Here is a 115,343-nt window from a genome sequence, read left to right on the forward strand (position 1 = left end):
TGTCCATACATTACAGATGCATATAGGCATATAGAAAATAGGTACACTATCGCTTTAATTTGTATTGGTACATATTGATAAACTATAGCTCCGACTATGCCTATTACCAATAATATTGTACTGATATTATCCTTTCCGATTAAATGAGTTTTAGCTTTAGATAAGAGCAGGACGTGTTCTTGCGTTTTGAATATTGGAAGAAAAAGCCCGGTATAATATGCGACAACAGCAGGTAATGCGTATGAAAAATACTCATCCGAGGGTAATGGCATTTCCTCTGGTTGATAAACAAACTCTAAAGCAGTCGAAAGAAGTAATTGTAATGAAGCAACGAAACCCATCAACTCCCGCAAAGCAATAGAGTTGCCGAATTCAATGAATAAGTTTAGAAATGTGAATAGTGAAAAAGAGAAAGCTAAAACTTCATAGTTTGACAACTCAGAAACGTACCTAAGTCCTATTCCGAAAAGGAGGGTTAATGTCAATATGATAGTTTTGCTATTCATTGTGAATTACTCTACTATTATTTCCTGTTCCAGAAATCGAAACCAAAGCCTTTTTTAGCTACTTTTTGAGACTTCGTGTTCTCGTCGCCATACGTGGAGCGATACATGTAGCCGTAACCAGCGTCGTATCCGTATCCGTAGTTGTACTCGTAGTCTTTCTCCATATCAATGCCGTTGATGACCAGGCACATGTTGGGGAATCGTTTCTCTTTGTAGAGGGTATCGATGTTTTTCAGGAATCCTTTACCCGTATACAGGTGCCGCACAATGTAGAGCGTCATGCTGGCGTATTTGGCCAGAATGTTGGCATCCGTTACTAACCCCACAGGCGGCGTGTCGGCAATGACGACATCGAAGTGTTCGTGCAGGTTCTCGAACAGGTAGCGCATTTTATCGCCGCTGATCAGTTCGGATGGGTTGGGAGGAATGATGCCGCAGGGGATAAAAAACAGGTTATCATAGCCCGGAACCGGTTTAATGATCTCATCCAGCGTGGCCTGACCAGACAGGTAACTTGATAAGCCTTGCGGGCTGGTTTCTTTGATGTAACGGTGCAGTTTAGGCTTCCGCATATCCAGTTCCAGCATAACTACTTTCTTGTCGGCGATAGCCAGGCTGGCAGCCAGATTGAGCGAGATAAACGATTTGCCTTCACCACTAATGCTGGAGGTGATCAGAATCGTTTGTTTAGTGCCGCTCTCCGGGTTGAAGAACTGAATGTTCGTCCGTAACGCACGAATCTGCTCGGATAGAAGTGACCGGCTCTTGGGCGTCATTTCCAGGGGCGACTCGGTGGCGTCGGACTGAATGATCTCGCCAATGATGGGCGTTTCGGTGGCGTCTTCAACCTGTGTTTTCCGGCTGATCTTATTGTTGAAATAGTCGATCAGCCAAAGCACCAGTACGGGTAACAATAAGCCTACGAGTAGCGCGACCAGGTAATAATTGCGCTTCACGGGTTTTACCGGCTGCGGGTCGCCCTGGGCGTCATCGATCACGCGCAGATCCGAAACGGTGGAGGCAAACGACATGGCCGTCTCTTCGCGTTTCTGCAACAGGTACGTATACAGATTGCCCTTGATACTGGCCTGCCGCGAAATATCGAGCAGTTGCCGTTCTTTCTGCGGAATCGTGCGAATGGTCGACTCAATTCGCTTGTTGGTGGTTTGCAAACTGGCTCGGGTATTGATCAGAATACGGCGCAGCGTTTGCACATTGTCGGCGATGTTTCGTTTCGTGCTCCGAATCTGTTCGTCGATGGTCTCGATGGGAACTGATTTTTCGGGAACAGTCCGAATCAGTTTTTCGCGTTGGCCTTCCAGGTCAAACAGGTTACCGATGAGCGCTGTTAGCGTCGGGCTTTCCAGCCCGACTGTCGAGGGAGAGACGATCCGGGATCCACCTTTGCTGGCCAGGTACGTTTCAATCTCGCTCAACGTACCCAACTGAATGTTCACCTGACTAAGCTGGGTATCGTTTTCTTTTACTTTGTCGAGAAACAGGGTCGATTCCGAACTCAGGTCGACAATGCCCGAGTTGGTTTTGTAGCGTTGGATATCGCCTTCAACGGTGGTTAATTCACGGGAAATAATGCCGAGGCGATCTTCAACGAACCGCAGGGTGTTGGCGGCTACTTTGTTTTTATCCTGTAGCGATGAGAGTTCATAGAAGTAAATCAGGCGGTCGAGATACGCCTCGGCGCGGTCGGGCGCCGTGTCTTCCATTGTCAGGAAAAGGACCGACGCTGATTTATTGGGTTGTGATACGCGCAATCGTTTGACGAACGACTTAATGGCGCCCACCCGGTGTTCCATCGTAACGGTAATGTCCCGGTGCTGGGTTGTAACGCTGTCGCGTTTGGTAACCAGTACCAACCCCAGCGGCGATTGCGTTGCTTTCCCGAATGGACAAACCACGCCATCCATGATGGCTTTGCCGGGAGCTACAGTCACCTTGACAGGGATGTCATAGGCTGATTCAATGGGTTTCAACACCTTTACCACAATAGGGGCATCGCGGTAGATATCGCGCACCCGCCAGCGGTCTTTGTACGAGTAAACCAGATCAAGCCCTAAGTCATCGACAACCTTTTGAGCGAGTTTGTACGATTTGAGCACTTCAATCTCATTCTCCACCTGTTTCTTGGAACCGAACATATCCAGTTCTTCCATCAGGTCCTGTTTAGAAGACCCACCCATGCTGTCTTCTTCCTTGATCAGGATGCTCGCCTGGGCGTTGAACGAATACTTGAGTGTGGTGAGATAAGCAAACATGCCCACCAGGCTAATGACGAGCGTTAGCACAAACCAGTACCAGTTACGCAGGTATTTTGTCGCCAGAAACTTGATGTATTCCTGGCCGAACTGATTTTCTGATTGTCCAATCGATGTCATGCTGGTTACGGATTGTGCTGGTATGCTAAGAAGCAGGCTGTTTTAAAGTAACTGGCAACGTACCTGAGTTTGGCTGGCCTCAGGTACGTTGTCAAAGAGCTAACGAATCAAATTTAAGACCACAGTTGCCAATAGCGTTATGCCACCCAGTACGGCGGGAATGTAGGGTAGCGTACGGCTGGCCTGCACTTTTTTGCTGCTTTTAGGCTCCACGTAAATGACGTCGTTTGGCTTCAGGTAATAAGCGGCAGAGGTAAATGTGTTGCGTTGGGTCAGGTCTACCCGGATGAACTCACGCTGGCCGGCGGTTTCACGAATCACCATAACGTTTTCGCGTTTGCCGTAAACCGTCAGGTCACCGGCCAGGCTGATGGCTTCGGTCAGGGTTATTTTCTCGTTCTGTACGGTATACACCGATGGACGGTTGACTTCACCCATCACCGATATTTTGAAGTTCAGCAGGCGGGCAGATACGAACGGCTCGCGCAGGTACTGGCGCAGGGTGTCGCGCAGCATCGTTTCCAGCCCCGAAAGCGTTCGGCCAGCTACCCGCACCGCACCCAGTTTTGGAAAGTTGATTGTTCCCGCTTCGCTGACCCGGTAACCAATGGGCAGGTTGTTGTTCTCCTGGGTATTATTGGCACCCGATGCAAGGGCAAATCCGGTGCGGGCAAACGGGTTGTAGATAACGTCGGCTTCGGCATTCAGACTCGACACGGCAATGGCCAGAATGTCGCCTGACTGGAGCCGGTAGATATACGGGGCGGGGGCTGTTGTGCCAGCTACGGCGGTGCCATTTGGCCCGATACCGATGCGCATGGATGTATCGGTGGGTGCTAAATCCTGAAAGTAAGTGATATCGTCGCGCCGTTTTTTCGATTGGGCTGTGGCCGATTCAAACAGGCCGGGTAATACGAAAATGGCAACGAGCCAGAAAATAGATGTTCGGTTGAACTGCATGGTTATGTTGAAGTTGAGTAAATTAAAATCAGATACGCATAGAAACCAGACTTCGGTCCAGTACAGACTTAAGGTCATATACGACGGTAGTGGCGTGGCGGCGCAGCGAAGGAATGTCCAGTTCCAGGAATTCGTCATGAGCCACGGCCAGCACAATGCCATCATATACTCCCTGCGGACTATTGGCGAGGGTAATCCGATGCTCGTGAGCCACCTCGTCGGCGATCGCCCAGGGGTCGTAAACCGTTACGTTGATACCAAATCCGGTCAGTTCATGATAAATATCGGCCACCTTTGTGTTTCGCACATCGGGGCAATTTTCTTTAAAGGTAATACCTAAGAGTAACACGTTGGCACCGGAGATAGGGCTTCCCGCCCGGATCATGGCCTTGACCAGCTTGTTGGCCACGTAAATGGGCATATCGTCGTTAACGCGCCGTCCCGACAAAATGACCTGCGGGTGGTAGCCTACGCTCTCTGCCTTATGAGCCAGGTAGTAAGGATCGACGCTAATGCAGTGACCACCCACCAGGCCGGGCCTGAATTTCAAAAAATTCCATTTGGTACCTGCTGCTTCCAGTACGTCCATTGTGTCGATATTAAGCCGGTCGAAGATGAGCGCCAGTTCATTCACGAACGAGATATTGACGTCGCGCTGGGCGTTTTCGATGGCTTTGGCCGCTTCGGCTACTTTTATAGACGGGGCTGGGTACGTGCCTGCTTTGATAACTGAGCCATATAACTGATCGACAAACTGCGCTGCCGCCGGTGTGGACCCGGACGTGATTTTTAAGATTGTGGTCAGAGTCCGTTTTTTGTCGCCGGGGTTGATTCGCTCGGGCGAGTAGCCGCAGAAGAAGTCGACATTGTAACGCAGCCCGCTGGATTGTTCTAATGCAGGCACGCAGTCTTCTTCCGTACATCCGGGGTAAACGGTTGATTCATAGATCACTACATCGCCTGTTTTCAGGTACGTTCCTACCAGGCGTGAGGCCGCCAGTAGAGCCGTCAGATCAGGGCATTTGTATTTATCTATCGGTGTTGGCACCGTCACGATGAAGACCGTACAACTGGCCAGATCGGCGGCCTGATCGCTGAAGAGGATGTGGGGACTGTCCTGAAAATCGGCGGGTTTTATTTCGCGGGTCTGGTCAATCTGTTGACGAAGTTCGCTTATGCGTACCGGGTTAATGTCATAACCAATTGTTGGCTGATTTTTGCCAAATTCAAGGGCTAGCGGAAGGCCGACATAGCCCAGACCAATAACACCAATGCGTGTGGCGTTGGTAAGCGGCGAAACTAAAACCATTAAGTAAAGAAGTGCAGCAATACGGGTTACAAGAAATGAGGCTAAAGATAGGCGTTAACCGCCAATATCATTCATACGTAACTTTATAGTAATAGTCACTAGACTTTGTTTTTCTGTCGACTACCAGAAGGCTAATCAAACGTTGGAATAGAAAGAGGAAGCTTGCAAAGCTCTCGGTAATCGGGGGTCTGCATGGATTTTTCGAGCATGGGTAAATCGCGGGTGTGGTGCAGATCGGACGAAACAAAATCGACGAGTCCATCATGAATGAGTGTCTGTGCCATTCGCCGCGTGTCTGGCCCATAGCGCCCCGCGAGCGACATCAGGTTGAGTTGCATCAGGCATCCCTGGTGGCGAAGGTCAGCCAGTAGCTCGGGTTTTCCGCGAAAGTAAGGGTACCGTTCCGGGTGGGCGAGTATGGGTTTGTAGCCCTGTAACTGCATCTGAAATAGCCAGGTGTTCAGTTGAAGGGGTAAGCTGGCCCAGCCTGTCTCGATCAGCACATAGCGTTCGGTACCAAACGAAAGCAGGTCATTCTGCTGTAGGTGCTTCACAAATAATTCGTCGACCATGTACTCCGCAGCAAGGCTGAAGGTCAGGGGCAGTTCGGCCAGCTCGATATGGGTCTGTAGTTCGGCCGCTACCGTACGCAGGAGCGCTGATGTGTTGGGAAACGTATCCTGACTGATATGAGGCGTGGTAACTACGTGCTGAATGCCCCATTCGGCGAACTGACGGAGGCAGGTCAGCGCATCGCCCGCAGAGCGGATGCCATCATCTACGTCGGGCAGCAGGTGGCTGTGCATGTCGACAACGTACCCAGCCCGAACGGGTTGGTCAGGGGCGGAAGACAATTTCAACCGGTTGGATAATGTTTGCCAGAAGGAAGCCAAGAGAATAAATGAGTGTCGATGGGTAACAAATTTGAGCCAATTGTCTCGGAAAGCTACCCTATTTTTGTGAAAACTATGAGAGAACTACAATCGTCTTACCCAGTAACACCAGAGCCGCAGCCGTTGCGTTCAATGCTGATGCTTTTTGGGTTCATTATGCTGGGGATGACGCTGGGTGCCGTTGCGGCGGCATTCGTGGTGAGCGTCGGCGCAATGGCGTCAGGCGGTACGATAAAAAATGTCACCGAGTTGCTTCAACATCCGTCTACAACGCCCAATGGCTGGTGGTGGCTGATGGTCGTTCAGGCACTAAGCCACGTTAGCACCTTTCTGCTGCCGGCACTGCTATACTGGTTCACTATAGATAAGCGCCGACTGAGTGACTTCAGCGGCCAGCCTGCCCACAAAGTAGCTGGCTGGGGGCTGGTTGTGCTGCTTACCATCGCGTTTATGCCCGTCAACGGGCTGATCATCGAACTGAACCAGGCCCTCAAACTGCCCGAAACGCTGGCTCCGCTCGAACGCTGGATGCGGGCTAAAGAAGACCAGATGGCCGAACTTACGAAGTTTCTGACCACCTTCCGCACGGTGCCGCAACTGCTGATGGCTGTTTTTACCATAGGTTTGCTGCCTGCTTTGGGCGAAGAAGTGCTTTTCCGTGGCATCCTGCAGCGAAAATTCATCGTCTGGACCAGTAACGTACACCTGGGCATTTGGCTGGCGGCGGCGTTGTTTAGTGCTATTCATCTACAGTTCTATGGTTTTGTGCCCCGAATGCTGTTAGGTGCGCTGTTTGGGTATCTGTATGTATGGTCGGGAAATTTATGGGTGCCGATTCTGGCTCACTTCATTAATAACGGGTTTACAGTAATAATGATTTTCCTGCATCAGCGGGAAATGACGACGATCGACATTGATAGTACCGAATCAGTCCCTGTTTCAGCCGCTCTTTTTGGTACAGTGGTAACCGTAGCCGCGCTGGTACTTTTTAAACGAATGAACAAAACAGTAACCAGTTACCAGGGATCAGCTTCGCAGAAGGAACGTACCTGAGCAACGCTGATCCCTGGTAACGGGTTACTGACAACAGACATATGACAAAAGATTGGGAAAAAGTGCTGGTGACCAAGCAGCCCTATCAGGCTGAACTTGCTAAGGCGCAACTGGTTGAAAATGATATCGACGCCGTAATTATCAACAAGCAAAGCAGTTCGTATCCAGAACTGTTTGGTAACTATGAGGTGTACGTACCAACGAAAGATGCTATTATTGCCCGTATAATCTTAGATAATGAGACAACGATTAGCTGAGCTGTCGAACCTGCAACAGCGTGTTATTGCGGCCGTTTTCGGCGTAGCCGTCATCCTTTTTTGCATCAGCTACAGCGTTTACACGTTCGCTCTGTTGTTTCTGGTTATCAGTGCTTTAGCGCAGATCGAGTTCTATCGATTGCTTGGCCTCGACGGTAATCAGCCGCTCACGTATTACGGGACGGTCGTTGGCTGTCTGGTCAGCATTCTGACGTTTCTGGTAGAAATGGGGTACGTTGCCGAGTCAGCCTATTACCTCATCAGCCCGGCTTCGTCGATGATCTTTCTGATCAAACTATACAAAAAGAAAGACATGAAGCCCTTTACCAATATCGGTTTCACGTTTCTCGGGATTATTTACGTAGGCATTCCCTTTGCGCTGCTCAATGTATTGGCGCTGCGTACCGGCGCCTACCAGCCCAATGTTATTCTGGGTTGCCTGTTTCTGCTGTGGGCCTCTGACATTGGTGCCTACTTTGCCGGGACCAAGTTTGGTCGCCGGAAATTATTCGAGCGGGTATCGCCCAAGAAGTCGTGGGAGGGCAGCATTGGCGGGGCTGTGGCGGCGGGTATTGTAGCGCTCGGACTTACCTGGTATGCCCCCGAACTGACTCCCTGGCAGTGGTACTGCATTGGGGCTATTATTGTGGTGACAGGTACGTATGGCGATCTGGTTGAGTCGCTCTTCAAGCGTAGTATCGCCATCAAAGATTCGGGAACGAGTATTCCCGGTCATGGTGGCTTCCTCGACCGGTTCGATGGCCTTTTGCTGGCGGCACCCTTCATTCTGACGTTCCTAAAATTATTTGCTTAGTCATCTTAACCTTATAAGGTTTTTAAAAACCTTATAAGGTTAACTGCGGCGACCCATTAATATTCGTTAAATTCTGGTGTCAGTTAGCCTGTTGCAACCACAGGCTTTATTACTTTGTTACTATGTGCAACAACCCCCTGTTCCAAATTGGGGTCTCTTTGTCAACCGCCCACTGACAAACTGGTTGTTTTGTCGGGCTGGTTGTCTTTTTTGTTCCGCTATGAATCGATTGATCAAACGATACAGTGCATGGGCTGGCCTTCTGGTACTGCTTTTCTGCCTAACCACCGACGGACTGGCGCAGGGACAGGACGCTCAGATTACATTCACGGGGATTATCACAGGCGGTAAAAGCAACGAGCCGTTACCGTTGGCCCGAATCTTTATTCCCCGAGCCGGTAAAGGCGTGCTCTCAGCCACGAATGGGTACTTTGCGCTGCCCGTTTTCCCCGGCGATAGCGTGATTTTCAGTTACGTGGGTTATAAAACGCAGTATCACATTATTCCCCGCCGCCTCACCGAGCCGACGTACTCGGCGGTGGTGGCTTTGCAGGAAGACGTTAAGTTACTATCTGAAGTAAAAGTATATCCGTACCCGACGGAAGAACTCTTCAAGCAGGCATTGATCAACATGAAGTTGCCTGACCAGCGTGATCGCGATGCGCTGGCCCGCAATACAGACCCACAGGCCCTGTTGCGGGCGATGGCCGCCACGCCGATGGGCGCGTTGTCGAATCACCAGTATTTCATGAATCAGCAGTTTTTGGGGCGCGAAGCCATTACCAGCCGGGGGGCCGTTACCACTTTTCCGTTCCTGAACCCATTTGCCTGGGCCAACTTTATCAAGTCGGTGAAACGGGGTGACTTCAAAACGAAAGAATACCGGCAGGGCCTCAACAGCGCGCCCCCAGAGAATATCCGCCGAGATCAGATACTGAATAATTGATTTAAACCTCACTCCACATAATCCAGGTCTTTGCCGTAGGTTTCGTCGATGGCCCAGAGCGACCAGGCACCGACGGCGAAGCAAACCAGACCGACGATGGCACCGGAGCCAAGAGTGCTCAGGGCTGGAATCGTTTTCAGGTACTGAAAAGCCGGAATGCTGACGAGCGTGGTGGCCCGTACGTTATTGGCCACTGACGTGGTCGCTGTGGCGCGCAGGTTAGTACCAAAACTTTCGGCCGTTACCGTCAGGAACATGGCAATGTAGCCAATGCCGAAACCCATGCACCCGCAGACCAGGTAAAATGCGGGTGCCGAATTTATAGCCCCCGACAGATAAACGAGTACGAAGGCAACGGTGAACGCCATCATCCAGCCGATGGCGGCCCGGCGAGAACGTAACCACTGGCTGAAGAACCCACTGAACAGGTCGCCCGCTGCCATGCCTATGTAGGTGTACATCACGCATTTGCCCGGTATGATCGGCGTTTCAATGCCCAGCGCCTTGCCGAACTCATTGCCGAAGGTGGCCAGAAGGCCAATCACAAAGTAAGTTGGCAATGAAATGCCCATGCACCGCAGGTAGCGCATAAACCGGTCGCGGTTGGTGAAAAATACGCCGAAGTTGCCCCGCTTCACCGCCGCTTGAACCACATCTTTGTACATGCCCGATTCCAGCACGCCGATGCGAAGCAGGAGCAGGGCCAGCCCCAGCCCACCGCCAATCAGGTACGTTAGCCGCCAGTTGCCCGTTAGCTGCACCGTCAGGAAAGCGGCCACGGCACCTAACAGCCCTACACTGGCCACCACCGACGACCCGTAGCCCCGCAGATGCCGGGGCAACACTTCGCTCACCAGCGTGATGCCCGCGCCCAGTTCGCCCGCCAGCCCCAGGCCCGCCATAAAACGCAGCCAGGCGTAGGTGTCGGCCGAATGAACCATGCCGCAGGCCAGATTGGCCAGCGAGTAGGTGATGATGCTCCCGAACAGCACCGACAACCGCCCGCGTTTATCGCCCAAAATACCCCACAGTATGCCGCCGATCAACAGCCCCGCCTGCTGAAAATTGTAGATGCGACCGCCAACCAGCGAAATATCTTTTTCCGATAAGCCCAATTCGGTCAGGCTGGGAACCCGAACAATATTGAACAGTAACAGGTCATACACATCGACAAAGTACCCCAGCGCAGCAACAAGCACAGGCAGCGTGAGCACAGCACGGAAGGTAGAAATAGGCGTTGTAGGAAGCGTTGGCTGCATGCGGGGAAGTAGATGTGTGGGTGAATGACTTGCTGGATAGGTAGGTACAGGTACGTTACAGGAAGCAAAGCGGCAACAATTACCCATTTACCGCACTGATCGCCTGAACACGTTCATCCGCTTCTCAATCCTCAGGCTAAGCTGGATAAACCTTCGGCCTACCCAGGCCGTTTTGCCTGAAACAGATCAACAAACTATGAAAAAGTGGCTGATAAAACTGGCCTTTAGTGCAGCTTTTATAACTACTGCCCAGTTGGTAACCGCGCAGGCAAAGCTGGAACCGGTATTCAAAGACAACACCTACCAACTCACGGGCGTAGCCGTTTCCAAAAGCGGCCGGATTTTTATCAATTACCCCTACTGGTCAGATACGTATAAATATGCCCTGGTTGAGGTTCTGAAAGACGGATCGGTGAAGCCTTATCCCGATGCGGCCTGGAATAGCTGGAAAATGGGCCAGGACCCCACTAATCGCTGGATCTGTGTGCAATCTGAGTTTGTCGACGCGAAAGATCGGTTGTGGGTGATCGATCCGGCGAGCCCGAAACAGGCGGGCGTTTACCGGGATGCACACAAGCTGGTTTGCTTCGATCTGGCCACCAACAAAGTGATCCGGCAATACTCGTTTAAGAACATTGTTGGACCAGATAGCTACCTGAACGATATCCGGGTCGATACGCAGCGGGAGGTCGTGTATGTGACCGAATCGAAAAACGGCGGCCTTGCCATCATCGACATCAACAGCGGCAAGATTACGATGAAGCTACAGGGCGATAAGTCGATGAAATCTGACCCGATGTTCAAGTTTGTGATCGACGGCCGCGAACTGCGCGACAACAAAGGCCCGGTGCGGTTCAACTCCGACGGACTAGCCTTAACCCCCGACGGCAACATGCTGTACTATAAACCGCTGTCTGACAACCGGCTTTATCGAATGTCAACGGCTGCCCTGCGCGATGCCAGTTTGAGCGATGCCGATCTGAAAGCTAAAGTGGAGGATATGGGCAATTACACCACTACCGACGGAATGATTATTGATGAGGCCGGTAATCTGTATCTGGGTGATATTCAGGGCTATGAACTGTATAGTCTACAAACCAGTGGCAACCCGAAGCCGCCTCTCAAACGTACGAACCTGGTGAAAGATACGACGTTGTTGCAATGGCCCGATAGCTACGCCGTTCACGATGGTTACCTCTACGTGACTACCTCGCAGATCGATCATATGGCGAAAAACAATGGGGGAAAAGACACGCGTAAACGGCCTTATGAACTGTTCAGGGTGAAAATTGGGAAGTAAAAGGCGCGGTGTGTCGTTTAGACGGGGCTTCGCTATAGAAATTAGTCATGCCAAACTTGCTGTCGCGCGGCCCTGTCTCATGCAGGTACGTTGCCTGGTGCGGCCCGCATGTAGTCAACCGTTGAATCAATCTTACCAATTTATTTTCTCGTCTGCTTGGATAATAGCCGTCCGCTTGACTTACTTTGTAACTCAAAGTACTTTCAGCACAATGCTTTATCTGACTAAGTTTTTGGTAGAGCGTACTCTACCCACCGTAACACCGTCAAAAGGGAAGGGGCTTACTGCCCTGACCCTCCTGACGGGGGTTTGCTTTACGCTGGCGACCACCCGTGGTTCAACAACCGGCAACTGGTGGTTCTTCATGTTCCTGATGTGGAACCTGTTCCTGGCCTGGTTTCCGCTGGGTGTCATGCTTGTGCTGCGCGACCTGCGCGAATCAGGGCTGCTGGGTCGGGGCCGCCGCAATCTCGCTGTTTCCTGGCTGATGGTGGGCCTGTGGCTGCTGTTTATGCCCAATGCCCCTTATATCATCACCGACCTGTTTCACCTGCGCATGACCGACAGTAATCTGGTCTGGTTCGATACGCTGATGATCTTCGTGAGTGCCCTTACCGGCTTACTGGCAGGACTTTACAGTACCTTACTGGCACACCGCACGCTTCGATCGCTCACAGGACCGATCCAATCCTGGACACTAATTGTAGCTTGTCAGGGGCTGGCTGGCTTTGGAATCTATCTTGGCCGTTATATTCGCTGGAATAGTTGGAGCATCCTGACTCAGCCAATGATTCTCACACGCAGCCTCTGGACATCACTACACAATCCGCTGGCTCAGAAAGTAGCCCTGACCTACGGCTTCGGCTTAGCTACGCTGTATGTTGCGTTCTACATTTACGTCGAAAAGGAGTTGGCTCATTGATTACCCGCCAGCCAATACGCCAGGCTGATTTAACATGATCGACATTCCTAAGTTTTTTCGGAGTATCCAGTTTGCCGTCAAGGGAATTATCGATCTGTTTCGGTTTGAAAATAACGCCAAAATTCACCTGGTAGCGGCTGTAGCGGTTATTGGTCTGGGGAGCTGGCTCCGTTTGTCACCGATGGAATGGGCGCTGATCGTAACGCAAGTTGGCCTGGTCATGGCGGCCGAGAGCTTTAATACCGCCCTCGAAAAGCTCGCCGACCGGGTCACTACCGACCATGACCCATTGATTGGTGCCGCTAAAGATTTGTCATCAGCAGCCGTACTGATCGTTGCCATCATGGCGGTGGCGGTTGGTCTGTTTATCTTCGTCCCAAAACTGATGGTGCTGCTGTGAACGGGCCGAAGCTATGTCAACAACTGGCCTTGGCTCATGTATATCATTCATCCGCGTTAATCGTTTCACTTTCGCTAAATCTACGTTCCAAAGCATGACCGAGTCACGCGAACATCTACAAACCCTGACCGAGATCCGTGGTCTGATGGAACGGTCGACCAAGTTCCTGTCGTTGAGCGGCCTGTCGGGCGTATCGGCGGGGCTTATTGCGATGGGCGGCGCACTCGTCGCCTACGTGCGGTTGCGGAAAGGCTGGTTTACCGTCTTCGATTCCGGGCATTATGAACTGATGACACCCATGTCGCGACGGCAACTCATGGAATTTCTGTTTATCGATGCTTCCGTGGTGCTTGCGCTGGCGTTACTGGCCGCCTGGTATTTCACTTCCCGAAAAGCGCGTCGGCAGGGGCTAAGTTTCTGGACATCAGCCTCTCGCCGGATGCTGTGGGCACTGGCAGTACCGCTCCTGGCCGCCGGTATTTTCTGCCTGGGCCTGGTCTATCATCAACTACTCTGGCTGGTTTGCCCGGCCATGCTCACCTTTTATGGCCTCACGTTACTGAACGCCAGCCGCTACACCTACCGCGATCTGGAGTACCTGGGGCTCTGTGAAATGGCGCTGGGACTACTTTCTCTCTTCTTAACAGGTTACAGCCTGCTAGCCTGGACCATCGGTTTCGGGGTACTACACGTAGTGTATGGCACGGTGATGTGGCTTAAATATGACCGGCCCACAGAAGGGCGACCCGCCGCATGACAAATGATGTACTGTCCCGCTTCAACAAGGCCTTTGAAAGCAAGGCCCGCCTCAGCATCATGTCGGTGCTGATGGTTAATGACGCGGTCAGTTTTAACGAGTTAAAAGAACTGCTGAACCTTACCGACGGGAACTTGTCTACGCACCTCCGTGCGCTGGAAGAGCAGGGTTATGTCTTGATACAGAAGCAGTTTGTGGGCAGAAAACCGAATACAACGTACCTGGCTACTGAGTCTGGCAAGCAGGCATTTACCGACCACCTCAACGCCCTCGAAGCCTTTATCCGTGGCGCAACCTGAGTAAATTATTACAACCTAGCTGATAGTAGCCCGAATGGATTCGAGGCGTATGACGTCAGCAACATAGCATCCATTCTTTCCTGAAAATCAGATTGCTTTCCGCTTAGTCCACTCTTTTTTATCATTTAACTTTGTAAAACAAAGTACTTTATGATTGTTAAACATAGTGCACGCAACCTATCCAACGCTCCGGGCAAACCGGCGCTATTAAGCCCGGTGCCGGGCACAGCGAATGTCGCCTTATCAGGCTGGCGGGCAGCTTTTGACAACACCACTTTTCAGGCTGGATGCCTCATGCTGCTCTTTTCGGGAACATTGTTTGTCGCGCATGATTTCTGGTTGACTACCACCTCGCGTGATCAGGAAGGAATAGCCTGGTTTAGTGTACACTATATTATGGCCCTCGTTTTCGGCATAGTCGTACTGGCAAAAGGCGGATTTGCCTATCTCTTTAAACACGATCGGCGGCAGCAGGCGACTTTCTGGGTATCGCTTCTGCTCTCGTATCTGAGCGCCTTCGCGTTGAACCGGCAGATGGCCGTTTTTGAACAGTCGGTGCCGTGGCTTTGCTGGATTATCGTGGGTGCCGGTGCGCTGATGGTGCTGCACACCTGGGCCGACCGGTTTCCGATCTGGGCACAGCAACTACTTTACGGCGGGCTGGCTGGTGCGTTCCTGCTGTTTTTGTATCAGGCTATTTACGTAGCCTCCTTATATCCGCTCAGTATTCCGGGGCTGTTTGCGCTGGGTATCTCGTACCATACCTTCGTGCCGGCCTTGCTGGCTTTTGTGGTAGGCCGCCAACTCTGGCTAGCGGCGCGCCAGCGAACGTACCTGCGCGGAGCCGTACTGACCGGGTTGCTCGTACCGATGGCTTTCCTGGTCTTCTTTCTGATCAACTGGTATCGAACCGTCGACCGGCTCGATCAGGTACGTATAGACGCTGCCCTGCGCCGCACCAGCGACCTGCCCGTCTGGGTGCAGATGGCCCAGCAACTTACCCCCGGTCCGCTCACCGATCGGGTCCTGAAAGTAGGGCTCGTATACGGCACCTCGCCCTGGAGCCGGTCGCTGGGCGACCTGACCGCGCTCGACGACATTCGGCTGCACGACCCGCTGGTGGTGATTGCCAATACCCTGTTTCCGGCCCCGACCTTCGCCGGTGATGAGCAGACGAAACTGTTACGGTCGGTGAGTCGGCAACACTACGGAACGGAAAGTAAATTCTGGAGCGGCCGTAACCTCACCACTCCGCGCGTAGCGACGCAGGTACGTATCTGGCCGCAGTATCGGTTGAGTTATACGGAGAAAACGCTTTGGGTGAAAAGCGCGGCTCAGTGGGGAAACCGGGAGGCATTGTATACGTTCCACCTGCCCGAAGGGTCGGCCGTTTCGGCGTTGTCGCTCTGGGTGAATGGCCGCGAAGAACCGGCTCGCCTTACTACCCAGGCCAAAGCTGATTCGGCCTATAAACAGGTAGTTGGTGTTGAAAGTCAGGTAGTTGCCCGTGACCCGTCGGTTGTAACCTGGCAGGAAGGCAACCGCGTCACGGTCCGGGTATTTCCGGTGCTTCCGGGACAGGAACGGCAACTGAAGATCGGCATTACGTCGCCTTTACGACTCAATGGCAAAACACTGATGTACCAGAATCCCTGGTTTGAGGGGCCAGATGCAGGCAGGGCCAGTGAAACACTGAAACTGAGCTTTGATCAGGAGCCAGTAGCACTGACAATGAGCCATATATCCGGCTCCCTAACCAACCATGAACTGATCCGGCACGCGGCTTATCAACCCGACTGGGCACTACAAATGGATGCGCCGCCCCTGTCGGCCGAATCCTTTCGACTTGGTGGGAAAACCTACCAGTCAACGCCCTACGTACCCAGCCTGACCGCATTTGTGCCCACCGATCTGTATCTGGATGTAAACGAAGCATGGTCGAAAACGGAATTTGACCAGCTCTGTGAACTGGCTAAAAAAACGCGGGTTGCCCACGTTTGGATCTTCCGCGATGGACTGGAGGAAGTGACCGCCAATAACCGCGCCCAACTCTTCGACGCGCTGGCCCAACAGCCATTCAGCCTGTTCCCGATTGATCGGATGGCCAACCCGGAAACGGCGCTGCTGATCACCAAAGGCACACCAAACGGCCCCACGCTCACCGACCTGGACAAGAGCCCGTTAGCCGACCGGCTGGCCCGCAAGGCAACGTACCTGAGCGCACCGATACGTACCTACAGCCTCGGAAACGAACTTCCCCCGTACCTGAAAACGCTGACCGAACTGCAGGTGCTTCAAACCGTAACGGGCGATCAGTTGTCGCTACAGGATGTCTTGATAAACCGCCAGTTTCCTGCAAATACAGCCGCTACTGACCGGGTTACCCTGGCCAAATCGGGCATGGTTGTCCGGGAAACCGTGGCCGATTCGGCGGTCTGGAACGCACAGACGCAACGGGCCAATTTGGGGCCTGATCACTTACTGAGGCTATTCACCTATAACCAGCTCATGCAACGCGTTGGTCGGCAGTATTTCGATAAAGCCTACCGGAACAACGAGGCCCTGGCGACCATTGCGCAAACGGGCCATGTGGTGTCGCCGGTATCCAGTCTGGTTGTGCTGGAAACGCAGAAAGATTACGATCGCTTCGGTATAAAAGCTGATACAAAAGGCCTCGACAATGCCACGCTCAAACAGGATGGTGCCGTACCCGAACCCCATGAGTGGGCCATATTACTGCTGATGGCCTTGCTCGTCAGTTGGTTCTACATCCGGCCAAAGCTGATTGCGTAGATGAGGAGAGCAGTAGGCTATGCGAAAGCAACCTGCCTTGCAAAGCAATCTTGTCTGCATCTGCTCCATAATTCACGTTAGCTTAAGCGCTAACTGTGCGCATATGTAAACCTTTTGTTTAAGCGATATCGCCGAATGTGATAACTATGCTCCTGATCCTGCTTACGCTTTTGCTGATCACGTTCGCTGGCTGGCCGGGCCAACCCAATCAGGGAGCCTGGCTGGCCCGGTTGCTCCTGGGGCTAACCCTGTCGCCGGTGCTCAGGTACGTCGATGTGGTGTTTGGCTTTGCCGTGCGGCTGCGGCTGAGTCAATGGGCCGGTTTTTTACTCCGAAGTGCAGGTGTACCGGTAGCAATCGATGGGAATATACTGGTCCTCTACGGGCAGGAAATGGCCGTTGATCCGGCCTGTATGGGCCTGCGTATGACCAGCCTGACGCTGTTACTGGCCGTCTTCTGGCTGCTCGCCTATGAACGTCGGCAGGTACGTTCCCTGCCGCTGGGTTGGGTACTGGCCTACGGAAGCGTTGCGTTTGGCCTGACGGTGCTCAGTAACCTGATTCGGATTGTGCTGCTGGTGTTGTTTGGCCTCGGTCCCGACCATCCGCTCCACGAACTGGTTGGGCTTGCGTGTATGGTTATCTATGCCTGGTTACCGCTCTGGGCACTGGCTCGTTGGGTAATTGGGCGGTACGGGGTTCAGTGGCAACCAACTGTCGCATCTGGCGGCTTCCATCGGGCGTTGCTCTGGCGGTCCGGCTTCGTCATCGCGTCATTGACCCTGTTTAGTTTCGCCTTTGTTCGGCCTGTCCGGCAACTGTATTTCGTTGGCAAACGGGCTGGATATGAGCGAACTAAAACGCTATTTGGTTTTGTGCAATACAGCCGCCCCGGCGAGCTTATTTACGTAAAACCCCTGCCCGACTGGTACAGTGCCGAACACAGCCCCGTCTTTTGCTGGAAAGGGCAGGGCTATACACTCCGCCGTATCCGTGAAGTGGTCGTGGCCGGGCAGCCGATGTATGTGGGCGAACTGCGAAAAGGCCAGCAGAGGTTACAAACAGCCTGGTGGTTCAGTAACGGCCTGCACCGAAGCATCGGTCAGGTGGACATACGTACCCGGATGCTGTGCGGCGAGCCGGGCTTTGCGCTCATCAACGTCACCGTTGCCGAGGTCAGCGCGCTGCCCGCCGCCGTTAAGGCCTGGCGTTGATGGTGACGGGCAGCGCCGACCTACGACTGTCCCGGTTGCCGCCACACTTCCCGGCTCCACTGGCGCTGGAAAGGCCAATGCCGATCGGTGAGCGCAAACGGCCGGTAGGCGTGGGCCTCCTTTGGTGTTTGTTGGAAATACTGATCGTCGTCCGTCAGGATGAGGCCCTGATACGTTTTGTCTTCCCGAATAGTAAGGTCGGCGAAGGGAAGTTCAGGGCGCCAGTGGGGGTGCGTTGCGGCGAGTTTATTCTTCAGTAAGCCACCCGACTGAATGCCCACTACGGCCCGCGGTTGCGGCTTGAATTGCCCCTGGGCCACGTTTAGGGCATATTGCAGATACGCTTTCAGCATTTTCGGCCCCTCGTTCGAGGTGTTCTCCACCGATAGCTGGTCGGGGTACACGCTCGTGATCACGTAGGTACGTTCCCGCGCCCGCGTTACGGCTACGTTCAGCCGGTTTTCACCTCCCGACATGTTCAGGCTACCAAACTGCGCGGCCACTTTACCCTTCGCATCGGGCGCATAGCCCACCGAAAAGATGATCACGTCGCACTCGTCGCCCTGCACGTTTTCGATATTCTTGACGAAACGAACCGCTGCCGGATGCGATTCGGGCGTTTGCCCAACTAAATGAAGCTGGTTCTCCAGCAGTTCCTGAATGAGTTGCTGTTGCTGGAAATTGAACGTAACCACGCCGATGGACCGGCCGGGCAGTTCGGTGCGTAGCTGGTCGGTCAGGGCGAGAACGGCCTCGGCCTCGATGGGATTCGTGTTGTTAAGCCACTGCCCCTTTACATTCAGGTAACGAATGCCGGGTTCGGGCCTGTTGACTTCGGCAAAATCGGGGAGCAGCGTGAGTTTGTTGTCGTAGAAATGCTCGTTCGAGAAAGCGATCAGGTCCAGGCTGCGGCTGCGGTAATGGCCCGTCAACGAAACCTGCGGCAGGTATTGCGCCGCCAGATCGAGCAGCGATTCCACCTCCAGCATCACGCTCAACGTGCTGTCGGGTTCATCATCCGGGTTGGGTTCATCCAGGTCGAAACGGGCGCGGTAGAGGTCGCTGGGGCGGAGCTGTTTGCTGTCGCCGGTCACCACTACCTGCTGTCCACGGAGCATGGCGGGCAGGCCATTTTCGGCAAAACACTGCGACGCTTCATCGAAGATGACCAGGTCAAAGAGTCCTTCGCGCATGGGGAACAGCGTCGACACCGATTCGGGGGAGGCCATCCAGCAGGGCACGAGCCGGAACACTTCGTCGGCATGGTGTTCCATCAGTTTGCGGATGGGCCAGATGCTCCGTTTTTTGGTCACCTGATGCCGTAACTCGCGGTAGCTGACCAGATTATTGAGCCTATTCACCACGAGAGCCTGATACGTTTGCTCGCGCAGTTTCAGGCCCAGAATGGCGTGAGTAAGTGCCTGTTTCTGCCGGATACTCTGCTGCAACGCCGCTTCGTTCTGCCCCATCTTCAACGACGACACGCTGCGTAGTTCGGGATGTTGGCGCTCGATATCGTCGATCCAGGCGAGGCGAAGGGCGTTGTCAAACGCAGGTACGTTCGGTGTTCGCCCGGCTGCTTTTCGCTCCGAACTGGTGAATGTTTCCCAGCTACGATCCATCTCCATCAGGTTGTCGGCATCGAGGCGCAGGGCGGTTTGCAGCGCGTCGGCCTGCGCTGTGGGGTTTTTCGATAAAGCTGCCAACTGACTGGCTGTCAGGTACGTTTGCCAGCGTGTTTTCCGGGCAATAACGTCGGCCAGTAGAAAGCGAACGTCCATCAGGCGCTGCCCGAAGGCGGCACCAGACGGTTCAGTGGCGATGAAGGCAAGCAGGGCCGGGAACTGGTTGCGGAGCGTCTGCCACACGTGTTCTGCCTGCGAAACAGCCGTTTCCAGCGTTTGTAATGCCTCGCTGGTTTTGGCCGGCGTTGAACCCACAACCGATATACCGGCAAACTGCTGGCCCGTTTCGTTGGCCCGCGCTTCCCACGATTGCCGGTTTACCCAGCGGGCATCAAGCGCTTGCAGATTGGCCAGCGACGATTCATTCAGGCCGTGTGCCTGTACCAGCGCGGCCAGGTAGGGTTTATCGGTGTAAAACAGCCAGCTAAACACGGATTGCCGAGCCCCAATACCCTGCCTGAGGCGGTCGGGCAGGCCGTTGGTATCGGCGGTCTGTAGCAGGCCACGCGCTTCGATGGCCTGTAAATCAGCCTTGTCTTTCTTGAACGTGTCGACCACCTGTTCAGGAATAGAACCTGCCGCCGTTCGGGTAAGTATGGCCCACACAAGCGGGTCGGTTACGGTTTGCGCGAGGGTGTCGAGCTGGGTACGTTGCGGGGCGTATTGGTCGGTTAAGTCGGGCCAGGCAAGGGGCTGGCCAAACAACGTACCTGCGCGGTCCAGGAGGTCGGGCAATGCCTGCGCGGCTTCGGTGATGGTGTCGCGGAGGCTGGCCAGATCCTGCCCGGTGAGGGTGGCAAAGCTGACCCGGTCGGCAAATGGGTGGTTGGGCGTGATGCGGTCTTTATAGGCCAGGTAATTGCCCAACTGCTCCCGAAACGGACCGATGGTGTTGAGCCGAAAGTCACGGTACAGGTCGGTCAGGTTGGGGCCAGGTAGGTTCGGATTGCTGTTGAGGTACAGTTCCTTCACCGATACGCCACAGATCGACAGGTCGAAGAGGGCGTCTTTAAACGCCTGTAATTCAGCAACGAGGGCGTCGATCCGGCGGCTTTCAACGTCGAATTCGCGTTCGAGCAGTACGGCGTCGAGTCCGTTGTTTTGCTGTTGGTAGGCTTCGATGGCGTCGATCTGGGCGGCCAGTTGCGTGTAGAGCGGTTTCCGATCGTCCTGAAAATCATGTACTAACGCCGCAAACGGAGCCATGCCGACCTGCATCAGTCGCTGATGGACCACATCGAGGGCGGCGCGTTTCTGACAGACCAGCAAGACGCGCTTTCCCTGAGCAGCAGCATCGGCCATGAGGTTGGCAATCAACTGCGATTTTCCCGTTCCCGGCGGCCCCTGCACCACCACCGACAGCCCGGCTTTTACCGCCCGAACCGCCGCTTCCTGCGAGGCGTCGACCGCCAGTGGCAACAGCAGAGATGCTTCTTTAAGCGGCGCGTTGACCGGCAGGGTAGGAGGAGCCATCCCGATGTCGAGCCCCGTTCCCTCATCACTCTCCGCCTGCTCTAACCGTTCTTTTTCGGCCAATAGCTGGTCGTAGTCAGGGACCAGGAAAGAGCCTGCCTGCGGAAATATGCCCAGCACTGCCTCTGGCATGAGCGTTAGCTCGCCTGCTTTTTCCAACTGCGTCAGCGATTTTGCCGACTGTTTGTCGAACGGCTGAAGCAGGTTGGTAAAATTCTTGGTGTTGAAATTCAGTTCGAACGGGCTGCTTTTCAGCCAGTCGTACAACTGCATCCGAAACGTCAGCGGGTCTTTATCGAAGCCATCGAAATCGGGGTCGAGCCATTCGTCGGGGAGTTTGATGCCGTTGAAATAGCTGTAGGCCAGGCCCATCGACTGGTTGAACTGCACAGGTACGTCGCCGCGCCGTTCCAATCGCCATTCGTTGCCTTCTGTGGTGAGGTGAACGGGGAAAAACAGCAGCGGCCCATGCACGGGCGTGCCGTCGTTGAACCGGCCGCGCACAAATGGCCAACCTACGTAGAGGTCTTCGGTGCCGCGTTCTTCTTCAATAAATCGTTCGGTGCGGGCCAACCGGCGCAGGCGTTTACTCAGCGTGTTGGTCCGCTCATCGCGCGGGTCGGTTACGGCGCAGAGGGCAATATGATGCTTCCGGGCCATCAACCCCACCACCAGGTCAAACGAGGGTTTGTTGAGCCGGAAATCCGCGTCGTGCAGGTCCACAAACTGGTCGACGGGCAGGCTGCTCAACAGTAGCGACCGGTTGCGGCTACTCAGGTTGGTGAGTCGACGGCGGTATGTTTTAAGAACGGCGGCAGAAAAATGCATTGAAATCTTTTTTGACAGGATTTACAGGATAAACAGGATTTCTTTTTCCTTTTACTAAACCCGACAATCCTGTTTATCCTGTAAATCCTGTCAAAAACAACGCACGCTACGCCTCTGCTTCTTTTTTCTCGGGAATCAGATAGGAGGCGAGGATGCTGGTGGCCAGAATGCCGATGATTACGTAGAGCGAATAAGCCGGTTTGAAGCCCAGGTCTTCCAGTGGATGTTCGAACAGCATTTTGAGGCCAATAAAGGTCAGCAGAACGGCCAGGCCCGTCTTGAGGAAGCGGAACTGGCTCATGATACTCGACAGGAAGAAGAACATCGACCGCAGGCCCATGATGGCAAATACGTTCGAGAAAAAGACGATGTACGGGTCTTTGGTGATCGAGAAAATGGCCGGAATGGAATCGACGGCAAACACCAGGTCGGTGAAGGCCACCACCACGACCACGATAAACAACGGGGTGACAAACAGCTTTTTATCGCTCTTGCGGCGGATGAAAAAATTGTCGGTCACATTGCGCTTGTACACGTTTGTGTACTTGGAGACGAATCGTACGACCGGGTGATTTTTGGTGTCGATCTGCTCCTCTTCGTCTCCCTGGAAAAAGAGGCTGACACCCGTGTAAACGAGAAACGCCCCAAAGACGTACATGATCCAGTCGAAGCGCTGCAGCAGGGCCGATCCCAGGAAGATGAACCCGAAACGCAGGATGATGGCACCCAGAATACCCCAGACCAGAATCTTCTTATAGTACCGTTCGCGTACACCGAAGGAGCTGAATATCAGGATAAAGACAAAGATATTGTCGGCCGACAGCGAGTATTCAACCAGGTAGCCGGTGATGTATTCGAGGCCCATATTCTTCTGGAAGATCGCCAGGTTTTCGGCGAATGATTTGCCCGTCAGTTGTACATGGTCGGCATAGCGGTCACGGACTTCCTGTAGCCTGGCCATATCGTCGATACCGTGGACGAGGTAGCCGTAGTTGCGCAGAAACAGGTAAAAGAGAACAGACAGGACCACCCAGATTGCGCTCCAAGTAGCGGCTTCTTTAAAGCCGACGACATGGCTCTGGCGCGCTTTTTTCGAGGAAAAGACGCCCAGGTCGAGCGACATGACGAAGAGAACAAAAACGGCAAAGCCGAGAAAAAACAACGTTTCGCTGGTGAACATAGACAATGGATAACTGCTGAAATAACGTGCGGTGGGCAGAAAAGTTGACCCTTACTCTTAAATCAGGGCGCAATATCGGGTTAACTGCCGTAACCGGTGGCACGAAATTCGCAGTTGCCAGTTGGCTTACGTAATTTTGTCTTCATGTATAATGGTAAAAAAGTAGTGGTGGTGATGCCCGCCTATCGCGCCGCCCTGACCCTTGAACGTACCTACCGCGAAATTCCCTTCGATCTGGTCGATGATGTCATTCTGGTCGATGACCACAGCCCCGATAATACCGTTGAGGTCGCCAAAGGTCTGGGCATCCGGCACGTGATCCGGCACGATGTAAACAAGGGCTACGGCGGTAATCAGAAAACCTGCTACAGCAAAGCCCTCGAAATCGGTGGCGACATTGTAATCATGCTCCACCCCGATTACCAGTACACCCCGCTGCTGCTGACGGCCATGATCTCGATCATCGGCAATGGCCTATACCCCGTCGTTTTTGCTTCGCGCATTCTGGGGAAAGGCGCGCTCAAGGGCGGTATGCCCCTATACAAGTACGTGGCCAACCGGTTTCTGACGCTGACGCAGAACATCCTGATGAACCAGAAATTATCGGAATACCACACGGGCTACCGGGCGTTTTCGGGTGAGGTGCTGCGGGCGCTCGACTTCACGTATAACGATGATGATTTCATCTTCGACAACGAGATGATCGCCCAGATTTTCTACAAGGGTTTCGAGATCGCCGAGGTGACCTGCCCTACCAAATATTTTGAAGAGGCATCGTCAATCAACTTCAAACGCAGTTCAATCTATGGGTTAGGCGTGTTGAAAGTGTCGCTCATGTACCGCCTCACCCGTTGGGGGCTCATCGACTGGAAAGTGCTGAAGTAGGTACGTTGCCACTTACGAAGCTTTACATTGGACAATGTAAGTCTGGCATAGAATTGGCTGCGATATGAATAATTATCTATATAATTAGTAGACAATATGGATAAGGATTGTCGAAACTGCCTGACCAGGCCAAACAGGGCATTTTAGGGAAACAAGGATGGATATATATAGCTCATTTTCGTCGGAAAAAGGTGGCTCAAGGCGACGAGGTTGGCTATATATACTATTCGTTCTGGCTGTACAGTTCGCATCTATATCTACCGCCCAGGCAACGCACTTCCGGTATGGTAACCTCAGTTGGCGGCAACTACCCTCTGACCCGACAGGGCGCACGATAGAGTTTAAACTGACGATGGGCTTCCGGCTGGGTTTTTTTACACCAACCCCAACAGTTGGATCGACGGTTACCAATGCGTCGGCTAATTCGGGGGCCGCGTTTAATTTTGGCGATGGCACCTCCATAAGTTCCTTCAACTTCAACGTAACCACGGTTAACCCGGCCGACGATTACCTGTATGGCGAAGCTACGCTTACCCACACGTATAGCACAACGGCCTCAGTTACAGCTTTTATTGAGTCGAGTGCACGGCTCTCTGCCTTAAAGAACAACGCCAATGGTAACTATCGAATCACCTCGCTGGTCAATGTAGGTACTGTTAATGCCAACCTTCCGCCAGCATCGACCTTACCACCAATCATTAACTTACCGGTTAGCCAGTCGGCGGCCACATTTACGGTGCCAGCAACAGATCCGGATGGTAACCCACTGACATTTAGCCTGGCAACGGCTGCCGACCTGGGAGCAGGCTATGCATTTACCCAGCCAACCGGATTCTCTATAAGCTCAGCTGGTGTAGCTACATTCGATACACGGTCACCCAAAGCGGTAAATGATTTATACAATGCCATCATAAAAATATCAGACGGCAAGTCATTCGTCATCGTCGACTTTCTTATTAAAATCGTAGCGGCCAGTGCGCCGCCGGTTTTCGTGTACGGGGGTGTTACGCCCGCCAACAATTCGACCATACAGACCTATGTTGGGTGCCCCGTCAGTTTCACCGTTCGCGCAACCGACACCGACCCAACCAGCAACACCATCACGCTTCAGGGGGTAGGGTTACCCGCCGGTGCGACGTTCTCTCCCGTTACGGGTGCCAATACCGTAGCGTCTGGTTTTAGCTTTACACCAACGCTGGAGGGAACATCGGTTACGTCTTTTTTTGCGCAGGATAATATTGGTAATCAGGTGCTAACGTCAGTTACGTTTCGGGTGCTTCAGCCCATGCTGACGGCTAATGCCCCGGCGGTTTGTGTGGGTAGTCTGATAAGCCTGACGGCCACACCCGGAACAAGTGCCTCTGGCGTAACGACGTATACCTTCAGGGGCCCAACCGGCATTATTGGCTCAACCAGCACCGCCAATACGACGACGATCAGCGGACTTGCCGCCGGCGTGTATAGTTTCAGCGTGACAACCACCAATGCTCTTAATTCCAACTCCGCCTGTACCAGTACGGCCATCACGTCGGTAACCGTTGATGCGCCGCCGACCGTTAGCCTTACCAATTCAGGTACGTTGACCTGCTCGGTGACCAGCAATACATTGACCGCAACGAGTAGTACATCGGCCATAGCCTATGCGTTTCTGGGGCCGGGGATAAGCCAGAACAGCGCCTCAAACACGGCTGTGGTTACGCAGTCGGGCACGTATACGGTGATTGTCACGACGGCTAGCGGTTGTACGGCCGTGGCCACGACCACTGTATCCAGCAACACGGCGACACCGGTTGCGCCTACGGCTACCGTAACCGCTCAGCCCAGTTGTACGCTGGCAACGGGCACCATTATTGTAACGGCTCCCACGGGTGCTCAACTGGCGTATAGCATCAATGGCAGTACTTACACCAACACGACGGGCGTGTTCACCGGTGTTGCGGCAGGTACGTATGCCGTCACTGTCCGCAATACGGGTAGTGGCTGTACATCGCCTGCTACATCGGTGACGGTGAATGCGCAGCCACCAACACCAGTGGCTCCGACCGCGAGCGTCACCTCGCAGCCCACTTGTACAACGCCTACCGGAACGATTACCATTACGGCGCCCACGGGCACCGGGCTACTGTACAGTATCGACGGGACCACCTACACGAGTGCGACTGTCTTTTCGGGCGTGGCTCCTGGGTCCTACTCCGTGACAGTCCGCAATAGCAGCGGGTGCATTTCTACCGCCACAACGGTAACCGTCAACGCGTCGTTACTGGCGTCGGCGGCACCTGCCGTCACGGTCAGTACCCAACCAAACTGTACGCTGGCTACCGGAACCATCAGCATCACCGCGCCAGTCGGGATTGGCTTCACGTATAGCATCGATGGCACAAACTACAGCAATACAACTGTTTTTACGGGCGTGGCTCCGGGGGTATATGCAGTGACCGATCGAAACGTTGCTGGCTGTATTTCGACAGCCACGTCGGTCACCGTAAACGCGCAGCCATCAACACCAGTGGCCCCTACGGTAAGTGTGCTGCAACCCAGTTGTATACTGGCCACGGGTACCATTACCGTGACCGCGCCCACGGGGGCGGGCTTGACTTACAGCCTTGACGGCGCAACCTACGTGAACACAACCAGTAGTTTCAGCGGCGTGGCCCCTGGAGTATACTCCGTTACGGTGCGTAATAGTAGCGGCTGCACTTCGCCGCCTACATCGGCGACCGTCAACTCCCAGCCTGCTACGCCTACGCTGGTGCTCAATTCCACTACACTTTGTGCCGGTCTATCTGCCACGCTGACGGTAGGCGGGTGCACGGGCGGTACCCTTCTGTGGAGTACGGGGAGTACGAACACATCAATTATCGTCACTCCGCTTTTGACAACCCTCTACTCCGTTACCTGTCTGGCCGCCAACGGGTGCTCCGCCACCACGTCAACGACGGTTGTAGTGAGGCCAACCCCATCCTACACGCAGCAGCCGACCGTGACACTGGCGACCTGCCGCGGTGCTACGGCCAATCAGGATGCCAGTATCAGCTTCACGACGTTGCAGAATACAGAACGGGCTGATCTGGTGGCGGGAAGCACCTATGCTGGTGGACCTGCTTACGGCGCTTCCAGCAACCGGGTTGTTTCCGGTGGCGCCGTTGGCTTTACGGGCTTACCTAATCCTGCTTCGAGTCAGGCCTACACCATCCGGCTGTTCAGTACGTCGGGCCTCTGCGTCGTCGACGTTCCCCTCACACTCCTACGTACCGACTGCCGTTGTCCGGGTTGCCCAAACGTCTCGATCAAATCGACGAAGTAAACGCTATCACCAATACTCTGCTGCTATGAGCTTATGGAAAATAGGCTTAATTTGATCTATTCAATCTATAGTAGTTTTTAAGGATACGTTAGCCTGTACAGTATGAAGTTCTCATTACTCCTGGTCGCTTTTATCAGTTCGGCAACTGCGTATGGGCAACTTAGTACGTATGCGGGAACCTGGGTGTCCAGGCAGCAGGATTGTCTGGCTATTCGGGGTTCAACCAGTAAAAGTGGTCATTCAGCTATGCTCTGTACGAGCGACGGCGATGAGCAACTGGATTTGTTTTTATTGGGCGATACACTGAGTTTTCAAAATCGGTACTATTCGTCAACAACCGATTATAAGGAGCTATATATCGATCGGTATGATTTGATAGTCAATGAATTCGATGGCCGTGTTTTGGTCGTAACACCTGCCTCTCAATTGGCGAAAAAACGGTTCTCAGGCCGAGATACGGTTCGTTTCGTCAGACGCGAATTCAACATTGATCCATCCATAAAATTCGGCAAACTCATTTATCATACAGGGGGAAGTTCTTTTGGAGGCGGGCCTACCTATCACCTCGAACTAGACAGCTCGGGAAGCGTATACCTCCATGCAGAAACTAGTTACCTGACGAATAGTATGTACCTGACCGATTCGTTAGCACAGGGGTATTATGTAGGAATGTTGAGCGAAAATGATCTATCCAAGGTAGTTAAAGCGTTACAAACCTGTAACCTGCGTACGCTGACTACTAACCGTTCTTTGTGTTGTGATGGCACGCTGACTACAATTATTGTTTATTTTAACGGACAACGTAAGTACATTAAAACGATGTCGCCTCCTGTACTTATCGACGAACTGATCCGCACATTATTTACGATTTGTAAAGAAACCCGCTTAAAGAAAACGAATCAAAAATTTACGTTTGAGCACTAATCACGTGGCTGGTTGCCCAAATTGTCGTTGGGTTTGTATAAACTCGCTGATCGCGTTGGCTACACCCGGCGCGTTGGTCGCGTGGATTTTGTGCTTACCAGGTACGTTCACAAACGGCTCATCGGGCGGGCTGATGACCGGGTCGCGGCGGTCGTGAATGCGCAGGTCGGGCAAGACTGCCAGGGGCGGTACGGTGCTGAAAATCAGTTCGTATTGCCAGATCATGTAGGCCGGGTTCATGTGCTGCACCCGATCCAGCGCGGCCTGAATGCGGGCTCGAGACTGCCGGAACGGATACAGCCGTTTGGCCACCCGGATACAGAACGGATGCTGTACAACGCCACTGTTAATGATCGGCCTGATTAGATCCAGCCGCCGCAGGGGAGACTTTATCTTGCGCGGATCGGTCCATGAACTGAGTTGGATCACGACAGACCCGGTCAACTCTTTCACGTGAGCCGCAATCCAGCCTCCCATCGAATGACCAATCAGTATATCATCGGGGCCAATACGGTAAGCCTGGGCAACTCGTTCGGCTACGGTCCTGACCGTCACGGGCACCACCGCATCCCAGGCGTTGAAGTCAGCTTCCAGATCAATGCACAGCGTTTTTGCCGGGGGCAGTAACGGCAGCAGCGCATCAAACGAGGCAGGTACGTCGAGGTTGCCGTGGATGAAAAGAAGTCGTTTGATTGCCATAACAACGCAAGTTAAGCTGGCGAGCTTTTGAATCTGGACAGCTTATTCCCCTTTTCTCTGTTTTCGCAACGTACCCGGCTACTTCCGTTTGCGCATCCGGCTGACAGTTTCGGGCGTAACGCCGATGTACGAGGCGATGTGTTTCAGCGATGTCTGCTGGAAAATGGCGGGATGCGTGGCCAATAATAAATCATACCGTTCGGCGGCAGTGTTCATGCGTAGCTGAAACAGGCGTTCTTCGCTGAGGGCGTAGTATTTTTCAACAAGCTGCCGCCCCACCGTATTGAACGAAGGGTGTTTTTGATACAATTGCTGAAGCTGGCTGTAGGCAATGCTGACCAGTGTGCAATCGGTAAGGGTCTGGATATACTCATGGCTGGGCTTTTGCTCGAAGAAACTCCGCACCGAGATGATGAAGTCGTGCCTGCCCATAAACCAGGCCGTCACCTCCTTATCGTCTTTGTAGTAGAAAGCCCGCGCGGCCCCATCGGCAATAAACCATACGTGCTGACAGACCCGATCGGCTTCGAGCAGAAGCGTTCCTTTGGCTGCCGGTTGTACGGCAATGGCCTGCTCAACAGCAGCTAATACATCTGCGTCTAGGGGAGCAATGGCGGAGATATAGTTGATTAATAGTTGTTTAGGTGAGACAGGCATAGCAGCAGGAGCACAAGGTAAGGCTAGTCTGGCAAACAACGTACCTGACCCTACAACGTTACCGTACCCACTGCTACGTCGGTTTTGAGGGAAGCTTCCGCAACCGGTGTGTAGCTTGCCTCCAGGATCATGGATTCGAGCGTAAGGCCGGGGCCAAAGGCGCAACTCAGAATGTTGAAAGCACCCTTGTTGTTTTTGTCGGGGTCAGCGGTGGCGTTCTCCAGGTCGTTCCAGATGGCTTTTAGCACAAACAACACCGTAGCCGACGACATATTGCCAAATTCACGCAGGACCTGATACGCGTAGCGATTGTCGGTCTGGTCGAGGCCCAATTGTCCTTCGATCACTTCCAGAATCCGTCGACCGCCGGGGTGCAGGGCATACGTACCTATATCGCCAATGGTGAGGCCGCTGCGTTCGAGCAACCGCGACAGCATCTGACCAATTCCCTGCTGAATCACCGTGGGTACTTCAGACGTCAAGGTCATTTCAAAGCCAAAATCGGTCACGTGCCAGGCCATTGCCTCTTTGCCAGCGGGTAGTAGATCGCAGTAGAACGAACGCAACCGCAATGACCGGTCGGTGCGTGCCTGCCCTTCGATGAGCACGGCCGCCGCGCCGTCGGAGAAGAGCGCGTTGGAAAGCAGGTTGTCGAGGTCGTTTTTTTTCTGAAAATGAAGCGTACAGAGTTCTACGCAGACAACCAGTACCACGGCGTCGGGCGTAGAGCGCACAATGGCGTCGGCAGCTTTCAGGCCGTTGAAGGCTCCGTAGCAACCCATGAAGTTAATGGCCATGCGTTGTGTCGTGCCCGGCAAGCCCATCGCTTCGATAAGCTCGATATCAGGTCCGGGCGCGTACAGGCCGGTACAACTGACGGTTACGATGTGCGTAATGCGTTGTTTATCAAAGCCGGGGTAGCTCGTCAGGCAATCGTCGATGGCGCTGAGTGCCAGCGGAACAGCTTCCTGCCGATACATTTTCATGCGTTGCCCAACCGTTGGGAATGGTTCAAGCCCTTTGGTGTTGGGGTAGAACGTATATTCACCACGCGAACGGTTGTAATCGGGCAAAACCGAGTGTCGCTGATCAATGCGGGTGTGGCGGTACAGTGCCGTGAGCCTACGTTGGTCGCGTTCGTCCATCTCCAGCGCCTCGGCCATAAACCGGGCGATTTGCGCCTGTGGGATTGCGTTTCCGGGTACGGCAGTGCCGAGCGACGTAATGAAACTGGCAGGTACGTTCATTAGACTTGTTGTTGATGCGTTCCAACGCGTGATAGCTCAATATACGTGTCTTGGCGCGAATACGATGTTACACAGTATAACTACTCCATTACCATAAGGTTGTTGCTCTCTTCACAATTATGACTTCATAAGCATGACACTACGCGCTATCTGGCTACATCTACGCATGCCCTTCTCGATTTACCTGCTTCCCGTCTGTCTGTTTGCCATGACGCTGCCCCCCGGTATCAGCAACTGGTGGCGGGCGGTGTGGGTGCTGCTGATCATTCACGTACTGGTATACCCCGCCGCCAATACGTTCAACAGTTATTACGACAAAGATGAAGGCAGTGTGAATGGTCTCGAAAGTCCACCGCCTGTGGACAAGACGCTGTTCTGGGTATCAATGGGTCTTGAAGCACTGGCCCTGCTGGCGGGGGCGTTCATCAACATGCAGTTTGTGGTGTTCATTCTGGTATACGGCGCGTTCATGAAATGCTACAGCCACACCGCCATTCGCATCAAGAAGCGCCCCGTGGCCAGTTGGTTGCTCATCAGTACATTCCAGGGCGGATTTGTGTTTCTGATGACCTACATGATTATGCACGACGTGAGTTTCTGGGAACTGTTCGTGATGTCGGACCAGATCGGTTTATGGCTGGGTACGTTGATTTCGACCCTGAATATTCTGGCGCTGTACCCGGTTACGCAGGTGTACCAGCATGCCGAAGATGCCAGCCGGGGCGACCTCACCATCAGCCGGCTGATGGGCGTGCGGGGTACATTCATCAATGCGTGGCTTTGTTTGCTGGCGTCGGGTATCTGCTTTCTGCTCTTTTATGAAGGCACCTGGCCGTTCTTCCTGATGATCGCCCTGCTCGTTCCCGGCGTTGTGTATCTGGCGGCTTTGACGTACCGGGTCTGGCAAAATGCCGCCGCCGCCGATTACCGCGCCGCCATGTGGATGACCCGCCTTACCGGTTGGGGAATGAACATTTTTTTTCTGATTCTGCTTGCTTACAAATCGTAGAGTAAGGGTCAAAGGCAAAAAGCGAGTTGGGTAGTTGTACAGATAATTGCTACTTTTAGGGATACTAACTGGTTCATTGCCAGTATCCTAAAAACCTAAAAATTGCCATGAAGAAGATCTCGCTTTTACTTCCCTTGTTGGCTGTTCTCTGGCTTGGTGCCTGCCGTCAGCAGGAGGCTCAGCCTGCCAACGAGTTTCCCGATGTGCCAACGGCTGTTGTTCAGGCCGTTCGGATTGCTTACCCAACGGCAACAGGCCTGAGCTTTACCGAAATTGACAAAGGCAATATGTGGGAATCTGATTTCAGCATACAGGCCGTCAATCACCAGGCTACTGTCAATGCAAAAGGAAGCATTCTGGAAGTGTATGCGCTGGGCAAAGGCGATGCGCTGACAGGCCCTCAGTCAGTGACATTGCCCGCCGCTGCCAAAGCCTACATCGACAAGACGTACCCAGGCTACAAACTCGTAGCCGTCGGCGAAGGGCAGTACAATAACCAGAAGGCCTATAAGGTATCGCTGCGTACGGAAAAAGAAGAAGTTACGCTCATTTTCGACGCCAGTGGTACGGTGATTCTGGAGTTTAAAGCGGCTATTACGCCGGTAGTCGAGCCGCCCAAAACCTTTCCGATCCTGAAGGCAGAAGAGTTGCCGACTGCCGCCAGTAATTACCTGAAGGAAAACAGCCTGGTGTTTGCCAAAGGAATGGCAACCGTGGATAAGGACAATAAGAAGACGTACCTGGTTTACGCAACAAAAGGGACGACGACCTATGAACTGGCATTTGACAACGACGGAAAGTTGATCCGGTCAAGCTCATCGACCCCAACGCCTCCTGCCACAACAACCGTTGAGCTAAAGTCGATCAGCGATTTACCCGCGGCGGCGGTTGCGTTCCTGGCGGGCTACACATTTGAGAAAGGGTCGGTCACTACGAAAGAGGGAAAGAAGACCTATTCAGTGGTGGTGAATAAAGACGGAAAACGCTACGAAATGACCTTCGATGGCGACGGTAAAGTGCTTACCAATACCTATACGCCGCGCCCAACAGAAAAGGCAATGGCTACGTCGAGTGAGTTGCCGGGCACCAGTAGAGAATACCTGACTAAAACGTATCCTGGCTGGGCGTTTATGAAGGGCGTAATCGTATCGACTGGCTCTGTAGTGACGAGCTATACCGTCGTTATTAAAGTTGGGGAGGTACTGTATACGGTCATTTTTAACGGAGAAGGTAAGTTTACTTCAGCAACCAGAGGGTAATACCGCGTTGAATGGTGGTGTTGACAGAAGCGTGGTGTTGATTTTTAATAAAGGTCAGCACCACGCTTCTGCTGTTTGTGGAGGAACGTGACGATCCAGGTACGTTAGCAACGCAGGCAAAAAGGCTGTCATGCCCTTGTAGGCAAGCATAGCGGGCGGGGTTGTGCTGAATACCTGCGCCAGCCGGAGGGCCGCGTCGGGGCGGGTGTTAAGTTCGTTGGCCAGCCGATTCTGATAGGTATGAATGCCAAACAAAATGGCCCCCGATCGAGGAAGCCGCGTCAGGGTTTGCCGTTCGATGCGGAGGAAAAGCTGGCTACCGATCATGTTGGGGGTAAGGCTGGGCAGGCGGTCGGCAAGGAGTTGGTCGAGGGCGGGTGTGTGTCGGCTGGTCATATCGAGTTGATCGGTCACTTTCACACTCCAGTTTACGCGCCAGACTGGTCGGCCAACGGGTAGCCGTTCCATGAGTTTTTGCGCCGCCCGGATCATTGGCTCTACGATGGGCATAATGGGTGCGTGGATTTGCCAGAAGGGGAGGCCAATCTTCTCGTTGAGACACCAGCCATTACCAAAACAGAGCTGCCCGCCCACCAGCGTTGAGTCGGCACCAGCCAGAATTACGATATCTTCCTGCACCTGCCGCCCCACCCAATCAAGCGGCGCAACCGGCAACGTACCTGGGTCGCCAAATGTAAAGGTCGTTTCCTCGGCAAGCAGGTGGTTTTGCCAGTGCCATTGCTTGCCCTGTTGCCAGAGGCTAAACCAATCGGGACAGAACCGGGCAAGGTGTTGAAGCACCAGTTCCAGCACCTCCCATTGCGCTGTTTCATGGCCGGGAAGGGTCTGGAAGTAATAGGCTGGCAACTCAGTCAGTAACTGCTTCTTCAGCGCAATTTCGGCTTTATAATGCGCATCTACCTCAACAAGCCGGTCACTCTCGGGCAGTGGGGCCGTTCCCATTTTGTCGTTAAACCGCTGGCCGAAAGGAAAGTAAGGAAGCATGGAGCCGGACGTGTGACCTGGTGTTTCGAACGCAAGGTACATCACCAGTAGCCAAACTTTTTCTTCGGAAAGATCGACTTTGGAATCATGGCGTGAACGCCCAGTACCTGATCGACCACCTGACTGATTTCGAGATCGACGCCGGTGCTGGCGATGGATAATGCCTGATTGACCGTGAAACCCAGTTCGGTCTGAATGAACTGAACGGCTTCGGCAAGGGCCTGTTTCATGGCTTTGTTCAGGTCTTTGTCGAGGCCAACGGCGATAAAGTGAGTGGGCGTTTCGGCCCGTGGCATTTTTAGCCCGCTCTTTTTATGGACGATAAACTGGGCGGTCAGGTTCACGGCGGTTTCAATAGCCACGCCACTTACCTCGCCGTTGCCTTGTGCGGCATGTCCATCGCCAGTGGTGAATAACCCACCCGGAACCGAGACTGGCAAGTGCAACGTCGTATGTTTCGTCAGGTGTTTGATGTCGAGGTTGCCTCCAAAAAAAGCGGGCGGAATGGAGCTGACCCGGCCTGTTTCGGCTGGTGGCGACAGGGCCATAACGCCCATAAACGGCTTCAACGGTATCTCAACGCCGTCGATGAACGTACCTGTGCGGCGTTTGGCATCGTACCGATACACAAACGTTTCGCGTTGCTTCACCAGCTCGGGAATGCCGCCACCGCCCGGCCACACGCTGTTTACGCCAAAGTCGGCGGGGAGGGTAAGATCGAGGATTCGGATTTCGATATGATCACCGGGTTCGGCGTTTTCAATGTAGATCGGACCCGTCAGCATATGCCCGCGAATGCCGGAGGGTTCGGGCTTCACGTTCTTCATAATGGCAATGACCTCCTTCGCATGATCGTCGATCGGCAAATTATTGGTCTTGTAAAACGCCTCTGGATCGGTGCGGCTCACCCCCGACGGATTGACCGTTTGAATTTCCACAATATCGCCATCTTTGATCCGGCTAACGGGCGTTACATCGGCCCCAAAATAGCCCCACACCATGTTTTCGGGCAGTGACCGAACCACACTATCCGGTTTGATTCGGGCTGGTTCTGCCAGATTTACTGTCGTTTCAGCCTGCGCCGTTTCGGTTGAAATTGCCTGAAGGATGGTAGGGAGCGCTAGTGCCGCTGCGCCGCGCTGGGCAGATTGCCGAAAAAAATGGCGTCGTGAGTGATACATGTAGTTTGTTGATTAACGGTTGTATTGTGTTTGGTGAATAGGTGCTTCGCGCTGTAGGTTGCTTTCGCTAGGCCCTTCGACAGGCTCAGGGTGACAACTCACATCCAAATGTTGATGACCAACTTGAGTTAGGTTGTCACCATGAGCCTGTCGAAGGGCCAGGCGAAAGCAACCTATATCGCAAAGCACACCACAGTAATGCACGAAAATAGGTCGTTAACGCCAAATAAATTCATAGTATTTCTCTCTGTTTGCCTAATTTAATTCCGTTATTTTACGAAGTACTTTCTTCAAAGAGACATTGTACCATGACTTCTCGACGCCATTTCCTTCGCCAAACAGCCGCTGCCGCTACGGGTGCCATTACATTGCCACCATTTCTGCCCGACGTGGCGGGGCAAGCATTGCCAAACGCTGCGCTGAAATCACCTACAGACTGGGCGCAGGATGAAGATTTCTGGGCGCGTATCAAGTCCGAATACACGGTGTCGCCCAATATTTTGAACCTGAATAATGGGGGCGTTTGTCCGCAGCCTAAAGTGGTGCAGGATGCGCACATCCGGTTTTATCAGTACAGCAACGAAGCGCCATCCTATTACATGTGGCGTATTCTGGATCAGGGCCGCGAGGCCCTGCGTGATAAACTGGCCGAGTTGGCGGGCTGCTCGTCGGAAGAGATTGCGATTAACCGCAACGCCACTGAAGGGCTGAACACAGTCATTTTCGGCCTGAATCTGAAACCCGGCGATGAGGTGGTGCTGACCAAACAGGATTACCCCAACATGCTCAACGCCTGGAAGCAACGCGAAAAACGGGACGGTATCAAGCTGGTTTTCCTGAACCTGGAATTACCTAACGAGAACGAAGCCGCACTGGTCGACCAATACGTCAGCGCGTTCACGTCGAAAACGAAAGTGGTGCATATCACGCACATGATCAACTGGATTGGGCAGGTGATGCCGGTGCGAAAAATTGCTGACGAAGCGCACAAACGTGGTATCGAAGTCATTGCCGACGGCGCCCATTCGTTTGCCCTGTTCGATTTCAAAATTCCCGATCTGGGCTGCGATTATTACGCCACCAGCCTGCACAAATGGCTGGGCGCACCGTTTGGTAGTGGTATGCTCTACGTGAAACAGAATAAGATTAAGAACGTGTGGGCCTTACTGTCGAACAATGAACCCGATGGTCCCGATATCCGCAAATTCGAGAGTCTGGGCACGCGTTCGTTTGCGTCGGAAATGGCTATTGGCACCGCCGTTGATTTTCATAACGGTATTGGCTCGGCGCGTAAATTTGCCCGGGCGCATTACCTGAAAAATTACTGGATGGAACGGGTACGCGACGTACCTGGCGTGAAAATCCACACGTCGTTCAAGCCGGAATGGGCGGGGGCCGTAGGGCTGGTTTCTATCGACGGGATGAAGGCGACTGAAGTGGATAGTCAACTGATGGGTAAATACAAGATTCACGCCGTCGGTATCGACTGGGAGAACATTCATGGTGTCCGCATCACCCCGCACGTGTACCATTCGCCCAAAGACCTCGACCGGCTGGTTACCGCCATTACGGCCATTGCCAGTAAATCGCGTAAGAGCTAAATACTCGTGACAGCCCTACAAATGCCCAACAGGAATGCAACTCTTGACGGAGACGAGGCCGTAGGTACGTTTGTTTTTGATAACATAGTTTGACACAAGTTTTCCTGTTTCATCCCAAACGCGCTGAAGACCGTCCTGTTCACCGGCCAGGTATGCGCTTTCTTCCCGCTTGTTGCCTGTGGGGAAATAAACCAATTGCGTGCCGTCGTATTTGTCATTCTTATATTGAAACAGGTAGCGAAGTTTCCCGTTTGGCCACCATTGCCTGAAAATACCTTCTCTTCGGCCATCTACAAACTGGCGTTCCAGTAGTTTTTCGCCCGCATTGTACCAGCCTTTCGCTAACCCATTTTCGCGCCCGTTGATGATCGGCAAACGGTACACAACCCGGCCATCTTTTTCTTTCTCAACCATATAGCCCGAAAACGGCTGGTCCTTGTAGAACCAGCCATCATCGGTTTTGCGTAGCAGTGTGTCATAATTCACCACCTCTACGGCGGGCGGCATTTGCCTGTCCGAATTGCCTGATGAACAGGCACCAGTTAGTAGCAGAACGGCACTAACGAGTAGTAGCTTCATACCGACAGTTTACTGAGTAACCAGAAACTGACCCATCATGCCGCCATCTTCGTGGTTCGAGAAATGGCAGTGGTACATGTACGCGTTGGTGGTGCTGGCGAAGTCATCGAACTTAGCAATGACCGACACGCTTTCGCCCACAGGTACGTATACCGTGTCTTTCCAGCCCGATTCGTAAGCGGCCACCGTTCCGGAACTGCGCGAAATGATCTTGAACTGGATGTCGTGAATGTGGAAGGAGTGGCCGAATATATTGTTGTTGGTAATCGTCCATTTCTCAACGGCATTCAGCTTAAGCGTCTGATTGATCCGGGTATCGCCGTACACGTTATTGTCGAATGAGAACGCCGTGGCTCCCTGTCCACCCGTGATGGTGATGGTGCGGCTGTTGGTAACGTCGGCGTTGGTCCAGTACGTATTGGTTGTGAGTTTGGCGGGAAGGGCCGTGATGCCCGACGCAGTGGCCGCTTTCACGTTGATGTGAAGAACGGTGAAATCTTTGTTGTTTAGCAAACTGCCAAAGTCGCCGGTGGTATTGGGCTCGCCACCCGGAAAACCAAACGCCTGCCCTGAATTATACGCTTTTAAATCAAGGCTTGACCCTACGGCATCCGCGCCTAGATTGACCAGGATTTCAACACGTTCGCCAACCATCATCTTCACCCGCGTAACGGGAACAGGCGCGTCAAGCAGGCCACCGTCGTTGGTAATGACGTAAAACGTCCGGTTGTCGCTGAAGCCCAGGTTATAGCCCCGCTCAATTTCCGCGTTCAGAATACGGAGGCGCACAAACTGTTTGGGCAGGCTTACCTGCGCGTTCGACGTTCCGTTGGTCAACTGGTAATCGCCATACGCCCGGGCGCTCAGGTCAAAGGCGTTCGACGCGTTGTAGCTCCGGCTGGTCAGAATCAGCGGAATATCATCTTCGCCGTAGGTACGTGGTAAGGCCAGTGCCGACTCGGCTGGGTCTTTAATGATAATCAGACCGCCGGCACCGTAGGTCAGGTGCGCTTTTGTTTTTTCATGCAGATGCGGATGGTACCAATACGTACCTGCATTGTTCTTGATCTCAAACGAAGGCGTCCAGGTGGTGCCTGCGTCAATGATCTGGTGCGGCCCACCGTCCATAATGGCTGGAATGTGAAAGCCATGCCAGTGGGTCGTCGTCGCTTCCGGCAGGTTGTTGGTAACGTTCATCTTTACCAAATCTCCCTTGTTCATGATCAGCGTTGGCCCCCAGAAACCGGTGTTGTTATAACTATACGTGTTGGTAACAGCTCCCGTCCGCATCTGCTTCGTTGTTTTGGCCAGCGTCAGGTTGAAGGTTGTGCCCGTGAGGGTAGGGGGAATCCAGAGGTCGTTGTACGTACCGGTGGTTACTGTTGTAGATGTCGTATCGGGCGTAACGGCTGTGTCGCTCGATTTACTACAACTGATGATGAGCGCAAAAGCGACAAATAGAGCCAGAATGCTTGCTTTGGTCATGTGAGCAGGGTCGGAATTTGCCAGTTAGACGACGTACCTGATCTGCTCCTACGCTGAAACCAAAAAAGCTACAGGAAACCCCATAGCTTGTTCACATCAGCGATGTACTGTACGCTTACCCGATCTTCTCTTTATGCATCAGCGTAGCCACACCGCGTGTGGTGACTTTCCCGGTTTGCGCATCGCGAATTTCGCCGAGGATCTGAGCGGTATGTTTGGCGGTATCGATAGACTGCACCGTGAAGGTCACCTCATAGTCGGTGTCGACGAACATAGGGCGTAAAAACTCCAGCGTCTGGGCCAGATAGACGGAACCAGGGCCGGGAAATTCCGTGCCCAGCACTTTTGTGAAGATGCACGCGCCCAGCATACCATGAATAATGGGCCGTTTGAACGGTGTTTGGGCCGCAAACTCCGCGTCGAGGTGAAGCGGGTTATTATCGCCGGTAACGCGGGCGAAGTCAATCACATCGGCCTGCGAAAAGCGGAAGGCATGCTTGTGGGTGTCGTTGGGTTGCATTGAAAAAGTAGGGATCAGATAGATTGTTCGGTAGGTACGTTCCCGAAAATGGCTTCCTGCGCCTGACGGGCTACCTGCTCGCCCGTCAGGCCAGCGGGCTCGATGGGGGGGAGCACGGTCCAGATCATGCGGGTGAAGGGGCGTAGTGGGAAAAGGCCTTCCGGGTTGAATTTACCTGTTCCGGTAATGGCAATGGGTACGATCAATGCATTCGGGCACTTGCGTAGCAGGATTGCCAGCCCGGCCCCGGCAAATGGTTTGGGCTGACCATCGCGGCTGCGGGTGCCTTCAGGGAAAATGACCACCGAGCAGGCCCCTTCTTTCAGGCGTTGACCCAGGCGGCTGATTTCGCTTATCGCCTGCCGGGGATCGGTTCGGTCAACCAGCGCGGCACCACTTTTTCGCAGGTTGTAGGATACGCTGGGCGTGCCCCGGCCCAACTCGATCTTCGACACAAAAACCGGGGTGTACTGCCGCAGATACCAGGCAATCGGCGAGATGTCGAACATGCTCTGGTGATTGGCTACGAAAATAAGTGGCCGGTCGGTTGGCGGTGTGTAGTTGAACCGGAACCGATGTGTTGACCCTGTCAGTAGCCAACCCTGCATAATCGATCGATTAAGCCAGTCGGCAACCGGTTTTTGTGCTTTAGGTCCCCCCAACCCGAAGGCAAAAACCTGTGCGATGTGGAAGAGCAACAGGATAAGGGAAAAATAAAGGAGATAAACTATACTAAATAGATATGCTAAGGCCTGTTTCAAACGTTGATACTAATAATAACTTGTCATTCCTGCGGCAAAATTAGGTAATAACGCCGTTGTTGCTTCTTTTTGCAAGGTAATGGTGCTGCAAGCACTGCTTCAAATCTCCGTAACACGATACCAATCAATGAATTCCCGCATCGAAGTCATGCAGTTTATCGGTACAAAGATCGACACGATCATGACCGATTACCTGAAGCCAATTGAGACCAACTGGCAACCTACTGATTTTCTGCCTGACTCAACCAAGCCAACGTTCTTCGACGAACTGCGCGATCTGCGCGAGCAGTCGGCGGCGTTGCCCTACGATTACCTCGCTGTTTTGATCGGAGATACGATTACCGAAGAAGCCCTGCCAACCTATGAAGCCTGGCTAATGGATGTCGACGGTATTGACCAGACTGACCAGAAGGGCTGGTCGCGCTGGGTACGTGCCTGGACAGCCGAAGAAAACCGCCACGGCGATTTGCTGAACAAGTTTCTCTACCTCTCCGGCCGGGTCGATATGCGGGCGATGGAAACGTCGACGCAATACCTGATTGCCGACGGTTTTGATATTCAAACCGGTCGCGACCCGTACCGCAATTTTGTGTATACGTCGTTTCAGGAACTGGCAACCAACGTGTCGCACCGGCGGACGGCTACACTGGCCAAACAGGCTGGTAACAACCTGTTGTCGCAGATATGTGGCGTCATTGCCGCTGATGAAATGCGCCATGCCAAAGCGTACAAATCGTTTGTGCAGGAAATCCTCAACCTCGACCCATCGAACATGATGCTCGCTTTTGAGGACATGATGCGCAAGAAGATTGTGATGCCCGCTCATTTTTTGCGTGAATCGGGCTTCAAACTGGGCGAAACCTACAGCCATTTTTCTGATGCCGCCCAACGGCTCGGCGTGTACACCGTTCAGGATTACATCGCCATTATGCAGTCGTTGCTGAAAGACTGGAAAATCGACGCCATCGAAGGGTTGAATGATGAGGCCCAGAAAGCCCGCGATTACCTGATGGCCCTACCCGCCCGCCTCACCCGTGTAGCCGAACGGACCAAAACCCCCGAACTAGCCTACGAGTTTAGCTGGATAGCGTAAACGAAGGTAAAATTAAGTCCAAGGTCCAGGAGGCCAAAGCTGCTCTGCTAATCTGCAAAGCGACTTTGGCCTCCTGGACCTTGAACATTTATTCCGTCGCAAATGCCTTGTGAATGCGATCCCGAAGCATGGCAACGTACCTGGTTGGAAAAAGGCGGGTAACCCATTCGATCTGTCGGGCATCGTTGCCGATTAAAACACGGGCTTTTTGGCGCGAAACCCCGTCGAGAATGACACGCGCTGCTTCCTGAGGCGTTGTTTTGGCCGCTTTGGCAAAGCTTGTCGTGCTTTGTCGGTGCATATCGTCAGTCACGAAGTTGCCTTTTCCCCGTCGGGCTGCCTCGGCAATGCTGGTGCTGATTCCTCCCGGATGCACGCAGGTTACCCGTACGTCGGTATCCATCAGTTCCATACGCAACACGTCGGAAAAGCCGCGAACCCCAAACTTGGCGGTGCAATAGGCCGACTGGTTTTCTACACCTGCCAGCCCGAATACACTGCTGAGATTCACGATATGACCTTTGTTGTGTTCCAGCATGAAGGGCAGAAACGCCTTGGTCATTCGGATGACACCCCATAAATTAATGCTGAGCAACCACTCGAAATCGTCGAGATGCGTTTGTGCGAACGGCCCGCTAGCCAGCGCAACGCCTGCGTTGTTGATTAGGATCAGCCGTTTAGCTGAATCTAGTGTGGGCGTCAGGTCGGAGGCAAACTGGTGAATTGCTGCCGCATCCGACACGTCGAGCCGGTAGGTACGTAGTGATCCGCCAACCAATTGATTGGTTTCGGCCAGGCCCGCCTCATTTATGTCGGTGGCAATTACCTGCGCGCCCTGCTGCACCGCTTGCCGGGCTAGTTCGCGCCCAATACCAGACCCGGCGCCGGTGATGAGGATGGTGGTGTTGGCAAAAGTTGGTTTCATGTTCCAGGTTTCAGATGGCGCTGCCACGGCAGATGTTACAATGTAGCAGCGCCACCTGGAATCTGAAACCTGGAACATGAAACTTCTACACTAAATGCAGCGGTGCCGAAGCCATTTGGCGATGTCTGCCGCCGGGTTGGAGTTTTTCTATTTCGCTGATCACATCGACGATGCCTTTCAGCGGAATTTTCACCCAACTGGGGCGGTAGCTAATTTCGTAGCCCAGTTCGTACACCGCCTTTTCGAGCAGGTAGATCAGCAGCAGGTAGTTGATTTCGCCGTTGTCGTAAAACATTGGGTGTGGTGAACCGAACGTACCCAGATACGCATCCAGGTACGTATCGCGGATTAATTTGTACCAGCGGTCGGAAACAACCTGCAACTTGTCGGGGTCGATACCCTGGGTTTCGGATGAGTTGAACAGTTTGGCCGACACCGCATAGTGATACGACCGAATCATGCCCGCTACGTCTTTCAACGGCGAATGCTTGATCTTCCGCTCGGCAATGGTGCTTTCTGGCTCTCCCTCGAAGTCGATAATCACGTAATCATTCTGGGTGGCGAGTACCTGCCCCAGGTGATAATCGCCGTGGATACGGATGCGGCACGAGCCGAGTTCCCGTTTTTTGAAGTCAGCCACGAAGTCGTCGATCATCTCTTTGGCTTCCATAAACACCCACGCCAGCCGCTGCGCCTGCTCATCGAGTTGGCCATAGTTGTTGACCAGCAACTCATAGCGCCGTTCGAGCAGATCGGTGAAGCGCCCGGCCAGAAATGTGCGGTATTCGTCGGTGAACGGTTCGGATTGAAAAGCCGGATCGTCGGTTTTACTGTACAGGGCCAGGTGCATTTCGGCGGTGCGCTGCCCCAGTAACGCCACCTTCTCGAACACGTCTTCCTTCACCGTAAACACCCGGTTCGGCACCGCATACAGAAAATCGTTGAGGTAATCGCCGGTCATAGCCCAACTGTCTTTATCGTTGGCCACCATCCGCTGCATCATTCCCAGCGTAATGTCTCCCTGTTCGGGCTGATGCCAGGTGAAGCTGCCGGCATAGGCCGGAATGGCTTCGAAACCGCCCGTTTCCGTCAGGAAAGCGACCATTTCTACCTCCGGGTTGGTCAGCGTGAACAGTTTCCGGTAGAGTTTCATGAAGTACATTTCGTTGAAAACCAGTGCAGAATTGCTGGAATCGACGGGCAGTACCCGCGACATAACTGCGTCGCTGGCCACCAGCCCTTTGCCCTTCTGAAACGTAATGACTCCCTGAGTCTGATTGGCCAGGATGTTGTGATACAATAGATTACGAAAATTCTCGTCGTAAATGGCGTCAACGAGCCAGCCGGTCTGGGTACCAAATGTGGCTTCGGTGATAAGGCCCTTTTCAGGTACGTTGCCTCTGGTTATGGGATCGGTAATGAATGATAGCGGGAGCAAGTACCGTTCTGGATCACCATCGGAGTAACGGGACTCGATGATGGCCATATAGTAGGTTGTTCCGTTGGTAGTGAGGGGTAGAATACTTGAAAAATCAAAGCCAACTTGCTGACGGGCCTTTCCGGCAAACCATCTACAGGCATTGATGTAGGCAGGAAGCACGGTGTCGCTCAGCAAACGCTGGGTAGGTATATCGAGGGCAAAAGTGAGCCAGGGCTGGGTAGAAGTCATAGGGTAAAGGCTAACGGAATCTTGAACGCCAAATAAACGGTATGCACATCAGAAATTGGAGGCAAAGGTGGTTTTCTTAGCTTAATCGTAGAAATACTGCCGTAAATTGGCATGAGCCTACCAGTCGGGAATCGGGCTGGGTGAATCAAAAGAAGGTTGAACAGCGGCCAGGTTACGTTTATTCAGTATGGTTTGTATAAAACACGGCCTCATTTTATTAGTTTGCAGAGTAAGGAACTGGCAACCTTCTAGCCGGTTCTTCTGTTTTCTGCCTGATGTTATTCGATAATCACAATCGCCCTATAACGTACCTGCGGCTGGCCGTTACTGACCGCTGCAACCTGCGTTGTTTTTACTGCATGCCCGAAAGTGGAATTAAGTATTTGCCTAAACAACAGCTACTTACCTACGAAGAGATGGAGCGTGTGGTGGCTGTTCTGGCCAGAATGGGCGTATCGAAACTTCGGTTGACGGGTGGTGAACCGTTCGTGCGGGCAGGTCTGATGCCGTTTATGGAACGGCTGTCGGCCATTCCCGGACTGACCGAATTGCACATGACCACCAATGGGGTGCTAACGGCGCCGCATGTGGCCGAAATGGCCCGCCTCGGTGTAAAATCTGTGAATTTAAGCCTGGATAGTCTTGACCGGGCCCGTTTCCACCAGATTACCCGCCGCGACGAATTACCCGCGGTGCTGGGTACGTTAGACGAACTGCTGGCCCATACTATTCGGGTGAAGATCAACGCGGTGGTTATGGACGGGCAGAACATTGAAGATCTATACCCGCTGGCCGAACTGGCACGTACCCAACCCATCGACGTGCGGTTTATCGAGGAAATGCCGTTCAATGGCGAAGGCAGCCATTACCCCATTCTGACCTGGACCCATCAGCGTATTTTGCAGGAGTTACGGTCGTTTTATCCCAATCTGGAACAGCGCCCCACGGCCCCGCACGCCACGGCAGCTACCTGGCAGGTGCCGGGTTACGTGGGTACGTTGGGGATCATTGCGGCCTACACGCGCACGTTCTGCGGAAGCTGCAACCGCATCAGAATGACGGCGCAGGGCATGTTAAAAACGTGCCTTTATGATGATGGCGTACTCGATATTCGTGCCCTGTTGCGGGGTGGAGCATCAGACACCGAGCTGACGGCGGCTTTCCTGAAAGCATTTGCCCACCGCCCGCTCAACGGCTTCGAAGCCGAAAAGCACCGCCAGCCCGTCACCGAATCCATGTCTACCATCGGGGGCTAATGTCTCAGACGGCTGTGCCGTGTCCGAACATTACTGTTTCACACCTTTTACCAGTCCTTCAGCTACGGTTTTGTAGTGCTGGGGCAGGGTTTCGGGCGTGTCGGTGATTTGCACATTTGCAGGAAAGCCCTCGGCAATCAACGCATCGATCTGGGGCAGAAAAGCGCTGCCCTGCCAGCGAAATAAAGTCGTTGGTACCGTCAGGCGTTTCACGTTTTCGGCCCGTTCATGATCGAAAGCGGCCCGGTATCCATGCGCGTAGTTGACGCCCGCGTTCAGAAATTCCATCGCCATTTGCTGGGTCTGCTCAGGTGTAGGAACCGGGCCGATCCGATGGGCTTCGTCGGTCATGAACCAGGGGAAATACTGCATGAATCCGGTCGACATTTGCCATACTTTCGCCAGATGGCTTCCGTCGGCGCGGGGAGTAAGGTCGGGAAACGAGTTAGTCAGGATGGCCTGCCGTTCCGTTTCATCGATATGGAAGGCGTTGTCAAGCAATACGTTAGCTACTTTGTCGGGGTAGGCGTGGGCGTAGGCAATGGCAAGCTGGGCACCCGTACCTGTTCCGTACAGGATAACCTGCCGAAGGCCCATTTCCCGAAAAAAGGCCCGGAAAGAGGGGAGGTAGTCTTGCAGAGAAGCAGGTGGATTGGGCAGTGGATCGGTGCCGCCGTAGCCGGGAATGTCGGGAGCCAGGATGCGCATCTTGGGCCTGAGGCTACCCAGTTCAGCAAACAGGGGCGCAAACATCGCTGAACTGCCGGGTGATGTGTGGAGAAGAACAATAGCCGTTTCGGCCGTTATGTCGCCTTGCTGGCGGTAATGCCAATAACGATTTTCAACGGCAATCAGGTGGCGCGTAGGCATGGGGATCAATGGGGTGGTCAGCTATCAATACATGGGCAAAGGCGCCGTAGGCGTATAAAGACAACGAAATTTTCGCGCTATTTAGCCTTAATAACCCCGCAATAACGAGAATATGGAGCATTACCAGACTACACCCTCATAAATTAGCCGACTATTGCTCACAAAAAACGGCGGCCCCAGTTTATAAACCAGGGCCGCCGTTTTCAGAAAAGGAAGGAATAGGAATAGTCTGGAAAGTTACTTGTCAAATCGCAAAGCGCTCAATCGATACGTGTTTTTTGAGGTTTCCCAATGCGCCAAAAATCAAATTGTAAACGGATTGAATGTTGATATCCATGAGTTTCGAGATTTCTTCGTTGCCCATGTTTTGGTAGAATTTCAGGTAAACGGCCTCGCGCTGGCGACGGGGTAGCCGATCAAGAGCGCGGGTGAGGCAACTGTTCAGGTGCGTGTCTTCTTCGTTCTGAATCAGGGCCATCTCATACGAACGATCACTGTCGGTAAATCCTTCACCCGGACGAAGATCATCGGGGTTACAGAATTTCTGCTCGGCGGTGATATGGCGAACCAACTTCCGCTTGATCGACGCCATCAGATAAAACCGGACCGATGTGGTGGGGCCAATATTTTGCCGGTGCCGCCAAAGCTCTACAAACAAGTCGTGGATGCAGTCTTTAATGAGCGCACGATCCTGCGAGAAGTGGCTGCAGTAATGAAACAGAACATTGACGTACTCCTGATAGAGTGTTGCGAAAGCCGGTTGGTTACCAGACCGGAATTCGTCCCACAACTTAACTTCATCAATTTTGGGAGACGTGCGCTGCCGAGCCATATGGTTAGTAGATTAGTTAAGAGGACTACTGTAAACTTATAAATCTTTCACTAATAATTATCGGCATAATCCTAAAAATTGAGGCAACTGTTAGGAAAGTGTTGTAGTTGGGTAAAATAGTACACTCTTTGTGACTATTACTATCGTCGATCTTAATTGAGAATAGGTCACTTGATAACTTCCAAGCCGGTAAATCGAAATGTGCTTCCGTCAAACAATCCCTTGTCGCTTAGCTTAAGGGCGGGAATAACCAGTAACGCCATGAAGCTTAGGGTCATAAAAGGAGCCGCCAGCGTACTGCCCAGCTCGTCCTTTACAAACCGATCCAGTTCGGTATACTGGTCGGCAACAACGTACCCATCCACGTCGGTCATGAGGCCCGCTACCGGCAGCGGTAATAGTTTGCGGATATATAACGAACCGGCCTCCTGCGCCACCACGCCCACCGCCGACAAACCACCCCGCGCCTGAATAACCGCATTGACGGCCTGACACAGACTCTCATCGTCGCAACCCACGGCGGTGATATTGTGCGAATCGTGCCCAACAGATGAGGCGATGGCGCCCTGTGTAAGGCCGAAATTTCGGATGAAGCCTACTGCCACCGGAGCATCGGCATAGCGATTGACGACCACAATTTTGAGCAGGTCGCGGGTGGGGTCGGCTACCCACGCACCTTTGGCTACGGTACCGTCCAGATGCAATTCGTTCGTAATCAGTTGTCCGTCAATGGCTTCAATCACCCGTAACTGGCCGTAGGGGCGATGCGCCTGCAACCAGAAATCGGCGGGCTCTTTGGGCGAGCAGTTAAACTGGTTTACCTGTTCGCTTCGCTGGTCGGGCAGGAGGGTTTCTCCACGTTGGGCTACCGTTTCGCCATTGATTATGGTTTCAAGCACCTGAAAAGTAATCAGATCGTTTACCACAATGTAGTCGGCCGCATCTCCTTCGCGCAGCAGCCCTACGGGCAGGCGGTAATGGAGCACCGGATTGATGCAGGCCGCCCGCAACACGTTCCAGCGGTTGTAGCCCGCCCGAATAGCCCGCACCACCAACTGGTTGATGTGCCCTTCAGCCAGCGTGTCCGGGTGCTTATCGTCGGAACAGAACATGATAAGCTGCGGAAACTCATCAACGAGCGGAATCAGATCGTCGAAGTTCCGGGCGGCGCTGCCTTCCCGAATCAGGATATTCATGCCCCGCCGGGCTTTGTCTAGTCCTTCCTCATAGGTGGTGCATTCATGGTCTGTTTCAATACCAGCGTCGATGTAGCGCTGGGCGTCGTTGCCGCGCAGGCCGGGCGCATGGCCATCCACGGGCTTGCTGAAGGCCCTGGCGTAGGCGATTTTCAGCATCACGTCGGGGTCTTCGTTCAGTACGCCGGGGAAATTCATCATTTCGGCCAGATACCCGATGTCCCGTCGGCCAAGCAGGTTCTTGACGTCGTTTACACCGATGATGGCTCCGGCGGTTTCGAAGGGCGTGGCCGGTACGCAGGAGGGAGCCCCAAAGCAGAATTTAAACGGGGTACGTTCGGCATCGTCGAGCATGTATTCCACACCCGCTACACCCAGAACATTACCGATTTCGTGCGGGTCCGATACGGTCGATACGGTACCGTGTACAACGGCAAGCCGCGCAAACTGAACGGGGGTTAACAACGAACTTTCGATATGAACATGCGCATCAACAAAGCCGGGGAGTATATACGGCTCGCCAACGCGCTCGGGACCAAGACGGTCGATCTGCGCTACGCGGCCATGATCGAGATGGATGGTGCCGTAATAGATCGACTTGTCGAAGAGGTTCAGGATATTGGCAGTCAGCATAAAGCGAGTGGTGGTCCGGCAGTGAGCAGGAGCTTGTTAAAGGTCAAATGTTGGCAAAAGCCTGCAACAATCCCAAGTGTAATGAGAAAGTTTTAGCGTACGTGAGTAAGGGTATATAGCCCAGTAAAGCGACTTTTTCGTTTACTTACCGATTGAGCAACTTCCTATTACATGTCAGACTCTATTCTGAAAATTCATCCCGACGATAATGTCATTGTGGCATTAACCGATCTGCCTGCGGGGGCGCAGGTAACTTACGAAGGTCATACGTATACAGTACCCAATGGAGTTGCGGCTAAACATAAGTTTGTGACCGAAGCCCGGCAACCCGGTGAACCTGTTCATATGTACGGTGTTACGGTGGGCCTGGCCACGCAGCCAATCGGGCAGGGTGAGGTGATTACTACGTTCAATCTTCGCCACGAAGCCGACCCGTATGGATTAGCCCAGCGCCAGCCTTATACCTATAAAGCCCCCGACGCGTTGGCTTTTGCTACTCGTACATTTATGGGCTACCACCGGCCCGACGGGCGCGTAGGAACGCGCAACTACTGGCTGGTGATTCCGCTGGTGTTCTGCGAAAACAGGAATGTGCTGACGCTTAAAGACGCGTTCGAGCGCGAACTTGGTTACGCCCAGTCCGATCAATACCGCGATCAGGTACGTGAGTTACTGCATCTGTATCAGCATGGGCAGATCGACGTGATCAAAAAAATGGAGCCGTTTGTGTCGCCTGAACAGAACAAAACACTTCATAACGAGCCAGGTACGTCGCGTCGGCCCTTTCCGAATGTAGACGGCATCAAATTCCTGACGCACGAAATGGGCTGCGGTGGTACCCGGCAGGATTCGGCGGCGTTGTGTTCGCTGCTGGCTGGCTATATCAATAACCCGAACGTGGCGGGCGCAACTGTGCTGAGCCTGGGTTGCCAGCACCTTCAGACCGATATGCTGGAGAAAGAAGTACGTCGGCAGAACCCGCATGGCAAGAAGACTCTGCTGATGTATGAGCAACAGGCCGGTACAGAATATGAACTGCTGACCCAGGCCATTAAAGATACGTTTTTGCATCTGATCGAGATTAACAAAATCGAGCGGCAGCCTGCCCCGCTCAGTCAGTTATGCGTGGGCTTGAAGTGCGGCGGCTCGGATGGGTTTTCGGGCATTTCGGCGAATCCGGCCATCGGTTACCTGTCCGACCTGCTGGGTACGTTGGGTGGGCGCACCGTACTGGCCGAGTTTCCTGAACTATGCGGGGCCGAGCAAAACCTCATCGACCGGATGCCAGATGATCAGCGGGCCATGAAGTTCATGAACCTGATGGAAACGTACGCCGCCCAGGCCGAAGCTGCCGGGTCTGGTTTCGACATGAACCCCTCGCCGGGAAACATTAAAGACGGCCTGATTACCGACGCCATCAAGTCGGCGGGGGCCGCACGGAAAGGCGGGCTGGCGTTTGTGGCCGACGTGCTCGATTACACCGAACCCATTACGTCTCCAGGGCTGAACCTGCTCTGCACGCCCGGCAACGATGTAGAAGCCACAACGGGCATGGCGGGGTCGGGAGCCAACCTCATCCTGTTTACGACGGGCCTGGGTACGCCAACGGGCAACCCGATCAGCCCGGTGGTGAAGATTTCGACCAACACAAAGCTGAAAAACCGAATGCCCGACGTGATTGACTTTGATAGTGGACCGGTCATCGACGGCCAGCAAACCATCGAACAAAATGGCGCGGCCCTGCTCGATTGGCTCATTGGTCTGGCCTCAGGTACGTACCTAACCAAAGCCGAACAACTCGGCCAGGACGATTTCATTCCCTGGAAACGGGGGGTATCACTTTAAAATTTCGGATTGGGGATTTTGGATTTCGGATTGGCTGACGCAAGAACACTCCCAGTGCGAAACCAATCCGAAATCCGAAATTCCCAATCCGAAATCCCATTCATGTTTTCACTCAACAACAAAACCGCCCTGATTACGGGCGGGGCCAGCGGAATCGGGCTGGCCATATCGGAGACATTCGCGCAGGCTGGCGCTACTATTCACATACTGGAACTGAATCGGGAGGCGGCAGAAGTAGCCGCTGGTCAGATTCGGGCGGCGGGTGGGCAGGCGCAGGCATATGGCGTGGATGTGTCGGTGCAGGCCGACGTGCAGGCGGTGGTTGATCAGATTGCGGCGACCGGGCCTATTCACGTGCTGGTCAATAATGCGGGAATTGCCCACATTGGTACGGCTGAAACCACGACGGAGGCCGATCTGGATCGCATCTATTCGGTCAATGTGAAGGGCGTGTATAATTGCCTGCATGCCGTGTTGCCATATATGAAAGCCAGCGGCGGCGGGGTCATCCTGAACATGGCGTCAATTGCGGCTACGCTAGGCCTGTCCGACCGTTTTGCCTATTCTATGAGCAAGGGGGCGGTACTGAGTATGACGTTGTCGGTGGCAAAGGATTATCTGACGCACAATATTCGCTGCAACTGCATTTCACCCGCCCGGGTACACACGCCGTTTGTCGATGGTTTTCTGGCGAAAAATTACCCCGACCGGAAAGATGAGATGTTCGCCAAACTATCGGCTTCGCAGCCGATTGGCCGGATGGGTAAGCCAGCCGAAGTGGCTTCACTGGCGCTATACCTTTGCACAGATGAAGCCGGCTTCATCACCGGTACCGATTACCCCATAGACGGCGGCGTGGTCCGGCTGAGTACGTAGTACCCCTCCCTACCGGGAAGGGCGGTCCTTGTCCGGGTTGGGTTGGGGTAACTGATCAACATACCTTTTTCGCGCTTGTATGAATCGCCGATCCGCTATATGCCTGTTGCTACTCTGCCAGTTCATGCGGGTTGGAGTTGTGTGGGCGCAGGTGCCGATGCCGATTGCGGGGCGGGTAATGGATGGGATGACCAATAAGGCGGTGCCGTTTGCGAGTGTGTATATCAACGCCTCCACGCGCGGGACAACGGCCGATGCCGAAGGGCACTACCAATTACCGGGTGTTCCGTCGGGAACGGTCGAAATTGTGGCGTCGGCGGTGGGCTACGAGACTGTTCGGCAGACAATGCGGCTGGGTGACATCAAAAATCGCCGGATCACATTTATGCTCAAGCCTGATGCCATTGGCCTGAAGGCCGTGACGGTAACGGCTAAACGCTCGGCTGCGTATAACCGGATGCTGAAACAGTTTAAGCGCGAGCTGTTGGGCGAGAACTCATTCGCCGATAAGTGCTTGATTACCAATATTGAAACGGTTGGCCTCACCGTGAACGACGGGCATCTGGAAGCGACCGCCGCTGAGCCACTGGTGATCGAAAATAACGCCCTGGGGTATCGGCTCGTCTACCAGCTTTTCCATTTCGATAGCTTCCGGGGAGCAACGTATTATGGCGGAGCAAGTCGGTTTGAGGCCATGAAACCGACAAACAACGAGCAGGCCGAACGGTGGGCCCGAAACCGGCAACGCGCCTATCTGGGGTCGGGGCGGCATCTGCTGGCCAGTTTGCTGGCAGGTACGTATGAGCAGGAAGGTTTTCTGGTTTTTGAGGCAAACTTCGATATCCCCGCTGATCAGTCGATACCAATTGCCCGCTTTGGGAAAGAACCGCCTACCAAAGCCGTTGTACCAGACAGCCTGTTCACCGCCACCGAACTGCCAGCCGAACGGTATTTCTATAGCCGTAAACCCCTGGAAGTATTCTACACCCGGCAACGCGCTGTAACGCCGTATCGCGATTTGCCCTACGCGTATTCGCTGATAGACATGCCGAAAGGACAGGCTATCGTGACTACGGAGGGGTGGGTGGTGCAACCAAACGGTATGGAAATGCGGGGCGCATTAAGTGCCGACCGCCTGGCTACGCTGCTACCCGCCGACTGGCAACCAATAGCCAAAAATGCGGGTACGCTAGCGGCGACTCCGCCAAACCAGGGTGTTGTTTTGCCCGCCGATGCGCTGATCGATTCGTTGGCGGCAAACTGGACAGCCGCTCAGAAGAATATGGCTTCTGCGCTGTTTCTGCATACAGACAAACCCGTGTATGTAACGGGTGATCCGATCTGGTTCAGTGGCTTTGTACTCGATCCAGCTACGTTGCTTCCAGCAGATCAGGCAGTTACGGATGAAGAAGTGCCGTTACATGTTGACCTGATCGCGCCGGACGGACGGGTGGTTTCCCACCAGTGGGTACGTGTCAGTGCAGGCCGGGCGTCGGGTAGTTTTCGACTGTCCGATTCGCTGGCCACCGGATCATATCGACTCAGGGCGTATACAGAAGCCGACCGGAACAACAAGCGCCCTGCCTTCGAGCGAAACCTATCGATTATTAAGGGACTGACGTTGGGCAACGATATAATAAGACCGAGTCGTTTGCGGCCAGACTCAAGCCGGGTCGATGTGCAGTTTTTGCCCGAAGGCGGGCGCTGGGTAGCCGGGTTACCGTCGCGGTTGGGTATTAAAGCCATCGACCAGCGGGGGCGTGGTCTGTCGGTGTCGGGCCTCATCCGGTCGCAGAGTGGCGCGGCGATCAGTCGATTTGTGACAAATTCGGTCGGTATCGGCAGCATCGAACTGGTGCCACAGGCTAACCAGACCTATACGGCCCAGGTACGTTGGGAGACCGATTCGGCGGTGATGACGTTGCCCGTCGTTGAAGCAAACGGGCTATTGCTGGCCACCGACATGGTTACCGACAGCACCCGGCTAAGCATCCGCATTCGGGCGTCGGCGCCACTGGCCACGCAACCCGTTTACCTGACTATTCAAAGTCGGGGGCAGTTGGTGCAGAAAACAAAGCTGCAACTTCAGAATGGCCAGGCTGTAGTAGCTGTATCGGCGGCGAAATTGCCCGTTGGTGTGGCACAGATAACCCTTTTCGATGCGCTGGGACATCCGCAGGCCGAACGGCTGGTGTTTATTCCTGAACGCTTTTTGCCCATCGTGGCTGATATAACAACCGATAAGCCCACCTACAAACCGCGCGAATCGGTGACGCTTTCGGTGCGGGTGGCCGACGGATTTAAGGAGCAACTGGCCTTGATTGGGTCGGTGGTGGTGACAGACGCGCAACAGGTGCCCGACGATTCGGTTGAGGCAACCATCCGAACCCACCTGTTGCTGACAAGTGAACTGCGGGGACGGGTTGAACTGGCGAATGAGTACCTGAGCAGCAACCAGATGGATGTGCGGCAGGCGCTGGATAATCTGTTGCTAACGCAGGGATGGCGGCGCGTGAACGGGCAATCTTTGGCTGACAAACAGCCCGCGGTAAATCCCGCTGTGGCCGGACTGGTACTGAAAGGGCAGGTTTTCGATAAGAAAGACCGTCCTGTTCCAGACGCGAATCTGTTGCTGACATTTAGCGGTGTGCCCAATAATTCATTCGCCCGAACCGCCCATACCGATCAGCAGGGGCGGTTCTCTCTCGATAAAATCCTGTTGGCTGATACCGCGACGGTGCAAATCCGGGCGATGACGGCCGCCTTTAAACCGATCCCAAATACGCGGGTTGTGCTGGATGCTCCGGGTATTCAGTTCGCCACGACGGAGTCAGGAACAACTAGTTCGGGAACCTCAATTTCGAGAACATCCGGTCCAGGTACGTTGCCGGACCTGACTGATTTACGGCCGTTTATAATGAGGATGCAACAACGCCAGGCCAGTGACCCTGATCAATATCGTAGCCAGGAGGCCCGGCAATTGAAGGAAGTCGTTGTAAAGGCCAACCTGCCGGATAGCAGGACTCAGGATCAGCAGATAAGCCGCTACGGGACCATTACCCAAACCGTGCTTTTCGATAAAGATGCCCGCGCTTATGAGAACGCCTACGAGATGATGTTGGGCAGAATACCGGGTGTTCTGGTCCGAAAACGACTGGCTGGTAATACCGTTGAACCCAGTGGCGGCTATACCGTGACTGTAAATGGGGCTGGTTCGCCGGGCCGGGCCGCTGCCCCACAATACCTGATCGACGGAGTGCTTATTCCAGAAAACGACGAAGGCACGGCGTTGCTTATGCTCAACCTGACCAACATAGAACGAATTGGCGTGATCAAAAACGGCGGTGGCGGAGGCATGATCGCGTTCTTTTCGGCAACAGAAAAAGCAGGGCAGGCCAAACCAGTTGACAAAACGGACCCTGAATTGACCGTCTACGGCTTTCAGGCAGATCGGCAGTTTTATACCCCCCGGTATGCTGGCCAGCCAGATAGCGCAACATACCGGCCCGACTGGCGGGATGTACTTTGCTGGAAACCAGTTATAGCCACAAGCCAGACCGGTTCATTTACAGTGACGTTTCCCCTGTCAGACAGTGCCCGTACCATTCGGTTACGCTTGCAGGGAGTAACGATCTACGGTCGGCCGGTGTCGATTAGCCGCTTAATAAACGTACGCTGAATGGGAAACGCGGCTTTTCTATTTTGGCAATATGAAACAACTATATGTCTACTTATCGGTAATCTGTTTACTTGTATTTTTGTCGCCAGTCTGCGCCCAGCAGTCGGCCGATGTGCCACCCGACCGTCCTGTCGTCATGAATGGCATTGAGTACGGCTACACCATCCGCAATGAAAGTAAGAAAGAGGTGGGCAGCAAAGGTATGTTCGGGCGTTATGAAGTCACGCTCTACGTGACGAACCGGAGTGGGTGCAGCAAGATCATGATGCCCCGCCAAACCTTCACCGGCCTGCAGTACCAGGATCAACTGGCCGATTTTGATTGCCTGAACGCGACCGGTATGCGGCTGACCTCGAAAAGCGCCACCCTGAAAGCTAAAGAATTTTATGTTCCCTACAGCACCAGCACCAAAGGCCCCGACGGGAAGGTGGTGACCACATCGGTGCAGGTACGTGTGGGTAATATGCTGCGCAATGGCGAGTCGGTAACCAATGACGTTATTTTCATTGTTCCCGAAGGCGAACGGCCAGCCCTGCGCGTACGGATGCAGGAACTGGGCGATTTCTGATTGGTAGTATAAATTTAAGTAGATCAATTTGCTTACTCTCCTTTCCTGATTGGCCAGCCTCCCGATGGGTTAGTGAGTCATGCATCAACGTTCTGAAAACCTTTGTCGCCAGTTATACCGTCAGCGTTGGTTTTACGGCTGGCTGGTGTTGCTCGTTGCAGGTCAGTTGAGTTGCCGACAGGCCGAGGAGGTGGTAGTTCCCAAAGTAGAGGTTCCACCAGTTGTGACCCCGCCTGTTGACGTCACGGTCACGCTGCCCGTGGTCTATATCGGTAGTTATGATGGCAAGCTCTACGCGCTCGATACACTGACGGGCCTGCCACGCTGGACCTTTCGGGCCGACACATCGATTCAATCCAGCCCGGCACTGGCGTATGGACTCCTGTTTGTGGGCACAAACGGAAATTCGCTCTACGCCATCGATGCCACAACCGGGAAACAGCGGTGGCAATTTAAAACGGGTGGCCTGGTCTATTCCAGCCCAACCGTATTAGATGGGCGGGTGTTTGTGGGCTGTAATGACAATTCCCTATATGCCATCGACGCCATGACTGGCCGGCAACTATGGGGCTACAAATCAGATTACGGCTTTTTTTCGAGCCCGGCTGTTGCCAACGGAATGGTGTACGTTGGCGGGCTGGATGGTAATGTATACGGGCTCGATGCAGCCACGGGCCTGCTTAAATGGCAATTTACAACCAAAAACTACATTCTCTCAAGCCCTACTGTTGTCAATGGCACCGTTTACATCGGCAGTAACGACATGTCGCTCTACGCAGTTGAGGCAACTACGGGCAGATTGCGCTGGTCGTTCCCGGGCGGAGCACCGTTTGAGGCTAGCCCCGTAGTAACCAACGACCTGGTTTACGCTGCCACTATCAATGGAACGCTGTATGCACTCGATACCAATACCGGTAATCGCCGATGGTCGTTTACAACACCGAATGGAGGAATAAGGGCCAGTCCGGTTGTGGCCAATGGCGCTGTGTACATAGGTAGCCGTGACCATTCGCTCTACACAGTAAACGCCCTAACGGGAGCCAGACTCTGGACCTACACCACCGACTTTGACATTTATTCAACGCCGGTGGTGAGCCATAAAACGGTTTATGTGGGTAGCACCGATATGCGTTTCTACGCCCTTGTTGCAACCACTGGTGCGCAAAAATGGTCGTTTCAAACGGGCGGGGTTGTGCTGTCAAATCCGGTGTTAGCCCAGAAATCTGCTATAGCGGGGACGTACCCAACCATCAGTGGAGGAAAATAATAAATGATGGTGGCTACTGGCGACCGAGCATTGTATACACCTACACTTGCCTTGCGTCTAAAGTCCAGCATCAAATACCTGTTCAAACTCAACGTATGTCGATTCGTCGTATTTCTCTGACTAGTCTGATAGCTTTGCTGGTAGGGTGCGTGAGCAGTTATGACCCTGAGCTATCGCTGAACTCCAGTCTGGTAGTGGTGAGCGGAATGGTTACGGACCTGCCTGGTCAACAGGCTATTACGTTGAATCGCTCACGCTCGAACCCGGATAGTGTGGCGGCCAGTACCGCCATTACCAATGCCAGGGCCGACGTGGTTATCAACGGTAGCGAAACACTGCAACTGAATGAATCGACGCCAGGTACGTACCTGTTTCCCGCTACGTTTCGGGGGCAGGTCGGTAACCGGTATAAGCTGCGTTTTCGGACGGCCGAAGGCGTACAGTACGAATCATCAGAAGAAACGATGATGGCCGTGCCTCCTGTTGAACGGGCTTACGATGAGTTTACGCTGCGTGGCCCCAAACAAACCGCCGATGGGACGCCCATACCCGCCAACGACATCTATATCGACTTTGCAGACCCTGGCTCTTCCCGAAATTTTTACCTCTGGCGCTGGCGACTTTACGAAATTCAAGCCTGGTGCGCTACCTGCAAACAGGGACGGTATATAGTTCGGGACATTGGCCCGGTAGGGGCGGGGCCTATCGAAGTAATCGGTTGTGTACCAGACCCGTCACTGTCGGTTACCAATCTGTTCGATTATACCTGCCGGGGCATCTGCTGGGATATCTTTTACAACACGGACATTAACGTGTTTTCCGACATATACAGCAACGGTCAGCGGCAGGTAGGCCGGAAAATTGCCAGTATCCCTATTTACCAGCGCGACCCTGCGTTGATCGTTATTGAGCAACTGTCCATTTCGCCTGATGCCTATCGCTATTACAAACTCTTCGTCGATCAGGTGCAGAATACAGGTACGTTGGCCGATGCGCCCCCTGCACCCATTTCGGGCAATATAAAGAACCTGAGTAATCCGGCCGAGAACGTCATTGGTTATTTCTCCGCATCGTCGGTGGCCGTTAATCAATATAAAATAAACCGGAAAAACGTAACGACGGGTAGCTATCGGGGGCTTTTCTACGCTCAGACTGGCCGGATTCCTAACGTGGAAGTACTCTCAGGTCAATACGGCGTGGGCGTACCGTCGGCGATTTGTGTACCCGGCCGCTACCGCACCGATCAGTTGCCGCCCGGCTGGAATCAGTAGTTGCTTTATCCGTTGCTCAGCTCATGAACCGACTTTTCCTGCTACTAAGCCTTCTCGTGGCGGCCACAACTGCCTGGGCTCAACCAACGTATACGGTCAGTGGCACCGTGCGCGACTCGCTGGGGCGGCCCCTGGCGGGCGCGGCCGTAGTGATCGACTATCGGCGGCTATTGACCGGAACCACAACCAACGACGCTGGTAAATACAGTATTAAACTGAGCCTGGGTGAGCATACACTGGTGGCGCGGCTGGTTGGCTACATGCCCGTTCGGAAGATCGTGAACGTATCGGCCGAGGGGGCGGTCGTGGACGTGACCATGATCACGGTGGCCAGCCAACTGGAAGAAGTAGTGGTTACCACAAAAGGCTTCGACGAAACGGTTCGGCAACCGTTGCTAGGCGTTAATCAACTCAATGTCACTACACTTAAGAAGATACCGGCCGCCCTTGGGGAAGTGGATGTATTACGCGGCCTGCAGATGTTGCCGGGCGTTACAAGCGTAGGCGAAGCCGCCAATGGGGTGAATATTCGGGGGGGCACCACCGACCAGAATCTGGTGCTGCTTGATGATACGCCGATTTTTAACCCAACGCATATGTTCGGCCTGTTCTCGGTGTTTCCTCCCGATGTGCTGGGAACAATCGATCTCTACAAAGGCAACGTACCGGCGCGGTTTGGCGGGCGAACGGCGGCGGTGCTCGACGTAACGCTGCGCAACCCGACGCTCGATAAACTCCAGCTATCGGGTGGCGTGAGCTTTGTGTCTGACCGCCTGACCGTCGATATACCGATCATCAAGGGGAAACTGGGTATTCTGGTGGCTGGCCGGGGGGCCTTCAACGACTTTTTGCTCCCTCGGATTTCCGATCGACTGGCCGACATCCGGGCCAAGTTTGGCGATGGCGCGGTGAAATTGTTCTGGCGGATGAATGATCGAAATACGCTGACAGCCACCGCCTACTACAGCAAAGATCTGTTTCAGACGGCCCTGCTGGCCAATTTGCCCAACGTAAACGGCACAGCCACGCGATACGACCACCAGACATTGAACCTCATGGCTCGCTGGTTTAGTCGGTTATCGGCCAAAACGGACCTGCAAACTACCGTGTCGTCGGTCGACTACGTACCCAAAATTTTGTCGCCCGAACTCAATTCAACCAACGTAGTCACCCTTGAATCGTCGGTAGTGCAGCGACAGGTAAAATCGAATCTGAATTACCTGCTGACTAACCAGAAACTCGAAATCGGGATCAGCGGTACACAGTATCAGATCAAGCCGGGTACGTTGTTGCCGGGCCAAAGTGATCGGGTCAATTTAATTACGACGCCGACCGAAAATGCGCTTGAACTCGCCCTGTACGCCGATTATGAGCGGAACGTCAGCGCCCAACTGGCCGTGTCGGTGGGGCTTCGTTATGCTCAGTTCCTGGCACTCGGGCCTTCGCTGGTGCGCCAGTACCGACCCGGCGAACCACGTGATGAGTTGTCGATTCTTGACAGTGTGCGTTACGGAGCCGGGCAGGTGAGCCAGACATACGGCGGGTTTGAGCCCCGGCTGGGTCTGCGGTATTCAATGGGCGCGAACGCATCGCTGAAGTTTGGCTATAACCTGATGCGGCAATACCTGCAGGTTGTCACCAACACCACTACACCACTGCCCACGTCGCGCTGGAAAACGTCGGATGCCAACATAAAGCCGCAGGTCAGCCAGCTCCTTACGGCGGGTTATTTCCTGAACTTCCATAAGAATGTGTACGAACTGACGGTGGAAGCCTACTGGCGGGAAACGCAGCACATCATCGACTACCGACCCGGCGCTGATTTTTTGCTGCAACCGTACCCGGAAACACAGTTGTTGCAGGGGCAAAGCCGTGCCTACGGGCTGGAAACGATGATTTCCAAGAAGAAAGGCGAGTTAACGGGCTGGCTCAATTACACCTATGCCCGCACTATGAACCAGGTGTATGAAGGCCCCGCCGTGTCGCAAAACGTGAACGGCGGGGCCTGGTACCAGGCCAATTATGACCGTCCCCACACGGTAAACGCGGCTATAACGATCGACGCCGACCGCCACAATAGTTTCGGATTCACCTTTGCCTACAGTACGGGACGCCCTTATACGGCACCGACTGGGTACGTTACCATTGATGATAATCAGTATCCCTACTACGGTGAACGCAACCAGGCGCGGCTCCCCGATTATCACCGCCTCGATTTCGTTTGGAACATCTACAATCCAAGTATGAAGAAACGCCGTTGGGAAGGCCGCTGGGCGTTTACCATCTACAACCTGTATGGCCGTAAGAATGCGTATTCGGTCTTTTTCAAGACAGAGAACGGAAAAACGAGCGCCTACCAGTTGCAGATTTTTGCCGCCCCCATTGCATCGCTTGCCTATAATTTCGTATTCAAGTAGCTGATAACGAATCAACTAGTACTTGTCGCCTACGCCTGCGCCGGTTTGTAGCCCTTTTCAACAACGCTCTTGACGAGGCCACGAAACCAGTTCAGTGGAATAAGCCGACGAATGAACAGCAGGAAGCTGACAGAGGCCCCGCCCGACACGTACCTGAGCCGGTCTGAAGTGTCAGTAGCGGCCTCGAACAGCGTTTTCGCCACTACCTCTGGACCCGGCGCGTCGGCGCCGGCTTTTTGCGAATTCGCGAAGGTGATCTTCACATACTCATCGTAGGCCGTAAGACCGGGCTTTTGCAACGTATCTTGCGAACGATCGTAGAAATCGGTTTTAATGGCACCCGGTTCGATATTTTTAACGCGAATGTTGAACGGTTTCAATTCAAACGACAGGGCTTCGGTGAACCCTTCAACTGCCCATTTGGTGCCGTGGTAGATGCTATAGATCGGGAACGTGATCAGTCCGCCCATCGAGGTCACGGTCAGGATCGTGCCACTGCGCCGTTCCCGGAAATAGGGAAGAATCTCGCGGATGACGTTCATGACACCGAACACATTTGTATCGAACTGGCGCTGCACCTGCTCGGGTGTGGCGGCTTCAAACGCTCCCACGGCTCCATAGCCAGCGTTGTTGATAATGGCGTCGATGCTGCCAAAAGCCGTGATCGTATCGGCAATAGCCTGTCGAATAGAGTCGGCGTCGAGCACGTCGAGCCGGAAGAGTTTGACATTGGGCAAGGTACCCAACAGCGTTTCTTTTTCGGGCGAACGCATCGTGGCCGCCACATTCCAGCCTTGCTGTGAAAAATAAGTAACGGCCGCTTTACCAATACCCGACGACGTACCTGTAATGAGAACTGTCTTGTTCATGATCAGTGAAATGATTAAATATTCAGTTAAATACTAAAAATGTATACTGGTTTTCGGTCTGTTAAAAAATAGTTACCGTTTGATACCGTCCCAGAGTACGGAGAATGCGGTAGTCCAGTCTGCTTCGGAAATGGGTTGTTTGGTGTACAGTACTTGTTTCGCTAATTCGTTCAGCATACCGCAAACGAGCGTAACCAGCAAGTCAGGATTTACCTCCTTGATAATTGTCTCAGCTTGTCCGCGTCGCACTATATCGTAGATAGGTTGCAGGGCTGACTGTTCTTCGGCCTGCGATATCTCGGTCTCTTCGTAGAATGGCGACCGGAAATACTGCTCAAAAAATGCGTTATATTCAGGATGTTCCGTGTTTTCAGTCAAGTAGTTACGCGCCATTTTCTGAATCTGTACCCGCACCGGATCTGTTGCCAGTATGCCAGCGGTAAGGTCGCTTAGTGAATGACGAAGCAGGTACGTATACAGGCGGGCAATCAGGGCGGGCTTATCGGCAAAATAGATATAGACCGTACCGGTAGCGACACCCGCTTCCCGGGCAAGATCGGCCATTTTAAGACCCGCCAATCCGGTTTGGGTAATTAGCCGCAGGGCGGTATTAAGAATAAGGGTTTCTTTTGCTTCGTCTCTTGGGCGCATTGTTCTTCCACATTGATGAGACAAAGATAGTTGAATAAAGATTCAGTATTACGGAATAAATGAATTTTTATTCACTATATGCATAAACCTGTAAAATCTTCGGGGACCTTACAGGGTTGGGGCCGGCATCGGCATCACCAGTTTTACATGGGTAGTAGCGAACCCCATTCGTTCATAAAATTCGTGGGTGCGGGTACGGCGACGATTGGAGGTTACTTCCAGATTGATCCACCCTTCCTGCTGGGCCATTGTCACCAGATGTTCCACCAGTTGCTGGCCTACGCCTTTGCTGCGCCAGTTGGGTAGGACGTACATTTCCTGAATTTCACCAACCAGCCCTGCATGATGGAGTAGTCCCTGCACGTGGCAGTTTAGAAACCCTACAGGTACGTTGTCGGCCTCGGCGAGTAGGTACCGAACGCGTGGATCAGCTACGTTTTCCAGAAAGATACGCTCGAACGCGGCCCGATTAAGGGTCATTTCCTCCAGATCGCAGAGGCAATCATAGAGGAACGGAAGATCGGTAGAGCGGGCCGGGCGAAGGGAGATCATCAGCAGAGAATGTAAGCCTATAAGGTCCCTGAAGACCTTATAGGTTTGGCTTCGGGCTCACAGATTTTTGTCTTTCATGTATTTGTCCAGGTCGGCGCGGGGCATGGGTACTTTGTCGGGGTTGGCATCGATCCACTTTTTAAACGCCTGGGTAATGTCGGCGGTCCAGGCCTGATCGATCTGGCCGGGTGTAAATTTACCTTCACGCAGCATCTGGTGGCCAAATTTGTCTTTCAGGGAGATGAATTCGGCACTCAGAATTACTTTTTCGGCGAGGTGAGCCGGAATAAATACAATGCCTTCTTTTTTAGCCAGCACCACGTCGCCCGGTACCACCACCGCCCGCCCAATCCGAATAGGGCAGTTCACGCAGGTCATGGTCATGTCCATAATGTAGCTGGGGTCGAAACCACGTACCCAGCCATTGAACCCCTGAATTTCTTCCAGCCCTTCCAGGTCGCGCACGCTGCCGTCGAAGATGACGCCGGTTTTCGATTTGGCATAGATCGAATTACCGAGGTTGTCGCCGATCAGGGTGCCATTCACGATTTTTCCCATGCCATCGGCTACATACACATCGCCGTTCTGAAGCATGTCGATGGGCCATGAGTTGGTATTGCCCGACCGTCCCTGCGTTTTGCCTAGTTCCTTGATTGGTTTCTCCATGTCGGGCCGGGCGGGCATGTATTGCGCCGTCAGCACACGCCCCACCATCGCGGCTTCGGGCCGGATGATCTGCCAGTTGCCTTCAAACTGGTTATGATAGCCTTCGTTGCGCAGTACGCCCCAGGCTTCTTCCAGCGACACGTTTTTGAGGCGGGCCAGCAGGGCGTCGGCTACTTTCGGTCGACCATCGGCGCTGCGTTCACCTTTCCAATCGGCGGTGTAAAATTGTAATTGCTCTTTCGACAGTTGAATCTGAGCCAGTGCCGGCAGGCTGAAAACGGCAAAAAGGAGGGGTAAAACAAGTTTGTTCATAGAGGTAGATTGGCTATAAGGAATTTACTGATAGAAGGGTAGGCGGTAAGTAAATTACTTAACACAGACCGTTTTAGTCCTAATAAATCCTGCTTATTAACCACTTATATGAAAAAAGCCCTACTCGATTTCCTGCGTCAATCCGCCCCGATCGGGTCTCCGCAGGCCGACCGTGCCGCCCTCACTAGCTCGCCGCCGCTGATTGTCCCTAAGGCCGCGTCGCGGCGCGAGTTCATGCAAAAATCTGTTCTTGGTGGTCTTTCAGTTGGCTTAGCGTTCGACAATGTAAAAGGACCATATGGTGTAGACCAGGAACTGGAATTCACGACCCAGCGTGTCAATCGCGATTCGAAACCATCGGATCTGAAAATTACCGATCTGCGCATTGCCAACCTGGCAGGTGTGCCATTTGGCAGCCCGATTATCAAAATCGAAACCAACCAGGGTTTAGTGGGCTGGGGTGAAGTGCGCGATGGGGCCAGCCCCAACTACGCACTTATGCTGAAGTCGCGGCTGCTGGGCAAAAACCCCTGTAACGTCGAGCAGTTGTTTAAGATACTGAAGCCATTTGGCGGTCACGGCCGGGCGGCGGGTGGCGTCTGCGGGGTAGAAATGGCCCTTTGGGATTTGGCCGGAAAAGCCTATAACGTACCTGTCTATCAGATGCTTGGCGGCAAATACCGCGATACGGTTCGCCTGTATGCCGATACACCCGAAGGCAAGACATATGACGATTTTGCCGAGAATATGAAAAAGCGGAAGGGCCAGGGCTACACGTTCCTGAAAATGGATTTTGGCATAGGTATGCTGGCCGGCCAGAAAGACATGCTCGTTGGGGCCAACGTCTGGGACATCACGAATCAGTATGGTGGAAAGGAAAATAAAGTAGGTAACTACGGTATGACCAAGCACCCCTTCACACGTATTCAGGTAACCAAAAAAGGACTTGATAAACTGGTAGAGCACGTAGCGAAAGTACGTGAGATCGTAGGTTATGATACGCCGCTTGCCGCCGACCATTTTGGTCATTTCGATGTGAACACGGCCATTCAGATTGGCAAGGCGATGGAACCGTTCCGGCTCGCCTGGCTCGAAGACCTGGTGCCCTGGTTCTACGCCGACCAGTGGAAACAGATTTCCGACGCGATTGAAACGCCCACGCTGACGGGCGAAGATATTTTCCTGAAAGAAGAGTTCATCAAACTCATCGACAAGCGCGCCGTCGATATGATCCACCCGGACCTGGCCTCGTCGGGTGGCATTCTGGAAACCAAGAAGATTGGTGATTATGCTGAAGAGGCTGGCATTCCGATGGCGATGCACTTCGCTGGCTCGCCGATTTCCATGATGGCCAATGTGCATTGTGCGGCAGCGACCGAAAACTTTGTGGCCCTTGAACACCACGGCGTTGATGTAGAAGGCTGGGAGGATATCGTAACCGGCCTGAAACCGATTGTCGATAACGGCTTTGTGAAGGTGCCCGACAAACCCGGACTGGGCGTTGAGCTCAACGAAGAAGCCGCCAGGAAGTTCCTGAAAAAAGGCACACCCTGGTTTGCGCCCACCGAGGTCTGGAACACGAAAGATTCCTGGGATCGGGAGTGGAGCTAACGTAACACGGATTTCAATCCGTTTTTCGGTATAACTAAAAAATCGGGCTGGCTTTACCAGGTTTTAGCTACACCGAAAAACGGATTGAAATCCGTGTTACACTTATTTGTCGCAGTCCAGCCAGTCGTAGCCGGGGTCGATGGGGGCACCGTCGGGGGCGGCGAGGGCGTTGCTGGCCATTGGCTGTTGCGGGTTATTTTCGTACTGCTGAATCAGCCAGAGCAACTGGTTCGGATACGATTCGGTGATCGTGTAATTCAGCAAACTGCCCGTCGATTTATTGATCAGGTACTGCTGCCGGATTCGCTGAATGGCATCGTGGGCGGTGGCCCGTACCCGGCCATCGGCGTCGCGGTCGGAGGCCAGACCGATCAGACTTTCCAGCAGGCGACGACTCGTGAGCTGGCGAATGGCTTCCGGGTACGTTGGTGCATCGCCATGCGTGCGGCTCATGGGTTCAAACGTGGTGTTGATTAGCCCCGTCAGCAGGTCGGAAAGGCCGGGCATAGCGGGGTTCAGAGCCTTCTGGTTTAGCAGGCGGGCGCAGCGTTCGGGGTTCAGCAACAAACGTAAGGTAAGGTTGGCGGCGGCTTCGGGCGGGCCCATCGGGTCGAACGTCAGGCCGGTATGCCGTTTGAATACCTCGCGCGGGTTGGCGTCGATGCCAAAGGCGCGGGGCGGAATCAGGTTCAAAATACCCGTTGGTACGGCCAGGGCGGCGGGGTCTAACGTACCCAGCAGGGCCGTCATCGCCCGGCGTTGCTGGTCAGCGGCCACGGTTTGGGTCACCACCTGCCCGTCGCCACGAAGGGCATAGCTATAGGTAACGCCACCCAGTACCTTGCTCGCCGCCTCGACCTGGTAGCGGTGAAACATATACATCGGCACCAGTACTTCTTCCAGATTCGCCATCGGCATACCCACCGGGATCTTCGACTCGCTGAACTGGCTGAGCGCAATCTTGCGAATTGCCATCGTACGGAGAAGTTCGGTGGTCGCGTCCGCATTACTATCCCAGAGGTGGGTTTGTGGGTGAGCACTGCCTTCCGGCCGCGCATCCTGATCGCTCAGGAATTTCAGGCCGCGCTTCAGATAATTGTCGATAATGGCTTTCAAACCCGCTGCTTCATCGGTGCCTTTCGGGAAATCCTGGTAGCCATAGGTAATCGCCACCTTATCCCACTCGCCAATGCCAACGGCGTAGACACTATCCAGTTTCAGTGTGTTATTTGGGCCGATGTCGACCTGCGGGTGTGGGTAATCCATCACCGACGAGCGGCTGATAGTACTGGCAACGTAGTTGTGCGGCAGCCCCAGCGTGTGCCCTACTTCGTGGGCGGCCAGTTGCCGGAGGCGGGCCAGGGCCATTGGCATCAGGGCGGCAGTGTCGGTGCGGTTGTTTTCGTAACGTGCCGTCAGTCCCTGCGCGATGAGGTAATCCTGACGTACCCGGAGCGACCCCAGGGTCACTTTTCCTTTCAGAATCTCGCCCGTTCGAGGGTCAATAATGCTGGCTCCGTAGCTCCAGCCACGGGTTGAGCGGTGTACCCACTGCACCAGATTATACCGAATATCCATCGGGTCGGCGTCGGCGGGAAGCAGTTTAACCTGGAATGCATCGCGGTAACCCGCCGCCTCAAACGCCTGATTCCACCACTTTATACCATCCATCAGGGCTGACCGAATAGGTTCGGGTGCGCCAGGGTCCATGTAGTAGATAATAGGTTTCACCGGATCGCTGATAGCGGCCGTCGGGTCTTTCTTGGCCAACCGGTGCCGAACCGTATACCGCTTCGTAATAGGCTGACTCACGGGCGAGGCGTAATCGTAAAAGTCAATGCTATTCATGCCCGAACGGGGGTCGAACAGGCGCGGTTTGTAAGAGCCGTCGAGCGGAGGGAGTTCGACAAACGAATGGTGCTGACGCATGGTGACAGCCGATGCCGTGGGCACTACCTGCCGCAGGTACGCGCCCGGCTGATCACCGGTAAGTGTAATCGTAACTTCAAATTCGGTGTTCTGCGGGAAGGCTTTGGTCCGTGGCAGGTACATGGCGCACCGGCTTGCGTCAACCCGGAATGTACCCTGCCTTGTCTGGGCAATGGCCTGAGCAGCACCCACTGCATCCTGAAGCAGGAATGGCGTCAGATCGACGAGGGCATGGCCGTTTTCCTCGGCGGCAATCTCAAACCCGGCATGAACCGACTGGGCAAATGACTCGGCTACGGCCCGCCGTTCCAGCGAATCAGTGCTGAGTGCGCGGTAGCCGTAGTTGGGCTCGATGAGCAGAATCTTATTGCCACTTCGCTCGAATCGAACGACGTGTTCGGCCCCGAGCCGCCCCCGGTCGAGCCCAATGTCGTTGGAGCCAACGCCCTGCGCGAGGGTAGGGTAGTACAGGAACTCCTGCCCGAACTTGTCTATTTCGAGCCACATTTTGCCTTTTTTGGCATCCCAGTAATAGGTCAAAAATCCCGGATGTTTTTCCATGCCGGTAGTAAATGTGGCGATAGTCTGGGCCACCAGGGGCTTGATGGCCAACGTCAGTAACAGTGTAAACAGTAGGCGCATAGGTTGTATAGTGAGTGTTCTGGAAAAATAGCCTCTACGCGCTGCAATAGCAAAAAGGAGCCTGAATCAGGGGTAATTGTGTACACTGGATAACTAAATAGCCGAAAAAGGGCCGTTCCGAAAGTTACATAGTGCAGGTTACTCTGCTGCTGCGTTCGATAGAGTGACCGCGTTCTACCCAGTTGCGGGCCATTGACGATCTCCGTCGACGTTGTGATAAATTAGTAACTAGGTCTATAGATTAAATGAGTGAATTTCTTTCCTTTGCCCGTCGGCGGTGGTATCTCCTGGCTGCTGTTTTAGTACTTGCCATTGCCATATCCATTCGGCAATATTCGTATCAGGGTGTCAACGGCGACCCTTATATCTATTGGGCTGTCGGTGGTAAGTTTCTAGCCGATAAACCCTTATACGAACCCGTTCCCGGATCACAGGAGTTTCTGTACCCACCCGTAGCCGTTCTTTTCTGCCAGATTCTGGCCCTGATGCCGTTTCCGGTAGCGGTGGTCGTGTTCACGCTGTTCAACTTCGCCGCCTGGCTAGTCCTGATCGGACTGACCTACAAATTGCTCCGATTTTACTTCCCGAAGGCTGATCTACGGCTGGCCATGCTCGTGGGTTTTGTGGCGAGTATTCGCTATTTCTGGCACAATATCTTGTGGGTGAACGTCAACGAGATAATTGCCCTGTTGTGTTTTGGTGGCCTGTATACGTACCTGAAAGGCCACCGGTTAACGGCGCTGGCCTTGCTGTCGCTGGCGATGTGGATCAAAGTAATGGCCTTGCTACTGGTGGTTACGCTGGCTTTCCGGCGGCCAAAGCAAACGGTGATTCCGGCAGTTGGTTTCACAATCCTGTTTGCCCTAATCGTGATGGGCTTTCGGGGCGTCAATCAGGGTATTCAGGATTACTTCGATTACTGGAACATCACGTTCAAACCTTTTCTGACAGGCAAGGTATTCACCGACTGGATTGCGTTTGGTATCTCACCGCTGCTGTCTAAACTACTGACGGCCCATGAAGGTATAAACGGCATTCAGTATAATATAGTAAGCTGGCCGCCAGCACTAGTGGGTAAGATAAGTCTGGTTATTCGGATAGTTATTATGGGAATTACCTACAGGTACGTCTGGCTCACGCGAAAACAGCGCCAACTTCCACTACACGCTATTCTGCTGACTTTTCTGACGATGCTGCTCGTTTCGGGCGTTGCCTGGGAAGGTCACCATGTGACGTTGCTGCTGATCGTTGCGGGTCTGTATCACCTGCTGACCGTGAAAAAAGCAGTAACTCTCCGCCGCTGGATGACGATCATTGCCATTGCCATTGGCCTGATGACCAGCGATTTGCTCGGCAATCGCCTCTCCGATTACACACAGGCCTTTACACTGATTACCTACAACGTCCTGTTCCTCTATGTCGTAGCTGTGTGGCTGAGCGAACGTAGCCTGAAACAGATGCGGGCGATGACCGCACAACTCGAAAGCCGGTATGCCAGTCAAACGTGAAGTCTTCCTGTTAATACGCTTTTAAGCGGGGGGAGTAGTAGGTTGTCCGGTTGATTTTCTTCTGTTGAACGAGGGCTGAAGAGGCTTGTCTAAACCTTTGCGTTTTTTTGCGGTCAAACAAACCGACTGGCCTTTACTTGCTTGTCTCACTCAATTAACTAACCTCTGACAATGGCACAATCGCCTACTATTTCACGCGCTGACTTCCTGAAAACGAGTGCACTTGCGTTAACGCTTCCACTGCTGAGCCGTTTCGAGGCGCAGGCCAAGCCTATCAAGAATATCGGTTTGCAACTCTACACCCTACGGGCTGAGTTGAGTAAAGACCCCGACGCGGTGCTGAAGCGGGTAGCCGAAATTGGGTATAAAGAAGTAGAAACATTCGGCTATACCGACGGTAAATTCTTTGGTAAAACGCCACAGGCCTTTAAAGAACAACTAAAAAGCCTGGGACTTACCTCGCCAAGTGGTCACTACATGCCAAACCAGCTAAAAAATGGCTGGGACAAAATCGTGGATGATGCCGCTACCATTGGCCAAAAATACATGGCCTGTGCGTACCTGATGCCGAACGAACGCACAAAAGCCGACGACTACAAAGGGTTTGCCGACCTGTTCAACAAGTCGGCCGAGACGTGTAAGAAAGCCGGCATTCAGTTCGTATACCACAACCACGACTTCGAATTCCAGCCGGTAGATGGGCAGCTTGGCTACGACATCATCCTGAAAGGGACCGATCCCAAACTGGTGAAGATGGAACTGGATTTGTACTGGACAATTATCGCCGGTAAAGACCCTGTCGAGTTGTTCAAACAAAATCCGGGTCGTTTCCCGCTGGTACACATGAAAGATATTGCCAAAACCGAAAAGCGTGAATTCGCCGAAGTAGGAACTGGCTCGGTCGATTTTCAGAAAATTCTGGACGCCGCTAAAATTGGCGGTATTCAACACTACTTCGTCGAGCAGGACGTGTGCAAACAGCCACCACTCGATGCCATCGCCGTCAGCTTCAAGAACATGCAGAAGCTGAGCGTATAAATTCTTAAAACGATAGAATAAAAAAAGCCGGGCACTAACCCGGCTTTTTTATGTAACGCGGACTTCAGTCGGGGACGCCCAGTCCGCGTTACGCACCTTACTTGGCGTAGGCTACCGAGCGCATTTCGCGGATTACGGTCACTTTGATCTGACCAGGGTATTGCATTTCTTTCTCGATCTTCTGCGAAATCTCGAACGACAACGTACCTGCGCGCTCGTCGGTGACGTGATCAGCATCCACCATCACGCGCAGTTCACGACCGGCCTGAATGGCGTAGCATTTGACCACACCCTGGAAATTGGTAGCTAATTCTTCGAGTTCTTTCAGGCGTTTGATATACGACTCCATCATCTCGCGGCGGGCACCGGGACGCGAGCCGGAAACGGCGTCGCACACCTGCACGATTGGTGAAATCATACTGGTCATTTCAATTTCGTCGTGGTGAGCACCAATGGCGTTGATCACCTCGGGGTTCTCCTTGTACTTCTTGGCCAATTCCATGCCCAGCAGGGCGTGGGGCAGTTCGGCTTCTTCGGGCCATACCTTGCCAATGTCGTGCAACAGACCGGCGCGTTTGGCCAATTTGGCATTCAGCCCCAGTTCGGCGGCCATCGTGGCGCAGAGTTTAGCTACTTCCCGCGAGTGTTGCAGCAGGTTCTGCCCGTAGCTCGACCGGAAACGCATCCGGCCAATCATTTTGATCAGTTCAGGGTGCAGACCGTGAATGCCAAGGTCGATGACGGTACGCTCACCGATTTCGACGATCTCATCTTCGATGTTCTTGCGCGTTTTGGCCACAATTTCTTCAATCCGGGCCGGGTGAATACGGCCATCCTGCACCAGCCGGTGCAACGACAGTCGGGCTACTTCGCGCCGAACGGGATCGAAACCGGAAATGATGATGGCTTCCGGGGTATCGTCCACGATAATTTCCACGCCGGTAGCGGCCTCCAACGCCCGGATGTTGCGCCCCTCGCGACCGATAATTTTACCCTTGATGTCGTCTGATTCGATGTTGAAGACCGACACGCAGTTTTCGATCGCGTGCTCGGTGGCCGTCCGCTGAATGGTGTCGATCACCACTTTTTTGGCTTCCTTCGTAGCGGTCAGCTTGGCCTCTTCCAGCATGTTCTTCACATAGGCAGAGGCGCGGGTATCGGCTTCGGCTTTCAGGTTGTCGACCATTCGTTCGAGGGCCTGCTCGGCAGTGAGGCCGGCAATTTTTTCAAGTTGCGATACCTGCTCGGCCAGCATTTTATCGGCTTCGGCCTGGCGGCGGTCAACGTCTTCATTGCGCCGATTCAGTGCATCAACCTGCTGAGTCAACGCACTTCGCTGCTGAGCAACCTCGCTTTTCAGTACATTGATCTCATTCTTTAGCTGGTTCAGTTCGCCTTCGCGGGTACGTTGCTGGTCGGCCTGCTGGGCGAGTTGTTGTTCGCGTTGTTTCAGCTTGGCTTCGTTCTGTTGCAGCAGACCCCGTTTCTCGTTGGTTTGGTCTTCAAACTCTGATTTCAGGCGCAGAAACTTTTCTTTAGCCTCCAGCATGCGGTCTTTTTTGATCGTCTCGGCCTGGAGTTCGGCTGTTTTCAGGATGTCGGCGGCTTTGGCTTCGGCTTCCTGCTGCTTATCGGCGATAGCGCCCTGGAGCGATTTACGCCCCATAAAAACACCGATTCCTGCGGCAATTACGCTACACAGGATGATCAGTATTATACTAGTCGTTGTCATTAATAGGTATCGTTTGGGTTGAACATAGTTCATTATGCACCCGCTGCAACACCGGTTCCCGTGGGGAGAAGAAGACCCGTCGGCCGCCTAAACGAGGCTTGGCGTAATGGTCTGGTTCAATTGGGCAATCCTGTCATAGATGCGATTCTGCATCTGTCGAGCCTGATCATCTGTTTTCAGGCTCGATACCAAACAATCGAGGGCCACTAAGGCCAGAATGTCCTGCGTGTCGCGCACGCCCCGGCTTCGGTGTACCTCCATGCGGTCGCGAATCAGCTTACCAGCGTCGCGCAGGAATATTTCTTCCTCCGGCAACGATTTAAAGCGATAGTCGCGATCTGCAATTTTGATATGTATCGCTAGCCGTTCTTCCATTGTGTAAAGGTGGCACTGGCTTACCGGCCCAAACTGCTCGGGTCGGGGTACGCTATTGGTGTATTATGACAAGGTACTCAGATGGGCAATGCACCGGTCAATATCCCGGATATACTCATCGAGTTTCTGCTTTACTTCTTCACGGGCAACCGCGTCGGGCAGGTTGCTGCTTACAAGTTTACTTAAATCTTTCGACTTTGTAAACGCCGGTGGACTCTCCACCTCTTTTTTCAACTGTTGTTTAGACTGGTTTTGTTGCTTCCGAATCGTTTCCAGATGGTCGGCGTTGTCTCGTTCCAACTGCTCAATGCGTTGCTTCTGCTGAGCAAGACGCTCAGTCAAATCGAAGACTTTGTGTTCAAAATCTTCCAGCAATACAAAAAGTCTCGATTCAGAAACCATCCTTTTAAGAGAGCCTTTATTCCTGCGTCTTCTGTTGCTCCGCTCCTAAACAGCGCAACAGAAGACGCAGCAACAAAGACTTATTTTCTAATAACTGCACCTAATTCTTTCTCAAACTGACTCATAAGCCGTTGCATCGTTTTGTCGATCACAGCGTCTGTGAGGGTCTGGGTGGCATCCTGAAGCGTAAAACTAACGGCATACGCCTTTTTCCCGTTGCCCAGGTTGTCGCCCTCATACACGTCGAACACGTTGATACTACGCAACAATTTCCGTTCCGTTTGTGTCGCCAGTTTTTGAATCTGTTCGAACGATACCGATTTGTCGAGCACCAGCGACAGGTCGCGGCGCACTTCCGGGAATCGCGGAACGTCAACGTAACTGGTTTTGCCGCTATATCGTTTGGTCAACAAAGCCCAATCGAAATCGGCGTAATAAACGGGTTGTTTTGCGTCCGCTAATTTAGCCACTTTCGATTGTACTAACCCGAATGTAACAATTGGTTTTTTATTTACCGTATAGGTGAGTCCGTATTGAAATAGAGTAACATCGGCGGGCTGCTGGTCGGTTGGCTGAATGCGCAGCGACGCCAGTACCGTATGAACGGCCGCTTTCAGATCGTGAAAAGCGACTGACTGGCCTTTCTGCTGCCAGCTTTCCGCCGTTTGATCGCCCACCATCGCCAGCGCCAATCGCGGTGATTCGTGATACTTCTTCGAAAATTCACCCGACTCGTTCCCGGCCTGACTGCTGCCGTACACCTTGCCAAACTCAAACAATTTCAGGTCGCGTTGCCGACGATTCAGGTTATACACCAGTGCTTCAAGAACCGAGAACAGCATCGACTGACGCATCACCGAAAGTTCGTCGCTCAATGGGTTTAGCAGGCGCACATCATCCAGGGGCAGGCTGGCGCGAATGGCTTCGTGGTAGGCGGGCCGGGTCATCGAGAGCGACATAGCCTCAATAAAGCCGTTGGCCGCCAGCACCTGCCCAATGCGGTCCTGCAACTGATTGACATCCGTAGTTGGAAACTCCGACAACGTATTGGCCGACAGACTCGGCGACAGGGGTACGTTATCCAGCCCATAAATCCGCAGAATTTCCTCGACCACGTCGGCTTCGCGCGTCACGTCGACGCGGTAGGGGGGAACCACCGCCACAAAACCTGAATCGGTCAGTTCGTCGGTTTGGATGTCCAGCGAATGGAGGATCTGGAGAATACGCTCGCGGTCGATCTGGATGCCAATCAGCCGGTCGATGTTGCGGTAGGCAATGGGTATCCGAAAATCGGCGATGGGTTGCGGGTACAGATCGACAAGATCAGACGTTACGCGACCGCCCGCCACTTCCTGGATCAGCAGGGCTGCGTATTTCAACGCGAAAGTCGGCATGTTGGGGTCGGTGCCACGCTCGTAGCGAAACGAGGCGTCGGTTTTCAGCCCGTGGTGCTGGGCCGTTTTCCGAATCGAAGCCGGGGAGAAGTAAGCACATTCCAGGAAAATACGCGTCGTTTTCTCTGATACGCCTGATGTTTTTCCGCCAAATACGCCGCCGATACACATACCGTCCGACTCACCATTGCAGATCATCAGATCGGTGGCCGACAGTTTTCGTTCCACGCCGTCGAGAGTCGTGAACAACGTACCCGCAGGCAGCGTTTTCACCACCACTTCGCCCGTTGTGATGGCGTCGGCATCAAAGGCGTGCATGGGTTGCCCCAGTCCGTGACACACAAAATTGGTGATATCGACGATGTTGTTGATCGGCGTCAGACCGATGCTTAGCAACCGTTGTTTCAGCCACTTCGGCGATTCGCCGACGGTGAGGCCGCTCATCGTCAGACCGGTATACCGCGGACAGGCGTCAACGTCTTCGACACGTACCTGAAGTGTAAAATCGGTAGACGCTATGGCAAACGCATCAACCGACGGCCATTTTATGGGTGTACCGAGTACAGCGCGCAGATCACGGGCTACACCGAGGTGCGAGGCCGCGTCGGCGCGGTTGGGCGTCAGGCCGATTTCGATGCGTGAATCGGCTTCAAGGTCGAAGAATTTGGCGGCGGGCGTTCCATTGGGTACGTCGGTAGTAAGCACCATAATGCCCGCGTGTGACTCGCCAAGGCCGATTTCGTCTTCGGCGCAGATCATACCTTCGGATGTTGCCCCCCGAATTTTTGCCTTCTTGATAACAAACGGTTCGGCAGGCGTTCCTGCTCCGTTCTTCGGATAGAGCGTAGCCCCAACCATAGCCACCACCACGCGCTGACCCGCCGCTACGTTGGGTGCGCCACAAACGATGTTCAGTGGTTGTTCGCCGCCTACATCCACGGTGGTGATGCTTAGTTTATCAGCGTCGGGGTGGCGTTCGCAGGTCAGCACGGTGCCGATGACTACGCCCGCCAGACCACCCGGAATAAGGTCAACCCGCTCGATGCCATCTACTTCAAGGCCGGTACTGGTGAGGATATGATCCAGTTCTTCCGGCGTTTTGTCGACGTCGATAAACTGGGTAAGCCAACTATATGAAATGTTCATGTGTCTAGCAAAAAACCCGACTGGCAGGAGTCGGGCAAAACGAATTAGGTACAAAAATAAGCAACCTTACACGGTTTTGGTGAAGTGAAGTGTAAAGTCCAATAGTCAAGGTCTAAGGTCTGAAGTCTACTGTTGAAAGTTGCTGACGCGAGTTAATTGCGCGTCAGCAACTTTCAACAGTAGACTTCAGACCCTGGACCTTGAACTTCATTCTCCCTCATGCACATACCGTTCGCCCGCCTTTACCGCTGCGGGCAGCTTGTTTTCGGGCGGGGGGAGCGGGCAGGCGTAGGTGGGGTTGTAGGCGCAGTAGGGGTTGTAGGCCGCGTTGAAATCGATCACGACCTGGTTGTTGGCGACGGTGTTTGGCTCGATGTCGATGTAGCGGCCACCGCCATACGTTTCCCGGCCGGAAGTAGCGTCCTGAAATAATACGCTCAACGAATTCTGGAATTTCAGCACGAGCAGGCGACATTCTTTGCCATCCAGTGTGAAGGTGGCGTGAGCGTATTTCTCGTAAATTTCGTCGGAACCGTCGGTGAGTTTGATCACCAGTTTTTCGGCTTTGCCTTCCGGAAATGGTTCGAGCATGGCCAGTACGCGAAAGGCTGGGTCAGCGTCGAAATAAGACAGCCCTTTGAAGGTGGCTTTGTCGGGAATAGGCGATTCGGCGTTCGTTCGCATGTAGTTGTCCTTCTTGGCGCGCTCGGCAGTTAGCTCAGCGCGGTAAGCAACCGGGTCAACCTGAACAGTGCTGGCCTGATCGGGAAGCGTGTATAGCCAGATCAGACCGGCCACGACAGGAAGAACGATCAACCAGAAAATCGGCTTTTTCAGCATAGAGGTCATGCGATTAGGATGTGTTGGCAAAGCTACGGTCCGGGCAGGATTGATGGTAGGCGGATTAGACGGATTAAATGGATTTGCACGGAAGTACGGATTAAATGCAGATTTTTGGTCCATAGACGTATGAATCGGTTGTCGTTGTTCCGCTTTTGATCGACCTACACAACATAATCTGCGTAAATCCATTTTATCCGTTCAATCGGCGTGCTATCAAACCCTGCTATTCCTTTTCTTGACCTTGGCCGAATCAACGCGCCGCATCAGGTGCGTATCCGGGCGGCGGTTGAGCGGGTGGTGGCGTCGGGCTGGTACGTACTGGGCCCGGAAGTGGCGGCCTTTGAAGAAGCGTTTGCCAGGTACGTTGGCGTGTCGCATTGCATTGGCGTAGCCAACGGTCTGGAAGCGTTGACGCTGGTGTTGAAAGCCTGGGCGTTTCCGGCGGGGAGCGAAGTCATCGTGCCGTCGAACGCCTATATCGCCTCGGTGCTGGCCATTACGCAGGCGGGGCTCATACCCGTGCTGGTTGAACCCGACCCACGTACCTACACCCTTGACCCGGCCCGACTGAACGCGGTGCTGACGCCCAATACGCGGGCCATTCTGCCGGTGCATCTGTACGGTCGCGTAACCAATATGGCCCCCTTGCTGGCTTTTGCGGAGAAATACGATCTGCGGGTACTGGAAGATGCTGCCCAGGCCCACGGAGCAACGTACCTGAGCAAGCAGGCGGGAGCATGGGGCCATGCGGCGGGTTTCAGCTTTTACCCGACCAAAAACCTTGGTGCATTGGGCGACGCCGGTGCCATCACCACCAACGACGCCCAACTGGCGGCTCAACTGCGCATGTGGCGGAATTACGGATCGGCGCAGAAGTACCATAATGACGTACCCGGCCATAACAGCCGCCTCGACGAGCTTCAGGCGGCTATTCTTTCCGAAAAACTTCCTTTCCTGAACCACGAAAATGCCCGCCGCCGCCAGATAGCCCGCAGGTACGTTGCTGAACTGACCCTACCTGGCCTGATGCTGCCGCCCGCCGATGCGATTGAACAGGACGTCTGGCATCTGTTTGTTATTCGTCACCCGCAGCGTGATGCCTTTCGCGACTACCTCCGTGCGCAGGGAATCGGTACGGATGTGCATTATCCGGTGCCGCCGCATCGGCAGGTTGCCTATGCCGGTCAGTGGCCAGCCGATGCCTTCCCAATTGCCGATCTGCTACATCAGCAGGTCGTTAGCCTGCCGCTAAACCCGGCCATGACGGATGATGACGTAAGTCGGGTTATTGCCGTGGTGAATGGGTTTGCAGCGTAAATAAATCGGCGTTTACTGCTGTTGGCTGAGCTGCTGATGACGTTGCTCAACGAAGTGTAATAAGTCATGTAGCGTGGTGATAAAATCAGCGTACCGGTAGTCTCCCACGGTGCTAACGAATGCCTGTTCGAGGTCGGAGAGTGTACTGACCAAATAAACCAGAAACTGCTGGCCCCGCTCGGTCAACTGCACCTGCTGCGCCCGACTATCCGACGGGTCGGGTGTTATCGACACGTACCCAGCTTCAGTCAATTCTCTGACCAGCCGCCCCATGGTCTGCTTGGTGATCTGTGCCCGCTGCGCCAGTACCGTGTTGCGCGTTCCGCCCGGATCGAGATTTCGCAATAGCTGAACGTGAGCGTTGCGCACGTCGGCGTAGCCATCAGCCGCCCATCGGTGTTCGCTGAGGCTGCTCAGTAGCCGGGAAAACCGGTGCAGATAACTGGCTATATTCTTCTGTTGAATATGCTGAATGAGGGTATCGTGAGGAATCATGAACAAATTTAGTAAGCTCAGGTTATTAATTGGTAAGCTATACTTACTATTGTCGCTTCATCTTGAAATATGAACGTACCTGAAACAAAGAAATTATGATCGAACTAGCCTCTATTGCGCGTCAGTTGGTTGACGAATCACTTCGGGAAGCGGTAAAACAGAACCTTCCTGTTGCCGTGTGTGTGGTCGACACTGGCGGCCATCTGGTAATGCATCACCGAATGTCGGGTGTAAGCTACATGGCCAACGACGTGGTGCGCCGCAAGGCAGTAACAGCCTGTAACTTCCGGTTGCCAACTCACATTTTTTATTCCATTCTACAACAGCAGCCCGCACTGGCTTTCGCTATTACATCACAACCCGATGTGCTGGCGGTTGCTGGTGGGATGCCTATTATTGTTGACGGAACGTGCATTGGCGGCTTTGGTGTTGGTGGGGGTAACTTTGAGCAGGATCAGGCGTTTGCCGAGAAAGTGATGCAGTTGCTGGCTGGCTAATCGAATCATTCGGCGGAGGCTTCTGTTGCCCGACTAGTACACACATTTACTTAGTCACTCCCATGTTTACGGGCATTGTAGAAACCACCGGCCGGGTAGCGGCCATCGACGCGGAAGGCACCAACCTGACGTTCCATATTGATTCATCGCTCACCAACGAACTGAAAATTGATCAGAGTGTCAGCCATAACGGCGTTTGCCTGACGGTGACTGGCCTATCGGGGGATACCTACAGCGTGACGGCGGTGGACGAAACACTGAAAAAAACGAACCTGGGCCACCTCGCCGTTGGCGACTCCGTAAACCTCGAGCGGTGCATGCCCGCCACGGGCCGCTTTGATGGGCATATCGTGCAGGGACACGTCGATCAGACAGGTACGTGTGTCAGCGTGCAGGACCTCAACGGAAGCTGGCTGTATGATTTCCAGTACGATCCGGGCGTTGGCAACATCACCGTCGAAAAAGGGTCGATTTGCATTAACGGCGTGAGTCTCACCGTTTTTGATTCGCACGACGACGGTTTCCGCGTCACCATCATTCCATATACCTACGAACACACGACCTTCCGCAATTTGCAACCCGGCGACGTCGTTAATCTGGAGTTCGACGTAGTGGGCAAATACATCAAAAAGATGCTGGCAGCGTACAAATGAGTCGTCTGTCTTCCGTCCTCTGTCTTCTGTTGCGCTGCCAGTCAACCACTTGCTGAATTAGCAGCGCCTCAGAAGACAGAGGACGGAAGACAGAAGACAAAAACTCCTTGTATTTTTACCGCATGACGAAACTGAGTACCCGTTCCCGCACCGATCTATACATTCATATTGGCCTTGTGGTTGCCTTCACGGTGGTGTTGGTGCTTACCTTCTTTTTTGTTTACCTGCCTTTCTCGACCAACCACGGTCAGACCATTACGGTGCCTGATCTGAAACACATGAGCCTCGACGAACTGGAAAACTACCTCGAAGACCGCGACCTGCGCTATGAGGTGAGTGATTGTACGTTCGTGGCTGGTGGCGTGCCGCTGACCGTTTTTGCCCAGTACCCCACGCCGGGTTCTAACGTGAAAGAAGGGCGTAAAATATACCTGACTGTTATTAAGCGAACCGCGCCAACGGTGATCATGCCTAATCTGGTCGATCAAACCTTGCGCACGGCCGAGCTGCTGCTGCGGTCAATGGGCCTGGTGATGGGCGACCTGACGTATGAACCGGATCTGGGTAAGAACAAGGTGTTGCGGCAATATGCAAACGGGCAGGAAATTAAAGGAGGATCGCCAATAGCCAAAGGCACGAAAGTTGATCTGGTTGTGGGCGACGGTGAGGGCAACGTGTTCTTCCCGGCCCCCGAAGTCGTTGGGTTGCCTTTCGATGAGGCCGTTACCCTGATTCAGGGATCGGGGTTACGCGTGGGCGTGCGGGTGCCGGTCGATGATCCTGAGCAGGAAGTGGGTACGGTGATTAAGCAGAAACCCAAAGCTGGTGAGCGCATTCGCGTAGGGCAATCTGTCGACGTGTGGGTAGTGGGTCCGGTAGCAAGCGATGTCGATGAAAATCAATAAGTTATTAATTTTACTTCTTGGCTTGCTGGGTGGACAAACCGCGCCGGGACAGTCGCTGAAGCTTCCTTTTTTCGACGATTTCTCAACGGCACAGCAAACTGCTTCACCAACCCGGTGGGTAGCGGGAAGCAATGTGTATATCAACAACACACTGACCATCAATCACCCGTCGGTCAACGTGGCCACTTTCGATGGTCTGCGGCTGAGTGGATTGCCGTATTCGCTCAATGATGAAAATGCAGAAGGAGGCACCGATACGCTAACCTCGTTGCCTATCGATCTGGGTGGGCTAGCGGTTAGTAACGGCGTTTTTCTGAGCTTCTACTGGCAACGCCGGGGTTTGGGCGAACTGCCCGACGCAACGGATTCGCTAAGCCTTGAGTTTTTGGGGAGCGATGGCACCTGGCGCAAGGTGTGGACGCAGGGCGGTGGTGTGATCGACAATAACTTTGCCTTCCAGCTTCTTCAGGTCGATAATCCAATCTATTTTCATCCTGCTTTCCAGTTTCGCTTTCGCAGCCGGGGGCGGCAGTCTGGTATGTTCGATTCGTGGCATATCGATTACGTATACCTGAACCGCGACCGAACGGCCACCAACCGGCCACTGCGCGACCGGGCCATGCGGCAACCCGTCACGCCGTTGCTCCGTCGGTACACGGCCATGCCGCTGTGGCAGTATCTGGCCAAGCCAGCCGCCGAACTGGCCGATACTGTCAGGAGTGATTTCACGAACCTGTTTACCGAATTCATTCCGATCAATAGCCGGTTCAGCCTGCGTGATCGGGTTTCGGGGCGGGTCTTTCAACAGGATACGCTGCCAAACCCAATCAACGCGCTGGGTCTTTCCCGAAATTCGCTCGCCTTTAAGCCCAAAATGCCTACTGGTTTGCAGGGGCGGGCTGTGTTGCAGGCCTCGTTTAATCTGGTCACCAAAGATCAGAGCAGCCCTGACACGCCGGGCCTGGACCTGACGCTGAACGACACGCTGTCGGCTACCACCGTGCTGGACAATTATTACGCCTACGACGACGGAACGGCCGAAACCGTGAAGCAGGTCAACCAGCGGCTGGCGCGGGTGGCGGTGAAGTTTACCATCAACCAGCCCGATGCGGTGCGGGGTGTGCGCCTCAATATCGCCCCGACACGCCGCGACCAGCGTGGGCAACTGGTACTGCTGGGCATTTATGGCAATAATAATGGCCAGCCCACCGATCAGCCCATTCTGCAGCAGCCGTTTTCGGTATCGTATGCCGCTCAGCGGAATGGCTTCACCGAATTTATCTTTGCCAACCCTGTCAACGTACCTGATTCGGTCTTTTACGTCGCTTTCTCGCAACTCGACGACCCGGCTATTCCGATTGGTTTCGACCGAAATAGTCCGTTTCGCGATAAACTATTTGTGAATCTGGGCACTCGCTGGGATCGTGTAACGGATCAGGATGGTGCGTTGATGATTCGGCCGGTGATGAACAACGGAACCGTAATTATCACCGCTACTGAACCGACGCTGGCCGTGCAGGTGTTTCCTAACCCAACGGCGGGGCCGCTCAACTGGGGTGGGGCACTGGCAGGAGCGGTGCAACTGGATGTACTCGATCTGAGTGGCCGACTCGTGCAAACCCAATCCCTGTCGCCTGCCCAGACCAGTACCGACCTGGGTACGTTGCCCGATGGGTTTTACCTGCTCCGGTTCATCGACGCTGAAGCCCGGCCACGAACATCGAAATTGATTATCAGACATTAAACGCAACCCGCACACACCCGTATGGATATCACCGTTCAGGAACTCCGCGAACGCCTCGAAAAAGGCGAAACTCTCAACCTCATCGACGTTCGGGAGCCCAACGAATATGAAGCCGACAACATCGGTGCCACCCTCATTCCCCTGGGCGAACTGCCGTACCGTATCGACGAACTCGACGGTTTGCAGGATGAAGAAGTGATCGTGCATTGCCGTTCGGGAGCCCGATCGGCCCGTGCCCAGCAGTTTCTGGAAGAAAACGGCTTCAACAATGTTCGCAATGTAACTGGCGGCATGCTCGCTTATCGGGCCTAGTAACTAACTAAAAGGTCTTGGGCCAAGTTGGCGTCTTTCCCTGATCGTGGGAGAGACGCCTTTTTTATTGGTAAAAGGAAGTTGGCCGACGTAGTATTGCCTGCCAATGACGGGCTGGTACCACTGTATCACTTTTAGTCCATCTAGATAGAGATTTTGTCAAACGTTAGAGTAATTCGTAGTAATCTACGTACCTGATAATACCGTACATACAGCAAAACTGGTAGTTCAGTACAAGAAAGAACACTCACTCAACGATGACCTATTCGTTTACTTTACACACCATCAGGCAATGAAACGGCAGCTTTGTCCGGCTGCTAATCAATTGGTTGTTATCGCTCTGCTCTGCTTAGTCAGTGCATCGGGATGGGCGCAGCGCATTAATGCCATCGCCTTCGACAAGCTACCGCAGGATTACCAGCTTTACCCCCGAAACGCGCAAAGTGAAGCGCAGATACCTATTTCAGGCCGTGTCACTGAAGCCGGCTGGCAATACGTTTCTGTTCAGGTGTTCAGAAATAAACAAGCCGTTGGGTATAAGCGGGTGGCCATCAGCTACACGGGCGGCACCGGTCGCTTTACGGTTGAACCGATAACGATAAAAGCGGAAAAGGCTGAGTATGCTATCAACCTGTACCTCGGTAAAGACAATGATTCGGTAAACGTCGTGAATCGCACCAACCTGGTGGCTGGCGATGTGTATGTGCTTACCGGTCAGTCCAATGCGTCTGCTTTTTTTCGGGAGACGCGCACGAACGAGTACTGCCGCACGTTTGGCAAGACCACGGGCACGTATGGCGTTGAACCGTATAACCCGGCTGATACAAGCTGGGCGCTGTCGAATCAAACGTTGCTAACCCAGGATGTAGGTACGTTGGGGTTTGAGTTTCAGCAACTTGTTCTGGAGAAATACGGTATACCAACCTGCCTGATCAACGCTGCATTCCACTGGTCGATGATGGTGCACCATGCCACCCGTACCGCCGATAACCCCGCTGATCTGACTAATGGATACGGTCGAATGTTATACCGGTTGCAGAAAGGAGGTCTGGATAAGTCCGTTAAAGCATTGATATACAGGCAGGGAGAGTCGGAAGCGTATGGCGAAGGAGTGAATTGGGGCGGCTACTTCGATATCTTCTACAAAAACCTAAAAACGGATCTGCCCTCCATCCGGCAATTCTACGTGTATCAGATCGATATCATTGACCCTGCCGTTGAGGCCGCCCCCATGATTCGCGAAACGCAACGGGCACTGGTTGATAAATACCCTGATATTCAGGTAGTGCCCTCAGTCGGAACCGCCGGTTTCGACGGGTTACATTATTCTGACGAAGGCTATATACAGAACGCACAGGAACTGACCCGATTGATCGGGCGCGATTTTTACAACTCGGCAGATACCGACAACATCAACGCGCCCAATAGTCGGCGCGTCGATTTCTCGAAAGGTGATCGCAGCGAGATTACGGTGCAATTCAACACCGACCAAGAACTTGTCTGGACGGAACAATTCGAGAACCTGTTGTTAAAAGATCACTTCTACCTTGACGGACGCAGTGGCGAAGTAACGGCTGGTCGGGTACTTCGTAACCGGGTCATTCTGACGTTGAAAGGCCCAACAACAGCGACCAAGCTGACGTACCTGCCACCCAAAAATGATCCCATAAGTCCCGGAGTTCCGTACAGGGGGCCGTACATCACCAACAAGCGTGGCATGCGGGCACTGTCATTTTTTGAACTGCCCATTGGCGCGCCTATCGTGATACGACAATTGCAAACGCCGGTGATGACGTCGGCAGTAGCGTCGCTGAACTACATTCGGCTGAGCTGGAATGGAATACCTGACGCCACCGCGTATCAACTGGAATTGAAGGACCCAAAACTGGGTACGTTCGGCAGTTTAACCCAGGTTTCTGCCGGCACGCTGACCTATCTGGCCGAACGCCTTGCCGAGCAAACAACCTACACGTTTCGCATCAAGGCGCTGGGAGTAGATACAGAATCGGACTGGTATCAGATCAATGTAACAACCCCGGCGTCGCCCCAAATGCCTGTGTTGCAGGCTGCTGCTACGTTTGCCAATGTGGTGTCGCTATCATGGCAACCCGTACCAACTGCGCTTGGATACGTTATCGAACGTCGGTTGGGCGCTGAGACAACGTTCAAGTCACTAACTACCGTTGCCGCCGATAAACTTGCCTATACAGATAATCTGTTGAGTGATAATAACACGTGCATGTATCGAATAAAGGCAACGGGGGTTTACGGCGATTCCCCCTTCGCTACTGCCAGCGTACAGACACCGGCTTTTCTGGCGTCGCCGGAGCTTGTTGTTAACGTGCTCTACAACAATGCCCTGACTGTTAGCTGGAAGCCCGTGCCCAACGCGACAACGTATCAGGTAGCGCGAAAGGTAACCGACGGCGCGTATCAGAATCTGGGTACGTTCGGGTCGGCAGCAACAGCGATCAAAGACACTAACCTGCTGATCGGAACCACGTACACGTACCGGATCAAAGCCATTGGTGATCGGACAGAATCGCCTTTCGTCAGTGTAGACGCCGCCACGCCCAGCTTGCTGGTCACCCCGACTATTGCCCTGACCGTAGTGTATAATAACGCTATCAGGCTGGGCTGGTCGGCTGTTCCCGATGCCATACGGTATCAGGTAGACCGGAAAGCCGCCAACCAGGATTACCAGCGCGTAGGTACGTTCGAGGCTGGTGCAGTGGCATTTAGCGATACCACCCTGCAACCGGGTACAACCTACACCTACCGGTTGAAGGCGTTTGGCCGCTTTTCTGAATCGCCTGTTGCCGTGGTCGATGGGCAGACGCCCGCCGCATTGGCCTCTCCCACTATGTCATTATCAGTCGTTTATAACAATTCGCTGCAAGTAAACTGGACAACTGTCCCCAATGCTACCGCCTACCTGGTTGAGCGACTTGACTCTGGGCAGCGTTATCGGGAGGTGGGTACGTTTAAAGCGAATGTGGTCGCCGTCAACGACACCAGCTTAACGCCTGGTTCGGGGTACATATACCGTATCAGGGCGCTGGGCGATAGAACAAGTTCACCGGTTGTAAGCGCAAGCGCCGTTACGCCCGATTGGCTTAATTCACCCGATTTGCTGGTTACGCCAACGTCGTTCGATGTGATGAGTCTGTCCTGGAAAGCTGTTCCTAATGCCACGTATTATGTACTGAAACGGAAAGCACCAGATGCCGATACGGCTGAAACTACCGTCCGGATTGAGGCCTGGCAGAGCCAGTATAGGGATGACAAACTGACGCCAAGCACCCTTTACCAGTATACCCTGACGGCTTACGGCGATAAAACGCAGTCGAAACCCAGTCTGGCGGCGGGCACTACCCTTGTTCTGTTGGCTGTCAATCAGGAGCCGGCCATTACAATGAGCTTGTGGCCTAATCCCGCGCCCGCAGGGCAGGTGTCGCTGCGGTTTTCGGGTCTTGCCAGTGGTACGTTACAGATAATCGATTTGCGCGGTGTTGTTCAGACCGAGCAGGAACTGGCTCAGGTTACTCAGGTCCCCTTGTCGTTAACGGGCTATCCGACAGGCGTTTACATCGTTCGCCTCAGACGGGCTACAGACGTGGTTACGCAGAAGCTCCTCATCAATTGACCGCCACCTGACCAGTAATCAGTCTTCATTGATAACTGACAGGATTCCGCCAGTTTGGTCCGGGCTGAACCAGTGAAACTGATTCTGGTGGCGGAACCAGGTAAGTTGGCGCTTGGCATACCGGCGCGAGTTACGCTTGAGCAAGTCAACCATCGTGTCGTAATCGTATTCACCATCCAGATAAGGAAATACCTCTTTGTAGCCCACCGTTTGCAGGGCTGGTGTGTGGCGATAGGGCAGTAAGCTGCGAACCTCGTCAACCAGTCCACTGGCCAGCATTCTGTCCATGCGCTGGTCGATGCGGTCATATAGCTCTTCGCGTGGCCGTTGCAAGGCAATCAGTTTAGTAGCGAAAGGCCGCTCGACGGATGACCGCCGCCTGAACCAGGAGTAGGGCTTTCCGGTGGTCAGACAAACTTCCAGTGCCCGCATAACTCGCTGTGTGTTGTTCAGATCGGCCAGGGCCGCATAGTCTGGGTCGAGCTCGAGTAGCTGAGCCTGAAGTGCGGATATGCCTTCTACGTCAAACTGCTGTTGTAACTGACGGCGTAATGTAGCGTCGCCTTCCGGCATGTCGTCCAGCCCTTTCAACACCGCGTTGATATACAGCCCGGTGCCACCCGTCAAGATGACTGTGTCGCGTGTGTCAAACAAATTGTTCAGTAATACCAACGCTTCGCGTTCGTACTGCCCCGCGCTGATAGGGTCTGTTACACTGTGCGAATTGATAAAATAATGAGGTACGTTGTCTAATTCCGCCGCCGACGGTTTGGCTGTGCCGATGGTTAACTCGCGATATAATTGTCTGGAATCGGCTGAAATAACAACCGTATCGAGTTGTTTAGCCAACCAAACACAGAGCTGTGTTTTTCCTACAGCCGTGGGGCCGGCAATGACAATAACAGTCTTACTTTTGGAAGAAATCATTCGCTAATAAAATCAACTACTAAGCTACCTGCTTCAGGGAGAAATCCAGCCCAGGATAAATTTTTCGAAAAAATATATTTATAATGCAGATTTAATATAGTATTAAAAGACGCTACATTCAAATTGCATATGTGTTGTGAATCAGGGGAGTAAATGTTTGGAACTCTCAGTTGTATGAGGTATTATTCATGCTTACTTTTGAACATTCCAGATTCGATCAACCCGTAGGACCGTCACAAAATATTCATTTTTTATTAATGAATGTGTAAATTTGGAAACATACCTCTACTTTTAAATCATCTTCTACTTACAAATAAGGCATTAGCTAACTTGGCTGTTAGTTTCTGTACGACCAAAATGAACGAAAGAATTCAACCGGAATTAATGGCCGAAGAAGAACGGCTTGTTGTGAAAAAAGCATTGGAGGTCGTATGCGGTAAATGGCGTTTATTTATTCTGTTGCACCTGGGCCAGAAAGTTCGCCGTTACAGCGAATTACGTCGACTACTTCCCGATGTGAGCGAGAAAGTACTGATTCAGGAATTAAAAACTCTGGTTCAGTTAGGCGTACTGGAGAAGCAATCGTATAACGAAGTGCCTCCTCGTGTCGAATACCGGCTTTCAGAGCGCGGCCTGACTGTGTTGCCTATCCTGCTTCAGATAAAAGACATCGGACGTCATTTTTTGCCAGCTCAGTAGGCTAAAATCGTCGCACAAAAAACCTCGCCAACAGAGCTGTTGACGGGGTTTTTGCATAAATACCAGTGACGAAACAGGGTTAGACGACACCGCCCATCCAGCGTTTCAACGGTTTAGTGAAGAGCAGCATAAGTAGGCCGGCACCCAGGCCAAAGTAGGCTACGCTCTGGAAGAGTTGTGGCATCTGGGCCACATTTTCCTCATCGAACCCACCCGCAAACAGACCGGCGATGAGGTTACCCAGCGACGTACCTACAAACCAGATGCCCATGAGTTGGCTGGTGTACCGCTTGGGAGCTAGTTTAGTGAAAGCACTCAAGCCTACAGGGCTCAGGAACAGTTCGCCAAGGGTGAAGAACAGGTACGTAAACGTCAGGTACAAGGGCGACGTACGTACACCTGTCAGGGCAACTTTGGCGGCAACGACCATGATAAAGTAAGCCAGCCCCAGGAGAATAAGTCCGGTTGCCAGTTTAGCGGGTGCCGGGTAATCTATTTTCCGGTTTGCCAGAAAGACCCACAAGATGGCTAGTAGTGGCGAAAAGCTTAGGATAAAGGCTGGATTGAAGTTCTGAAACCAGCTTGATGGCAGTTCCCAGCCAAAGAAATTCAGGTTAGTATACCGTTCTGCGAAGATTTGTAAGGATGAACCTTGCTGTTCATTACCAGCCCAGTAAAAGGCTGCGGCAAGAAAGAATACGAAGAGCACGGCGACTCGCTTTTTCTCCTCGGTAGTTAAGCCGCCAGCCACCAGGATGAAGATGAAATAGCTCACGGCGATCAGGGATATAATGGTGCCCATCGCTTTTGCCAGGCCAATGGCCGTTGTTAAGTCCAGTACGTGAGTAAGTTGCAACGTACCCAGTAAGCTGACCACCACAAAGAGAAAGGCGATCAACGGCCGGTTTCCGCCCGATTTTGCCACCGTTTTTTCGGGGCGTACAGGTACGTTTCCCAGGTGACCCAGGTGTTTATGCCCCAGCGTTCGGAAGGTGATCAGGCCTAAGCCCATGCCCACGGCGGCGGCGCCAAACCCATAATGCCAGCCCACCTTCTGCCCTAAATAGCCCACGGTTGTGATACCCAGCAACGAACCGAGGTTGATGCCCATGTAAAAGATCGAGAAGGCTGCGTCGCGCCGGGCACCACCTTCGGGGTAAAGTTCGCCCACAATTGAACTGATGTTGGGCTTGAGCAACCCCGTGCCGATGGCTACCACCGCCAGGCCCATGTAAAAAATTGCCGTACCAGCCGGAAAGGCCAGAATGATGTGCCCGAGCATGATGATGATGCCCCCGTACCAGATCGACTTTCGTTGACCCAGGATATTGTCAGCCACCCAGCCACCGGGCAATGAGAGCAGATAGACCGATGACGTATATAGACCGTAGATCGCTGCGCCTTCAACTTCGTTGAGGCCCATGCCGCCCCGAACATTGTCGATCAGAAAGAGCAGCAGAATGGCCCTCATGCCATAATAACTGAAGCGCTCCCACATTTCGGTGAAAAACAGCACGTAGAGGCCCGTCGAATGGCCGGTTTGAGTGGGGGGAGCAGGCGTTGTTACGTTCATGCAAGAGAAAAAAGCAGCCTATTCAACTGCCGATAGAATACGAGTTTGTTGATTTTACCCCCGAATATACTAAACAACTCCGTTACTGAACCTCGGCCAGGATGTAGGCCTTGAGCGTACTGGCGCGGGTGGCCGGGTTCAGGAATGTACCTGTCAACTGGCTGACGTGGTAATACGGAAAGGTGGCCAGCCGACGTACCTGAAAGCCATGCTGAGTGAGCGAGTCGGCATAAGGAGCAGTCGTTAACACCTGCACAGGGCCTTTTCGGACGGCTTGCCGAAGGGTAGAATCGGCGTAGATATAGTGCGTAGGCTGGTGGGTATAGTACTCATACGACCAGGAGCTTTCGCCGTACGTGTCGCCCCCGTAGAACCAGGTTGTGCGTTGCAGTGCCGGGCGGGTATTGGCATAGTCGGCAGCGACCATCCCGGCCTGATACTGCATGATCGATGGGTAGAGAAACAGGTTGATCAGCCCGCCGATAATGACCATCAGCCCAACCATGCGGCCAGTCAGCGTGGCTATCGGGCTACCAAAGAGCGGGTTATACCGCCAGAATACCACGATGGTGACCAGGGTAATCAGCGCAATCCAGAGTAGCCCGGAGAGCAGCCGTTCGGGTTGGTAGAGAACCAGCACACCCGTCACGAACGTACCCACCAGCACAGCAATTACAGTTTGGGCTATCGTCCAGCGGCGCAGGGCCGTAGCCGATAGCTGACTGAGGTAATGGGCCGCCAATACCGCATAAAAGGGGAAAACTATGTTGAGGTAGTGTGGCAGTTGAAAGCGGGAGGCCGAGAAGAGAACAAACAATGACACGCCCGCGCCCAGGGATAGGTACTCGGGTAAATGGCGGTCACTCTGTTCGGGTTGTCGGCGAACTAAACCGCCAATAGCCCGCCCCGCAGCGGTATAGACCAGAAAGGCCCACGGTAACAGCGCCCAAAGGAGCGTATGCGTAAAGAAAAACGGATCGCCGCTACCACGCAGGGGGCCATTGTTTAGAAAGCGGCCCATCTGGCTGTCCCAGAAGAAAAAACGCAGTCCCGACGTACCTGGCTGCCCATATACGATCTTTTCGGGATGCGCGTCGAATTGCTGATAGAGCGCATAAAGTTCGGGCGATACAAACAGGGCGGTGAGCAGCGCAGCCAGCAGCCAGCGCGGGTGCCATAGCTCCTTCCACTGATTGGTGAAGGCGCAATGGGCCACCAAACCAGCTCCTACCGAAGCAATCGGAACAACGGGGCCTTTTGTCATCATGGCGCAGGCCGTCAGCAGCGACCCCAACACCAGATGATACCACTTGCCGCCCTGAACCACACGCATGAAGTGATAGGCGGGACCGATGATGAATAACGTAAGAAAAGGCTCGGCCCGCACATCGGTGTTCGACAGGATAACGTGGTAGGCCGTACCAAAAATCAGGGTGGCTACCTGCGCTACCACTTTCGGGTAATTGAGCCGGGCAAACTGGTAGGTGTAAAACAGGCTTCCGCAGAAACAAAACAGGGCGGGCAATTTATACGCTGCCGTTGTTACGCCCAGGAGCTTCATGAATAACACGTTCAGCAGAAACGGCAGGCGGGGTTTGTCGAGCCATTCTACTTCGCAGGAATACAGGTTGATATAGTCGCCGGTCAGAAACATACGCTTGGCCACGGTGGCGTACAACCCATTGTCGGGTTCCATAATGGGCAGGCAAAGGGCCGTAAAATTGATCGCCACAACCGCAGTCAGCAGGGCGTAGAACAGGCGGTTGGCAAGTGGGGAAGGGGTAAGCATGGGGTAAAATTAATCTGGAAAGTCGATGTGCGTTACTGAGGCCAGGGCTGGAAAGGCGTTAATCATCTATAAAAAGACTATAGAGGCTAAGGACTAGTAACGCACATCGACTTTCCAGACTAATTTTACTGCATGCAAACCGCGAAACTTCTTATCGTTGATGATGACCCCGATGTACTGCTGGCGGCCAAGCTGCTCCTGAAACGGCATATCGGTCAGGTCGACATTGAAAAGAATCCCGATAAGCTTCCTTTCCTGCTGGGAAATACCCGTTATGATGCCATTCTGCTCGATATGAACTTCACGCGGGATGTGAGTTCGGGCAAGGAAGGCTTCGACTGGCTCGATCGGATTCTGGACGCCGACCCAACGGCCAGGGTCGTCTTGTTCACGGCATATGGCGATGTAGAAATGGCCGTTCGCGCTATCAAGGCCGGAGCCGTTGATTTTGTGCTCAAGCCGTGGGAAAACAGCAAACTTGTCGATGTCATTAAAACGGCTATTGCTGGTAAACAGGACGATGCCGACAATACTGCCGGTACTAAAAAGAGCGCCTCGGGCAATACCGCATCGGCGGACCGATTCATAGCCCAAAGCGCGGCCATGCGGCAAATCGCCGAAACCATCGAACGTGTAGCGCCTACCGACGCGAATATTCTCATTCTGGGCGAAAACGGCACGGGTAAAGATGTGCTGGCCCGCGAGATTCACCGGCTCTCGAACCGTCGCGATAAACCGTTCGTCTGCGCTGATCTGGGCGCGTTGCCCGAAAGCCTGTTCGAAAGTGAATTGTTCGGTCACGTGCGTGGAGCCTTCACCGATGCCCGCGACGACCGGGCCGGGCGCTTTGAAGAAGCGCAGGGAGGCACCATTTTTCTGGATGAAATTGGGAACGTAGGGCTGGCGCAACAGGCCCGACTACTCACCGTATTGCAACAGCGGCAGATAACGCGGGTAGGCAGCAACAAACCCCGGAACGTGGATGTACGGCTGGTTTGCGCCACCAATGCCGATCTCACCGCCCGCGTCATGGACCGTTCGTTCCGGCAGGATCTGCTGTACCGGATCAATACCATTGAACTGCACATTCCGCCGCTTCGCCAGCGCCCCGACGATATCGGGCCATTGGCCGAGCATTTTCTGCGTATTTACCGCAAACAATACAACCGGCCGGTGGGGCAGATCAGTCCCGAACTCCTGAAACATTTGAAGCAATACGCCTGGCCGGGTAATGTGCGCGAACTGCAACACGCCATTGAACGGGCCGTGATTCTGGCCCGTGGAAACACCCTGACGCCCGATGATTTCTTTTTCGGTTCGTCGCCGGCGGCCATGCAGAATGGGGGAGGGCTCCCCGGAAGCGACACCCTCCAGATCGAAGACATGGAGCGTCGCATGATTCAGCAGGCCATGCAAAAACACGGCGGTAATATCACCGACGTGGCCCGCGAACTGGGCCTTTCGCGCCAGGCGCTCTATCGGCGTATGGAGAAATATGGATTATAAAAAGTTTACCGTTTTCTGTTTACCGTTTTCAGTTACGCTGCTACGTAACCATAACGTACCTGGGCAGCGCAACTGAAAATGGTAAACAGAAGACGGTAAACTCTGGAAAATGAATCACTTCGCATGGGGTATTGGTTGGCGAATGGCACTGTTGGGGCTCCTGGCAGGCACAATGGTCTATATTGGACCTGCTAGCCGCTTCATGCCGTTGCTGATCGTCACAAGCCTGATACTGCTCCTGGTGGCGGTGAATTTATATCAATACGTGACGGGCGTTAACCGCAAGCTCACCTATTTTCTGGAGTCGGTCCGGTACTCTGATTTCGCCATCAGCTTCAACGCCGACAGTAAACTTGGCCCCTCCTTTGCGCAGTTGAATCAGCAGTTCAATGAGGTGCTGGAGGCGTTCAGGCAGGCGCGGGCCGAAAAAGAAGCCAACCTGCAATACCTGAACACGATCGTACAGCACGTGAGTGTTGGTCTGCTGGCGTTCGACGCCGCCGGACAGGTTGAACTGGTAAACCAGGCGGCGTTGCGGCTGCTGGATACGTACCGGCTCCGCCTGCTGACCGACCTGGCCGAGCAACACCCTGACCTGCCTACGCGGCTTACTGGTCCCGACCGGCAGGCCGCGTTCGCCTACACGACCGTCAGCGGCAACGACCTGGCTATTCGCACCACCGACGTTCGGCTGCGGGGACGTTTGGTCACGCTGGTTTCGTTGCAGAACATCCGCTCTGAGCTTCAGCAGAAAGAAGTAGACGCCTGGCAAAACCTGACCAAGGTACTACGCCATGAGATTATGAACTCAGTAACGCCACTGGTCTCGCTAACGGGCACCATGCAGGCTATTCTTGAACATGATATCGCGGCCAACCTGCCCCCACTCGATACTACACCAGGAGCCAGTTTACCGGTTCTGCCCAACGCGGCTGTCGTTCACGAGGCGGTCGGTGATCTGGGTGATGCACTGAACACCATTGCGCAGCGCGGCGAAGGGATTATGCGGTTTGTCGATGCCTACCGCAACTTTACCACTATTCCTGCCCCCCGGGTGGGGGTTCTGGCTGTGCAGACACTCATGCAGCGCGTGGCCGGACTGGTGCGTCCCGAATTCGACGGCCGACAGATAATTATGACGGTTATATCCCCTCCTGATTCGCTGCCCATTCTGGCCGATGAAGCGCAACTGGAAATGATTTTGCTCAATCTGCTCAAGAATGCCGGTGAAGCCCTCGAAAAAACCGTCAATCCTCACATCCGTTTTGAAGCCCTGCTCGATGGGACCAAGCCCGTCATTGAGGTGGCTGATAATGGGCCTGGCATTGAACCCGAAGCACTGGACCAGATTTTTATTCCGTTTTTTACTACCAAAAAAACAGGCTCTGGCATCGGTTTAAGCCTCTCGCGGCAAATGATGCAGCAGATGGGTGGGCAACTCACCGTCAGCACTGAGGTTGGCAAAGGCAGCACATTTCGGCTTTTATTCTAAACCTTTTCGCCGCAAACCCGTCTATACAGCAGGTATGGCCGGAAGGCTGCCGAACCATTCTATTAAAATTCTGTTATGGATTGCACAGATGGGGTAATTTGTCGAATATTGCCCTCGTTTTACCAAGACATGAACCAGCTCGTCTACATACAGGCCTCTTGCCACATGACGCCCTATCGGTTCAGGTCCGCGAGGACCCTATAACGATGTCCTGCCTACGTAGCAGGCCACTTTCGCACCCCCTCTCTTTATCTCAACTTTTCACATCCATCCGGATAAAAACGTCTCCGTTTGAGGCCGCCGCCGACCGTTGAGGTCGGGCGTTCAATAAATGACGATGATCACGCAAGAAGTAATCAACGACCAGTACATCATTCAGGTAGCCAGCGAGGTTCACCTCAATCTGGCTGACACCATCTGTAAAGAGATGGAAAATAGCGCGAAGGCCCGGGGAACCGGCATCGCCAAACGCTCGCCGCTTTACCTGATGCAGAAAATGCTGGAAGGAAAGGCCATTGTTGCTCAAACACTGGGCGGCGAATGGGTGGGCTTCTGCTATGTCGAAACCTGGGACCACGGTAAATTCGTGGCCAACTCAGGCCTGATCGTGCACCCCGACCACCGCAAAAGCGGCGTAGCTACCCACATTAAGCACAAAGCGTTTGAGTTATCGCGTACGCGTTACCCGGATGCCAAAATCATTGGGCTCACTACTAGTCTTGCTGTGATGAAGATCAACAGCGATCTGGGGTACCAGCCCGTGACGCTCAGCCAGTTGCCCGGTGATGAAGCCTTCTGGAAAGGCTGCCAAACCTGCGTTAACTACGACATTCTGACGCGCACCGAGCGGAAGCATTGCCTGTGTACAGGTATGCTTTACGACCCCGAAGAGAAGAAAGACGAGAAGAAAGCCCCCTGGGATTTCATCAAAGACTCAAAATTATACGAACGCTGGCAGCGGCTGAAAGAGCGTGTGCTGCTTCGTTTTCAGGAACGCCCACGCCCTGCTCCCAAGAAAGTGGAGCGCGAACTGGAAGCAGCCTAACGCTACCCACACAGGTACGTTACTGATGATTGACCAGATACGTCTGGCCACTTATCAGTAACGTACCTGTGCTGCTTTTACCCATACAGGTAGCTACCGTACGTCCTGCTTTTTCGCGGAGGGTTGGGTCGTATGCCCCGTAGCACCGATATTTGCACACTCATCAACAAATCAGTTAATTTCTGATTGGCCGCTTCTGTACTAGCAGACAGAGTCGCTATGGATCGCCAGGTCGGAACCCGATGAGATGAGCGTTAATTTTCTTGATAAATGGCTGACAAACAAAAAGTTGTATTGGCGTTTAGTGGAGGTCTCGATACCTCTTTCTGTGTAAAATACCTTACCGAAGATCGGGGCATGGATGTGTACTCGGTACTGGTCGATACAGGCGGTTTCTCGGCCGATGAACTCGCGGCCATCGAGGCGCGGGCTTATTCGCTGGGCGTTGTATCGCATGCTGTCGTATCAAAAACCGACGACTATTATCAGGAATGCCTGAAGTTCCTGGTATTCGGTAACGTTCTGAAAAACAATACGTATCCACTCTGCGTATCGGCCGAACGTATTTTTCAGGCCATTGCCGCTGCTGAATATGCCCGTGAGATAGGTGCCTCGGCTATTGCCCACGGGTCAACCGGGGCGGGTAATGATCAGGTACGTTTCGATATGGCCTTCCGGATCATTATTCCTGAAGCTGAAATCATTACGCCTATCCGTGATTTGCGCCTGTCGCGCGAGGCTGAAATTGAGTACCTGAAAAACAAAGGCGTTAATCAGGAGTGGCACAAAGCGGCGTATTCAATCAATAAAGGATTGTGGGGCACGTCGGTTGGTGGTAAAGAGACATTAACCTCCAACGGCTATCTGCCCGAATCAGCGTGGCCCACACCTGTTACTAAAACGGGCGAAGAGGTCATTACCCTTACGTTTGCTCATGGTGAGTTGAGGGGTATTAAAAGCAACGCGTACGGCAACGAAACGTTTGCCAATCCGGTAGGGGCCATTCAACGGCTGACCGAACTGGCGGGACCGTATGGCATTGGGCGCGATATTCACGTGGGTGATACCATCATCGGTATTAAAGGCCGGGTTGGTTTCGAAGCACCCGCGCCGCTGATCATTATCAAAGCGCACCACACCCTGGAAAAGCACGTACTGACCAAACACCAACTAACCTGGAAAGAGCAGTTGGGGAATTTTTATGGTACCATGCTGCATGAAGGCCAGTTTATGGACCCTGTGATGCGTAACATCGAAACATTCCTGGCCGACACGCAGGGGCACGTATCCGGGCAGGTGCATGTTCAACTCGCGCCCTATCGGTTCACGGTGCTGGGCATCGAATCGTCGTATGATCTGATGTCGTCGACGTTTGGCTCATACGGTGAAATGAACAATGCCTGGACGGGCGACGATGTGCGGGGCTTCTCGAAAGTGGCCTCGAATCAGGTGATGATTTACGAAAAGGTGAAAGCCGGAAATTAAGTTTGTAATCAGTGGGCTTTGCTCTTATTAAGTGGTCATTGATAGTCATTTCTTGTTTTTTGCGATTAGTGACTAGCAATGACCACTTAATGACGACAAAGCCCAGTGATAACAACCTCCCACCACATCATTCATTACTGCTTTGGACATCGTCTTTGATGCCAGTTTGTTAGGCATAGGTCATTTTCACCCCCAGGCGCGAACGGGGGTGAATCGGGTTGCCGAACACTTGGTGCGAGGTTTAGCCGACTCTCCCGACCTGACGCTGTCACTGGCGGCTCCCACTCATCTGAGCGAAACGCTCCGCTGGGTCGACGATGTGCTGCCAGCCTACAACCTGCCCTTCGCCAACCGAACTGGCGAATTGAAGCTGGCCGAGTGGGAGAAAAACCTGCTGCGAAACATGGATACGCACAGTTACATGTCCAAAGCACTCCGTTACATACTGTATAAAGGGCGGCGGGCCGTCGGTCTCGATTCGTCGAAAATTGTGCTCGATCGGTATCCAGCCAGGACGATCTATCACTCTCCTTTTTTTGCTATTCCCAATAATGTAGGGAGTGATCGTCGCATTCAAAAGGTACTGACGGTCAATGATATGATTCCGATTCACCACCCTGAATGGTTCCTCTCGGGCGAGCAGGCGGTGCACCATGCTATTCGTACCCTCTCTAATGATGCCCATGTGATCACCATTTCAGAGGCGACTAAAAACGACTTCTGCGAATACACCGGGTTTGATCCAGCGCGTGTTATGCCGATCTATCTGGCTGCTTCGCGGCGGTTGTTTTACCCCGTAACTGACCCCGAACGGATGCATATGACGCAGGCGCGGTACGGACTTCATGAAGAGCCTTATCTGTTAAGTATTGCCACGCTTGAACCACGCAAGAACATTCGGCATCTGGTGCAGTGCTTTGCCCGGCTGGTCTCTGAAAACGCAGTCCCAATCGAATTGAAATTGGTGCTGGTGGGTACAAAAGGCTGGAAAATGGATGAGTGGCTCAGCGAAATCAGAGCTAGCGAGCAACTGATCTCCCGCCTTATATTCACTGGATACGTACCTGACGAAGATCTGGCCGCCCTCTATAGTGGAGCAACGGCTTTTCTTTTTCCGTCGCTTTATGAAGGGTTTGGATTACCGCCGCTTGAGGCCATGCAGTGTGGCCTACCGGTGATCACCTCGAATGTATCGTCGCTGCCTGAAGTGGTGGGCGATGCGGCCATTCTGGTATCGCCCACCGATGCCGACGCGCTTTGTCAGGCTATCATCCAGGTGATTAATTCAGACGAGTTACAGCAGCAACTCCGGGCGAATGCGCTTCGACGGGCGAAATTGTTTTCCTGGGAAAAATTTACCCGTCAACACATTGACTTGTACCGTAATTTATCAACCTCATGACAATTCAAGTAGGCATCATCGGTGGTGCGGGCTATACAGGTGGGGAACTTCTCCGCATTCTGATCAATCATCCGTTCGTTTCCATCGCCTTTGTTCATAGTCAGAGTCAGGCAGGAAAGCCTGTTTGGAGTACGCATACCGATTTGCTGGGCGATACTGATCTGACGTTTAGCGGCGGAGCAACACAGCCGCTGGTTCAGCAGGACGAACTGGACGTCCTGTTTCTGTGCTCGGGACATGGGCAATCGGCCAAATTCCTGGCTGATAATGAGGTGGCTGAACATGTTACAATCATTGACCTCAGTACTGATTTCCGCGACGAGACAAACGAGTTCATTTATGGCCTGCCCGAACTACAGCGCGAACGGATCCAACAAGCCGATCGAATTGCCAATCCCGGCTGTTTTGCCACGGCCATTCAACTGACCCTGTTGCCACTGGCCAGCGCCGGGCGGTTGCTCGATGCGGTACATATCAGTGCCGTAACAGGAAGCACGGGAGCCGGTCAGGCACTGGTTCCGACTACTGGTTTTACCTGGCGCAACAATAACCTGTCTGTTTATAAGGCGTTTACGCATCAGCACCTGGCCGAAATCAGGCAGAGTTTAACGTACCTGCAACCGGATTTTGGCGAGGCCATCAACTTCATTCCGTACCGGGGTGATTTCACGCGGGGTATTATGGCGAATGTGTATACGCCCTTCTCAGGTACGTTGCCCGACGCCCTTCAACTCTACCGCGATTATTACGCTGCTCATCCGTTTACGCACGTTAGTGAAACGCCCGTTGACCTGAAGCAAGTAGTCAATACCAACAAAGCGTTGCTAAGCCTGGAGGTTCACGACGGGCAGTTGCTGATTACGAGTGTAATCGACAACCTCACCAAGGGAGCGTCGGGTCAGGCGGTTCAAAACATGAACCTTGTCGTCGGCTTACCCGAAGACACAGGACTTCGGCTGAAGCCGGTTGCGTTTTAGAAAACGTAACACGGACTTCAGTCCGTTTTTAACAAAAAACGGACTGAAGTCCGTGTTACCATGTATGCACAAGTACCTGCCGTTTTTCTTCGGTCCACAGGCTGATTATTACACCAGTGTTGCCGATGATCTGGATGAAGGTAAAACCCGGTTCAACGAAGGGGCCTTCTTCTTCGGGATGTTCTGGATGGCCTACCGCAAAATGTACGGGCATGCGGCCATTACGTTTGCGCTGATTATGGCTGAGAGTATGCTGGAAGACAGGCTTATTCCGCAGTTAAGCAAAACGTTTGCCTATTCACTGATCTCAAACCTGCTGATTGCCAGCGTGATCGGCTTTATCGGTAACCGCCTGTACATTGATTTTGCCCGAAAGCGCGTGGATAAACTGACTGGCCATACGCGCTCATACACCATCCCGGACCAGGATGTGATTGTCCAATTGCGACAACAGGGGGGCGTTTCCTGGGTTGGGCCGTTCGTGCTGCTGCTGCTGTTTGTCTGTTTAACCGCCACTCTTTTCTACCTGACCATGTAGCGGCGCTTCTCAGTTTATCGCCACAGCTTTCTTCCGGGGTATAAGCCTGGCAGACAGGTAGCGCATGAGGGGTTTCTCGATCAGGCGATGGGTGAGGATGCTCAGGTACGTTACCACGATGATCAGCGCGAAACAGGCTAGCGGTACACCAACGGCTGAATAGGTAGGAAAAACGCGCGTTAAAAGCCTGGTGAAGAGTAACAGCAAGGGTGTATGAATGAGGTAGATGAGGTACGATGCGTCGCCGGTACGAACGATCCACTGCGGTAACCTGGGGCGGCGCAGGTGTTCATACGCCAGAACGGCTATCAAAATAAGCATACTCGCAACGCCGTAGTGAAGCAGGCGCTCACCAAAAAACTCATTGGGCGTATCGCCAAAACTATACAGCCAGACTAGGCCCAATGCAGCGGCTCCGATGCCTTCCCACTTCACGATCGTATGGTGTAGAAAGCCGTAACCTGCCAGCGCACCCAGGGCAAACTCAGCATTGAGTGGGTTGAACCAGAAATAAGCCCAGATTGAGGTCTGGCCGTCGACATACAGTTGTCTGGTCAGGGCCATGTAGATACAGCCAACCAGGAAAAACGCGGGAATTACCCACAATTTTCGCGAGATGATCAGACAGGCGAAAAGCAGGTAAAAGAATAGTTCGTGGCTAAGGCTCCAGCTTACAATGTTCAGGGCGTGGTGATGCGGGGTGAGCAGTATCGTGTCTAGTCCTGGCCAGCGATTGGTAATTACTTTACCGACCCCGTTGGGCCGTAGCAACAGGCTAACGCCCATGAGCAGGGTCATGATGGCGATGGTGAGCCAATAAATCGGATATACCCGGATAGCCCGTTTGGTAAGGTAGGTACGTAGCGTTTCCGGCCGGCCGATATACGCCTGACTAGTGTACACAATCACAAATCCACTGATAACGAAAAAGAAGTCTACACCGGCGAATCCCCGCTCAAATACGCCAAACCATAATGCCTCACCATACGTACCATCAATAAACTGGGTCAGGTGGAAAGCCACTACTACCAGCGCTGCCACACCCCGCACGGCCTGAATGGTCTGCAACTGTTGCCGGGCAGGCATGTCTGCTGCAAGAATGGGCTCGGATAGGGAGGCAGGCTGTTTAACTGAGGACATAGACTATTGACTGAATCGATCTGTAAGGAGCGAGACGATAACGGACAGAAGTGAACGCTTGGTTCATGAGGTGGCAACCGACGTCTTCGCCGGATGCCGGTTTAGAACCAATTGGTAAGCATTGAGCAATTGATCTGCTACAACCTGAATATCATATCGTTGCCGTACCAGTGCCTGCCCTGTTGTGCGTATCTGCTCCCGGTAGCTGCTGTCATGCAGTACTTTTTCGAGACTGGCCAACACACTTTCTGGCGTGAGGTCGGTAAGGCAGGCTGCTCCGGTTTCACGAATCACTTCGCCAAAACCAACCCGGTCAGAGACAATGGTTGGCGTGCCAGCGGCCATTGCTTCCAGAACGGCCATTGAAAATCCTTCTGAATAAGAGGGAAGCACAAACACGTTGGCGTCGGCGAGGGCGGCTTTTTTGTCGTCGTCCATAAGCATGCCAACCAGCTTAACGCGATCTGCCAGGTTATTTTCCCGGATAAAGGCTTCGGTTGTGGCCTGATACCCATCGTCGGGGCCGGCCAGTACCAACAGCGCATCAGGGTGACGGGCTGCATACTGCCTGAAAGCAGGAAGCAGGAGATCGAGGCCTTTTTTGATGTTCAGGCGGCTCATGAACAAAATCAACGGCTGACTGGCTGGAATACCGTGCTGCTGCCGGAACGTACCTGGCGGGGGCAACGTCTCGAAATCGGCCATTGGAATTCCATTGGGAATAATAACCACGTTTGGATGCTGATGGCCCAGATACCGCATTAAATCGCCTTGCTCATCGGTGTTGTTGATCTGAATCAGGTCGGCGCGGTTGAGCAGGCGTTTTTGCAGCACAATCGTCAGCAGTTTCTTTTTCCAGTAACTATGCCGAACGGCCCATTTATCGAGCAGGCCGTGAATGGTTATCACTTTCTTTACCGACCTATCGAGCAGAAAAGGAGCGAGACTTCCAAAATGCCAGATACCGTGGCAATGCACAATGTCGTATTCGTGAATATGGGCTTTAAGGTATTGGTACAGTGGAGCCGAATATTCCCGGAACACACGGCTGATTGGCGGAGTGCGCAACACCGGAATTACCCGAACGCCTTCCGGTGCCGGATAGAGGTCATCGCCAGGCGACATAGGGCTAAGAATATCGACCTGATGGCCCCGCTGAATGGCAACACCCGCATGATCGTAGATGATCCGGGCAGGCCCGCCAATGGCCCAGGTATACGCACAGATATTCAGAATTCGCATGACAATAGTAGTCGGGGGTAAGCTGTTAAGGTTAATGTTTCGAGCGTTGAACCAGGGCATCGTACATGGCTTTCCCCACGGTATCCGGGTTGAATGTATCCACGATTCGGATCGATTCGGCACCCATTCTGGCCAAATCAGTGGCGGGCAAACGCAGCAGGCTGCCAATCCGGTCGGCTAGCTCACCGGGCTGGTTTGGGTCGAATTGGTAGCCGTTCAGCCCATCCTGCACCAAATCGTCGACGCAGCCACAGCGGTCAGATACAAGCACAGGTAGTCCACAAGCCATCGCCTCGTTGACGACCAGGCCCCAGGGCTCCGACTGGCTGGGCAGGACCAACGTATCGGCGAGGGCTAAAAAACGGGGTACTTCCTGCCAGTTGCAGCCGGGTAGAAAGCGGACTTTTCCAGTTATTCCCAACGCATCGACCTGTTGCTGGAGGGTGGCTTTTTGCTCGCCTTCGCCCAGTAAAATTAGTCCCCAATTGGCCGTTGGATTAGCCTGGCAGGCATCGTTAAACGCGCTGATCAGGGCCGTCAGGTTCTTTATAGCAATCAACCGCCCAACGTAGATCAGGTTCATTGGGGCTATTTGATGGGCCTTCTGTTCCTGTTCCCGATTGGGTAAAGCCGCCTTGTACGTTTCGCGCAGCAACGTATTGTCGACTACAGCGTTATTCCGAACCAGTATACGTGAAGGGGTTGCCCCAAGCTGCACTAGGTAGTCGGCAGCACGGGTGCCAAAGCAGAAATAACCGTCGCATAGTTTCACAAAGGCCCGTTTGATCTGCTCGCGCCAGCCTGTTCGTGCACTATCCAGACTGGTCGACTCGCTTTGCAGTACCACCCGGCATCCTTTCGCTTTCAGGATCAGACCGAGCAGCAACTGAGCCGGATCGTAGTAGCCCGTTAACAGGACCACGTCGGGTTTGAACGCCAGACCGTGCTTGAGTAAACCACGAATCCGGCTGGGCAGCGGCACCGCTTCCAAGGGTCCATCATGCAGCAGCGTAAATGGATACCCAACCGCTGAGGCATCAGGCACGCCAAGCCCTTCGCGATGGCCTTCGGTCAAGGCGATCTGAATGACCAGCATGGCATCGGAGGTCGACATCTGTTCAGCTAATTTTCTGAATAGAAGCGACTTATAATGCGCCCAGAGGGTGTTATGAATAACCAGTAACCGCATAAGGACTTACGCGGGTTGTAGGGTTGGCGGCAGTTCCTCCTGATCGATTGGCAGCGCCGTATCGACGTACCCAGGCGTCAGGTCGGGGGCATAGTAAACGCCAAGGAAACGGGCAAACAGACAGAGCGGATGCAGCGTCGCCATTTCGTAGGGTCTACCACTGGTAAAATAGCTGACCAGAAACAGGAAAAACAGGTAGGCACACAGAATTTCAATCTCGGTCTTGCCACTTTTATAGGCGATAGACAGCGATACTTTACCCAATTGATAAAAGATATATGCGTAGAGCAAAAAGCCGAAGATGCCCTGGTTGATAAGTGTTTCAAGCAGGGGTATATCCATGAAGAAATATTTATACCCGTAGCCCATTATTAACCCCAGCGGGTCACCAATGACCGCGTAGGTCACGTAGGTCCAGCTTAGAACCCGGTTTACCGAAGAACCGTCAAATTCGGCCAGATCGCCCTTATCGGTTTCGGCTCCCAGCAGGGCCAGAATGTTCTGGCTGAAACGGCCAAAAATCATATCGCCATACAGGGTAATAATGTCCCAGATTTCGGGCCGCACAATGATCAACGCGATAAACCCGAGAAAAGGCATCGAGATGACAATCAGAGAGATAGGGCTGGTGAGCGACTTTAGGATTTTCTGGGGGGAGGTATGCCTGAAGTTTGCTGCCGCAAAAATAAACACCGCCACTAGGGTTGATAAAATGGCTGATTTACTGAAGGTCAACATCAGGATAATGATGTTGAAGATAACCAGCGAGATACCCATGAAGCGAAGGAAAAACGACTGATTCGGGCGATTTCCCCACATCAGGCAACAGAGCAGGCCTATCTGGGCGTTACGGGCAAATACGTGTGGGTTACCCATTTTTTCGCCCGGCGGGCCAAACTGAATAGCCGCCCGCTGACCCAACGTCCAGTCGGGGTCGGTGAGGAGCGAGTAGACCAGCGCAAGGTTGGATACCAGCGTAAAAAAAACACCGACGACGACAATCTGCGTCGTTATTTCATTGGGTACGTTAACGAGCAGCAGCAGAAAGAGGATGACAAATAAGTAATAGACCAGATCACGGCTCCGGTCTGCCATCGCAGTGGCATTGAACATGAATGAATATAAAACGCACATCAAAACAAAGGCGAGTAGCGCATTGAATACAGGTACGTTGGGGGAATAGAGCTTTCGGAGGGCCGTGGTCGGCAACATCATCAACAGACCAATCGATATAAAACCTGCCGTGAAAATGGACGATTCGATGGGAATGCCAACGGTTTCTTTCAGAAAAAAGCCCAGTGGATAGCCATCCAGAACGACGAAAATGCCCACGCACATACGAATCAGGGCCCATTTGTGCAGAAACTTACTCATTGTGTTGAGGTAGAGTTAGTCGGTGATAGATATAACGAAACTGACCGCGAGCTAGAAACCAAAGCAATTTACGCAGGCGGCTGTAGCGTCGCCATAGGTTTCCGCTCAACCGGCTTGTTAACTGCGGCTGATAGCGTTCACTCACCTGTTTGTGCTCGGCCAGCCCCACTGTTGCCGCAATCTGCGACGACTTTGCCTCGGGCTGAATACGGAAGCCTCCCCAAAAGCCAGGTACGTGCCTGAAGCGAACGTCGGGCCGGACACCCAGCCGGGTCACGATCTCGTAATCCATCACGAAGCGAAGCGTTTCATCGAGCCAGCCGGTTTCGGCCAGTAGCGACCGACGGATGAACAACGATTGATTGAATACCTGCATGCCTTCGTGCACCTGGCAGCCCGCGCTAAACGAAGGCACACGCAGCTCTTCCAGAATAACGTCCTGCTCGTCGATGATGTACATGTCGCCGAAGAAAACATCGGTATCGGGCGATTTTTTCCAGGCTTCGGCTACGTGCCAGAGCGCGTCGGGGGCAAACACATCATCCGAATTCTGGTAGGCTACATAATCGCCGGTAGCGCGCCGAAATCCTTTATTAATAGCGTCGGTCTGGCCGTTGTCTTTCTCCATGACCCAGGCGGTCAGGTAGTTGCTGTACTTTTCCAGAATAGCCCGTGTACCATCTGTTGAGCCACCATCAATGACGAAGAACTCCAGGTTGGGATACTGCTGGTTCAACACGCTCAGAATGGTTCGTTCGAGGTACTCTGCCTGATTGTATGAAGGCGTAACAATCGTCAGCTTCGGCAATCCTGCCTGGGAACCCAACAGCCCGGATGAGCCGGACGGCTGCGGGGTGGCTGTCACGAATTCACGAAGTGATTGGCGGTGTCTCTCGCGTAGCGATGGAATAGGCACAGGGTACGGTAAGTCGGTGTAGAACGGTGAGTAGATTCAGCTTAATTGCCGGTATAGATTCTGGGTTTTCGCGGCGGTTTTTTCCCACGAGAAATGACTGAGCCGCTGAGTGCCTTTGTGGCGCATTTCTTGCTTTAATGCGTTGTCGGTCAGTACTTTTTCTATGGTAGAAGCAATAGAGTCTGCCTCTTCCGGGTCGAAATAAACAGCGGCATCGGCCCCGACTTCAGGTAGCGAACTACGGTTGCTTAAAATGACGGGGCACCCTGCACTGAAGGCTTCCAGCACAGGAATGCCAAAGCCTTCGTTGAGCGATGGAAACACGAAGGCTTCGGCCTGATGGTACAGCTCATAAAGCGATAGATCAGTGATGGAGCGATAATGAACTCGCCGTTCAAAGCCAGATGCCTGGAACGCCTCTTTCTCGGCCGTAGTGAACGATCCACCACCTGCACAGATCAGATGGAGATCAGGGTGCTGACGAAGAACCGGCTGGATAGCCCGAAAGAAGCCGTCGAAATTCTTGTACAATCCCCGTTTTCCCACATACAGGAGGTACGGATGGGCACCCGGTACGGCAGGTACGTAGGCGCGTTGCCGACTAAATGCGGTGCCGAGGTGAATGACCTCTATTTTGTGTTCGTCGACGGGAAAGAATCGTAAAATCTCCTGTTTGGAAAATTCCGATACGGCAATGATCTTGTCGGCTCGGGCAAGCTGAATTTTCTTGGCGGCCGAGAGGTGCTCCCCTACATCGGGATACTGTTTACCGTAGCGTTCACTGGTGGCGTCGTGAAAGGTGACGACTAATGGCTTGTTGCCCAGATTCCGCAGGAAATAATTGTGGTAGTAGGTGGGGTGAAACACCGAATAATCGCCGGTACGTACCCGTTGGTTGCTATAGAGCCGATTAACCACCGAGGCAAGCCGGGCTACGTTACGCCAGTGGGACAATCCGTAGCGACGGTGCCTGCTGAAAGCGGCTTTGTCAAGGTATTCGTTATTCGAAAACTGAAGAGACAGCTCAAAATCGATGTCGTCACGGTCAGCGTAGGCCTGCATCAGTTCGTAAAAGTACCGGGTAACTCCCCCGTAGGTCATGCCCGTGAAGGCCTGATGGTCATACAGTACTTTCATCTGTTACTAACGCGTGTTTGTATTTTTCTGTGAAATCAGGCGCAAATTACCCAAAAACAGTCAGTTTTTCCTAGACTATCTATTCAGCCGCCCTGAACGTATGTATGGCCAACACACGTTGCAATACCATCCCCGATTAGAGTCCGTGTTACCGATGGATAGGCCGCACGGGTACGCTTCCGATCCAGGTGCTCAGGCGCTGTAATTTCTGTAGGGCCGAATACCGCCATCCGGTCAACATGACTGGCTCTGGCTGTTTGCCATACGCTGCGGGAACGCTGACAAGCTCAGGCGACAGGTGGCGTGACAGGGCCGTCTGGTATAGACTCACCAAGGTGCCAGCGTCGGGGCGTTTGGTTAGCTGGAGCCGATTCTGGCGTTGAAACAGCCCTTCATGCGGGTTGGTCAACCCCAGAAAATCAGCGGTGACCAAGGGGACAGGCGTTGCCTTATCGATTACCTGCCAGTTGCCCTGCACAAGGGCCAGATGGCGTTCGGGGAGGTTCCAGAGGGCGACTTGCAGGCCAATCTGTTTCAAAATGCCTACTTGCTCAAACAAGGCAGGTACGTGCATGAGCCACAGTTGATCGAGGCACTGGCCTTCGCAGAAATTGATGTGGGCGCGGTCGGCTGTTCGGCTTTGCCACCAGGCCAACATCTTCGCCGCGGCGGGTTTGGGGCCGAAGCCGATGAGTCCGCTGCTATAAAGCCCCACGTTTTGCAGGTGTTTTTCGTCGGGCAGCCGGTCATCGCCAGGGGCTTGCAACCAGTGCGGATTCAGTACTATACTATGCTGGGCCAGCAGCGAAAATAACTCGTTGAGCGGGTGGTAAATAAAGGCCGATGGGTCGGCGTAGAGCAAGCCTTCCGGCCCGGCCTGTTTGTAGGCGGCCCGGATAAAAGCCGGTTTACAAGCCGCCCTGAATTCCGTAGGCGTATACCGGGTCGACAAGTTAGCCACGTCAGCAGCCGACAAACCCGCATCGGCCAGGGTCAGTATTGGGTGCGGAGATGTCCAGGTAGCAGGTAGCTGATTTACATCGTCGGCCAGGCCGATGATAAACTGGCGGTCGGGGTTATGTTGAATGAAGCTGGCACCAAGCGTCAGGGCCTGAGGCAGTTGGGCGATAGTACAGACGGTCAGTAACATTATTCGAGAAGATCGCCGGCGGCGGCTACGTAAGGGGCAAGCCGATTCGCATCGGCATCGGCATATCGATGATAGTACCCGGCCAGTAAATGCCGGGTCACGGGCAAAAGACGGGCTACCCGGCTGTTGGCCAACGTAGCCCGCATCGTGATGTGGTTCAGCCGGTGTTGCAATTGTGCCAATCCGGCCGCCTGGCTACCCACCCGCTGGGTGAGCATCGAGAGCAGCGTTTGCCAGCAGGCCTGCTGGCTACGGAAGGGGGCCAGTTTCAGCGTTCGATCGCGGTTAAAGCGATCAAGAAAGCGAACGGGCGTTGCCGATTCGGGCGGGCGTACGCCTATTTGCTGTGTCGGGTGGGTCCGGTAAAGTTGAAGTAGTTCAGCCACGAAACCGATTTGATTGGTTGCGGCGGCAACCAGCGCCAGCCAGCCATCGTAGGCATAACCGCCAGGTACGTTGGCCGGAATCGGTAACGCCCGCGCCCGAAACGACTGGCGAAAAGCCATTGCGCAGCCCATTACGCGGTTTCCGTTGAGCAACACGTGCATGGCCCCACCCGCCAGCCACTCGTGCTGGTCGGCGGCACCAAAGCGCACCACGTCCCAAAAATGCTCCTTGGTGGGCGTGAGGGTTGAGTCGGCAACAATGGCGTTTCCAAATACAACATCCTGATTGGGGTGCGCCAGCAGGTACGTTGCCAGCGTGCGGGTTTTGTGGGGCAACCAGGCATCGTCCTGGTCGCAGAGGAAAATCAGTTCGCTGGTGCAGGCAGCAATGGCTTTTCCGAAGTTGCCGTTATAGCCCAGCGGCGAGTCGTTTGTCAGAATTGTAACCCGAAATGGTGCGGTTTCGGCCAGTTCCCGAAGCAACGCCGGTGTACCGTCGGTTGAGCCATCATCGCTAATGATAACCTCGTCGGGGAGCCATTCCTGGGCCAGAATACTGGTCCACTGTTCGCGCAGGTACGTTGCCCCGTTGTAGGTACAAAGGGCGATGGAGAGGGTGGGTCGCTGGTCAGATGGTATATCCATACTGCGCAAAGATAGGGCGCCAATAATCGGTACCGTGAATGTCCCAGGCATGACAGCCGAAGGGGAGCTTCCCGTGGTTATAGACTGAAATAGCTCGTTCGGGATAAAATTCAACCGAAAAATGCATGGCTGTTCGGAAGTCAGGTACGTTCAGGTGGGGCCAGTATCGGTTCACTTCCACTCCCCAAAACACATCTTCGTTGAACTGATAAGTAGTTACAGCCTGATACGTCGCCAGTCGCGATTGCATACGTCGTAAGGCGTTCAGTGAATGGGCAACGTGCCGCAGCGACAGGCCGCCGTTGCCCACGCCGTTGAGTGTAGTGATTTCGCGCGGCGTAATGCCATCATCTTTCCGCAGGTTGAGCCAGAGGGACAGTTGCTTTTTGGCATTGAACCAGTATTCGTCCCAGGGGCTGGCAAAGTCGCAGTCGCGGAGCCAGGGGGCTCCCACGTAATCGTAGCCGCGTTGGCACCAACTGGCCAGTTCGTCGCGAAAAACGAAGGCATCTAACTGGTGAATGAGAATGTAGTCGAACCGGGCAAAAGCTTCGTAAAAAGCGGGCAATAGCATAAGCCGATTGTAACTCAGCACAGACCGGAAATAGTCGTCGCCGAACGATTGGGTCTGAACAGATGTCGGCAGCGTTTGCAGAATTGGGGTCAGGTCGAGAGAATCCGGTTTGACGAAAATGACTGGATAATGTCCCAGTACCCGCATGCATTGCGTCAGCGCTACGGTTTCGTTGGCGGTCAGCGTTGCTTTATAAACCGGAATGACAATACAAACACGCATGAATTGGGACTGATTTTTATCGGAATGTTGCGGGTGGGGGGTAAAGCCAACCCACAACATTCCGACAAATATACGGCTTGCTCAACTAACCCATTCGGCGAGCTTTTGGACAGGTACGTTCAGTAACCGACGAATGCTGGTGTAATACAGGACCGTTGCCGGTTTGATATATACGCAGGGATAGGCCCGGTAGGCGTCGTTCCCGTTCTGAAGCAGCCGATTATGGTATAACTGGAAAAGCGGTACCAGATCGGGGCGCTGGTTGAAGGTGTAGCGGGTCTGGTATTTCGAGATATCGCCGGGTTTCTGCACCCCATAACCGCTGTAGTGGAAAAACTGAAGGGGTACTGTATCGCCACCTTCGGGGTCTTTTACTACCCAGTTGCCATCCTGCTCGGCCAGTAGCCGTTCGTGGATATTCCAGTAGGCCACGTTGTAGCCTTTGTGCTTCTCGATCAGAACGTTATCATGATAAATGGGCGCAAAATTGACCCAGTGCTGATCCACGAAAAGCCCTTCGCACAGGTCGATCCGGCATTCATATGTGAGGCGTTTTTGCCACCAGTCTACAAACTGTTGAGCGGTAGGATCATTACGAAGTCCAATAAATCCGAGGTTGAAAATGCCGGTGTTCAGATGGTGCTGTTCGTTGGGCATTTCCCAGTCGGGGGTTGGCGCAATCGTGTGTGGTGTTACCACCAGACTGTTTGTTTCCAGCGCAGCGGTCAGTCGGGTAAGTGGCTGAAAAACGATGATGTCGGGATCAAAGTAGATGACCGAGTCGGGCCGGGGGCTGCTTTGGAAAAAGTAATCGATGAAAAAGGGTTTCACCGCTGTGTTTAGTTCGGTAATGTCGTAGCGGGCACACATGCCGGCGAAGTCGGGAATGCCCAGCGTGGTGACCTCCAGCATTGAGTAGGCAGGCAGCAGATGAGCGGGTAGGTTTGCTGTTTTCAGGTCATCGACCAGACCGATGACAAACTGCCAGTCGGGGTTGGTTTGCTGCAACGAATCGCCAAGGGTACGGGCCTGGGCGAGGTAGTTTACAGAACAGATGGTAAATGCCAGCGTCATGGTCAATGTTGTTTAGCTGGTTCGGGCTGATTGGTCAGGGTGGCAATGAGGGTGAGCAGTTGACTGGTGCTCTGTTGCAGACTATGACGTTGCTGGATTTTCTGCCGGAGCGTTTGGCCAAGATGCCGCCGCCGTTCGGCATTGCCGGTCAGTTGCTGAATCGCCTGCGCCGTTGCCAGTAAATCCAGATACGGAGTCACCACGCCACCGTCTGTTTCAATGAGTTCGGCGGCTCCTCCGGCACCGTCGAAGCAGACGACCGGCACGCCCGACAGGCCCGCTTCCAGCACCACAAGTGGATACGGATCTTCGCGGGAGCAAAGCAGGAACAGGTCGAAGCGGGCCATGTAGCGCAGCACGTCTGGTGTGGGGGCGATGAAGCGCACGCGGTCTGCAAGCCCTGCTTTGGCAACGTCGAGGGTCAGGTCATTGTGTAGCGGGCCGGGCGGTAACCCAACCCAGACAAAATAAACGGGCGGCTGTTCGGGCAAGGGCGGGAGGCTGGCCAGCACACAGGCCAGCGACACAAAGAGATCGGTACCTTTTCGCCACTCGGCGTTTCCACAGCCGCCTACCACAATAGCGTTGGCGGGCAGGTCATCCAAACCAGGTAGCGATCCGGTGCGTGTGCTGGCGGCGTCTAACGATCGCTGAATGGCGGGTAAGTCGATGAGGGTGAACAGCGTGATCTGGTCGGGCGAAACGTGCCAGGCCGTTTCGTAGTAGCGGGCCGTAGCCTGCGAAACCGCCAGAATCCGCGTAGCCCGCTGAAGCAGGTAGCGGAGGTCGCCGGGTTTGGTATACATCTGCACCGACATGGCCAGTTCGTGCACAAAGACCAGTACAGGTACGTTGTCGCGGATCGTTAACTGCCGGAAATACTGCCCGCTCGTTACTGTATTGACCAGGACCAGGTCGATCGAGTCCAGGTGCAGGTCGGCGAATAGGGTTTCGCGCTGACGCTGCTGTTTTCGATCGGCTTGCTGCTGCCAAAGTCCCAGTTTACCAAGCACTTTGTCGGCTGTAGGGCCTGCTACGTACGTTTCGGGCTTTGGCCAACGCACAACGGTTGCCAATAGCTCATACTCCGCCAGTAGCGGGCCTCCTTCGCCCAACAACAGGAACAGGGTGATGTTTTTAGCCTTTAACTGCTGCATCAGTTGAAGGAGTACCAACTGAGCACCCGCCCGGTTTGCGTCTTGACCGATTAATAGGATTGTCATTCGGGGGCTGTATCAGTACGTGTCGTAGCTGGGCTGGGGAAGCTTTTTGGGTGGGTTGCCGATGTAGACGCCCCAGGGGTCGGAGTTTTTGTAGAGTGCCGAGGCCATACCCAGCAGCGTTCCTTCGGCCACCGTCAGGTAATCGCGAATGGTGCTGTTGACGCCGAAAAAGCAGTATGACTGAATGTGGCAGTGCCCCGACATGACTACGTGCGACGTGAAAAAGACGTGGTCGTCGATTCGGCCATGATGGCCAATGTGGTTACCGCTCCACATCACCACATTATTGCCAATCGTAGTGAACGGCTGAATGGTGTTGTCTTCCAGAATGAAGCAGTTTTCGCCGATCTGGTTGCCAAACGTAGTTGCCTTTGAGCTGATATACGAAATGAATTCGTAGCCTTTAGCCTTGGCTGCCAGATACACTTTTTCCCGGTTACGGTTCATGTTACGCCCGGTCATTGGGGCAAAAAACTGATAGTCTGCCGGGGGAAACAGCGTCTCGACTTCCTCAAAAGGAACGACGGGCAAGCCCTTGAACGACTCGTCTTTCAGGTACTCCCGATCAACGGTAAACGCGACAACGGTATGTTCCGAGTCATTGGTGAGGTAAAAATGGGCCAGTTCAGCCGTATCGAGTACTCCGAAAATGATGATATTAGCCATGAGATGGGATAAGGTCGAATTGGGTTAATAGCGGGCGGATGTCTTCGGCACTCAGGTTCATTAGCATGTCCAGGATTGAAAGCCAGGGTACAAATTCAGTGCCACCCGTTTGTGGGTACGTTACGCGATGGGGTTGAATGAACCGTAGTTCGCAGCCGATCGGGTTAAAAGCCGACTGGTTATACAGGTCAGTGCCGCCAATCGGATTGATGTAACGCTCGGCCCCTTCCTGTCGGCAAATATCGACAATTCGCTCTTGTGCTTTCAGATGTCCGTTTTCGTAAACGGTCGAAGAAGCTACTAAACGGGTGGTGATGCCGAGGTGGGCGGTGAGTTCGGTGAAGCTATGAAAGATATAATCGGCAACCGATACATCGGACCGCGTACCTGCCTGGAAGTTGACGATTCGTTCGGTGATTGGCATCACCGTGGCGTATTCAGGTGCTTTGCGGTAGCTCTGTTCAATGGTTTTCAGGAGCTTCCCCCGCCACTTTGGGTCATTGGCCAGCTCGATCTCACGAATCATTTTGTTCTGACTCGCTTCTTTCAACGGAATGGTAAACAGGTAATCTTTCCCGTTGACTAACAGCCGGTTCCGGTTTACCCACCCCCGGTTAATGAACGCGACGTCGTCGTAAAATACGAACGTATCCACCGTATTCATCAACTGTATATACCCGATGTAGGGCAGCACATACGGCTGCATAATGGCGAGGGTCATGGAATGTGGTATATCGGATGTCGGATATCGGATTTGGCTTACGCATAAGTAGACCGCGCGCGCGTAAGCCAAACCCGACATCCGATATTCTGTTCACTTAAGCTTACGAAGGTAATAATCCTCTCCGGGCACTACTACATAGGGCGAATGTGCGGCGGCGGTGTCGGTGCCCAGGCGAATATCACCGGGGCGGGGAGGAATAACATTTTTCGAGAAGAACAGGTACGTTGCTTCTTTGGGAATGGGTTGCACGCCCTTTTCAAATGGGTTGATTGGCAGCAGCCGCCGACTCAGATGTGCCCCGTAGAGTGGGTATTCATAATCGTCGTTGATGGTGCCGAGGGCTACCGTTGCCGAGTCGGGGACCAACTCATCGAATCGTTTGTAAGGCAGGTACGTATCGGGCCGTCCAACGGTCATAACCCGAATACGATCGGCCTCGAAAACGGACGGAAACCGGACGCCATCGGGTGTTGTCCAGGCGAAGGGGAGCGCCCGGATGTTCAGAAATACGCAGCCAAGAGCGGATAAGCAACCAATTGTCAATACAAAAGCCACGTACGCTTTCAATACTGGTTTACCGGGAAGCGTCAGATTCAAACGCGGGTTTAGAAAGAGAAGGCCTAGAAAGAGGCTACCAAGCATACCCGTTTCCGTAAAATACCGGCCTTTAAACGGATCGTAGGGAGCCGAATAGGAGAGTGCAAGTACGTGCAGAACGATGGCTACGCCCAGGTAGCGATGCGGAGTGGAGCGAATCACAAACAGCAAGGTCAGCACCAGCAGGGGAATGATCAGCCCAAAGCCGATGATGCCCCAGTAGGGGTTGGCATTGTAGAAAACGAACTTCCGCTGGAACGTAAACGGAATGATGGAGAAGTCGGTCTCTTCGTCGAGGCGCATGTGCAGCCTGTCTTCAAGCCAGATGGCCGGTTTGCGCATCTCCCGGTTGATGGATTCACCGGTCGCGGTGTTCCGCAGGCCGTCGAGGTTGACGTGGTCGTATACGTACCGGACAACGTTTCGTGATCCCTGTTCGGCCAGATTTCGTAACGATCCGGCCCGTTCAACTGACTGGTGGCGCAGGGCCGTTGGCGGACCAATTGGGTGGCCAAATACCTGAATATTTTTCAGATAACCCGTTGGTAGCATCCACAGACAAACGCCCACCGCAATAGCGGCTGCCAGTCGGCCGGTTCGAGCGGCGGTGACGGCAATAGAAGTTGCCGAACGCGGCCCGGACCAGAAAACGGTGTAGATCATGATGACAAACACCGACGGCAACAGGAGCGTAAAGGTGACTTTGTGCCCGTAGGCTACGCCAAAGGCGATGCCAGCCAGGTAGAGGTAGCGATTGTCGCGCTGCTTGCTACTTGCGCCATCGGCCTCATTGTCCGAGGCGCGGTAGGCAAACAGCATGTAGAGTAGTACGCTCAGGTAGGCGGTAAGCACAATGTCGGTTTCTGTCGTGACTTCCTGCATCAGAAAGTCGGGGAGCAGGCTCATGGCCAGCGCCGCCAGAAAACTGGCCGAGAGCGTGGCGGTCGATCTTGCCTGTTTGTTGAGGGCACCAATCCGCTGCACGATGCCGAACACGGCCACGATCGTGGTCCAGTAAGAGAGGTAATGAATGATTTTGAATCCGTTCTCGAAGCGGCCCGTCATCAGATACCCGTAGATCTGGAGCGTGCAGACGCTTTTTGGGTATGTGTCGATATTCCAGTTAGTACCGCCGAAGTGCCGCATGGTGCCCCGTTGCATGTATTGCACAACGCGGTTCAGGTGACCGGTCATACTGTCCCACTCATTGGGTACAGTGAACAGAACGATAGCCAGATTGGTAATGCTCAATACAAAGAGGGTCAGGAACAGGACCGAAAACACCACTTTCAGGTACGTTGGCAGCGAACCAAACCAGGAGCTGGTTACCTGCCAGCGTGATCGGATCAGGCTCAACGGCTCGTAGGGAATGGGCTGATGTGCCAAGGCTCGTAAACTGAACCCGATCGCCGAAGCGGTAATAAACACAGAAAAAGCCCATACCCACTCATGGTTTGTCTGGTACAGAGCCGATAGCACGAAGCCCGTGAGGATGACGCTACTGGCGTAAATAAGAAAAGAACCCAGCAGCCACTCGATCAGTGAGGGACGCGTAATGCGGGCCGACAGCCAGCCGACGTACGCAACGAAAAGCAGTAGAAAGACAATCATTTTACACCGCCTCGGCCAAGATGGCCTCATTAACAACCTGACAAATT

The 115,343-nt window shown here is 53.6% G+C and carries 96 protein-coding genes (2 of these 96 cut by a window edge); 44 read left to right on the top strand and 52 right to left on the bottom strand.

The window, feature by feature from the left end; genetic code table 11:
- From ACFE8Q_RS24710 to ACFE8Q_RS24730, 5 genes are all read right to left on the bottom strand, one after another.
- Positions 1-485 carry the 5' end (the start) of an oligosaccharide repeat unit polymerase gene (locus tag ACFE8Q_RS24710; RefSeq protein ID WP_375448121.1) on the bottom strand. The gene continues 835 nt to the left of window position 1, outside the view, so the window shows 485 of its 1,320 coding nt (coding positions 1-485); it begins with the start codon at positions 483-485; the stop codon falls past the left edge of the window.
- 38 nt (positions 486-523) lie between these two features.
- Positions 524-2,899, bottom strand: coding sequence for a GumC family protein (locus ACFE8Q_RS24715; protein ID WP_375448122.1), 2,376 nt, complete (start codon positions 2,897-2,899; stop codon positions 524-526).
- Positions 2,900-2,998: 99 nt separating this feature from the next.
- The gene (locus ACFE8Q_RS24720; protein ID WP_375448123.1) at positions 2,999-3,937 is read right to left on the bottom strand and encodes a polysaccharide biosynthesis/export family protein; all 939 of its coding nucleotides are present in this window, start codon (positions 3,935-3,937) and stop codon (positions 2,999-3,001) included.
- A complete protein-coding gene (locus tag ACFE8Q_RS24725) occupies positions 3,888-5,168 on the bottom strand; it encodes a nucleotide sugar dehydrogenase (protein WP_375448124.1) in 1,281 nt (426 codons plus the stop codon). The genes ACFE8Q_RS24720 and ACFE8Q_RS24725 overlap by 50 nt, the downstream gene beginning before the upstream one ends.
- Before the next feature lie 131 nt (positions 5,169-5,299).
- On the bottom strand, positions 5,300-6,022 hold the full coding sequence (locus tag ACFE8Q_RS24730) for a tyrosine-protein phosphatase (protein WP_375448125.1): 723 nt from the start codon (positions 6,020-6,022) through the stop codon (positions 5,300-5,302).
- Positions 6,023-6,136: 114 nt separating this feature from the next.
- On the opposite strand from ACFE8Q_RS24730, the gene ACFE8Q_RS24735 reads away from it, so the two are divergent.
- The 4 genes from ACFE8Q_RS24735 (at position 6,137) to ACFE8Q_RS24750 (ending at position 9,131) form a co-directional block, all read left to right on the top strand.
- On the top strand, positions 6,137-7,114 hold the full coding sequence (locus ACFE8Q_RS24735; RefSeq protein WP_375448126.1) for a lysostaphin resistance A-like protein: 978 nt from the start codon (positions 6,137-6,139) through the stop codon (positions 7,112-7,114).
- Between the two features lie 41 nt (positions 7,115-7,155).
- On the top strand, positions 7,156-7,371 hold the full coding sequence (locus tag ACFE8Q_RS24740) for a putative signal transducing protein (protein WP_375448127.1): 216 nt from the start codon (positions 7,156-7,158) through the stop codon (positions 7,369-7,371).
- Positions 7,352-8,185, top strand: coding sequence for a phosphatidate cytidylyltransferase (locus tag ACFE8Q_RS24745; RefSeq protein WP_375448128.1), 834 nt, complete (start codon positions 7,352-7,354; stop codon positions 8,183-8,185). The genes ACFE8Q_RS24740 and ACFE8Q_RS24745 overlap by 20 nt, the downstream gene beginning before the upstream one ends.
- Positions 8,186-8,405: 220 nt before the next feature.
- Entirely contained in the window at positions 8,406-9,131 is a 726-nt protein-coding gene (locus ACFE8Q_RS24750; RefSeq protein ID WP_375448129.1) for a carboxypeptidase-like regulatory domain-containing protein, read from the top strand.
- A gap of 8 nt (positions 9,132-9,139) precedes the next feature.
- Here ACFE8Q_RS24750 and ACFE8Q_RS24755 read toward each other — a convergent pair whose 3' ends face one another.
- Positions 9,140-10,390: an MFS transporter gene (locus ACFE8Q_RS24755; RefSeq protein ID WP_375448130.1), complete on the bottom strand. Its 1,251-nt coding sequence runs from the start codon at positions 10,388-10,390 to the stop codon at positions 9,140-9,142.
- 196 nt (positions 10,391-10,586) lie between these two features.
- Here ACFE8Q_RS24755 and ACFE8Q_RS24760 point away from each other — a divergent pair, with 196 nt between their 5' ends.
- The 7 genes from ACFE8Q_RS24760 to xrtN all read left to right on the top strand — a co-directional run bounded on the left by ACFE8Q_RS24760 (position 10,587) and on the right by xrtN (position 18,075).
- Positions 10,587-11,690, top strand: coding sequence for an L-dopachrome tautomerase-related protein (locus ACFE8Q_RS24760; protein ID WP_375448131.1), 1,104 nt, complete (start codon positions 10,587-10,589; stop codon positions 11,688-11,690).
- Positions 11,691-11,901: 211 nt separating this feature from the next.
- On the top strand, positions 11,902-12,612 hold the full coding sequence (locus ACFE8Q_RS24765; RefSeq protein WP_375448132.1) for a DUF1361 domain-containing protein: 711 nt from the start codon (positions 11,902-11,904) through the stop codon (positions 12,610-12,612).
- A 34-nt stretch (positions 12,613-12,646) separates the two neighbouring features.
- Complete coding sequence (locus ACFE8Q_RS24770; RefSeq protein WP_375448133.1) at positions 12,647-13,012, top strand: diacylglycerol kinase; 366 nt, start codon at positions 12,647-12,649, stop codon at positions 13,010-13,012.
- A 94-nt stretch (positions 13,013-13,106) separates the two neighbouring features.
- On the top strand, positions 13,107-13,769 hold the full coding sequence (locus tag ACFE8Q_RS24775; RefSeq protein ID WP_375448134.1) for a hypothetical protein: 663 nt from the start codon (positions 13,107-13,109) through the stop codon (positions 13,767-13,769).
- Complete coding sequence (locus ACFE8Q_RS24780; protein ID WP_375448135.1) at positions 13,766-14,068, top strand: winged helix-turn-helix domain-containing protein; 303 nt, start codon at positions 13,766-13,768, stop codon at positions 14,066-14,068. The genes ACFE8Q_RS24775 and ACFE8Q_RS24780 overlap by 4 nt, the downstream gene beginning before the upstream one ends.
- 150 nt (positions 14,069-14,218) lie before the next feature.
- The gene (locus ACFE8Q_RS24785) at positions 14,219-16,861 is read left to right on the top strand and encodes an XrtN system VIT domain-containing protein (RefSeq protein ID WP_375448136.1); all 2,643 of its coding nucleotides are present in this window, start codon (positions 14,219-14,221) and stop codon (positions 16,859-16,861) included.
- A 146-nt stretch (positions 16,862-17,007) separates the two neighbouring features.
- Positions 17,008-18,075: an exosortase N gene (gene xrtN / locus ACFE8Q_RS24790; protein WP_375448137.1), complete on the top strand. Its 1,068-nt coding sequence runs from the start codon at positions 17,008-17,010 to the stop codon at positions 18,073-18,075.
- A gap of 20 nt (positions 18,076-18,095) precedes the next feature.
- Here xrtN and ACFE8Q_RS24795 read toward each other — a convergent pair whose 3' ends face one another.
- Entirely contained in the window at positions 18,096-22,061 is a 3,966-nt protein-coding gene (locus tag ACFE8Q_RS24795; RefSeq protein ID WP_375448138.1) for an AAA domain-containing protein, read from the bottom strand.
- A gap of 106 nt (positions 22,062-22,167) precedes the next feature.
- Positions 22,168-23,241, bottom strand: a complete 1,074-nt coding sequence (locus ACFE8Q_RS24800) for a TerC/Alx family metal homeostasis membrane protein (RefSeq protein WP_375448139.1) — start codon at positions 23,239-23,241, stop codon at positions 22,168-22,170.
- Positions 23,242-23,385: 144 nt separating this feature from the next.
- Here ACFE8Q_RS24800 and ACFE8Q_RS24805 point away from each other — a divergent pair, with 144 nt between their 5' ends.
- From ACFE8Q_RS24805 to ACFE8Q_RS24815, 3 genes are all read left to right on the top strand, one after another.
- On the top strand, positions 23,386-24,126 hold the full coding sequence (locus tag ACFE8Q_RS24805) for a glycosyltransferase family 2 protein (RefSeq protein ID WP_375448140.1): 741 nt from the start codon (positions 23,386-23,388) through the stop codon (positions 24,124-24,126).
- 157 nt (positions 24,127-24,283) lie between these two features.
- Positions 24,284-27,430, top strand: coding sequence for a beta strand repeat-containing protein (locus ACFE8Q_RS24810; RefSeq protein WP_375448141.1), 3,147 nt, complete (start codon positions 24,284-24,286; stop codon positions 27,428-27,430).
- 246 nt (positions 27,431-27,676) lie between these two features.
- Positions 27,677-28,354, top strand: coding sequence for a hypothetical protein (locus ACFE8Q_RS24815; RefSeq protein ID WP_375448142.1), 678 nt, complete (start codon positions 27,677-27,679; stop codon positions 28,352-28,354).
- On the opposite strand, the gene ACFE8Q_RS24820 is transcribed toward ACFE8Q_RS24815, so the two are convergent.
- From ACFE8Q_RS24820 to ACFE8Q_RS24830, 3 genes are all read right to left on the bottom strand, one after another.
- A complete protein-coding gene (locus tag ACFE8Q_RS24820; RefSeq protein ID WP_375448143.1) occupies positions 28,355-29,053 on the bottom strand; it encodes an alpha/beta hydrolase in 699 nt (232 codons plus the stop codon).
- Positions 29,054-29,131: 78 nt separating this feature from the next.
- The gene (locus ACFE8Q_RS24825; RefSeq protein WP_375448144.1) at positions 29,132-29,710 is read right to left on the bottom strand and encodes a Crp/Fnr family transcriptional regulator; all 579 of its coding nucleotides are present in this window, start codon (positions 29,708-29,710) and stop codon (positions 29,132-29,134) included.
- Between the two features lie 50 nt (positions 29,711-29,760).
- A complete protein-coding gene (locus tag ACFE8Q_RS24830) occupies positions 29,761-30,957 on the bottom strand; it encodes a type III polyketide synthase (protein ID WP_375448145.1) in 1,197 nt (398 codons plus the stop codon).
- A gap of 133 nt (positions 30,958-31,090) precedes the next feature.
- Between ACFE8Q_RS24830 and ACFE8Q_RS24835 the strand changes: the two genes are divergently transcribed.
- Positions 31,091-31,966, top strand: a complete 876-nt coding sequence (locus ACFE8Q_RS24835; protein WP_375448146.1) for a UbiA family prenyltransferase — start codon at positions 31,091-31,093, stop codon at positions 31,964-31,966.
- Between the two features lie 107 nt (positions 31,967-32,073).
- Positions 32,074-33,225, top strand: a complete 1,152-nt coding sequence (locus tag ACFE8Q_RS24840; protein WP_375448147.1) for a PepSY-like domain-containing protein — start codon at positions 32,074-32,076, stop codon at positions 33,223-33,225.
- A gap of 54 nt (positions 33,226-33,279) precedes the next feature.
- Here the strand turns inward: ACFE8Q_RS24840 and ACFE8Q_RS24845 are convergent, their stop codons facing one another.
- Both ACFE8Q_RS24845 and ACFE8Q_RS24850 read right to left on the bottom strand, forming a co-directional pair.
- A complete protein-coding gene (locus ACFE8Q_RS24845; protein WP_375448148.1) occupies positions 33,280-34,230 on the bottom strand; it encodes a DUF3445 domain-containing protein in 951 nt (316 codons plus the stop codon).
- A gap of 41 nt (positions 34,231-34,271) precedes the next feature.
- Complete coding sequence (locus ACFE8Q_RS24850; RefSeq protein ID WP_375448149.1) at positions 34,272-35,411, bottom strand: acetamidase/formamidase family protein; 1,140 nt, start codon at positions 35,409-35,411, stop codon at positions 34,272-34,274.
- Between the two features lie 308 nt (positions 35,412-35,719).
- On the opposite strand from ACFE8Q_RS24850, the gene ACFE8Q_RS24855 reads away from it, so the two are divergent.
- Entirely contained in the window at positions 35,720-37,012 is a 1,293-nt protein-coding gene (locus ACFE8Q_RS24855; protein WP_375448150.1) for an aminotransferase class V-fold PLP-dependent enzyme, read from the top strand.
- Between the two features lie 15 nt (positions 37,013-37,027).
- On the opposite strand, the gene ACFE8Q_RS24860 is transcribed toward ACFE8Q_RS24855, so the two are convergent.
- The 4 genes from ACFE8Q_RS24860 to ACFE8Q_RS24875 all read right to left on the bottom strand — a co-directional run bounded on the left by ACFE8Q_RS24860 (position 37,028) and on the right by ACFE8Q_RS24875 (position 40,294).
- A complete protein-coding gene (locus tag ACFE8Q_RS24860) occupies positions 37,028-37,591 on the bottom strand; it encodes a toxin-antitoxin system YwqK family antitoxin (protein WP_375448151.1) in 564 nt (187 codons plus the stop codon).
- 9 nt (positions 37,592-37,600) lie between these two features.
- Positions 37,601-39,076, bottom strand: coding sequence for a multicopper oxidase family protein (locus ACFE8Q_RS24865; protein WP_375448152.1), 1,476 nt, complete (start codon positions 39,074-39,076; stop codon positions 37,601-37,603).
- 115 nt (positions 39,077-39,191) lie between these two features.
- Positions 39,192-39,596: a MaoC family dehydratase gene (locus tag ACFE8Q_RS24870; protein WP_375448153.1), complete on the bottom strand. Its 405-nt coding sequence runs from the start codon at positions 39,594-39,596 to the stop codon at positions 39,192-39,194.
- Between the two features lie 14 nt (positions 39,597-39,610).
- Complete coding sequence (locus tag ACFE8Q_RS24875; RefSeq protein ID WP_375448154.1) at positions 39,611-40,294, bottom strand: lysophospholipid acyltransferase family protein; 684 nt, start codon at positions 40,292-40,294, stop codon at positions 39,611-39,613.
- A 190-nt stretch (positions 40,295-40,484) separates the two neighbouring features.
- Here ACFE8Q_RS24875 and ACFE8Q_RS24880 point away from each other — a divergent pair, with 190 nt between their 5' ends.
- Entirely contained in the window at positions 40,485-41,450 is a 966-nt protein-coding gene (locus ACFE8Q_RS24880; protein ID WP_375448155.1) for an acyl-ACP desaturase, read from the top strand.
- Positions 41,451-41,538: 88 nt separating this feature from the next.
- Here the strand turns inward: ACFE8Q_RS24880 and ACFE8Q_RS24885 are convergent, their stop codons facing one another.
- Both ACFE8Q_RS24885 and ACFE8Q_RS24890 read right to left on the bottom strand, forming a co-directional pair.
- A complete protein-coding gene (locus tag ACFE8Q_RS24885) occupies positions 41,539-42,375 on the bottom strand; it encodes an SDR family NAD(P)-dependent oxidoreductase (RefSeq protein WP_375448156.1) in 837 nt (278 codons plus the stop codon).
- A gap of 85 nt (positions 42,376-42,460) precedes the next feature.
- Positions 42,461-44,044, bottom strand: coding sequence for a putative maltokinase (locus ACFE8Q_RS24890; RefSeq protein ID WP_375448157.1), 1,584 nt, complete (start codon positions 44,042-44,044; stop codon positions 42,461-42,463).
- 275 nt (positions 44,045-44,319) lie between these two features.
- Between ACFE8Q_RS24890 and moaA the strand changes: the two genes are divergently transcribed.
- Positions 44,320-45,300, top strand: a complete 981-nt coding sequence (gene moaA, locus ACFE8Q_RS24895; protein ID WP_375448158.1) for a GTP 3',8-cyclase MoaA — start codon at positions 44,320-44,322, stop codon at positions 45,298-45,300.
- Positions 45,301-45,330: 30 nt separating this feature from the next.
- Here the strand turns inward: moaA and ACFE8Q_RS24900 are convergent, their stop codons facing one another.
- From ACFE8Q_RS24900 to ade, 3 genes are all read right to left on the bottom strand, one after another.
- Positions 45,331-46,170, bottom strand: a complete 840-nt coding sequence (locus ACFE8Q_RS24900; RefSeq protein ID WP_375448159.1) for an alpha/beta fold hydrolase — start codon at positions 46,168-46,170, stop codon at positions 45,331-45,333.
- Positions 46,171-46,414: 244 nt separating this feature from the next.
- A complete protein-coding gene (locus ACFE8Q_RS24905; protein ID WP_207332319.1) occupies positions 46,415-47,002 on the bottom strand; it encodes an RNA polymerase sigma factor in 588 nt (195 codons plus the stop codon).
- Between the two features lie 167 nt (positions 47,003-47,169).
- Entirely contained in the window at positions 47,170-48,831 is a 1,662-nt protein-coding gene (ade, locus tag ACFE8Q_RS24910) for an adenine deaminase (protein ID WP_375448160.1), read from the bottom strand.
- 171 nt (positions 48,832-49,002) lie between these two features.
- Between ade and ACFE8Q_RS24915 the strand changes: the two genes are divergently transcribed.
- The 7 genes from ACFE8Q_RS24915 to ACFE8Q_RS24945 all read left to right on the top strand — a co-directional run bounded on the left by ACFE8Q_RS24915 (position 49,003) and on the right by ACFE8Q_RS24945 (position 60,754).
- On the top strand, positions 49,003-50,676 hold the full coding sequence (locus ACFE8Q_RS24915) for a UxaA family hydrolase (RefSeq protein WP_375448161.1): 1,674 nt from the start codon (positions 49,003-49,005) through the stop codon (positions 50,674-50,676).
- A gap of 102 nt (positions 50,677-50,778) precedes the next feature.
- Positions 50,779-51,552 (top strand): SDR family NAD(P)-dependent oxidoreductase, encoded by a 774-nt coding sequence (locus ACFE8Q_RS24920; RefSeq protein ID WP_375448162.1) that lies wholly within the window; start codon positions 50,779-50,781, stop codon positions 51,550-51,552.
- 79 nt (positions 51,553-51,631) lie between these two features.
- Entirely contained in the window at positions 51,632-55,231 is a 3,600-nt protein-coding gene (locus ACFE8Q_RS24925; RefSeq protein ID WP_375448163.1) for a carboxypeptidase-like regulatory domain-containing protein, read from the top strand.
- Positions 55,232-55,262: 31 nt separating this feature from the next.
- On the top strand, positions 55,263-55,799 hold the full coding sequence (locus tag ACFE8Q_RS24930) for an ABC transporter permease (RefSeq protein WP_375448164.1): 537 nt from the start codon (positions 55,263-55,265) through the stop codon (positions 55,797-55,799).
- Positions 55,800-55,878: 79 nt separating this feature from the next.
- The gene (locus ACFE8Q_RS24935; protein ID WP_375448165.1) at positions 55,879-57,066 is read left to right on the top strand and encodes a PQQ-binding-like beta-propeller repeat protein; all 1,188 of its coding nucleotides are present in this window, start codon (positions 55,879-55,881) and stop codon (positions 57,064-57,066) included.
- A 95-nt stretch (positions 57,067-57,161) separates the two neighbouring features.
- The gene (locus tag ACFE8Q_RS24940; protein WP_375448166.1) at positions 57,162-58,337 is read left to right on the top strand and encodes a DUF4249 domain-containing protein; all 1,176 of its coding nucleotides are present in this window, start codon (positions 57,162-57,164) and stop codon (positions 58,335-58,337) included.
- Between the two features lie 23 nt (positions 58,338-58,360).
- Positions 58,361-60,754 (top strand): carboxypeptidase regulatory-like domain-containing protein, encoded by a 2,394-nt coding sequence (locus tag ACFE8Q_RS24945; RefSeq protein ID WP_375448167.1) that lies wholly within the window; start codon positions 58,361-58,363, stop codon positions 60,752-60,754.
- A gap of 29 nt (positions 60,755-60,783) precedes the next feature.
- Here the strand turns inward: ACFE8Q_RS24945 and ACFE8Q_RS24950 are convergent, their stop codons facing one another.
- The 4 genes from ACFE8Q_RS24950 to ACFE8Q_RS24965 form a co-directional block, all read right to left on the bottom strand.
- Positions 60,784-61,623, bottom strand: coding sequence for an SDR family oxidoreductase (locus ACFE8Q_RS24950; RefSeq protein ID WP_375448168.1), 840 nt, complete (start codon positions 61,621-61,623; stop codon positions 60,784-60,786).
- Positions 61,624-61,695: 72 nt separating this feature from the next.
- Positions 61,696-62,274, bottom strand: a complete 579-nt coding sequence (locus tag ACFE8Q_RS24955) for a TetR/AcrR family transcriptional regulator (protein WP_375448169.1) — start codon at positions 62,272-62,274, stop codon at positions 61,696-61,698.
- Between the two features lie 108 nt (positions 62,275-62,382).
- On the bottom strand, positions 62,383-62,826 hold the full coding sequence (locus ACFE8Q_RS24960; RefSeq protein WP_375448170.1) for a GNAT family N-acetyltransferase: 444 nt from the start codon (positions 62,824-62,826) through the stop codon (positions 62,383-62,385).
- 57 nt (positions 62,827-62,883) lie between these two features.
- Positions 62,884-63,804 carry an RraA family protein gene (locus tag ACFE8Q_RS24965; protein WP_375448171.1) on the bottom strand — a complete coding sequence of 307 codons (921 nt, stop codon included), beginning with the start codon at positions 63,802-63,804 and terminating at the stop codon, positions 62,884-62,886.
- A gap of 108 nt (positions 63,805-63,912) precedes the next feature.
- Between ACFE8Q_RS24965 and ACFE8Q_RS24970 the strand changes: the two genes are divergently transcribed.
- Positions 63,913-65,415 (top strand): mandelate racemase/muconate lactonizing enzyme family protein, encoded by a 1,503-nt coding sequence (locus tag ACFE8Q_RS24970; RefSeq protein ID WP_375448172.1) that lies wholly within the window; start codon positions 63,913-63,915, stop codon positions 65,413-65,415.
- Between the two features lie 102 nt (positions 65,416-65,517).
- On the opposite strand, the gene ACFE8Q_RS24975 is transcribed toward ACFE8Q_RS24970, so the two are convergent.
- Entirely contained in the window at positions 65,518-67,986 is a 2,469-nt protein-coding gene (locus tag ACFE8Q_RS24975; RefSeq protein WP_375448173.1) for a zinc-dependent metalloprotease, read from the bottom strand.
- Positions 67,987-68,231: 245 nt separating this feature from the next.
- Here ACFE8Q_RS24975 and ACFE8Q_RS24980 point away from each other — a divergent pair, with 245 nt between their 5' ends.
- Both ACFE8Q_RS24980 and ACFE8Q_RS24985 read left to right on the top strand, forming a co-directional pair.
- Positions 68,232-69,494 (top strand): glycosyltransferase family 87 protein, encoded by a 1,263-nt coding sequence (locus ACFE8Q_RS24980; RefSeq protein WP_375448174.1) that lies wholly within the window; start codon positions 68,232-68,234, stop codon positions 69,492-69,494.
- A 171-nt stretch (positions 69,495-69,665) separates the two neighbouring features.
- Positions 69,666-70,532, top strand: coding sequence for a sugar phosphate isomerase/epimerase family protein (locus tag ACFE8Q_RS24985; RefSeq protein WP_375448175.1), 867 nt, complete (start codon positions 69,666-69,668; stop codon positions 70,530-70,532).
- A 97-nt stretch (positions 70,533-70,629) separates the two neighbouring features.
- Here the strand turns inward: ACFE8Q_RS24985 and rny are convergent, their stop codons facing one another.
- From rny to ACFE8Q_RS25010, 5 genes are all read right to left on the bottom strand, one after another.
- Complete coding sequence (gene rny / locus ACFE8Q_RS24990) at positions 70,630-72,264, bottom strand: ribonuclease Y (RefSeq protein ID WP_375448176.1); 1,635 nt, start codon at positions 72,262-72,264, stop codon at positions 70,630-70,632.
- A gap of 87 nt (positions 72,265-72,351) precedes the next feature.
- Entirely contained in the window at positions 72,352-72,639 is a 288-nt protein-coding gene (locus tag ACFE8Q_RS24995; RefSeq protein ID WP_375448177.1) for a cell division protein ZapA, read from the bottom strand.
- 63 nt (positions 72,640-72,702) lie between these two features.
- Positions 72,703-72,981 carry a hypothetical protein gene (locus tag ACFE8Q_RS25000; protein ID WP_375448178.1) on the bottom strand — a complete coding sequence of 93 codons (279 nt, stop codon included), beginning with the start codon at positions 72,979-72,981 and terminating at the stop codon, positions 72,703-72,705.
- Between the two features lie 140 nt (positions 72,982-73,121).
- Positions 73,122-75,581, bottom strand: coding sequence for a phenylalanine--tRNA ligase subunit beta (pheT, locus tag ACFE8Q_RS25005; protein ID WP_375448179.1), 2,460 nt, complete (start codon positions 75,579-75,581; stop codon positions 73,122-73,124).
- Positions 75,582-75,788: 207 nt separating this feature from the next.
- Complete coding sequence (locus ACFE8Q_RS25010; protein ID WP_375448180.1) at positions 75,789-76,544, bottom strand: DUF1684 domain-containing protein; 756 nt, start codon at positions 76,542-76,544, stop codon at positions 75,789-75,791.
- Between the two features lie 87 nt (positions 76,545-76,631).
- On the opposite strand from ACFE8Q_RS25010, the gene ACFE8Q_RS25015 reads away from it, so the two are divergent.
- Positions 76,632-77,741 (top strand): DegT/DnrJ/EryC1/StrS family aminotransferase, encoded by a 1,110-nt coding sequence (locus ACFE8Q_RS25015; RefSeq protein ID WP_375448181.1) that lies wholly within the window; start codon positions 76,632-76,634, stop codon positions 77,739-77,741.
- A 12-nt stretch (positions 77,742-77,753) separates the two neighbouring features.
- Here ACFE8Q_RS25015 and ACFE8Q_RS25020 read toward each other — a convergent pair whose 3' ends face one another.
- Complete coding sequence (locus ACFE8Q_RS25020) at positions 77,754-78,236, bottom strand: MarR family winged helix-turn-helix transcriptional regulator (RefSeq protein ID WP_375448182.1); 483 nt, start codon at positions 78,234-78,236, stop codon at positions 77,754-77,756.
- Positions 78,237-78,331: 95 nt separating this feature from the next.
- Between ACFE8Q_RS25020 and ACFE8Q_RS25025 the strand changes: the two genes are divergently transcribed.
- The 6 genes from ACFE8Q_RS25025 to ACFE8Q_RS25050 all read left to right on the top strand — a co-directional run bounded on the left by ACFE8Q_RS25025 (position 78,332) and on the right by ACFE8Q_RS25050 (position 85,993).
- On the top strand, positions 78,332-78,733 hold the full coding sequence (locus tag ACFE8Q_RS25025; protein WP_375448183.1) for a heme-binding protein: 402 nt from the start codon (positions 78,332-78,334) through the stop codon (positions 78,731-78,733).
- Positions 78,734-78,795: 62 nt separating this feature from the next.
- Complete coding sequence (locus tag ACFE8Q_RS25030) at positions 78,796-79,386, top strand: riboflavin synthase (protein WP_375448184.1); 591 nt, start codon at positions 78,796-78,798, stop codon at positions 79,384-79,386.
- A gap of 122 nt (positions 79,387-79,508) precedes the next feature.
- Positions 79,509-80,291, top strand: coding sequence for a PASTA domain-containing protein (locus ACFE8Q_RS25035; RefSeq protein WP_375448185.1), 783 nt, complete (start codon positions 79,509-79,511; stop codon positions 80,289-80,291).
- Complete coding sequence (locus ACFE8Q_RS25040) at positions 80,278-82,035, top strand: T9SS type A sorting domain-containing protein (RefSeq protein ID WP_375448186.1); 1,758 nt, start codon at positions 80,278-80,280, stop codon at positions 82,033-82,035. The genes ACFE8Q_RS25035 and ACFE8Q_RS25040 overlap by 14 nt, the downstream gene beginning before the upstream one ends.
- Positions 82,036-82,056: 21 nt before the next feature.
- On the top strand, positions 82,057-82,347 hold the full coding sequence (locus ACFE8Q_RS25045) for a rhodanese-like domain-containing protein (RefSeq protein WP_375448187.1): 291 nt from the start codon (positions 82,057-82,059) through the stop codon (positions 82,345-82,347).
- Between the two features lie 292 nt (positions 82,348-82,639).
- A complete protein-coding gene (locus tag ACFE8Q_RS25050; protein WP_375448188.1) occupies positions 82,640-85,993 on the top strand; it encodes a sialate O-acetylesterase in 3,354 nt (1,117 codons plus the stop codon).
- Between the two features lie 18 nt (positions 85,994-86,011).
- Here ACFE8Q_RS25050 and miaA read toward each other — a convergent pair whose 3' ends face one another.
- Positions 86,012-86,920 carry a tRNA (adenosine(37)-N6)-dimethylallyltransferase MiaA gene (gene miaA / locus ACFE8Q_RS25055; RefSeq protein ID WP_375448189.1) on the bottom strand — a complete coding sequence of 303 codons (909 nt, stop codon included), beginning with the start codon at positions 86,918-86,920 and terminating at the stop codon, positions 86,012-86,014.
- Positions 86,921-87,277: 357 nt separating this feature from the next.
- On the opposite strand from miaA, the gene ACFE8Q_RS25060 reads away from it, so the two are divergent.
- Positions 87,278-87,619, top strand: a complete 342-nt coding sequence (locus ACFE8Q_RS25060) for a winged helix-turn-helix transcriptional regulator (protein ID WP_375448190.1) — start codon at positions 87,278-87,280, stop codon at positions 87,617-87,619.
- A gap of 79 nt (positions 87,620-87,698) precedes the next feature.
- Here the strand turns inward: ACFE8Q_RS25060 and ACFE8Q_RS25065 are convergent, their stop codons facing one another.
- Both ACFE8Q_RS25065 and ACFE8Q_RS25070 read right to left on the bottom strand, forming a co-directional pair.
- Positions 87,699-89,192, bottom strand: a complete 1,494-nt coding sequence (locus ACFE8Q_RS25065) for a peptide MFS transporter (RefSeq protein ID WP_375448191.1) — start codon at positions 89,190-89,192, stop codon at positions 87,699-87,701.
- An 82-nt stretch (positions 89,193-89,274) separates the two neighbouring features.
- Positions 89,275-90,981: an ArnT family glycosyltransferase gene (locus ACFE8Q_RS25070; protein WP_375448192.1), complete on the bottom strand. Its 1,707-nt coding sequence runs from the start codon at positions 90,979-90,981 to the stop codon at positions 89,275-89,277.
- Positions 90,982-91,113: 132 nt separating this feature from the next.
- Here ACFE8Q_RS25070 and ACFE8Q_RS25075 point away from each other — a divergent pair, with 132 nt between their 5' ends.
- The 3 genes from ACFE8Q_RS25075 (at position 91,114) to ACFE8Q_RS25085 (ending at position 95,024) form a co-directional block, all read left to right on the top strand.
- Complete coding sequence (locus ACFE8Q_RS25075; protein ID WP_375448193.1) at positions 91,114-92,487, top strand: sigma-54-dependent transcriptional regulator; 1,374 nt, start codon at positions 91,114-91,116, stop codon at positions 92,485-92,487.
- Positions 92,488-92,596: 109 nt separating this feature from the next.
- The gene (locus tag ACFE8Q_RS25080) at positions 92,597-93,979 is read left to right on the top strand and encodes a PAS domain-containing sensor histidine kinase (RefSeq protein ID WP_375448194.1); all 1,383 of its coding nucleotides are present in this window, start codon (positions 92,597-92,599) and stop codon (positions 93,977-93,979) included.
- A gap of 337 nt (positions 93,980-94,316) precedes the next feature.
- Complete coding sequence (locus ACFE8Q_RS25085; protein WP_375448195.1) at positions 94,317-95,024, top strand: GNAT family N-acetyltransferase; 708 nt, start codon at positions 94,317-94,319, stop codon at positions 95,022-95,024.
- Between the two features lie 19 nt (positions 95,025-95,043).
- On the opposite strand, the gene ACFE8Q_RS25090 is transcribed toward ACFE8Q_RS25085, so the two are convergent.
- Positions 95,044-95,184, bottom strand: a complete 141-nt coding sequence (locus ACFE8Q_RS25090) for a hypothetical protein (RefSeq protein WP_375448196.1) — start codon at positions 95,182-95,184, stop codon at positions 95,044-95,046.
- 110 nt (positions 95,185-95,294) lie between these two features.
- Here ACFE8Q_RS25090 and ACFE8Q_RS25095 point away from each other — a divergent pair, with 110 nt between their 5' ends.
- The 4 genes from ACFE8Q_RS25095 to ACFE8Q_RS25110 all read left to right on the top strand — a co-directional run bounded on the left by ACFE8Q_RS25095 (position 95,295) and on the right by ACFE8Q_RS25110 (position 99,426).
- A complete protein-coding gene (locus tag ACFE8Q_RS25095; protein ID WP_375448197.1) occupies positions 95,295-96,509 on the top strand; it encodes an argininosuccinate synthase in 1,215 nt (404 codons plus the stop codon).
- A 142-nt stretch (positions 96,510-96,651) separates the two neighbouring features.
- The gene (locus tag ACFE8Q_RS25100; RefSeq protein WP_375448198.1) at positions 96,652-97,911 is read left to right on the top strand and encodes a glycosyltransferase family 4 protein; all 1,260 of its coding nucleotides are present in this window, start codon (positions 96,652-96,654) and stop codon (positions 97,909-97,911) included.
- Positions 97,908-98,888 carry an N-acetyl-gamma-glutamyl-phosphate reductase gene (argC, locus tag ACFE8Q_RS25105; protein ID WP_375448199.1) on the top strand — a complete coding sequence of 327 codons (981 nt, stop codon included), beginning with the start codon at positions 97,908-97,910 and terminating at the stop codon, positions 98,886-98,888. The genes ACFE8Q_RS25100 and argC overlap by 4 nt, the downstream gene beginning before the upstream one ends.
- A gap of 64 nt (positions 98,889-98,952) precedes the next feature.
- The gene (locus tag ACFE8Q_RS25110; protein ID WP_375448200.1) at positions 98,953-99,426 is read left to right on the top strand and encodes a DUF2628 domain-containing protein; all 474 of its coding nucleotides are present in this window, start codon (positions 98,953-98,955) and stop codon (positions 99,424-99,426) included.
- 9 nt (positions 99,427-99,435) lie between these two features.
- Here ACFE8Q_RS25110 and ACFE8Q_RS25115 read toward each other — a convergent pair whose 3' ends face one another.
- The 15 genes from ACFE8Q_RS25115 to ACFE8Q_RS25185 form a co-directional block, all read right to left on the bottom strand.
- Complete coding sequence (locus tag ACFE8Q_RS25115) at positions 99,436-100,566, bottom strand: acyltransferase family protein (RefSeq protein ID WP_375448201.1); 1,131 nt, start codon at positions 100,564-100,566, stop codon at positions 99,436-99,438.
- Positions 100,567-100,629: 63 nt separating this feature from the next.
- Positions 100,630-101,808 (bottom strand): glycosyltransferase, encoded by a 1,179-nt coding sequence (locus ACFE8Q_RS25120; protein WP_375448202.1) that lies wholly within the window; start codon positions 101,806-101,808, stop codon positions 100,630-100,632.
- A gap of 31 nt (positions 101,809-101,839) precedes the next feature.
- Complete coding sequence (locus ACFE8Q_RS25125; RefSeq protein ID WP_375448203.1) at positions 101,840-102,997, bottom strand: glycosyltransferase family 4 protein; 1,158 nt, start codon at positions 102,995-102,997, stop codon at positions 101,840-101,842.
- 6 nt (positions 102,998-103,003) lie between these two features.
- The gene (locus tag ACFE8Q_RS25130; protein ID WP_375448204.1) at positions 103,004-104,371 is read right to left on the bottom strand and encodes a hypothetical protein; all 1,368 of its coding nucleotides are present in this window, start codon (positions 104,369-104,371) and stop codon (positions 103,004-103,006) included.
- On the bottom strand, positions 104,364-105,287 hold the full coding sequence (locus ACFE8Q_RS25135; RefSeq protein ID WP_375448205.1) for a glycosyltransferase family 2 protein: 924 nt from the start codon (positions 105,285-105,287) through the stop codon (positions 104,364-104,366). The genes ACFE8Q_RS25130 and ACFE8Q_RS25135 overlap by 8 nt, the downstream gene beginning before the upstream one ends.
- 36 nt (positions 105,288-105,323) lie before the next feature.
- Complete coding sequence (locus tag ACFE8Q_RS25140; RefSeq protein ID WP_375448206.1) at positions 105,324-106,424, bottom strand: glycosyltransferase family 4 protein; 1,101 nt, start codon at positions 106,422-106,424, stop codon at positions 105,324-105,326.
- 148 nt (positions 106,425-106,572) lie between these two features.
- Entirely contained in the window at positions 106,573-107,574 is a 1,002-nt protein-coding gene (locus tag ACFE8Q_RS25145) for a hypothetical protein (protein ID WP_375448207.1), read from the bottom strand.
- A complete protein-coding gene (locus ACFE8Q_RS25150; protein ID WP_375448208.1) occupies positions 107,574-108,605 on the bottom strand; it encodes a glycosyltransferase family 2 protein in 1,032 nt (343 codons plus the stop codon). The genes ACFE8Q_RS25145 and ACFE8Q_RS25150 overlap by 1 nt, the downstream gene beginning before the upstream one ends.
- Entirely contained in the window at positions 108,589-109,401 is an 813-nt protein-coding gene (locus ACFE8Q_RS25155; protein ID WP_375448209.1) for a DUF5672 family protein, read from the bottom strand. Before ACFE8Q_RS25155 ends, ACFE8Q_RS25150 begins: the two co-directional genes overlap by 17 nt.
- An 81-nt stretch (positions 109,402-109,482) precedes the next feature.
- Entirely contained in the window at positions 109,483-110,475 is a 993-nt protein-coding gene (locus ACFE8Q_RS25160) for a glycosyl transferase (RefSeq protein ID WP_375448210.1), read from the bottom strand.
- A gap of 2 nt (positions 110,476-110,477) precedes the next feature.
- Positions 110,478-111,698 (bottom strand): glycosyltransferase family 4 protein, encoded by a 1,221-nt coding sequence (locus ACFE8Q_RS25165; RefSeq protein WP_375448211.1) that lies wholly within the window; start codon positions 111,696-111,698, stop codon positions 110,478-110,480.
- A gap of 12 nt (positions 111,699-111,710) precedes the next feature.
- Positions 111,711-112,364 (bottom strand): acetyltransferase, encoded by a 654-nt coding sequence (locus ACFE8Q_RS25170; protein WP_375448212.1) that lies wholly within the window; start codon positions 112,362-112,364, stop codon positions 111,711-111,713.
- Entirely contained in the window at positions 112,357-113,085 is a 729-nt protein-coding gene (locus ACFE8Q_RS25175; protein WP_375448213.1) for a WbqC family protein, read from the bottom strand. Before ACFE8Q_RS25175 ends, ACFE8Q_RS25170 begins: the two co-directional genes overlap by 8 nt.
- Before the next feature lie 93 nt (positions 113,086-113,178).
- Positions 113,179-115,296 (bottom strand): protein O-mannosyl-transferase family, encoded by a 2,118-nt coding sequence (locus tag ACFE8Q_RS25180; protein WP_375448214.1) that lies wholly within the window; start codon positions 115,294-115,296, stop codon positions 113,179-113,181.
- 1 nt (position 115,297) lies between these two features.
- Positions 115,298-115,343, bottom strand: partial view of a DegT/DnrJ/EryC1/StrS family aminotransferase gene (locus ACFE8Q_RS25185; RefSeq protein WP_375448215.1) — the final stretch only. Its footprint extends 1,046 nt past the window's final position; 46 of the gene's 1,092 nt are visible here — the last part of the coding sequence; its start codon lies beyond the right edge, outside the window; it ends in the stop codon at positions 115,298-115,300.

Source organism: uncultured Fibrella sp. (assembly GCF_964250085.1).
GTDB lineage: Bacteria > Bacteroidota > Bacteroidia > Cytophagales > Spirosomataceae > Fibrella.

Excerpts from the sequence above, each read along its gene's own strand:
- ACFE8Q_RS24715 (WP_375448122.1), bottom strand. The coding sequence starts at position 2,899 with ATGACATCGATTGGACAATCAGAAAATCAGTTCGGCCAGGAATACATC.
- ACFE8Q_RS24720 (WP_375448123.1), bottom strand. The coding sequence starts at position 3,937 with ATGACCTTAAGTCTGTACTGGACCGAAGTCTGGTTTCTATGCGTATCT.
- ACFE8Q_RS24725 (WP_375448124.1), bottom strand. The coding sequence starts at position 5,168 with ATGGTTTTAGTTTCGCCGCTTACCAACGCCACACGCATTGGTGTTATT.
- ACFE8Q_RS24735 (WP_375448126.1), top strand. The coding sequence starts at position 6,137 with ATGAGAGAACTACAATCGTCTTACCCAGTAACACCAGAGCCGCAGCCG.
- ACFE8Q_RS24740 (WP_375448127.1), top strand. The coding sequence starts at position 7,156 with ATGACAAAAGATTGGGAAAAAGTGCTGGTGACCAAGCAGCCCTATCAG.
- ACFE8Q_RS24745 (WP_375448128.1), top strand. The coding sequence starts at position 7,352 with ATGAGACAACGATTAGCTGAGCTGTCGAACCTGCAACAGCGTGTTATT.
- ACFE8Q_RS24750 (WP_375448129.1), top strand. The coding sequence starts at position 8,406 with ATGAATCGATTGATCAAACGATACAGTGCATGGGCTGGCCTTCTGGTA.
- ACFE8Q_RS24755 (WP_375448130.1), bottom strand. The coding sequence starts at position 10,390 with ATGCAGCCAACGCTTCCTACAACGCCTATTTCTACCTTCCGTGCTGTG.
- ACFE8Q_RS24760 (WP_375448131.1), top strand. The coding sequence starts at position 10,587 with ATGAAAAAGTGGCTGATAAAACTGGCCTTTAGTGCAGCTTTTATAACT.
- ACFE8Q_RS24765 (WP_375448132.1), top strand. The coding sequence starts at position 11,902 with ATGCTTTATCTGACTAAGTTTTTGGTAGAGCGTACTCTACCCACCGTA.
- ACFE8Q_RS24770 (WP_375448133.1), top strand. The coding sequence starts at position 12,647 with ATGATCGACATTCCTAAGTTTTTTCGGAGTATCCAGTTTGCCGTCAAG.
- ACFE8Q_RS24775 (WP_375448134.1), top strand. The coding sequence starts at position 13,107 with ATGACCGAGTCACGCGAACATCTACAAACCCTGACCGAGATCCGTGGT.
- ACFE8Q_RS24780 (WP_375448135.1), top strand. The coding sequence starts at position 13,766 with ATGACAAATGATGTACTGTCCCGCTTCAACAAGGCCTTTGAAAGCAAG.
- ACFE8Q_RS24785 (WP_375448136.1), top strand. The coding sequence starts at position 14,219 with ATGATTGTTAAACATAGTGCACGCAACCTATCCAACGCTCCGGGCAAA.
- xrtN (WP_375448137.1), top strand. The coding sequence starts at position 17,008 with ATGCTCCTGATCCTGCTTACGCTTTTGCTGATCACGTTCGCTGGCTGG.
- ACFE8Q_RS24795 (WP_375448138.1), bottom strand. The coding sequence starts at position 22,061 with ATGCATTTTTCTGCCGCCGTTCTTAAAACATACCGCCGTCGACTCACC.
- ACFE8Q_RS24800 (WP_375448139.1), bottom strand. The coding sequence starts at position 23,241 with ATGTTCACCAGCGAAACGTTGTTTTTTCTCGGCTTTGCCGTTTTTGTT.
- ACFE8Q_RS24805 (WP_375448140.1), top strand. The coding sequence starts at position 23,386 with ATGTATAATGGTAAAAAAGTAGTGGTGGTGATGCCCGCCTATCGCGCC.
- ACFE8Q_RS24810 (WP_375448141.1), top strand. The coding sequence starts at position 24,284 with ATGGATATATATAGCTCATTTTCGTCGGAAAAAGGTGGCTCAAGGCGA.
- ACFE8Q_RS24815 (WP_375448142.1), top strand. The coding sequence starts at position 27,677 with ATGCTCTGTACGAGCGACGGCGATGAGCAACTGGATTTGTTTTTATTG.
- ACFE8Q_RS24820 (WP_375448143.1), bottom strand. The coding sequence starts at position 29,053 with ATGGCAATCAAACGACTTCTTTTCATCCACGGCAACCTCGACGTACCT.
- ACFE8Q_RS24825 (WP_375448144.1), bottom strand. The coding sequence starts at position 29,710 with ATGCCTGTCTCACCTAAACAACTATTAATCAACTATATCTCCGCCATT.
- ACFE8Q_RS24830 (WP_375448145.1), bottom strand. The coding sequence starts at position 30,957 with ATGAACGTACCTGCCAGTTTCATTACGTCGCTCGGCACTGCCGTACCC.
- ACFE8Q_RS24835 (WP_375448146.1), top strand. The coding sequence starts at position 31,091 with ATGACACTACGCGCTATCTGGCTACATCTACGCATGCCCTTCTCGATT.
- ACFE8Q_RS24840 (WP_375448147.1), top strand. The coding sequence starts at position 32,074 with ATGAAGAAGATCTCGCTTTTACTTCCCTTGTTGGCTGTTCTCTGGCTT.
- ACFE8Q_RS24845 (WP_375448148.1), bottom strand. The coding sequence starts at position 34,230 with ATGCTTCCTTACTTTCCTTTCGGCCAGCGGTTTAACGACAAAATGGGA.
- ACFE8Q_RS24850 (WP_375448149.1), bottom strand. The coding sequence starts at position 35,411 with ATGTATCACTCACGACGCCATTTTTTTCGGCAATCTGCCCAGCGCGGC.
- ACFE8Q_RS24855 (WP_375448150.1), top strand. The coding sequence starts at position 35,720 with ATGACTTCTCGACGCCATTTCCTTCGCCAAACAGCCGCTGCCGCTACG.
- ACFE8Q_RS24860 (WP_375448151.1), bottom strand. The coding sequence starts at position 37,591 with ATGAAGCTACTACTCGTTAGTGCCGTTCTGCTACTAACTGGTGCCTGT.
- ACFE8Q_RS24865 (WP_375448152.1), bottom strand. The coding sequence starts at position 39,076 with ATGACCAAAGCAAGCATTCTGGCTCTATTTGTCGCTTTTGCGCTCATC.
- ACFE8Q_RS24870 (WP_375448153.1), bottom strand. The coding sequence starts at position 39,596 with ATGCAACCCAACGACACCCACAAGCATGCCTTCCGCTTTTCGCAGGCC.
- ACFE8Q_RS24880 (WP_375448155.1), top strand. The coding sequence starts at position 40,485 with ATGAATTCCCGCATCGAAGTCATGCAGTTTATCGGTACAAAGATCGAC.
- ACFE8Q_RS24885 (WP_375448156.1), bottom strand. The coding sequence starts at position 42,375 with ATGAAACCAACTTTTGCCAACACCACCATCCTCATCACCGGCGCCGGG.
- ACFE8Q_RS24890 (WP_375448157.1), bottom strand. The coding sequence starts at position 44,044 with ATGACTTCTACCCAGCCCTGGCTCACTTTTGCCCTCGATATACCTACC.
- moaA (WP_375448158.1), top strand. The coding sequence starts at position 44,320 with ATGTTATTCGATAATCACAATCGCCCTATAACGTACCTGCGGCTGGCC.
- ACFE8Q_RS24900 (WP_375448159.1), bottom strand. The coding sequence starts at position 46,170 with ATGCCTACGCGCCACCTGATTGCCGTTGAAAATCGTTATTGGCATTAC.
- ACFE8Q_RS24905 (WP_207332319.1), bottom strand. The coding sequence starts at position 47,002 with ATGGCTCGGCAGCGCACGTCTCCCAAAATTGATGAAGTTAAGTTGTGG.
- ade (WP_375448160.1), bottom strand. The coding sequence starts at position 48,831 with ATGCTGACTGCCAATATCCTGAACCTCTTCGACAAGTCGATCTATTAC.
- ACFE8Q_RS24915 (WP_375448161.1), top strand. The coding sequence starts at position 49,003 with ATGTCAGACTCTATTCTGAAAATTCATCCCGACGATAATGTCATTGTG.
- ACFE8Q_RS24920 (WP_375448162.1), top strand. The coding sequence starts at position 50,779 with ATGTTTTCACTCAACAACAAAACCGCCCTGATTACGGGCGGGGCCAGC.
- ACFE8Q_RS24925 (WP_375448163.1), top strand. The coding sequence starts at position 51,632 with ATGAATCGCCGATCCGCTATATGCCTGTTGCTACTCTGCCAGTTCATG.
- ACFE8Q_RS24930 (WP_375448164.1), top strand. The coding sequence starts at position 55,263 with ATGAAACAACTATATGTCTACTTATCGGTAATCTGTTTACTTGTATTT.
- ACFE8Q_RS24935 (WP_375448165.1), top strand. The coding sequence starts at position 55,879 with ATGCATCAACGTTCTGAAAACCTTTGTCGCCAGTTATACCGTCAGCGT.
- ACFE8Q_RS24940 (WP_375448166.1), top strand. The coding sequence starts at position 57,162 with ATGTCGATTCGTCGTATTTCTCTGACTAGTCTGATAGCTTTGCTGGTA.
- ACFE8Q_RS24945 (WP_375448167.1), top strand. The coding sequence starts at position 58,361 with ATGAACCGACTTTTCCTGCTACTAAGCCTTCTCGTGGCGGCCACAACT.
- ACFE8Q_RS24950 (WP_375448168.1), bottom strand. The coding sequence starts at position 61,623 with ATGAACAAGACAGTTCTCATTACAGGTACGTCGTCGGGTATTGGTAAA.
- ACFE8Q_RS24955 (WP_375448169.1), bottom strand. The coding sequence starts at position 62,274 with ATGCGCCCAAGAGACGAAGCAAAAGAAACCCTTATTCTTAATACCGCC.
- ACFE8Q_RS24960 (WP_375448170.1), bottom strand. The coding sequence starts at position 62,826 with ATGATCTCCCTTCGCCCGGCCCGCTCTACCGATCTTCCGTTCCTCTAT.
- ACFE8Q_RS24965 (WP_375448171.1), bottom strand. The coding sequence starts at position 63,804 with ATGAACAAACTTGTTTTACCCCTCCTTTTTGCCGTTTTCAGCCTGCCG.
- ACFE8Q_RS24970 (WP_375448172.1), top strand. The coding sequence starts at position 63,913 with ATGAAAAAAGCCCTACTCGATTTCCTGCGTCAATCCGCCCCGATCGGG.
- ACFE8Q_RS24975 (WP_375448173.1), bottom strand. The coding sequence starts at position 67,986 with ATGCGCCTACTGTTTACACTGTTACTGACGTTGGCCATCAAGCCCCTG.
- ACFE8Q_RS24980 (WP_375448174.1), top strand. The coding sequence starts at position 68,232 with ATGAGTGAATTTCTTTCCTTTGCCCGTCGGCGGTGGTATCTCCTGGCT.
- ACFE8Q_RS24985 (WP_375448175.1), top strand. The coding sequence starts at position 69,666 with ATGGCACAATCGCCTACTATTTCACGCGCTGACTTCCTGAAAACGAGT.
- rny (WP_375448176.1), bottom strand. The coding sequence starts at position 72,264 with ATGACAACGACTAGTATAATACTGATCATCCTGTGTAGCGTAATTGCC.
- ACFE8Q_RS24995 (WP_375448177.1), bottom strand. The coding sequence starts at position 72,639 with ATGGAAGAACGGCTAGCGATACATATCAAAATTGCAGATCGCGACTAT.
- pheT (WP_375448179.1), bottom strand. The coding sequence starts at position 75,581 with ATGAACATTTCATATAGTTGGCTTACCCAGTTTATCGACGTCGACAAA.
- ACFE8Q_RS25010 (WP_375448180.1), bottom strand. The coding sequence starts at position 76,544 with ATGGACCAAAAATCTGCATTTAATCCGTACTTCCGTGCAAATCCATTT.
- ACFE8Q_RS25020 (WP_375448182.1), bottom strand. The coding sequence starts at position 78,236 with ATGATTCCTCACGATACCCTCATTCAGCATATTCAACAGAAGAATATA.
- ACFE8Q_RS25025 (WP_375448183.1), top strand. The coding sequence starts at position 78,332 with ATGATCGAACTAGCCTCTATTGCGCGTCAGTTGGTTGACGAATCACTT.
- ACFE8Q_RS25030 (WP_375448184.1), top strand. The coding sequence starts at position 78,796 with ATGTTTACGGGCATTGTAGAAACCACCGGCCGGGTAGCGGCCATCGAC.
- ACFE8Q_RS25035 (WP_375448185.1), top strand. The coding sequence starts at position 79,509 with ATGACGAAACTGAGTACCCGTTCCCGCACCGATCTATACATTCATATT.
- ACFE8Q_RS25040 (WP_375448186.1), top strand. The coding sequence starts at position 80,278 with ATGAAAATCAATAAGTTATTAATTTTACTTCTTGGCTTGCTGGGTGGA.
- ACFE8Q_RS25045 (WP_375448187.1), top strand. The coding sequence starts at position 82,057 with ATGGATATCACCGTTCAGGAACTCCGCGAACGCCTCGAAAAAGGCGAA.
- ACFE8Q_RS25050 (WP_375448188.1), top strand. The coding sequence starts at position 82,640 with ATGAAACGGCAGCTTTGTCCGGCTGCTAATCAATTGGTTGTTATCGCT.
- miaA (WP_375448189.1), bottom strand. The coding sequence starts at position 86,920 with ATGATTTCTTCCAAAAGTAAGACTGTTATTGTCATTGCCGGCCCCACG.
- ACFE8Q_RS25060 (WP_375448190.1), top strand. The coding sequence starts at position 87,278 with ATGAACGAAAGAATTCAACCGGAATTAATGGCCGAAGAAGAACGGCTT.
- ACFE8Q_RS25065 (WP_375448191.1), bottom strand. The coding sequence starts at position 89,192 with ATGAACGTAACAACGCCTGCTCCCCCCACTCAAACCGGCCATTCGACG.
- ACFE8Q_RS25070 (WP_375448192.1), bottom strand. The coding sequence starts at position 90,981 with ATGCTTACCCCTTCCCCACTTGCCAACCGCCTGTTCTACGCCCTGCTG.
- ACFE8Q_RS25075 (WP_375448193.1), top strand. The coding sequence starts at position 91,114 with ATGCAAACCGCGAAACTTCTTATCGTTGATGATGACCCCGATGTACTG.
- ACFE8Q_RS25080 (WP_375448194.1), top strand. The coding sequence starts at position 92,597 with ATGAATCACTTCGCATGGGGTATTGGTTGGCGAATGGCACTGTTGGGG.
- ACFE8Q_RS25085 (WP_375448195.1), top strand. The coding sequence starts at position 94,317 with ATGATCACGCAAGAAGTAATCAACGACCAGTACATCATTCAGGTAGCC.
- ACFE8Q_RS25095 (WP_375448197.1), top strand. The coding sequence starts at position 95,295 with ATGGCTGACAAACAAAAAGTTGTATTGGCGTTTAGTGGAGGTCTCGAT.
- argC (WP_375448199.1), top strand. The coding sequence starts at position 97,908 with ATGACAATTCAAGTAGGCATCATCGGTGGTGCGGGCTATACAGGTGGG.
- ACFE8Q_RS25110 (WP_375448200.1), top strand. The coding sequence starts at position 98,953 with ATGCACAAGTACCTGCCGTTTTTCTTCGGTCCACAGGCTGATTATTAC.
- ACFE8Q_RS25115 (WP_375448201.1), bottom strand. The coding sequence starts at position 100,566 with ATGTCCTCAGTTAAACAGCCTGCCTCCCTATCCGAGCCCATTCTTGCA.
- ACFE8Q_RS25120 (WP_375448202.1), bottom strand. The coding sequence starts at position 101,808 with ATGCGAATTCTGAATATCTGTGCGTATACCTGGGCCATTGGCGGGCCT.
- ACFE8Q_RS25125 (WP_375448203.1), bottom strand. The coding sequence starts at position 102,997 with ATGCGGTTACTGGTTATTCATAACACCCTCTGGGCGCATTATAAGTCG.
- ACFE8Q_RS25130 (WP_375448204.1), bottom strand. The coding sequence starts at position 104,371 with ATGAGTAAGTTTCTGCACAAATGGGCCCTGATTCGTATGTGCGTGGGC.
- ACFE8Q_RS25140 (WP_375448206.1), bottom strand. The coding sequence starts at position 106,424 with ATGAAAGTACTGTATGACCATCAGGCCTTCACGGGCATGACCTACGGG.
- ACFE8Q_RS25145 (WP_375448207.1), bottom strand. The coding sequence starts at position 107,574 with ATGTTACTGACCGTCTGTACTATCGCCCAACTGCCTCAGGCCCTGACG.
- ACFE8Q_RS25150 (WP_375448208.1), bottom strand. The coding sequence starts at position 108,605 with ATGGATATACCATCTGACCAGCGACCCACCCTCTCCATCGCCCTTTGT.
- ACFE8Q_RS25155 (WP_375448209.1), bottom strand. The coding sequence starts at position 109,401 with ATGCGTGTTTGTATTGTCATTCCGGTTTATAAAGCAACGCTGACCGCC.
- ACFE8Q_RS25160 (WP_375448210.1), bottom strand. The coding sequence starts at position 110,475 with ATGACGCTGGCATTTACCATCTGTTCTGTAAACTACCTCGCCCAGGCC.
- ACFE8Q_RS25165 (WP_375448211.1), bottom strand. The coding sequence starts at position 111,698 with ATGACAATCCTATTAATCGGTCAAGACGCAAACCGGGCGGGTGCTCAG.
- ACFE8Q_RS25170 (WP_375448212.1), bottom strand. The coding sequence starts at position 112,364 with ATGGCTAATATCATCATTTTCGGAGTACTCGATACGGCTGAACTGGCC.
- ACFE8Q_RS25175 (WP_375448213.1), bottom strand. The coding sequence starts at position 113,085 with ATGACCCTCGCCATTATGCAGCCGTATGTGCTGCCCTACATCGGGTAT.
- ACFE8Q_RS25180 (WP_375448214.1), bottom strand. The coding sequence starts at position 115,296 with ATGATTGTCTTTCTACTGCTTTTCGTTGCGTACGTCGGCTGGCTGTCG.